The 98,702-nt window shown below is 70.9% G+C and carries 91 protein-coding genes; 32 read left to right on the top strand and 59 right to left on the bottom strand.

All coding sequences use genetic code 11. From position 1 onward, the window contains the following. The 3 genes from ABZ079_RS32420 to glgB form a co-directional block, all read left to right on the top strand. Positions 1 to 515 (top strand): alpha-glucosidase C-terminal domain-containing protein (locus ABZ079_RS32420; protein ID WP_356943020.1); only part of this gene is annotated, 515 nt, incomplete at its 5' end. 93 nt (positions 516 to 608) lie between these two features. Beyond that, the gene (locus ABZ079_RS32415) at positions 609 to 2,048 is read left to right on the top strand and encodes a maltokinase (RefSeq protein WP_356943019.1); all 1,440 of its coding nucleotides are present in this window, start codon (positions 609 to 611) and stop codon (positions 2,046 to 2,048) included. Positions 2,049 to 2,070: 22 nt separating this feature from the next. Then, positions 2,071 to 4,398 carry a 1,4-alpha-glucan branching enzyme gene (gene glgB, locus ABZ079_RS32410; RefSeq protein WP_356943018.1) on the top strand — a complete coding sequence of 776 codons (2,328 nt, stop codon included), beginning with the start codon at positions 2,071 to 2,073 and terminating at the stop codon, positions 4,396 to 4,398. A 21-nt stretch (positions 4,399 to 4,419) separates the two neighbouring features. Here the strand turns inward: glgB and ABZ079_RS32405 are convergent, their stop codons facing one another. The 6 genes from ABZ079_RS32405 to ABZ079_RS32380 form a co-directional block, all read right to left on the bottom strand. After that, positions 4,420 to 6,540: a hypothetical protein gene (locus tag ABZ079_RS32405; protein ID WP_356943017.1), complete on the bottom strand. Its 2,121-nt coding sequence runs from the start codon at positions 6,538 to 6,540 to the stop codon at positions 4,420 to 4,422. 212 nt (positions 6,541 to 6,752) lie between these two features. Continuing rightward, on the bottom strand, positions 6,753 to 6,953 hold the full coding sequence (locus tag ABZ079_RS32400) for a hypothetical protein (protein ID WP_356943016.1): 201 nt from the start codon (positions 6,951 to 6,953) through the stop codon (positions 6,753 to 6,755). Positions 6,954 to 7,427: 474 nt separating this feature from the next. Further along, a complete protein-coding gene (locus ABZ079_RS32395; RefSeq protein WP_356943025.1) occupies positions 7,428 to 9,662 on the bottom strand; it encodes a UvrD-helicase domain-containing protein in 2,235 nt (744 codons plus the stop codon). A gap of 203 nt (positions 9,663 to 9,865) precedes the next feature. Next, on the bottom strand, positions 9,866 to 10,198 hold the full coding sequence (trxA, locus tag ABZ079_RS32390) for a thioredoxin (RefSeq protein ID WP_356943015.1): 333 nt from the start codon (positions 10,196 to 10,198) through the stop codon (positions 9,866 to 9,868). After that, positions 10,195 to 10,623, bottom strand: coding sequence for a MerR family transcriptional regulator (locus tag ABZ079_RS32385; protein WP_356943014.1), 429 nt, complete (start codon positions 10,621 to 10,623; stop codon positions 10,195 to 10,197). Before ABZ079_RS32385 ends, trxA begins: the two co-directional genes overlap by 4 nt. A gap of 161 nt (positions 10,624 to 10,784) precedes the next feature. Further along, positions 10,785 to 12,470 carry an MFS transporter gene (locus ABZ079_RS32380; protein WP_356943013.1) on the bottom strand — a complete coding sequence of 562 codons (1,686 nt, stop codon included), beginning with the start codon at positions 12,468 to 12,470 and terminating at the stop codon, positions 10,785 to 10,787. A 143-nt stretch (positions 12,471 to 12,613) separates the two neighbouring features. On the opposite strand from ABZ079_RS32380, the gene ABZ079_RS32375 reads away from it, so the two are divergent. Further along, on the top strand, positions 12,614 to 13,231 hold the full coding sequence (locus tag ABZ079_RS32375) for a TetR/AcrR family transcriptional regulator (RefSeq protein ID WP_356943012.1): 618 nt from the start codon (positions 12,614 to 12,616) through the stop codon (positions 13,229 to 13,231). A 232-nt stretch (positions 13,232 to 13,463) separates the two neighbouring features. On the opposite strand, the gene ABZ079_RS32370 is transcribed toward ABZ079_RS32375, so the two are convergent. Further along, entirely contained in the window at positions 13,464 to 14,843 is a 1,380-nt protein-coding gene (locus ABZ079_RS32370) for a cation:dicarboxylase symporter family transporter (protein ID WP_356943011.1), read from the bottom strand. A gap of 154 nt (positions 14,844 to 14,997) precedes the next feature. Between ABZ079_RS32370 and ABZ079_RS32365 the strand changes: the two genes are divergently transcribed. The 3 genes from ABZ079_RS32365 (at position 14,998) to ABZ079_RS32355 (ending at position 18,253) form a co-directional block, all read left to right on the top strand. Continuing rightward, on the top strand, positions 14,998 to 16,650 hold the full coding sequence (locus ABZ079_RS32365) for a sensor histidine kinase (protein WP_356943010.1): 1,653 nt from the start codon (positions 14,998 to 15,000) through the stop codon (positions 16,648 to 16,650). Then, complete coding sequence (locus tag ABZ079_RS32360) at positions 16,647 to 17,336, top strand: response regulator (RefSeq protein ID WP_356943009.1); 690 nt, start codon at positions 16,647 to 16,649, stop codon at positions 17,334 to 17,336. The genes ABZ079_RS32365 and ABZ079_RS32360 overlap by 4 nt, the downstream gene beginning before the upstream one ends. A gap of 209 nt (positions 17,337 to 17,545) precedes the next feature. After that, positions 17,546 to 18,253 (top strand): helix-turn-helix transcriptional regulator, encoded by a 708-nt coding sequence (locus ABZ079_RS32355; protein ID WP_356943008.1) that lies wholly within the window; start codon positions 17,546 to 17,548, stop codon positions 18,251 to 18,253. 27 nt (positions 18,254 to 18,280) lie between these two features. Here ABZ079_RS32355 and ABZ079_RS32350 read toward each other — a convergent pair whose 3' ends face one another. Next, the gene (locus tag ABZ079_RS32350) at positions 18,281 to 19,306 is read right to left on the bottom strand and encodes an ATP-dependent 6-phosphofructokinase (protein WP_356943007.1); all 1,026 of its coding nucleotides are present in this window, start codon (positions 19,304 to 19,306) and stop codon (positions 18,281 to 18,283) included. Positions 19,307 to 19,506: 200 nt separating this feature from the next. Here ABZ079_RS32350 and pta point away from each other — a divergent pair, with 200 nt between their 5' ends. From pta to pyk, 3 genes are all read left to right on the top strand, one after another. Beyond that, on the top strand, positions 19,507 to 21,582 hold the full coding sequence (gene pta, locus ABZ079_RS32345; protein WP_356943006.1) for a phosphate acetyltransferase: 2,076 nt from the start codon (positions 19,507 to 19,509) through the stop codon (positions 21,580 to 21,582). Positions 21,583 to 21,604: 22 nt separating this feature from the next. Further along, complete coding sequence (locus tag ABZ079_RS32340) at positions 21,605 to 22,813, top strand: acetate kinase (protein WP_356943005.1); 1,209 nt, start codon at positions 21,605 to 21,607, stop codon at positions 22,811 to 22,813. 84 nt (positions 22,814 to 22,897) lie between these two features. After that, positions 22,898 to 24,322: a pyruvate kinase gene (gene pyk / locus ABZ079_RS32335; RefSeq protein WP_356943004.1), complete on the top strand. Its 1,425-nt coding sequence runs from the start codon at positions 22,898 to 22,900 to the stop codon at positions 24,320 to 24,322. A gap of 97 nt (positions 24,323 to 24,419) precedes the next feature. Here pyk and ABZ079_RS32330 read toward each other — a convergent pair whose 3' ends face one another. The 4 genes from ABZ079_RS32330 to ABZ079_RS32315 all read right to left on the bottom strand — a co-directional run bounded on the left by ABZ079_RS32330 (position 24,420) and on the right by ABZ079_RS32315 (position 28,747). After that, a complete protein-coding gene (locus tag ABZ079_RS32330) occupies positions 24,420 to 25,844 on the bottom strand; it encodes a hypothetical protein (protein WP_356943003.1) in 1,425 nt (474 codons plus the stop codon). Next, positions 25,834 to 26,391, bottom strand: coding sequence for a DUF6114 domain-containing protein (locus ABZ079_RS32325; protein WP_356943002.1), 558 nt, complete (start codon positions 26,389 to 26,391; stop codon positions 25,834 to 25,836). The genes ABZ079_RS32330 and ABZ079_RS32325 overlap by 11 nt, the downstream gene beginning before the upstream one ends. A 117-nt stretch (positions 26,392 to 26,508) precedes the next feature. After that, complete coding sequence (locus ABZ079_RS32320) at positions 26,509 to 27,156, bottom strand: DUF6230 family protein (RefSeq protein ID WP_356943001.1); 648 nt, start codon at positions 27,154 to 27,156, stop codon at positions 26,509 to 26,511. A gap of 619 nt (positions 27,157 to 27,775) precedes the next feature. Continuing rightward, positions 27,776 to 28,747, bottom strand: a complete 972-nt coding sequence (locus tag ABZ079_RS32315; RefSeq protein ID WP_356943000.1) for a tetratricopeptide repeat protein — start codon at positions 28,745 to 28,747, stop codon at positions 27,776 to 27,778. Between the two features lie 209 nt (positions 28,748 to 28,956). On the opposite strand from ABZ079_RS32315, the gene ABZ079_RS32310 reads away from it, so the two are divergent. Beyond that, positions 28,957 to 29,631 carry a TetR/AcrR family transcriptional regulator gene (locus ABZ079_RS32310; RefSeq protein WP_356942999.1) on the top strand — a complete coding sequence of 225 codons (675 nt, stop codon included), beginning with the start codon at positions 28,957 to 28,959 and terminating at the stop codon, positions 29,629 to 29,631. A 55-nt stretch (positions 29,632 to 29,686) separates the two neighbouring features. On the opposite strand, the gene ABZ079_RS32305 is transcribed toward ABZ079_RS32310, so the two are convergent. The 5 genes from ABZ079_RS32305 to ABZ079_RS32285 all read right to left on the bottom strand — a co-directional run bounded on the left by ABZ079_RS32305 (position 29,687) and on the right by ABZ079_RS32285 (position 33,145). Continuing rightward, entirely contained in the window at positions 29,687 to 31,387 is a 1,701-nt protein-coding gene (locus tag ABZ079_RS32305) for a methylmalonyl-CoA mutase family protein (RefSeq protein WP_356942998.1), read from the bottom strand. A 75-nt stretch (positions 31,388 to 31,462) separates the two neighbouring features. Then, complete coding sequence (locus ABZ079_RS32300; RefSeq protein ID WP_356942997.1) at positions 31,463 to 31,801, bottom strand: DUF3817 domain-containing protein; 339 nt, start codon at positions 31,799 to 31,801, stop codon at positions 31,463 to 31,465. 43 nt (positions 31,802 to 31,844) lie between these two features. Beyond that, positions 31,845 to 32,354: a MarR family transcriptional regulator gene (locus ABZ079_RS32295; protein WP_356942996.1), complete on the bottom strand. Its 510-nt coding sequence runs from the start codon at positions 32,352 to 32,354 to the stop codon at positions 31,845 to 31,847. Positions 32,355 to 32,510: 156 nt separating this feature from the next. Continuing rightward, positions 32,511 to 32,804, bottom strand: a complete 294-nt coding sequence (locus ABZ079_RS32290) for an MTH1187 family thiamine-binding protein (protein ID WP_356942995.1) — start codon at positions 32,802 to 32,804, stop codon at positions 32,511 to 32,513. Continuing rightward, a complete protein-coding gene (locus ABZ079_RS32285; RefSeq protein ID WP_356942994.1) occupies positions 32,801 to 33,145 on the bottom strand; it encodes a DUF3817 domain-containing protein in 345 nt (114 codons plus the stop codon). Before ABZ079_RS32285 ends, ABZ079_RS32290 begins: the two co-directional genes overlap by 4 nt. Before the next feature lie 182 nt (positions 33,146 to 33,327). On the opposite strand from ABZ079_RS32285, the gene ABZ079_RS32280 reads away from it, so the two are divergent. The 4 genes from ABZ079_RS32280 (at position 33,328) to ABZ079_RS32265 (ending at position 35,984) form a co-directional block, all read left to right on the top strand. After that, positions 33,328 to 33,960 (top strand): AIM24 family protein, encoded by a 633-nt coding sequence (locus ABZ079_RS32280; RefSeq protein WP_356943024.1) that lies wholly within the window; start codon positions 33,328 to 33,330, stop codon positions 33,958 to 33,960. A gap of 1 nt (position 33,961) precedes the next feature. After that, on the top strand, positions 33,962 to 34,612 hold the full coding sequence (locus tag ABZ079_RS32275; RefSeq protein ID WP_356942993.1) for an AIM24 family protein: 651 nt from the start codon (positions 33,962 to 33,964) through the stop codon (positions 34,610 to 34,612). Then, positions 34,609 to 35,415 (top strand): AIM24 family protein, encoded by an 807-nt coding sequence (locus ABZ079_RS32270; protein WP_356942992.1) that lies wholly within the window; start codon positions 34,609 to 34,611, stop codon positions 35,413 to 35,415. The genes ABZ079_RS32275 and ABZ079_RS32270 overlap by 4 nt, the downstream gene beginning before the upstream one ends. A gap of 92 nt (positions 35,416 to 35,507) precedes the next feature. Next, positions 35,508 to 35,984: a MarR family transcriptional regulator gene (locus ABZ079_RS32265; RefSeq protein ID WP_356942991.1), complete on the top strand. Its 477-nt coding sequence runs from the start codon at positions 35,508 to 35,510 to the stop codon at positions 35,982 to 35,984. Here the strand turns inward: ABZ079_RS32265 and ABZ079_RS32260 are convergent. From ABZ079_RS32260 to ABZ079_RS32250, 3 genes are all read right to left on the bottom strand, one after another. After that, on the bottom strand, positions 35,890 to 37,293 hold the full coding sequence (locus ABZ079_RS32260; protein WP_356942990.1) for an MFS transporter: 1,404 nt from the start codon (positions 37,291 to 37,293) through the stop codon (positions 35,890 to 35,892). The two genes, ABZ079_RS32265 and ABZ079_RS32260, sit on opposite strands and share 95 nt — an antisense overlap. A 146-nt stretch (positions 37,294 to 37,439) precedes the next feature. Further along, a complete protein-coding gene (gene meaB / locus ABZ079_RS32255; protein WP_356942989.1) occupies positions 37,440 to 38,396 on the bottom strand; it encodes a methylmalonyl Co-A mutase-associated GTPase MeaB in 957 nt (318 codons plus the stop codon). Between the two features lie 80 nt (positions 38,397 to 38,476). Beyond that, positions 38,477 to 39,676 carry an acetyl-CoA C-acetyltransferase gene (locus ABZ079_RS32250; protein ID WP_356942988.1) on the bottom strand — a complete coding sequence of 400 codons (1,200 nt, stop codon included), beginning with the start codon at positions 39,674 to 39,676 and terminating at the stop codon, positions 38,477 to 38,479. 149 nt (positions 39,677 to 39,825) lie between these two features. Between ABZ079_RS32250 and mce the strand changes: the two genes are divergently transcribed. From mce to ABZ079_RS32210, 8 genes are all read left to right on the top strand, one after another. After that, positions 39,826 to 40,266 (top strand): methylmalonyl-CoA epimerase, encoded by a 441-nt coding sequence (gene mce, locus ABZ079_RS32245; RefSeq protein ID WP_037656464.1) that lies wholly within the window; start codon positions 39,826 to 39,828, stop codon positions 40,264 to 40,266. Between the two features lie 206 nt (positions 40,267 to 40,472). Next, positions 40,473 to 44,387 carry a polarized growth protein Scy gene (gene scy, locus ABZ079_RS32240; RefSeq protein ID WP_356942987.1) on the top strand — a complete coding sequence of 1,305 codons (3,915 nt, stop codon included), beginning with the start codon at positions 40,473 to 40,475 and terminating at the stop codon, positions 44,385 to 44,387. Positions 44,388 to 44,570: 183 nt separating this feature from the next. After that, the gene (locus ABZ079_RS32235; RefSeq protein WP_356942986.1) at positions 44,571 to 45,506 is read left to right on the top strand and encodes a cellulose-binding protein; all 936 of its coding nucleotides are present in this window, start codon (positions 44,571 to 44,573) and stop codon (positions 45,504 to 45,506) included. 285 nt (positions 45,507 to 45,791) lie between these two features. Next, positions 45,792 to 46,052 (top strand): DUF3253 domain-containing protein, encoded by a 261-nt coding sequence (locus tag ABZ079_RS32230; protein ID WP_356942985.1) that lies wholly within the window; start codon positions 45,792 to 45,794, stop codon positions 46,050 to 46,052. A gap of 74 nt (positions 46,053 to 46,126) precedes the next feature. Continuing rightward, complete coding sequence (locus ABZ079_RS32225; RefSeq protein ID WP_356942984.1) at positions 46,127 to 47,086, top strand: ABC transporter ATP-binding protein; 960 nt, start codon at positions 46,127 to 46,129, stop codon at positions 47,084 to 47,086. Beyond that, a complete protein-coding gene (locus ABZ079_RS32220; protein ID WP_356942983.1) occupies positions 47,083 to 47,856 on the top strand; it encodes an ABC transporter permease in 774 nt (257 codons plus the stop codon). The genes ABZ079_RS32225 and ABZ079_RS32220 overlap by 4 nt, the downstream gene beginning before the upstream one ends. A 133-nt stretch (positions 47,857 to 47,989) precedes the next feature. Next, positions 47,990 to 49,321 carry an ABC transporter ATP-binding protein gene (locus tag ABZ079_RS32215; protein WP_356942982.1) on the top strand — a complete coding sequence of 444 codons (1,332 nt, stop codon included), beginning with the start codon at positions 47,990 to 47,992 and terminating at the stop codon, positions 49,319 to 49,321. After that, a complete protein-coding gene (locus tag ABZ079_RS32210; RefSeq protein ID WP_356942981.1) occupies positions 49,318 to 50,202 on the top strand; it encodes an ABC transporter permease in 885 nt (294 codons plus the stop codon). Before ABZ079_RS32215 ends, ABZ079_RS32210 begins: the two co-directional genes overlap by 4 nt. A gap of 29 nt (positions 50,203 to 50,231) precedes the next feature. On the opposite strand, the gene ABZ079_RS32205 is transcribed toward ABZ079_RS32210, so the two are convergent. Continuing rightward, positions 50,232 to 50,564: an ATP/GTP-binding protein gene (locus tag ABZ079_RS32205; RefSeq protein WP_356942980.1), complete on the bottom strand. Its 333-nt coding sequence runs from the start codon at positions 50,562 to 50,564 to the stop codon at positions 50,232 to 50,234. Positions 50,565 to 50,786: 222 nt separating this feature from the next. Here ABZ079_RS32205 and ABZ079_RS32200 point away from each other — a divergent pair, with 222 nt between their 5' ends. Further along, the gene (locus ABZ079_RS32200) at positions 50,787 to 51,815 is read left to right on the top strand and encodes an LLM class flavin-dependent oxidoreductase (protein ID WP_356942979.1); all 1,029 of its coding nucleotides are present in this window, start codon (positions 50,787 to 50,789) and stop codon (positions 51,813 to 51,815) included. 116 nt (positions 51,816 to 51,931) lie between these two features. On the opposite strand, the gene ABZ079_RS32195 is transcribed toward ABZ079_RS32200, so the two are convergent. Beyond that, positions 51,932 to 52,324 carry an SCO5389 family protein gene (locus ABZ079_RS32195; protein ID WP_356942978.1) on the bottom strand — a complete coding sequence of 131 codons (393 nt, stop codon included), beginning with the start codon at positions 52,322 to 52,324 and terminating at the stop codon, positions 51,932 to 51,934. Positions 52,325 to 52,600: 276 nt separating this feature from the next. Here ABZ079_RS32195 and nucS point away from each other — a divergent pair, with 276 nt between their 5' ends. Beyond that, a complete protein-coding gene (gene nucS, locus ABZ079_RS32190) occupies positions 52,601 to 53,272 on the top strand; it encodes an endonuclease NucS (RefSeq protein ID WP_356942977.1) in 672 nt (223 codons plus the stop codon). Positions 53,273 to 53,401: 129 nt separating this feature from the next. Here the strand turns inward: nucS and ABZ079_RS32185 are convergent, their stop codons facing one another. The 4 genes from ABZ079_RS32185 to ABZ079_RS32170 form a co-directional block, all read right to left on the bottom strand. Beyond that, positions 53,402 to 55,954 (bottom strand): ATP-binding protein, encoded by a 2,553-nt coding sequence (locus ABZ079_RS32185; protein ID WP_356942976.1) that lies wholly within the window; start codon positions 55,952 to 55,954, stop codon positions 53,402 to 53,404. Positions 55,955 to 56,224: 270 nt separating this feature from the next. After that, the gene (locus ABZ079_RS32180) at positions 56,225 to 56,548 is read right to left on the bottom strand and encodes an STAS domain-containing protein (RefSeq protein ID WP_356943023.1); all 324 of its coding nucleotides are present in this window, start codon (positions 56,546 to 56,548) and stop codon (positions 56,225 to 56,227) included. 213 nt (positions 56,549 to 56,761) lie between these two features. Continuing rightward, complete coding sequence (locus ABZ079_RS32175) at positions 56,762 to 57,610, bottom strand: 3-hydroxyacyl-CoA dehydrogenase family protein (RefSeq protein WP_356942975.1); 849 nt, start codon at positions 57,608 to 57,610, stop codon at positions 56,762 to 56,764. Positions 57,611 to 57,733: 123 nt separating this feature from the next. Beyond that, positions 57,734 to 58,375, bottom strand: a complete 642-nt coding sequence (locus tag ABZ079_RS32170) for a helix-turn-helix domain-containing protein (RefSeq protein ID WP_356942974.1) — start codon at positions 58,373 to 58,375, stop codon at positions 57,734 to 57,736. A 79-nt stretch (positions 58,376 to 58,454) separates the two neighbouring features. Between ABZ079_RS32170 and ABZ079_RS32165 the strand changes: the two genes are divergently transcribed. Genes ABZ079_RS32165 through ABZ079_RS32155 form a run of 3 tightly spaced genes read left to right on the top strand, consistent with a single transcriptional unit; the run spans position 58,455 to position 60,583 of the window. Next, positions 58,455 to 59,237, top strand: a complete 783-nt coding sequence (locus ABZ079_RS32165; RefSeq protein ID WP_356942973.1) for an ATP-binding cassette domain-containing protein — start codon at positions 58,455 to 58,457, stop codon at positions 59,235 to 59,237. A 10-nt stretch (positions 59,238 to 59,247) separates the two neighbouring features. Further along, the gene (locus ABZ079_RS32160) at positions 59,248 to 59,997 is read left to right on the top strand and encodes an ABC transporter permease (protein ID WP_356942972.1); all 750 of its coding nucleotides are present in this window, start codon (positions 59,248 to 59,250) and stop codon (positions 59,995 to 59,997) included. 13 nt (positions 59,998 to 60,010) lie between these two features. Beyond that, entirely contained in the window at positions 60,011 to 60,583 is a 573-nt protein-coding gene (locus tag ABZ079_RS32155) for a cob(I)yrinic acid a,c-diamide adenosyltransferase (RefSeq protein WP_356942971.1), read from the top strand. Here ABZ079_RS32155 and ABZ079_RS32150 read toward each other — a convergent pair. Continuing rightward, complete coding sequence (locus ABZ079_RS32150) at positions 60,580 to 61,167, bottom strand: hypothetical protein (RefSeq protein WP_356942970.1); 588 nt, start codon at positions 61,165 to 61,167, stop codon at positions 60,580 to 60,582. The genes ABZ079_RS32155 and ABZ079_RS32150 overlap by 4 nt on opposite strands. Before the next feature lie 151 nt (positions 61,168 to 61,318). On the opposite strand from ABZ079_RS32150, the gene ABZ079_RS32145 reads away from it, so the two are divergent. The 3 genes from ABZ079_RS32145 to ABZ079_RS32135 all read left to right on the top strand — a co-directional run bounded on the left by ABZ079_RS32145 (position 61,319) and on the right by ABZ079_RS32135 (position 65,072). Next, the gene (locus tag ABZ079_RS32145; RefSeq protein ID WP_356942969.1) at positions 61,319 to 62,491 is read left to right on the top strand and encodes a histidine kinase; all 1,173 of its coding nucleotides are present in this window, start codon (positions 61,319 to 61,321) and stop codon (positions 62,489 to 62,491) included. Further along, positions 62,488 to 63,129, top strand: coding sequence for a response regulator transcription factor (locus tag ABZ079_RS32140; protein ID WP_356942968.1), 642 nt, complete (start codon positions 62,488 to 62,490; stop codon positions 63,127 to 63,129). The genes ABZ079_RS32145 and ABZ079_RS32140 overlap by 4 nt, the downstream gene beginning before the upstream one ends. A gap of 125 nt (positions 63,130 to 63,254) precedes the next feature. Next, positions 63,255 to 65,072 carry a glycoside hydrolase family 18 chitinase gene (locus ABZ079_RS32135; RefSeq protein WP_356942967.1) on the top strand — a complete coding sequence of 606 codons (1,818 nt, stop codon included), beginning with the start codon at positions 63,255 to 63,257 and terminating at the stop codon, positions 65,070 to 65,072. A 30-nt stretch (positions 65,073 to 65,102) separates the two neighbouring features. Here ABZ079_RS32135 and ABZ079_RS32130 read toward each other — a convergent pair whose 3' ends face one another. The 24 genes from ABZ079_RS32130 to ABZ079_RS32015 all read right to left on the bottom strand — a co-directional run bounded on the left by ABZ079_RS32130 (position 65,103) and on the right by ABZ079_RS32015 (position 87,186). After that, positions 65,103 to 65,549 carry a DUF2550 domain-containing protein gene (locus ABZ079_RS32130; protein ID WP_356942966.1) on the bottom strand — a complete coding sequence of 149 codons (447 nt, stop codon included), beginning with the start codon at positions 65,547 to 65,549 and terminating at the stop codon, positions 65,103 to 65,105. 154 nt (positions 65,550 to 65,703) lie between these two features. Then, positions 65,704 to 66,078: a F0F1 ATP synthase subunit epsilon gene (locus ABZ079_RS32125; RefSeq protein ID WP_067129289.1), complete on the bottom strand. Its 375-nt coding sequence runs from the start codon at positions 66,076 to 66,078 to the stop codon at positions 65,704 to 65,706. A gap of 110 nt (positions 66,079 to 66,188) precedes the next feature. Then, entirely contained in the window at positions 66,189 to 67,625 is a 1,437-nt protein-coding gene (gene atpD / locus ABZ079_RS32120) for a F0F1 ATP synthase subunit beta (protein WP_356942965.1), read from the bottom strand. After that, the gene (locus ABZ079_RS32115; protein WP_356942964.1) at positions 67,625 to 68,542 is read right to left on the bottom strand and encodes a F0F1 ATP synthase subunit gamma; all 918 of its coding nucleotides are present in this window, start codon (positions 68,540 to 68,542) and stop codon (positions 67,625 to 67,627) included. The genes atpD and ABZ079_RS32115 overlap by 1 nt, the downstream gene beginning before the upstream one ends. Before the next feature lie 21 nt (positions 68,543 to 68,563). Beyond that, positions 68,564 to 70,156 carry a F0F1 ATP synthase subunit alpha gene (atpA, locus tag ABZ079_RS32110; RefSeq protein ID WP_356942963.1) on the bottom strand — a complete coding sequence of 531 codons (1,593 nt, stop codon included), beginning with the start codon at positions 70,154 to 70,156 and terminating at the stop codon, positions 68,564 to 68,566. A gap of 132 nt (positions 70,157 to 70,288) precedes the next feature. Beyond that, a complete protein-coding gene (locus ABZ079_RS32105; protein ID WP_356942962.1) occupies positions 70,289 to 71,104 on the bottom strand; it encodes a F0F1 ATP synthase subunit delta in 816 nt (271 codons plus the stop codon). Beyond that, the gene (locus tag ABZ079_RS32100) at positions 71,101 to 71,649 is read right to left on the bottom strand and encodes a F0F1 ATP synthase subunit B (RefSeq protein WP_356943022.1); all 549 of its coding nucleotides are present in this window, start codon (positions 71,647 to 71,649) and stop codon (positions 71,101 to 71,103) included. The genes ABZ079_RS32105 and ABZ079_RS32100 overlap by 4 nt, the downstream gene beginning before the upstream one ends. A 47-nt stretch (positions 71,650 to 71,696) precedes the next feature. After that, positions 71,697 to 71,936 (bottom strand): ATP synthase F0 subunit C, encoded by a 240-nt coding sequence (gene atpE / locus ABZ079_RS32095; protein WP_351250117.1) that lies wholly within the window; start codon positions 71,934 to 71,936, stop codon positions 71,697 to 71,699. A gap of 75 nt (positions 71,937 to 72,011) precedes the next feature. Next, complete coding sequence (gene atpB, locus ABZ079_RS32090) at positions 72,012 to 72,830, bottom strand: F0F1 ATP synthase subunit A (RefSeq protein WP_356942961.1); 819 nt, start codon at positions 72,828 to 72,830, stop codon at positions 72,012 to 72,014. 225 nt (positions 72,831 to 73,055) lie between these two features. Continuing rightward, on the bottom strand, positions 73,056 to 73,493 hold the full coding sequence (locus ABZ079_RS32085) for a hypothetical protein (RefSeq protein ID WP_356942960.1): 438 nt from the start codon (positions 73,491 to 73,493) through the stop codon (positions 73,056 to 73,058). 317 nt (positions 73,494 to 73,810) lie between these two features. Next, positions 73,811 to 75,103 (bottom strand): methylaspartate mutase, encoded by a 1,293-nt coding sequence (locus ABZ079_RS32080; RefSeq protein ID WP_356942959.1) that lies wholly within the window; start codon positions 75,101 to 75,103, stop codon positions 73,811 to 73,813. Continuing rightward, positions 75,100 to 75,573, bottom strand: coding sequence for a cobalamin-dependent protein (locus ABZ079_RS32075; protein ID WP_356942958.1), 474 nt, complete (start codon positions 75,571 to 75,573; stop codon positions 75,100 to 75,102). Before ABZ079_RS32075 ends, ABZ079_RS32080 begins: the two co-directional genes overlap by 4 nt. Next, positions 75,566 to 76,819 carry a type III PLP-dependent enzyme gene (locus tag ABZ079_RS32070; protein ID WP_356942957.1) on the bottom strand — a complete coding sequence of 418 codons (1,254 nt, stop codon included), beginning with the start codon at positions 76,817 to 76,819 and terminating at the stop codon, positions 75,566 to 75,568. The genes ABZ079_RS32075 and ABZ079_RS32070 overlap by 8 nt, the downstream gene beginning before the upstream one ends. Then, positions 76,816 to 78,309, bottom strand: a complete 1,494-nt coding sequence (locus tag ABZ079_RS32065) for an AMP-binding protein (protein ID WP_356942956.1) — start codon at positions 78,307 to 78,309, stop codon at positions 76,816 to 76,818. The genes ABZ079_RS32070 and ABZ079_RS32065 overlap by 4 nt, the downstream gene beginning before the upstream one ends. 16 nt (positions 78,310 to 78,325) lie before the next feature. After that, positions 78,326 to 79,879 carry an amino acid adenylation domain-containing protein gene (locus ABZ079_RS32060; RefSeq protein ID WP_356942955.1) on the bottom strand — a complete coding sequence of 518 codons (1,554 nt, stop codon included), beginning with the start codon at positions 79,877 to 79,879 and terminating at the stop codon, positions 78,326 to 78,328. Further along, entirely contained in the window at positions 79,876 to 80,796 is a 921-nt protein-coding gene (locus ABZ079_RS32055) for a hypothetical protein (RefSeq protein ID WP_356942954.1), read from the bottom strand. The genes ABZ079_RS32060 and ABZ079_RS32055 overlap by 4 nt, the downstream gene beginning before the upstream one ends. Further along, complete coding sequence (locus ABZ079_RS32050; RefSeq protein ID WP_356942953.1) at positions 80,789 to 81,472, bottom strand: 4'-phosphopantetheinyl transferase superfamily protein; 684 nt, start codon at positions 81,470 to 81,472, stop codon at positions 80,789 to 80,791. The genes ABZ079_RS32055 and ABZ079_RS32050 overlap by 8 nt, the downstream gene beginning before the upstream one ends. Beyond that, entirely contained in the window at positions 81,469 to 82,554 is a 1,086-nt protein-coding gene (locus ABZ079_RS32045; RefSeq protein ID WP_356942952.1) for an acyl-CoA dehydrogenase, read from the bottom strand. The genes ABZ079_RS32050 and ABZ079_RS32045 overlap by 4 nt, the downstream gene beginning before the upstream one ends. Next, positions 82,547 to 83,740, bottom strand: coding sequence for an acyl-CoA dehydrogenase family protein (locus tag ABZ079_RS32040; protein WP_356942951.1), 1,194 nt, complete (start codon positions 83,738 to 83,740; stop codon positions 82,547 to 82,549). The genes ABZ079_RS32045 and ABZ079_RS32040 overlap by 8 nt, the downstream gene beginning before the upstream one ends. Beyond that, a complete protein-coding gene (locus ABZ079_RS32035; RefSeq protein ID WP_356942950.1) occupies positions 83,737 to 83,991 on the bottom strand; it encodes an acyl carrier protein in 255 nt (84 codons plus the stop codon). Before ABZ079_RS32035 ends, ABZ079_RS32040 begins: the two co-directional genes overlap by 4 nt. A 31-nt stretch (positions 83,992 to 84,022) precedes the next feature. Continuing rightward, a complete protein-coding gene (locus ABZ079_RS32030) occupies positions 84,023 to 85,120 on the bottom strand; it encodes an acyl carrier protein (RefSeq protein WP_356942949.1) in 1,098 nt (365 codons plus the stop codon). Then, positions 85,117 to 85,395: an acyl carrier protein gene (locus tag ABZ079_RS32025; RefSeq protein ID WP_356942948.1), complete on the bottom strand. Its 279-nt coding sequence runs from the start codon at positions 85,393 to 85,395 to the stop codon at positions 85,117 to 85,119. The genes ABZ079_RS32030 and ABZ079_RS32025 overlap by 4 nt, the downstream gene beginning before the upstream one ends. Before the next feature lie 49 nt (positions 85,396 to 85,444). After that, entirely contained in the window at positions 85,445 to 86,215 is a 771-nt protein-coding gene (locus tag ABZ079_RS32020; protein WP_356942947.1) for an alpha/beta fold hydrolase, read from the bottom strand. Beyond that, the gene (locus ABZ079_RS32015; RefSeq protein WP_356942946.1) at positions 86,203 to 87,186 is read right to left on the bottom strand and encodes a ketoacyl-ACP synthase III family protein; all 984 of its coding nucleotides are present in this window, start codon (positions 87,184 to 87,186) and stop codon (positions 86,203 to 86,205) included. The genes ABZ079_RS32020 and ABZ079_RS32015 overlap by 13 nt, the downstream gene beginning before the upstream one ends. Before the next feature lie 231 nt (positions 87,187 to 87,417). Here ABZ079_RS32015 and ABZ079_RS32010 point away from each other — a divergent pair, with 231 nt between their 5' ends. Next, positions 87,418 to 88,041: an acyltransferase gene (locus tag ABZ079_RS32010; protein ID WP_356943021.1), complete on the top strand. Its 624-nt coding sequence runs from the start codon at positions 87,418 to 87,420 to the stop codon at positions 88,039 to 88,041. A gap of 71 nt (positions 88,042 to 88,112) precedes the next feature. On the opposite strand, the gene ABZ079_RS32005 is transcribed toward ABZ079_RS32010, so the two are convergent. From ABZ079_RS32005 to ABZ079_RS31970, 8 genes are all read right to left on the bottom strand, one after another. Then, positions 88,113 to 89,498, bottom strand: coding sequence for an NDP-hexose 2,3-dehydratase family protein (locus ABZ079_RS32005; protein ID WP_356942945.1), 1,386 nt, complete (start codon positions 89,496 to 89,498; stop codon positions 88,113 to 88,115). Beyond that, entirely contained in the window at positions 89,495 to 90,478 is a 984-nt protein-coding gene (gene rfbB, locus ABZ079_RS32000) for a dTDP-glucose 4,6-dehydratase (protein WP_356942944.1), read from the bottom strand. Before rfbB ends, ABZ079_RS32005 begins: the two co-directional genes overlap by 4 nt. After that, positions 90,475 to 91,539, bottom strand: coding sequence for a glucose-1-phosphate thymidylyltransferase (locus ABZ079_RS31995; protein WP_356942943.1), 1,065 nt, complete (start codon positions 91,537 to 91,539; stop codon positions 90,475 to 90,477). The genes rfbB and ABZ079_RS31995 overlap by 4 nt, the downstream gene beginning before the upstream one ends. Positions 91,540 to 91,568: 29 nt before the next feature. Further along, positions 91,569 to 92,693, bottom strand: a complete 1,125-nt coding sequence (locus ABZ079_RS31990; RefSeq protein WP_356942942.1) for a DegT/DnrJ/EryC1/StrS family aminotransferase — start codon at positions 92,691 to 92,693, stop codon at positions 91,569 to 91,571. A gap of 49 nt (positions 92,694 to 92,742) precedes the next feature. Beyond that, the gene (locus ABZ079_RS31985; RefSeq protein ID WP_356942941.1) at positions 92,743 to 93,978 is read right to left on the bottom strand and encodes a glycosyltransferase; all 1,236 of its coding nucleotides are present in this window, start codon (positions 93,976 to 93,978) and stop codon (positions 92,743 to 92,745) included. Continuing rightward, positions 93,975 to 94,964, bottom strand: coding sequence for an SDR family NAD(P)-dependent oxidoreductase (locus tag ABZ079_RS31980; RefSeq protein WP_356942940.1), 990 nt, complete (start codon positions 94,962 to 94,964; stop codon positions 93,975 to 93,977). The genes ABZ079_RS31985 and ABZ079_RS31980 overlap by 4 nt, the downstream gene beginning before the upstream one ends. Before the next feature lies 1 nt (position 94,965). Continuing rightward, complete coding sequence (locus ABZ079_RS31975) at positions 94,966 to 96,171, bottom strand: macrolide family glycosyltransferase (protein ID WP_356942939.1); 1,206 nt, start codon at positions 96,169 to 96,171, stop codon at positions 94,966 to 94,968. Between the two features lie 44 nt (positions 96,172 to 96,215). Beyond that, the coding region (locus ABZ079_RS31970; RefSeq protein WP_356942938.1) for a thioesterase domain-containing protein at positions 96,216 to 98,702 on the bottom strand (2,487 nt) is incomplete at its 5' end.

The following is a 98,702-nucleotide window of genomic DNA, read 5'->3' as shown; positions in this document are numbered from 1 at the left end:
ACGAGATCGGCATGGGCGACAACATCTGGCTCGGTGACCGCGACGCGGTGCGCACCCCCATGCAGTGGACCCCCGACCGCAACGCGGGCTTCTCGTCCTGTGATCCGGGACGCCTCTTCCTGCCCGCGATCATGGACCCGGTCTACGGCTACCAGGTGACCAACGTCGAGGCCTCCATGGCCTCCCCGTCCAGCCTGCTGCACTGGACCCGCCGCATGATCGAGATCCGCAAGCAGAATCCCGCCTTCGGACTGGGGTCCTACACCGAGCTGCCGTCGTCGAACCCGGCGGTGCTCGCCTTCCTGCGCGAGTACGAGGACGACCTCGTGCTGTGCGTCCACAACTTCTCCCGCTTCGCGCAGCCCACGGAGCTGGACCTGAGCCGGTTCGGCGGGCGGCACCCGGTCGAGTTGTTCGGCGGGGTCCGGTTCCCGGCGATCGGCGAGCTGCCGTACCTGCTCACCCTCGCGGGCCACGGCTTCTACTGGTTCCGGCTGCGCCGGGAGGCCATGTAGTCCGGCCGGGTGGGGCGGTGGGGCGTTTCCACCGCCCCACCCGGGGCACGCATCAGTAACACCCCGACGACCCGGGGAAAGGACGTGACGCCCATGGCGGAAACGGTCACCCCCTCCGGCACCACCCCCAGCACCCCCTTCGGTTCTTCGTCCGGCACCACCGGTCCCACGAGTCACCTCCTCGCCTCGCTCGCACCACTGCTGCGCGCATGGCTGCCACGGCAGCGCTGGTTCGCGGGCAAGGGGCGCCCGGTCACCGGGTTCACCCCGGTGGCCGTCACCGAACTGCTGCCGCCTGACGGCCGGCTGGGCCTGTACCACCTGCTGCTGCGCGTCCACCAGCCGTCCGCGCTGGGCGGACCGCCGCACCCCGGCGACTGCTACCAGCTCCTCATAGGCGTGCGCGAGGCGCTGCCGCCCCGGCTGGCGCCCGCGCTGATCGGACACCTGGAAGACGGTCCGCTCGCCGGCCGTACGGTGTACGAGGCCCTGCACGACCCCCGGCCCGCCGAAGTGCTCCTGGAGGCCCTGCGCACCCAGGCCCGCGTCGGCGGGCTGTGTTTCGAGCGGGACCCGCGCCAGGAGATCCGCGAGGGTCTCGTGGCCCGGCTGATGACCGCCGAGCAGTCCAACTCGTCGGTGGTCTACGGCGATACGTTTATTCTGAAGCTGTTGCGCCGGGTCGTCCCCGGCGTCAACCCCGACCTGGAGATCCCCCTCGCCCTGGCCCGCGAGGGCTGCCCCCGGGTGCCCGCGCCGACGGCGTGGCTCCGGGCCGAGCTTGCCGATGAACCCGACGGGTCGTACGTCCTGGCCGTGCTCCAGCCCTACGTCAGCGGCGCCACCGACGGCTGGGAGCTGGCGCTGCGCGAGCTGGCCAAGGGGGAGGACTTCGTCGCCGAGGCACGGGCGCTGGGTCGGGCCACGGCCGAGGTGCACACCGCGCTCGCCCGTGCGCTGCCGACGGTCACCCTCGGCCACGCCCAGCTTCGGCTGCTGGTCGACGGCATGACCGAGCGGCTGGACGCGGCCGTGCAGGCGGTGCCGGCGCTGCGGCCGTACGCGCACGCGCTGCGGTCCGCGTACGAGGCGCTGGCCGATCTCGCCGCCGAGGGCCGCATCTGGACCGCGCAGCGCGTCCACGGCGATCTGCACCTCGGGCAGTGCCTGCGCTCGCCGTCCGGTGAGTGGTCGCTGATCGACTTCGAGGGCGAGCCGGCCCGGCCGCTGGCCGAGCGGCGCATGGCGCAGCCGCCGGTGCGGGACATCGCGGGGATGCTCCGCTCCTTCGACTACGCGGCCCACTCGGCGGCTTTGGCCGCCCCGGACTGGGCACACGCCTGCCGGGCCGCCTACTGCTCGGGGTACGCGGAGGTGGCCGGCCGCGACCCGCGCACCGATCCGGTGCTGCTGCGGGCCTACGAGACCGACAAGGCGGTCTACGAGGTCGTCTACGAGGCCCGGCACCGCCCCGACTGGCTCCCCGTTCCGCTGTCGGCGGTCCGGCGCCTCGCCACGTCCGAATCGATATGATCCTCGCCCGGGAGACTCGCTCGTGACGTCCAAGAAGTCAGCCACCTCGAAGAACAAGTCCGGCAAGAGCAGGCCCGAGAAGAAGGGCGCGGCGCAGAAGGCCGAGCTGACGCAGGTCACGCAGGTGCCCCCGCAGCCGGCGCCGCCCGTGCTGGAGGTCGCCGTCTCCCCCGCCGTCGACGCCGGCGACCGCGAGCGGCTGCTGAACGGCACCCACCACGCCCCGCACGCCGTCCTCGGCGCGCATCCGGTCCCGGGCGGTGTCGCCTTCCGCGCCTTCCGCCCCCACGCACAGGCGGTCACCGTGGTCTCCGGTGACCTGCGCGCGGAACTGCACGACGACGGCGACGGCTTCTTCTCCGGGCTCCTGCCGCTGGGCGAGATCCCGGTGTACCGGCTGCTCGTGACGTACGACGGCACGGTGCACGAGACCGAGGACGCCTACCGTTTCCTGCCCACGCTCGGTGACCTGGACCTGCACCTGATCGGTGAGGGCCGGCACGAGGAGCTGTGGCGGGCGCTCGGCGCGCACGTCACGACCCACCAGGGGGTGTCCGGCACCCGGTTCGCGGTGTGGGCCCCGAACGCGCGGGGCGTCCGGGTCACCGGGAGCTTCAGCTTCTGGGACGGCACCGGCTATCCGATGCGCTCGCTCGGCTCCACCGGGATCTGGGAGCTGTTCGTGCCGGGCATCGGCGAGGGCGAGCTGTACAAGTTCGAGATCACCCGTCCGGACGGCTCCCGCACCCTGCGCGCCGACCCGCTGGCCCGCCGCACCGAGACCCCGCCCGCCACGTCCTCGATCGTGCACGTCTCGCACCACGAGTGGGGCGACGCGGAGTGGATGGCCCGCCGTGCGGGCACCCCGGTCCACGAGTCACCCTTCTCCGTCTACGAGGTCCATCTCCCGTCCTGGCGACCGGGCCTCACCTACCGCCAGCTGGCGGATCAACTCACCGCGTACGTGACGGAGATGGGCTTCACGCATGTGGAGCTGATGCCGGTCGCCGAGCACCCCTTCGGCGGTTCCTGGGGCTACCAGGTCACCGGCTTCTACGCCCCGACGGCCCGCCTCGGCACCCCCGATGACTTCAAGTACCTGGTGGACAGGCTGCACCAGGCCGGTATCGGCGTGCTGATGGACTGGGTCCCGGCGCACTTCCCGCGTGACGACTGGGCGCTCGCCGAGTTCGACGGGCGTCCGCTGTACGAGCACCACGATCCGTTGCGGGCCGCCCATCCGGACTGGGGCACGCTGGAGTTCGACTTCGGCCGCCGCGAGGTCCGCAACTTCCTGGTGGCGAACGCGGTGTACTGGTGCGAGGAGTTCCACATCGACGGCCTGCGTGTGGACGCGGTCGCCTCGATGCTCTACCTGGACTACTCGCGCGAGCCGGGCCAGTGGACGCCGAACGAGCACGGCGGCCGGGAGAACCTGGACGCGGTGGCCTTCCTGCAGGAGATGAACGCCACCGTGTACCGGCGCTGCCCCGGCGTGGTGACGGTCGCCGAGGAATCCACGGCCTGGGACGGCGTCACCCGGCCCACCCACCACAAGGGCCCGAGCGGCTTCGGCGGCCTCGGTTTCGGCCTGAAGTGGAACATGGGCTGGATGCACGACTCCCTGCAGTACATGAGCCACGATCCCGTGCACCGCAGGTACCACCACCACCAGATGACGTTCTCGATGGTCTACGCGTACAGCGAGAACTACGTCCTGCCCATCTCCCACGACGAGGTGGTCCACGGCAAGCGGTCCCTGGTGTCGAAGATGCCGGGCGACTGGTGGCAGCAGCGTGCGGGCCACCGCGCCTACCTCGGCTTCATGTGGGCCCATCCGGGCAAGCAGCTGCTGTTCATGGGGCAGGAGTTCGCCCAGGGGGCCGAGTGGTCCGAGGCGCACGGCCCCGACTGGTGGCTGCTCGACCCGTCCTACGGCGCCGAGGCCGATCACCGGGGTGTGCGGGATCTCGTGCGGGACCTGAACGCGCGGTACCGCGCGGCCCCGCCCCTCTGGCAACGGGACACCGACCCGGCGGGCTTCCAGTGGATCACCGGGGACGCGGCGGACGACAACGTCTTCGCGTTCCTGCGCCTGGACGCCGACGGCACTCCGCTCCTCGCCGTCTCCCACCTGGCCCCGGTGATCCGGCAGGACTACCGCCTCGGCGTCCCGGAGGACGTACCGGCCTGGCTGGAGGTGCTCAACACCGACGCCGGCCGCTACGGCGGAAGCGACGTGACCAACCCGGACGTCATCAAGCCGGAACCCCAGCCCTGGCACGGCCGCCCGGCGAGCATCGGGCTGACGCTGCCACCCCTGGCGACGGTGTGGTTGCGGCCGGCGTGAGGAACACCCTTGACCGGGCCGTCACGGCTCGGTCAAGGCCTCCACGAGTTCCGGGAGTTCACGCAGCGTGCGAAGCGTGCGAGGGACTTCGCGAGCGATCTCGTCGGCCTGGCCTCGGCTGAACACGAACCGAACGTTCTCCTCCCGGGCTCGGTCGGCCATTCTGTCCAGAACTTCCCTGGCCTGACGTGTTTCGTCCAGCAGTCGGCTCACCCGGGTCCGCACCTCGTCCGCCCACTGCTCAAGGTGGTGGACGCCTTGCTCCTCGGGAGCGGGGAACAGGGAGGGCGTCTCGGCTACGCCGTCCGCGGCTGGTGGAGGGGCGGGGTCACTCGCACCACGTCCTGGAGGAAGGGTCTCAGAGCGACCGGTGGTGGGCGGGACGGCCTTGGGCGCGCCGTGGTCTGCCCGGTCTTGTGGTGCGGTGCGCGCGCCCGGGAGCCTGGGCCTACTGACCCGCTTGCCGGTTTCCTTGGGAAACTCGCGATTGAACCATGCGCGGTTCATCGGTTCATAGAGCTGTTCCCCGGAGCTGCTCACGCGTCTCGGTTTGCGGTCCCCCTCGTCCATGGCCAGAGCCAGCTCTCTGAGCAGTGCGACTGCCTGCTGCCTGCTGTTGTTGCGCAGGGCGTTGAGCGCGTTGCGCACGCCGCGCCGCACGCGGGTCGCCTCCATGCCGTCGTCCTCATCGGACTTCTGGCCCGCCAGTGAACCACGGTCGGCCTCGAGAATGCCGAAGGCGGCCAGCCAGTGCGCGGCACGGTAGCTCACCAGTTCCTCGAAAGCCTGCTCCTCCGTATCGGCCACCGCGAGGAGCTCCCGTAGCGGGCGCTTGGAGATCGCCACACCGGTCCGTACGTCCGACACCTGCAATACCTCGCCGATGCGCGGATTCCAGGCCTTGGGATAACTTTCGGAGGTCAGGGCCGACCACGCGCGCGCTCGCTGGTTCACCTCCGGGGCGGTGAGCTGGGAGGGAGGCGACTCGCTGAGCACCCGCCGGATGATGAAGCGCTTGGCACCGTCGGTGGGGAACAGCTCGCGCAGCAGCATCATCGAGCGCAGGTCCCTGAGTTCGCTCACGGTGGCGCCGCTCGGCGCGCCCGGAAGTTCCGTCACCGGCGCGGCCCCGGAGAGCACTTCGGCCGTCTTCTCGTCCAACTGGCCGGCCGCCACGTAGGCACCGAGGACGCTGCGGGCGAGCGCGCGGCTTCGGTCGTTCTGGGTGAAGCCCAGAGGGGGGTGTACGTGGTCGCGCCGGTTACTCATCTGCACGATGCGGTACAGACGGCGTGGTGTGGTGCTGCCGACAACCAACTGCGCCTCGACCACGGCGACGTTCCTCGCCCGGACGGCGCGGCAGGAGCTGTCCGGTTCCCATGACCCCTCTGCCGCGAACTCCCGGTTGAGCGTCTCCGAGAGCCGCGTCAGCCATTGGTGCGGATCGAAGACCAGGGTCTCCCCCTCTCCGCCCAGCCGCTTGAGTGGCACTCCGGTGAGCACCTCCGCGGAGCTCACTCCGTAGATCTCCTGGCGCTCCTTCGTCCGGTTGTTGCCGCGGACGGCCATCCACCCCCAGTGCTCGGCGGGGTGCAGCGGCTGCCCCTCCTTGTCTCCCAGTGGCGGTTCCTCCAGCCGGAAGTGCTGGGCGACATACAGGCCGGGCTCCTGCTGACCGTTGAGGATGAGGTCCTGCTTCAGGTCATAGGGGCGGTGGCCCACACGCTTGGCCAGTGCGTCCACCGCCAGTCTGACATCGGAGATCAGTTCCTCTCTGCTGGCGACAGACCTGCGCAACGCCGCGAAGGCCTCCTCTCCGCCTTCCGGAGTCGCCTCGGTCCAGGGATGGACCCTCGCCAGAACGCGGCGCTCGTCCGTGACCTCTGAGGGGTCCGCCAGAGAGTGCCAGGCCGAGCTGATCCGTTCGTTGTTCTCCCAGACGACACCCCCGACCCCGTGCATGCGGACGCTCACCACCGTCATGTCCCCGGCCTCGGTGGTGATCCGGCGCAGGGCACGGTCCGCCAGCCTTGGTCGTCCAGCCGCGTCGGCCACTCCCAGCAGAGCGCTCGGCTCGACGATGAAGGGCGCGATATTGCTCAGCGCTCCCCGCGGGACGTTGACCCCCGGGGTGCGAAGCACCGCCTCGATCCAGTCTTCCTGCTCTTCTCGAGAGGCAGGCAGCGGAAAAGGACGCGTGTCGTCAGCCATCTAATTCCCCAAGTCCCTGAACTGCATACCGCATTAGAGGATGAGAGATAGGTCGGCGTCCACCGGAGTACGAGAGTGTCACCAGCGCGAGCGAGATACTTGCCAAGGGACATCGAGAATCGATCTTATTCGATCAGTTCCGATCAATTCTTGAAGAGGTCAACGAGGAGACCGAGGAGCAGTCCCACTACGGAAAGGCAGAAGGCCTTGGCGTTGCGCCTCTCATGCACCCTCCCCATCTCCTCGACCCGCTCCTTGAGTTCCTCCAACTGCTTGCTCAGCGCGTCAAGCTGCCGTCGCAGCCCATCGAGGCCAGACGGATTGCCGTCACCCAGTACGGACATGAGGATCCTTAGACAATGCTCCGACACCGAACCTCCCTGGTCCGGGCAGCCAGAACATTGACATCTCGCCTCCCCGGTGTCGACCGCCTCTTCCTGCAGACCCTTCGGAACGGGTTACCAGCTCGATGATGGCGTCAGGCGCACTCACGACGGATACGACGCCTTTTCCGATCGCTATCGCACGAGCCATCGCGGTTGGGGGCCGCCATCACGTCAGCTGGAGCACGGAAAGAAACCCCTTGGCCAGAGGTTCCAAATACTAACAACCCGCGAGCTTCACCCGTTTACCCGATAAGCCGAACAGGAGAGCGGATCGCATCTTCGTCCGGCGGGATCTTTTCACCATTGACCCGCGATGCGATCGGTGCTAATAGAGCCGCCCCTGCGGTACGGAGTCCCCCCAGGTCCGGCGCGCCGGCCGGTGCGGTGAAGGCTGCGCTCACCGCACCGGCCGCACAACGGGGAGGCGAGCCGCTACCTGGTGGCCTCGGCGAAGGCCGTCGGGAGTTCACCCGTGTACAGCACCCCGAGCCGCTGCGTGGCCCGGGTCAGGGCCACGTACAGGTCGCTCGTGCCGTACCGGCCCGGCTCCACGACCAGCACCGAGTCGAACTCCAGGCCCTTGGACTGCCGGGGATCGAGGAGGACGACCGTCTGCGTCAGGTCGGGTTCCGCGCCGGCCGTGAGCCCGTCGAGCCGGGCTGCCAGCGTCCGGTGCAGTTCGCGCGGGGCGATGACCGCCAGCCGGCCCTCGGTGGGGGTGAGTTCAACGACCGCCTTGGCGACCGCGCCGGGCAGGTCGTCGAGGACCTGCCGCACCCAGGGCCGTACGCCCGTCGAACGGACCGAGCGGGGCGGTTCGAAGTCCGGGTGCGCGGCGCGGACGACGGCCGCGGCCAGGTCCATGATCTCGGCCGGGGTTCGGTAGTTGACGCCGAGGCGGGTGTGCTCCCAGCGGTCCTCGACGTACGGGGCGAGGATGTCCGCCCAGGAGCCGACGCCGGCCGCCTCGGCGGTCTGCGCGGGGTCGCCGACCAGGGTCATCGAGCGGGTGGGGCTGCGCCGCATGAGCAGCCGCCAGGCCATCGGCGACAGCTCCTGCGCCTCGTCCACGATGATGTGCCCGAACGCCCAGGTGCGGTCGGCGGCGGCGCGCTCGGCGGCGCTGCGGTGGTCCGCCTCCTCGTGTCGCTCGGCGAACCGCTCGGCGTCGATGATGTCGTGCGCCGACAACACCTCCGAGGCCTCGGGATCACCGTCCTCCTTGTCCTCGAACTCGTACGTCCGGGAGGCGTACGAGACGTCCAGGACGCCCTGTGCGTAGGCGATCTGGGTCTCCCGTTCGCGCTCGGCGCGTGCCCTCGCCAGCCGGTCGTCCTCACCGAGGAGTTCGGCCGCCTCGTCCAGGAGGGGCACGTCGGCGACGGTCCAGGCGCGGGTCACCGGGCGGCGGATCGCGTCGGCGTCCGCCTCGGGCAGGTAGCCGTCCGGCTCCGCGAGGAAGTCGGCGACCAGCCGCTGCGGGGTGATCCGGGGCCACAACCGGTCGATGGCGGACCAGACTTCGGGGTTCTCGGCGATCTCGTCACGGATCTGGGTGACGTCGGAGGCGTCGAGCAGGCTGCTGCCGTCGTAGGGGTCGGTGCCCACGCGCTCGGCGTACAGCTCGGTGAGCGTGTTGAGGATGTGCCCCTCGAAGTACTCGCGGGCCACGTTGTGCGGCAGCTTGACCGCGCGGGTGCGTTCCCGGGCGACGCCCACCAGGCCGTCGTCCAGCATCAGCACCTCACGGTCGTGCTCGATCGCGATCACCGGGTCGGGCAGGGCCTGCCGGTCGCGTACGACGGCGGCGAGCACGTCGGCCATGGCGGCGCGGCCCTTCACGGCGGCCGCCTCGGGGGTGTCGGTGGCGGTGGCCTTCACGCCGGGGAACAGCTCGCCGACCGTGGCCAGCAGCACCCCGGTCTCGCCGAGGGAGGGCAGCACCTCGCCGATGTAGCCGAGGAAGGCCGGGTTCGGGCCGACGATGAGCACGGCCCGGCGCGCCAGCAGTTCCCGGTGCTCGTACAGCAGATAGGCGGCACGGTGCAGGGCCACGGCGGTCTTGCCGGTGCCGGGGCCGCCCTCCACGACCAGTACGCCGCGATGGGGCGCCCGGATGATCTCGTCCTGCTCGGCCTGGATGGTCTGCACGATGTCGCTCATCCGGCCGGTGCGCGCCGAGTTCAGCGCGGCCAGCAGCACGGCGTCCCCGCTGGGGTCCTCGTGGCCGGTGCGGGTGGCGTCGCCGAGGTCGAGGATCTCGTCGTGCAGGGAGGTCACGGTCCGGCCCTCGGTGGCGATGTGCCGGCGGCGGCGCAGGCCCATCGGGGTGTGGCCGGTGGCCAGGTAGAACGGGCGGGCGACGTCGGCCCGCCAGTCGACGAGGACCGGGGTGCGCTCGGTGTCGTCCTCGCGCAGCCCGATCCGGCCGATGTGGTGTGTGGCGCCGTCGGACAGGTCGATCCGGCCGAAGCAGAGCGAGCCGTCCACGGCGTTCAGCGCGGCGAGCAGCCCCGAGCGCTCGGCGACCAGGATGTCCCGCTCCAGGCGGGCCTGCATGGGCTTGTCACCCTGGGCGAGCGCGTCCGCGACCGAGGTCTCGGTCTCGCCGCGCAGCACGTCCACACGCGCGTAAAGTCCGTCGATGAATTCCTGCTCGTGCCGCAATTCATCGTCTGGAAAGTCGGTGTTTGACAATTCCGCTCCCGCCCGGATATACTGTGCTCACTGAACTTCGCCGCGCCTTTGTAAATTCAAGACGCGAACCACTGAATATACGCACAGAAATCCCCCGAGCGCAATTGCTCGGGGGATTTTTCGTCGGCGGGACGCCCCCCTTTACGGGACGTCTGCCTTGCCGGACGTCTGCCTCACAGCACGTCCGCCAGCTCCTCCAGCAGCCGCCGCTTGGGCCGTGCCCCCACCATCGAACGCACCGGCTCACCCTCCCGGAACACCATGAGGGTCGGCGTGGACAGCACGCCGTAGGCGACCGTCGTACCCGGATTGCGGTCCACGTCGATCTGTACGATCTTCATCCGGTCGCCCTCCTCGAAGGCGATGTCCTTCAGCACCGGCGCCAGCTGCCGGCACGGCCCGCACCAGTCGGCCGTGAACTGCACCAGCACCGGCAGGTCGGCGCCGAGCACCTCCGTCTCGAAGTCGTCGTCCGTCACCTCGGTCAGTCCGCTCACCAAGCTCACCGCGTCAGCCCTCCCAGCTCGCACACGGGTTCCGGACCTCCCGGAACCAGCGCCTCGGCGGCCAGCTCGTCCCTGGCCCGCTCGGCCCGCTCCAGCTGCCCCGCGACCGTCTCCCGCACCGCCGCCAACTGCCCGATGAGCGCGTCCAGCTCGTCCAGCTTGCGGCGGTAGACCGCGAGGGAGGCCGGGCAGGAGTCGCCCGCCGGATGCCCGGCGCGCAGGCACTCCACGAACGGCCGCGTCTCCTCCAGATCGAACCCGAAGTCCTGCAGCGTCCGGATCTGCCGCAGCAGTCGCAGGTCGCTCTCGCCGTACGTGCGGTGCCCCTTGTCGTCGCGCCGGGCGGGCAGCAGTCCCCGTGCCTCGTAGTAGCGCAGGGTGCGGGTGGTGGTTCCGGCCCGAGCGGCCAGCTCGCCGATTCGCATATCCATGACCGTAGGTGTTGACGTCGACGTCAAGTCAAGGCGGGGGCAGCGGCGGCTGTGGGCAGCGCCCCGCGCGCCTCCCTGCGGATGCTGACGCCACGCACGAACGTGCCGTTCCGGTCGACCGGCACGGCACGTCGGTGGATGGAGGGGCGCAGAGGTCAGTCGGCTGCGCTGTCGGCGAGTTCCCGCGCCTCTTCCCTTCCCTCTTCCCTCACCTCGGCCACCGCGGCCTCGCGGCGCGGCAGCAGGAAGGCCACCAGGATCGTGCCGATCCCGAGGATCACCGCGCCGACCAGGCTGGTGTGGGCCACGGCGTCGGAGAAGGCGGAGCCGACCGCGTCGGCCATCCGGCGGGCGCCGGCGGCCAGTTCGGCGGCCTGCTGCTTGAGCTGCGCGGCCTGCTGCGGGTCCTTCGCCCGAGCCGCCTGCGCGCCCAGCCGGTGTGCCTTCTCGCCGATGCCCTGCGCGACGGCGTACCCGGCGCCGACCGAGTCCTGCGCGGTGCCCAGGGCGCTCGCCGGGAGCCCGCTGCCGGCGGTGGCGTCGGCGAGGTGGTCGCCGTAGGAGGTCGCGAGCAGCGAGCCGAGGAGGGCGATGCCGAGCGAGCCGCCCAGCTCCAGCGAGGTGTCGTTGACGGCGCCGCCGACGCCCAGTTCCGACTCCGGGAACGCGCCCATGATGGCGTCCGTGCAGGGCGAGAGGGCGAGGCCGATGGCGAGGCCCAGGATGATCAGGGGCGCCACGAAGTCGCCGTACGCCGAGCCCGCGTCCACCCCGGTCAGCAGCGCGAGGGCGGTCGTGCCGCCGACCATGCCCGCGCTGACGGTCCACTTCATGCCCACGCGCGGGGTGAGCCAGCCGGTCAGGGCCGAGCCGGCGAAGACGGCACCGGCCAGCGGCAGCATGCGCACGCCGGTCTCCAGGGCGTCGTAGCCGAGGACGAACTGCAGGTGCTGGGTGAGGTAGTAGAAGGCGCCGAAGACGGCGAGGAAGAACAGGGCGACGGCGAGGTTGGAGCCCGCGAACCGGCGGTGGGCGAACCGGCGGACGTCCAGGATCGGACGCGGGTGGCGCAGTTCCCAGAAGACGAAGCCGGCGAGGCCGACGCCCGCGACGACCGCGGCGCTCACGGCCTTGGCCCCCCAGCCGAAGTGCGGGCCCTCGATGATCATGTAGATCAGCGAGCCGGTCCAGATCACCGACAGCAGGCCGCCGACGTAGTCGATCCGGTCGTGGTGGCCGGCCTTGGACGGCGGTACGAGGACGAGGGCGCCGACGATCGCGACCGCGGCGATGGGCACGTTGATCAGGAAGGTGGAGGACCAGCCGTGGTTCCGCAGGAGGGCGCCGGCGACCACCGGTCCGGCGGCGATGGCGAGCCCGGCGGTGGCGGTCCACAGCGTGATGGCCTTGGCGCGTTCCGCCCGCGGGAAGGTCGCGGCGAGCAGCGAGAGCGTGGCCGGCATGATCAGCGCCGCACCGACGCCCATCACGGCACGGGCCGTGATGACGGTGGTGGAGCTGTCGGCGAGGTATCCGAAGACGGCACCCCCGCCGAAGACCACCAGGCCGAGGACGAGCGCCCCGCGCCGGCTGTACTTGTCGCCGATCGCGCCGAGCAGCAGCATCAGCGCCGCGTACGGGACGGTGTAGCCGTCGATCACCCATTGCAGGTCGGCACTGGAGAGCCCGAGGTCCTTCGTCATGTCGGGCGCCGCGACCGTGAGGGCGGTGTTCGCCATCACGATGATCAGCAGGCTCAGGCAGAGCACCAGCAGTGCCCACCAGCGCCGGGCGTAGGGCCGGTCGGTCCTCTCGACCGGTTCGGTCATGACGAGTCGCATGGCAGGGATCGCCTTCCTCAGGTGTGCGACGAGAAGTGGGACGTGGTTGCGCGCAATGACTTGCACAGTGGCGTGCAATTGCACAACGATGTGCAATGTACGTCTGTTGCACAGCGCGGTGCAAGTCGGACCGGGAGGGCAGAATGACCGCCATGACCACGGGTAACACCAGCCGCGCCGACGCCAACCGGCGCCGCATCCTCGACGTCGCCCTCACCGAACTGCTGCGCGACCCCGACGCCTCCATGGACCAGATCGCGCGCGCCGCGGGCGTCGTACGGCGGACGGTGTACGGCCACTTCCCCAGCCGGGAGGCGCTGATCAGCACGCTGGTGGACGAGGCCGTGGAGGCGCTGACGGACGCGGACACGCGCGCCCGGGAGGCGGTGACCGACCCGGCGGAGGCGGTGGCCCGCTCGGTGCTCGCGATCTGGGAGATCGCCGACCGCTACCGGCTGCTGGTCGCCCTCGCCCAGCGCACGGTCACCGTCCAGGGCATCCGCGAACGCCTCGCACCGCTGCGCGAGGCCACGATCCGGCTGCTCCGACAGGGCCTGGACGACGGCGTGTTCAGCTCCCCGCTGCCCGCGCCGGCGCTCGCGTACGTGCACGAGCAGATGCTGTTCGCGGTGATGGAGGCGGTGAACGACGGGCTGCTGGCAGCGCAGGAGGCGGGCCGCTCCGCCACGGTCGCCGTGCTGACCGCGGCGGGCGTGCCCGCCTCGACGGCCACCGCGCTGGTGGCCCGGGTGAGTGAGTAGACAGAAAGAAGCCGGGCGGCCGAGGTACGGGGAGACTCGGCCGCCCGGCGGTACCCGGACGCCCGGCCCGGGTTCAGGCGGGGCCGGACGTCCGGAGCAGGGACGCCTCGCGGGCGCGAGGGGCAGCGCGCCCTGAGGAGCGCGGGGCGGTATCGACATGCGGCTTCGCCGGATGGGCGCGACCGGTTCCGGCGGGCCCGCGGCCGCCGGACCGGACTGGCCCGGCGGCCCCTCAGGCCTTGGCCAGCTCCTCTTCCCTCGGCTCGGGAACATCGGCGGCCGTGACCCGGCCCTCGTCCATCAGCGTCTTCTCGTCGAACGGCAGCTCACCCGCGAGCACCCGCTGCACACGACCCTGGTCGATCTCCTTGGTCCAGGTCCCCACCAGCACGGTCGCGACCGCGTTGCCCGCGAAGTTCGTCAGCGCCCGCGCCTCGCTCATGAAGCGGTCGATGCCGACGATGAGGCCGACGCCGTCGACCAGCGCGGGCTTGTGCGACTGCAGACCACCGGCGAGGGTGGCGAGGCCCGCACCGCTGACACCCGCCGCGCCCTTCGAGGCCAGCAGCAGGAAGAGCAGCAGCGGAATCTGCTCCCCGATGGACATCGGCGTACCCAGCGCGTCGGCGATGTACAGCGACGCCATGGTCATGTAGATCATCGTGCCGTCGAGATTGAAGGAGTACCCGGTCGGCACGGTGATGCCGACGACCGGCTTGCTGACACCGAGGTGCTCCATCTTCGCGATCAGCCGCGGCAGCGCGGACTCGGAGGAGGAGGTGGAAAGGATCAGCAGGAACTCACGGGCGAGGTACTTGAACAGGGAGAAGACGTTCAGGCCCGCGACGATCCGCAGCAGCGCGCCGAGCACGAGGAAGACGAACAGGAAACAGGTGATGTAGAAGCCCAGCATCAGGACGGCGAGGCTCTTCAGCGCGTCCAGGCCGGCCGAACCGACGACCGCCGCGATGGCGCCGAACGCACCGATCGGCGCGGCCCACATGACCATGGACAGGATGCGGAAGACGAGCCGCTGGATGTGCTCGATGCCGCGCAGCACCGGCTGCCCGGCCGACCCCATGGCCTGCAGCGCGAACCCGCTGAGCAGGGCCACCAGCAGCGTCTGGAGGACCTGGTCCCCGGTGAAGGCGGAGACGAACGTGGCCGGGATGATCGACAGCACGAAGTCGACGGGGGGCAGCGCCTCGCTGGACACCTGGGCGTGCCCGGTCTGCTTGAGCGCGTCGGTCAGGTGCAGCCCGTCGCCCGGGTGCAGCACGTTGCCGACGGCGAGGCCGATGGCGAGCGCGACGAGCGACATCACGAGGAAGTAGCCGAGGGCGATACCGCCGACGGTGCCGACCTTGGCGGCTTTCCGTACGGAACCGATCCCGAGCACGATCGTGCAGAAGATGATCGGCGAGATCATCATCTTGATCAGTTTCACAAAGCCGGTGCCCAGCGGCTTGAGCTCGACCGCAGCATCGGGCCAGATGAGCCCCACGGCGATGCCGAGCGCGACCGCCACGATGACGGCGATGTACAGGTAATGGGTCCGGTCCCGCTTCACGCGGGCTGCGGCAGGTGCCGTATCGGGAGTGCTGGCGGCCACGACTGCCCTCCTTGACGTCTTCGTCGGCGAACAACCGGCGTGCGGCTCACGTCCGGGCGTTGTTGGGGAATGCCGTGACTATCTCCCGGCCTGTGAGGGCGGTCACCCTTCCGTTCATTTAGTTCACGCTTGACCGGAGAGGCACACTGCTGGCATGCGCGTACCCGCCATCCCCCGACCCCGCAGCCTGGCGGGCCAGCTGTTCGCCATGCAGGCCGTGCTGATAGCGGTGGTCGTGGCCGGGTACGCGCTGTTCACCTACGTCAGCGACCGGGGGCAGGCCGAGGACGCCGCGGTCCGCCAGGTCACGGCGGTGGCTCGCTCGATCGCCGACGCCCCCTCGGTCCGCTCGGCGATCCGCACCCCCGACCCGACGGCCGACCTGGAGCCGTACGCGCTCCAGGTCATGCGGGACACGGACGTCGACTTCGTCACGATCATGAACCCGGACGGCATCCGCTGGACCCACCCCGACCGGAAGCAGATCGGCAAACGCTTCCTCGGCCGCATCGGCCCCGCCCAGCACGGCCACACCTTGACCGAGACGTACACCGGCACGCTCGGCCCGTCCGTCCGCGCGGTGACCCCGGTGGAGGAGAACGGCCGCGTCATCGGTCTGGTCAGCGCCGGGATCAAGGTGGAGGCGATCAGCGCCCGGGCCCAGGACCAGGTCACGGCCCTGCTCGGGGTGGCCGGCGGAGCTCTGCTGCTGGGAGCGGTCGGCACGTACGTCGTCAACGCCCGGCTGCGCCGACACACCCACGGCATGAACGCCACCGAGCTGAGCCGGATGCACGACTACCACCAGGCGGCACTGCACGCGGTCCGCGAGGGCCTGCTGATGCTGGACGGGCAGTACAGGGTGGCGCTGATCAACGACGGCGGTCGGGAGCTGCTGGGCGTGGGCGAGGAGGAGGACGTGGTCGGCCGCTCGGTGGCGGACCTGGGTCTGCCGGCCCCGCTGACGGGCGCACTGCTGGCGTCCGAGCCCCGGGTGGACGAGGTCCACCTGACGGCGTCCCGGGTCCTGGTGGTGAACACGTCCCCGGTGTCCGGCGGGGAGCGGCGCGGCACGGTCGCCACCCTCCGCGACGTGACCGAACTCCAGTCCTTGATGGGCGAGCTGGATTCGGAGCGGGGCTTCACCCAGGCCCTGCGCTCCCAGGCGCACGAGGCGGCGAACCGCCTGCACACGGTCGTGTCGCTGATCGAGCTGGGCCGGGCCGAGGACGCGGTGGAGTTCGCGACGGCGGAGCTGGAGCTGGCCCAGGCCCTGACCGACCAGGTGGTCGCGGCGGTGAGCGAACCGGTACTGGCCGCTCTGCTGCTGGGCAAGACGGCCCAGGCCAACGAGCGGGGCGTGGAGCTGGTGGTGTCGCGGGACAGCCGTCTGGACGACGGCCTGCTCCCGCAGAGCGTGTCCGCGCGGGACCTCGTGACCATCCTCGGCAACCTGATCGACAACGCGGTGGACGCGGCGCAGGGAAGCGTCAGCGCGCGGGTGACGGTGACGGCGTACGCGTCGGCCGCCGAACTCGTCCTGCGCGTGTCGGACACCGGCCCCGGTGTCGACCCCTCCCATGCCGACCTGGTATTCCAGCGGGGGTTCTCGACGAAGCCCGCCGGGCCCGGCGGGCGGGGTCTCGGGCTGGCCCTGGTCCGGCAGGCGGTGACCCGCCTTGAGGGCACGTTGACGGTGGCGGAGTCCGACGAGGAGGGTGAGGGCGGAGCGGTGTTCGAGGTGCGGTTGCCGTTGCGCACGGCGACGGTCGGTCCTTCCCCGGTACCGGAAGGCGGCACGGCATGACGGATTCCCGGCCGATCAGAGTGCTGGTGGTGGAGGACGACCCGGTGGCCGCGGACGCGCACGTGATGTACGTGGGCCGGGTACCGGGGTTCGTCGCCGTCGGCAAGGCCCACACGGGCGCCGAGGCCCGCCGCGTCCTGGACCGCACCCCGGTGGACCTCCTGCTGCTGGACCTCCACCTTCCGGACGTGCACGGCCTGCAGTTCGCGCGCTCCCTGCGCGCGGCCGGGCATCACGCGGACGTCATAGCGGTCACCTCGGCCCGGGACCTGGCGGTGGTCCGCGAAGGCGTCTCCCTGGGCGTCGTCCAGTACGTACTGAAGCCCTTCACCTTCGCCACCCTCCGGGACCGCCTGGCGCGCTACGCCCAGTTCCACGCGGCGGTCGGCGAGGCGAGCGGCCAGGACGAGGTCGACCGGGCCCTGGCGGTACTCCGGGCCCCGTCACCGGCGGCCCTGCCGAAGGGGCTCAGCGGGCCGACGCTGGAGCGGGTGACGGGCGCGCTGCGGGATGCACCGAAAGGGCTTACGGCCGCCGGGGTCGCCGAGGCGGTCGGAATCTCCCGGATCACCGCCCGCCGCTACCTGGAACACCTGGTCGAGGCGGGCCGGGCCGGCCGGAGCCCACTGTACGGGCAGGTGGGCCGGCCGGAGTTGGTGTATCGGTGGGTTTCCCAGGCGCGGTGAGCGCCAGGACGGTCCCGCGAGGATCCCCACGGCCCGATGGCTTCACGCGGGGCGGTGCGGTGAAGGGTGACGCGGGTAACGCCGGGTCACACGAGGATGACACCCGGTGCCAGATCGCTCTCCGCGATCAAGCCGTACCTTCCTACGACAGGTGATCTCGGCGAAACCGACCGTAGTCAGCACCGCGGGACGCCCCTACGTTGTCCCGGGTGCGCCCACCCTCACCCCGACCCGAACCCTCGGCTCCCCCGTTCAACGCCCCGGCCGCCCGCAGGCTCCGCGCCGCGCTCGGCATGGGACCCGAGCACGTCGCCCACGGGCTGTGTGTCTCGTACGGGCTGCCGTACGTCACCCCTGAACTCGTGATCGCCTGGGAACGCGGCACCGCCGTCCCCAGCAACCCCGAACTCACCGCGCTGGCAGGCGTGTTGTGGTGTTCCCCGGGCGAACTCATCGGCCGGCCCCGGACCCTGCGCGAGCATCGCATCGCCCGGGCCGTCGCTCCCGAGGACGTCGCCCACGCCGTCGGCATGGACCTGCGCGGGTATCTGCGGATGGAGGAGCGCGGCGACTGGCGGGGCGACGAACGCCAGTCGGCCGCGCTCGCGCAGGTGCTGGATCTCGCCCTGCCGGACTTCGTGGCCGTCACGGGCCGCGAGGAAAAGCTCGCCGGCCTGCTGCACAGCGCGGTGACCACCCGCTGGCAGGCCTATGTGCGGCCGGTGACGAAGCTGGTCCCCCTGGACATGGGCGTCCTGGAGGAGGTGCTGCAGGAGCTGCACCAGGACTACCAGGGGCACATGGCCGCCACCCTCAGCTGGGGTGGCGGCGGCAACGGCTCCAGCGACTCCGGCCGGGAGTTCCTCGACCGGATCGTCGACAACTTCTGGACGGCCGTGGAGGGCAGGACCTCATAGGGGGACGGCCGTGGAGGACCGGACCGCCTAGAAGACCGACTCCGCCTCGTCCATCCGGTCCTTCGGTACCGTCTTCAGTTCGGTGACCGCCTCCGCGAGCGGCACCATCACGACGTCGGTGCCGCGCAGCGCGGTCATCTTGCCGAACTCGCCGCGGTGCGCGGCCTCGACGGCGTGCCAGCCGAAGCGGGTGGCGAGGACCCGGTCGTAGGCGGTGGGCACGCCACCGCGCTGGATGTGACCGAGGATGACCGGCTTGGCCTCCTTGCCGAGACGCCGCTCCAGCTCGTACGCCAGCGCGGTGCCGATGCCCTGGAAGCGCTCGTGGCCGAACTGGTCGATCTCGCCCTTGCTGTAGTCCATGGTGCCCTCGGCGGGGTGGGCGCCCTCGGCGACGCAGACGACGGCGAACTTCTTGCCCCTGGCGAAGCGTTCCTCGACCATCTTGACCAGGTCGGCGGGGTTGAAGGGACGCTCGGGCAGGCAGATGCCGTGGGCGCCGGCGGCCATGCCGGACTCCAGGGCGATCCAGCCGGCGTGCCGGCCCATGACCTCGACCACCATCACACGCTGGTGGGACTCGGCCGTCGTCTTCAGGCGGTCCATGGCCTCCGTGGCCACGCCGACGGCCGTGTCGAAGCCGAAGGTGCGGTCGGTGGAGGAGATGTCGTTGTCGATCGTCTTGGGGACGCCGACGACCGGCAGACCCGCGTCGGAGAGCATGCGGGCCGCGGTCAGGGTGCCCTCTCCGCCGATCGGGATCAGCGCGTCGATGCCGAACTCCTCGACCATGTCGGTGGCCCGGGAGCAGGCCTCGCGCAGCCGGTCGCGCTCGAGGCGGGAGGAGCCGAGTATGGTGCCGCCGCGGGCCAGGATGCCGCTGACCGCGTCCAGGTCGAGGGCGCGGTAGTGGCGGTCGAGCAGACCCCGGTAGCCGTCTTCGAAACCGATGACCTCGTCGCCGTACTGCGCCACCGCCCGGTGCACGACCGACCGGATCACGGCGTTCAGGCCGGGGCAGTCGCCGCCTGCGGTGAGAACTCCGATGCGCATCGTGCTGTGTCTCCTGCTCGCTGTTGGTGCCGGTGAGCCGGTGTCGATTGTTTCACGTCCGCCGGGGCAGTGAGGTCTTGACGGGCGCCTTATCCGGCAGCAGGGGTATTGTCAAGAGGGTTCTGCTCACCTTGGTGAGCGATTTTTATGCCGAAGACGCGACAGACGCGAAGTCGAGACATGAGGAACGGAGTGGACACGTGACGCGCAGCGTGTACGTGACCGGGATCGACCGGGGTGACGGCCGCCAGGTCGTGGAGCTGGGGGTCATGGAACTCCTGACCCGGCAGGTCGATCGGGTGGGGGTCTTCCGTCCGCTCGTCCATGACGGCCCCGATCGGCTGTTCGAGCTGCTGCGGGCGCGGTACCGACTCTCGCAGAACCCGGCGACCGTCTACGGCATGGACTACCACGAGGCCTCCGCGCTCCAGGCCGAGCGGGGCACCGACGAGCTGGCCTCCACGCTCGTCGACCGCTTCCACCTGGTGGCGCGGGACTACGACGTCGTCCTCGTGCTCGGCACCGACTTCGCCGACACCCAGCTGCCGGACGAGCTGTCCCTCAACGCCCGCCTCGCCAACGAGTTCGGCGCCTCCGTGATCCCGGTGGTAGGCGGCCGCAAGCAGAGCGCCGAGGCGGTGCTCGCCGAGACGCGCAACGCCTACCGCGCCTACGACGGCCTCGGCTGCGACGTGCTCGCCATGGTCACCAACCGGGTCGCCCGCGAGGACCGCGACGAGATCGCCGAGCGGCTCGCGAACCGGCTGCCGGTGCCCTGCTACGTGGTGCCGGACGAGCCCGCGCTGTCCGCGCCCACGGTCGCGCAGATCGGCCAGGCCCTCGGCGCCAAGGTTTTGCTCGGCGACGACTCGGGGCTCGCCCGGGACGCGCTGAACTTCGTCTTCGGCGGTGCGATGCTGCCGAACTTCCTGGGCGCCCTGACCCCGGGCTGCCTCGTCGTCACCCCGGGCGACCGCGCCGACCTGGTCGTCGGGTCGCTGGCGGCGCACAGCGCCGGCACCCCGCCGATAGCCGGCGTGCTGCTCACCCTGAACGAGGTGCCGAGCGAGGAGATCCTCACCCTCGCCGCCCGCCTGGCTCCGGGCACCCCGGTGCTCTCCGTGACCGGCAACAGCTTCCCCACCGCCGAGCAGCTGTTCTCCCTGGAGGGCAAGCTGAACGCGGCCACCCCGCGCAAGGCGGAGACCGCGCTCGGCCTGTTCGAGCGGTACGCCGACACCGCGGATCTGGCCCGCCGGGTCTCGGCGCCGAGCAGCGACCGGGTCACCCCGATGATGTTCGAGCACAAACTGCTGGAGCAGGCGCGGTCCGACAAACGGCGGGTCGTCCTCCCGGAGGGCACCGAGGAGCGGGTGCTGCACGCCGCCGAGGTGCTGCTCCGCCGGGGCGTGTGCGACCTGACCCTGCTCGGCCCGGTCGACCAGATCCGCAAGAGGGCCGCCGACCTCGGCATCGACCTCGGTGACACCCAGCTGATCGACCCGGCCACCGCCGAACTGCGCGACTCCTTCGCCGAGAAGTACGCGGCGCTGCGCGCCCACAAGGGCGTCACGGTCGAGCTGGCCTACGACGTCGTCTCCGACGTGAACTACTTCGGCACCCTGATGGTCCAGGAGGGTCTGGCCGACGGGATGGTGTCCGGCTCGGTGCACTCCACGGCGGCCACCATCCGGCCGGCCTTCGAGATCATCAAGACCAAGCAGGACTCGTCGATCGTCTCCTCCGTGTTCTTCATGTGCCTGGCCGACAAGGTGCTGGTCTACGGCGACTGCGCGGTCAACCCGGACCCGAACGCCGAGCAGCTGGCGGACATCGCCATCCAGTCGGCGGGGACGGCCGCGCAGTTCGGGGTGGAGCCGCGGATCGCGATGCTGTCGTACTCCACGGGTACGTCCGGTTCGGGCGCCGACGTCGACAAGGTGCGCGAGGCCACCGAGCTGGCGCGCTCACGGCGGCCGGACCTGAAGATCGAGGGGCCGATCCAGTACGACGCGGCCGTGGAGCCGTCCGTCGCCGCCACCAAGCTGCCCGACTCCGAGGTCGCGGGGCAGGCCAGCGTGCTGATCTTCCCCGACCTGAACACCGGCAACAACACCTACAAGGCCGTGCAGCGGTCGGCCGGCGCGATCGCCGTCGGCCCGGTTCTGCAGGGTCTGCGCAAGCCGGTCAACGACCTGTCCCGGGGCGCGCTCGTCCAGGACATCGTCAACACCGTCGCCATCACGGCGATCCAGGCCCAGACGCCCGCCACCTGAGCAAAGAGAGCATTCCAGCACCGTGACCGCGACTCGTGTCCTCGTCCTCAACTCCGGCTCCTCCTCGGTGAAGTACCAGCTCCTCGACATGCGTGACGCCGGCCGGCTCGCCGTCGGCCTGGTGGAGCGCATCGGCGAGCAGACCTCCCGGCTCAAGCACACCTGCCTCACCTCCGGTGACACCCGTGAGCACAGCGGGCCGATCGCCGACCACGACGCCGCCCTCAAGGCGGTCGCCGAGGAGCTGAGCCGGGACGGGCTCGGCCTGGACTCCCCCGAACTGGCCGCGATCGGGCACCGGGTGGTGCACGGCGGGATGTTCTTCACCGAGCCCACCGTCATCGACGACGAGGTGCTCTCCGAGATCGAGCGGCTGATCCCGGTCGCCCCGCTGCACAACCCGGCCAACCTCACCGGCATCCGCACCGCGCAGGCGCTGCGCCCCGACCTGCCCCAGGTCGCCGTCTTCGACACGGCGTTCCACACGACCATGCCGGAGTCCGCGGCACGTTACGCGATCGACCCGAAGATCGCCGACCGCCACCGCATCCGCCGCTACGGCTTCCACGGCACCTCGCACGCGTACGTCTCCCGGGAGACCGCGCGGCTGCTGGGCAGGGACCCGTCCGAGGTCAACGTCATCGTGCTGCACCTGGGCAACGGCGCCTCGGCGTCCGCGGTCGCGGGGGGCCGGTGCGTGGACACCTCCATGGGTCTGACGCCTTTGGAGGGGCTCGTGATGGGTACGCGATCCGGTGATCTGGACCCGGCGGTCATCTTCCATTTGGCGCGTGTCGGCGGAATGTCCATGGACGAGATCGACACTCTTCTCAACAAGAGGAGCGGCCTGTTCGGTCTGTGCGGGGACAACGACATGCGGGAGATCCGCCGCCGGATCGACGAGGGCGACGAAGAGGCCACGCTCGCCTTCGACATTTACATTCACCGGCTCAGGAAGTACATCGGCGCCTATTACGCCGTGCTCGGCACGGTCGACGCGGTCGCCTTCACCGCCGGCGTCGGCGAGAACGCGGCGCCGGTGCGGGAGGCCGCGATCGCGGGTCTGGAGAGCCTGGGCCTGGCGGTCGACCCGGAGCGCAACGCCGTGCGCGGCGGGGAGCCGCGGCTGATTTCGCCCGACTCGGCGCGGGTGGCCGTGGCCGTGGTGCCGACGGATGAAGAACTGGAGATCGCGACGCAGACCTACGCACTGGTCGGAAAGCACAACTGAATAGCACCTGAGCGGTGTGGCACTCATTTGTATCTTCCGCCAGACGGAATATTCCGTAGCGAAACAAACCGATAGGATCGCCCCATGCGCCGTTCGAAAATCGTCTGTACTCTCGGCCCCGCGGTCGACTCCCACGAGATGCTCGTCGCCATGATCGAGGCGGGCATGAATGTGGCCCGGTTCAACTTCAGCCACGGCACCCACGCCGAGCACCAGGCGCGGTACGACCGCGTCCGGGCCGCGGCCAAGGAGACCGGCCGGGCCATCGGTGTCCTCGCCGACCTGCAGGGCCCGAAGATCCGTCTGGAGACCTTCGCCGAGGGTCCGGTCGAGCTGGAGCGCGGTGACGAGTTCGTCATCACGACCGAGGACGTGCCGGGCGACAAGCACACCTGCGGTACGACGTACAAGGGGCTGCCGGGCGACGTCTCGCGCGGCGACCAGGTCCTGATCAACGACGGCAACGTCGAGCTGAAGGTGCTGGACGTCGAGGGCCCACGGGTGCGGACCATCGTCATCGAGGGCGGTGTCGTCTCCGACCACAAGGGCATCAACCTGCCCGGCGCGGCCGTCAACGTGCCCGCGCTGAGCGAGAAGGACGTCGAGGACCTGCGCTTCGCCCTCCGCATGGGCTGTGACATGGTCGCGCTGTCCTTCGTCCGGGACGCCAAGGACGTCCACGACGTCCACAAGGTGATGGACGAGGAGGGCCGCCGCGTCCCGGTGATCGCCAAGGTGGAGAAGCCGCAGGCGGTCGAGAACATGGAGGACGTCGTGGCGGCGTTCGACGCCGTCATGGTCGCCCGTGGTGACCTGGCCGTCGAGTACCCGCTCGAGAAGGTCCCCATGGTGCAGAAGCGCCTGATCGAGCTGTGCCGGCGCAACGCCAAGCCGGTGATCGTGGCGACCCAGATGATGGAGTCGATGATCACCAACTCCCGCCCGACCCGCGCCGAGGCCTCCGACGTGGCCAACGCGATCCTGGACGGCGCCGACGCGGTCATGCTGTCGGCGGAGTCGAGCGTGGGCGCGTACCCGGTCGAGACGGTCAAGACCATGTCGAAGATCGTCCAGGCGGCCGAGCAGGAGCTGCTCTCCAAGGGCCTGCAGCCGCTGGTGCCGGGCAAGAAGCCGCGCACGCAGGGCGGTTCGGTGGCCCGCGCGGCCGCCGAGATCGCCGACTTCCTCGGCGGCAAGGGCCTGATCGCCTTCACCAAGTCCGGTGACACCGCGCGCCGGCTCTCCCGCTACCGCGCGGTCCAGCCGATCATCGCCTTCACCACGGAGGAGGCCACGCGCAACCAGCTCACGCTCAGCTGGGGCGTGGAGTCGCACGTCGTGCCGTTCGTGAACAGCACCGACGAGATGGTCGACCTGGTGGACCAGGAGGTCGCCAAGCTGGGCCGGTTCGACGCGGGCGAAACCGTGATCATCACCGCCGGCTCGCCTCCCGGCGTCCCCGGCACCACCAACATGCTCCGTGTCCACCACCTCGGCGGCGCCAACTGAGAAGCCCGTAAGGGCCTTTCACGGCACTGAGGGCGCCCCCTGTGGCCAGGGGGCGCCCTCAGCTGTGTGCGGCTCCCGAACGGGCTTGTGCGACCGGTCAGCCGGTCGTGTACACGTGCATGCCGGGCACGTGCAGGTTGCCGCCGAACTGAGCGGCCTGGACCACCTTCACGTTGGTGAAGTAGATCAGCGGGATGTTCAGCGGGGGCGGGCTGTCGGGGCTGAAGGTCACCGGGATCAGACCGAACAGGTTGCCCGAGATGCTCTCGGTGTACATCACGGTGTCGCCGCCGCGGATGGTGGACGTCGAGCCCTTGGACGCCTGTACGTGGTACGTCTTGCCCGCCTGCTTGTCGTTCACCGTCTGGTGCAGGTCGCCGATGTCCGTGCCACCGGAGATGACGTACTTCAGCACCTTCTTCTTGGTGCCGTTGGCCCTCTTCACCTCGACGATGCCCTGGTAGTCGGCGCCCTTGAGCAGCAGGGAGCTGGCGTTGAGGTACCAGGGGTCGTCCGCCACCGGTGTCTTGTTGTCGACACCGCTCTCGTCGTCGGTGGCCACCGGGCAGTCGTCCGCGGCGTCGGTGGCGCTCGCGGACGGGGTCGGGGTCGGGGTCGCCGACCCGGTGGCGTCCTCGGCCGCCTTGACGGTGTCCTCGGTGGTCTTGGAGACCGTGCCGGTGGTGTCCTTCACCGTGTCCTCGGCCGTCTTGCCGGCCTGGGAGGCGGTGTCCTCGACGGTGTCGGACCCCTTGGAACCGGACGACGACGTGTCGCTCCCGGAGGGGGGCTCCGAGGGCGCGCTGGACGACGGGGACGCGGACGGCGTGGGGCTCGCGGAGGACGTTCCGGAGTCCTTCGTACCGCCGGTGAGAACGTCGCCGAGCGTGTCGCCGATGGTGTCCAGCAGGCCGCCGTCACTGCTCTGGGACGCGGACGGGGTGGGCGTGGCCGTGGCACCGCCGGAGTCCGAACCAGAACCCGGGTCCGGGTCCGAGCCCGCGTCCGACGAGCCGGAGCCCGAACCGGAGTCCGACGAGCCGGAGCCCGAACCGGAGTCGGCGGAGCCGGAGGTCTCGGTCGGCTTGGGCGCGGCCTTGCCGTCGGAACCCGGATCCGGCGAAGAGGTCTTGCCCGGATCCTGCGTGCCCTTCGTGTCCTCGGCGTCCGCCGAGGGCGTGGCGGTGTCCGCGGGCTTGCTGTCCGAGGCGGACGGCGACGGCGAGGCCGAGGCGTCCCCGGAGTCGTCCAGCGCCTTGACGCAGTCCTTGTACTCGTCGGCCGTCAGACTCTTGGACGACGTCGACGGTGACGGGCTGCCGTTGTTGTCGGCGAGGGCGAGCGTGGATGTGAAACCCATGCCCATGAGTACCGCGGTCGGCATCGCCACGGAGGCTATCGCCTTGCCGGCCGGCATGTGGAACCTGGTGAACAGCGGCCTCTTGGGTGCCGCGTGGCGGGGCCCGGTTCTCGCGCGGGACCCGTCCACGTCGGTCCCGCGGGTCACCTCGTCAGCCGGCACTGTGCCTCCCGTTCGCCCCGTTGGCCGGGCTCGTTCCTGACAGGTCGTTCGACTTGCTCAGCGGGTCCGTGCCCTGATGGGGCAGCGGAGCGGCCTCGGGAGCACCTCCCGCACCCGGCGCGGCCTCGGCCGGCGGCTGCGGCTGCTCGGGCGCGCCCGGCGCCCAGGAGACGGCCATCGCCCCGCCGATGAGGGCGAGCAGGAAGCCCATGACGAAGCCGCCGAAGTTGGACACGGGGAGGGACACCAGCGCGAGCAGGATCGCGGCCACGCCCGCGAACGTCCTCACGTGCTTCTGGAACCAGAGGCTGATGCCCAGGACGACGAGCAGCACACCGATGATCAGGGAGCCGGCCCCCGCCGTGGTCGCCATCGCCAGCGTCAGATGACCGAGCTGGAGGTGGAAGTACGGGAAGTACATGATCGGAAGGCCGCTGAGCAGGACATACAGACCGGCCCAGAACGGACGCGTGCCCCGCCAGGCGCGGAACTGCAGCCTCCGGCGGGTGAACTGGCCGGATGCGGCGGCAGGAGTCTCGGCGCTCATGGAAAACAGCTCCCTGGTGCGGCGTTGCTGTGGTGGTGATGTGCGCCGCGCGTGAAAGCGCGGCGGATGATGGAACGGGCGGGGGCGCCGTCGGCTCCCCCGCCCCTCACCGAGCGCCTAGTAGCACTCGATTCCCTTGCCGTCGCCCTTGTGCAGCGACATGTGCAGACCGCTGAGCTTGAAGGTGCCGGCGGTGGTCGCCCACGCCGTCTGCTTCACACCGCTCAGGTCGGCCGAGTCGGCCTGCTGAGCGAAGCCGTACGGGTTGGCCTGCTCCCCGTTGCCCTTCATGCCGGGACCCTTGCTGGCGTCCTTGGCGGCCACACCGATGTCGATGCCGTTGAACGTCGCGTCGGCGCTCAGGTCGTCGACATCGATGTAGAGGTTGTGGGCCTGAACCTTCTCGTGACCGGCGCCACCAGCCTCCAGACGGAGGGTGATCGAGCCGAGGAAGGGCACGTTCGGGGTGACCACGGACTGGCACATGTTGGTGATCGTGGCGTCGTTGAACGACGAGACGGCGACAGCGTGAGCCGTCTTCTTCCCGTCGAGCGTGTATCCACTGTCGACCGCCCCGTACTGCGCGAAACCCTCGCCGTGGAGCTGGTCGGCCGTCACCTTGAACTGCTGGCCCGAAACGCTGAACGAAGCAGCGAGAGCGCCCTGCGCGAGGGCGACACCTATCGCGGCCGTAGCGGCGACGCTGGGCACCATGACCACAGCGAACCGCTTCCATCTGGTCCCGCCACGCACCTGGGACTCCATATTTCCTCCTTCTCGGACGTACATCTCCTGGCCCGGACTCGCACCAGTCGGTGGCTCAGCCGGGCAGGGATGGGAGAAGTGCTACGTCCTCGGGAAGGAGAGCGCCCGCGCTCGGAGCGCCCATCGCACCCGAATCACCGGCGATCACCCCCGAGCGACAACCACTGGTCGCGCCTGAACGCATCACGCACAACCCTGCTGGACAGGCTTCGCCTGCCGGCGAAGACCCCCCTGCCCAAGAGCCGGCGCCACTGCCGCCGGCTCTGCTCGGTGGGGACCCAGAGTCTCCCGTGACCCGACCGGTTGCCGGGGTGTGGGAATGGACCGAGCGTCGCCGATCGTGGTGCATTCTCGGCCCGGACACAAGGGGGTTCGTTACTGGCTAGTAACGGCCGGATAACCGGAGGACGGCCGGCCGGTCTCGGAGTGCGACGCTCGGTGGCATCGAGGGGCAGAGCAAAGCCGTTGATCCCTGGACGAAACCAGACAGACCAACGGCGTGGATTTACTCGGAGTAACAGCGGCCGCGATTACCAAGATTTGGTAAAACGCGGCCGCCGGGAACGGATTGTGGGCGAATTCTCCCCCGGCATCGGGAGCCGGGACGTTTAGCGACTGGTCAGAACAACGCCCGGGCGAGCGCCCTGCGTGCCCCGACCACCCGCGGATCCTCCGGACCCACGACCTCGAACAGCTCCAGCAGCCGGCGCCGTACCGCGTCCCGGTCGTCGCCCGCCGTGCGCTGCACGGTCTCGATCAGCCGCCCGAAGGCGTCCTCGACATGACCGCCCACCAGATCCAGGTCTGCGGCGGCGATCTGCGCGTCCGCGTCGGCCGGCTTCTCGGCCGCCTCCCGACGCACCTTCTGCGGGTCGAGGCCCTGCACGCGCTGGAGCAACTCCGCCTGCGAGAGGCCGAGTCTGGCCTCCGGGTGGGCCGGGTCGTCGGCGAGCACGTTCTTGTAGGCCTGGATGGCACCGCCCAGGTCACCGGCGTCCAGGGCCTGCGCGGCGGCGTTCAGCGTCGCGTCGAACGGCCCCTCCGCCACCGCGGCATCGGGGGCACCGCCCGGCTCGGCGTCCGGGTCGACGGTCAGGCCGGTCAGCCCGAACCGCTGCTCGGCGACCTGCACCAGCTGGTCCAGGGTCTGCCGGATCTGCTCCTCGCCGGCCGCCCCCTGGAACAGCGGCAGCGCCTGCCCGGCGACAACGGCGAAGACGGCCGGGATGCCCTGCACCCCGAACTGCTGCATCAGCATCTGGTTGGCGTCGACGTCGATCTTGGCGAGCAGGAAGCGCCCGTTGTACTCGACGGCCAGCCGCTCCAGGACCGGGCTCAGCTGCTTGCAGGGCTGACACCACTCGGCCCAGAAGTCGATGACGACGGGCACTTCGGCGGACCGCTGCAGGACATCCCGCTCAAACCCGGCCTCATCGACGTCGATGACGAGGTCGGCCGGGGAAACGGCCCCCGCCCCGCCCTGCCGGGCGGCTTCGGCGCGCGCCTGCTCGGCCTTGGCCTTGGCCTCTTGGGCCGCCTTGACCGCGGCGAGGTCGACGACGCCGCTCATGGACATGTTCCGTGGCTGCATGCGTCTATCCTCCCCCGTTCCCGCGCCGGAATAAAAAAAGGGCTGTGCCGGCGCCGGGTCCCCACCCCACGCCGTGGCTCTCGCTCGCGTACGTCCCTCGCGAGCTTTCGCTACGACTCGTAGCGTAATGCCATGAGGGCACCCCGCGACACCACGCCCCGGTGATCTCCCTCACGACACCACAGGAACCGTCGGTTTATGGTCAGCAGATGCAGAGCCGCACCCCCGCCAGCCGTACCGGACGCCCCCGCAGCGCCGCCGCGGACACCGCGATCCTGGCCGCGACGCGGGAGGCGCTGGTGGAACTGGGCTGGTCCAAGCTCACCCTGGGAGACGTGGCGACGCGGGCCGGGGTTGCGAAGACCACGCTGTATCGCCGCTGGGCCGGCAAGAACGAACTGGTCGTGGACGCCGTGGCGGAGTTGTTCGACGAGCTGGAACTGCCCGACCGTGGCAGCCTCGCCGCCGACGTCGAGGGCGTGGTGCTGCAGTTCGCGGCCATCCTGGCCCGCCCGGAGGCCAAGAGCGGGCTGATGGCGGTGATCGCGGAGTCCACCCGCGACGACGCCCTGCGCGAGCGCATCCGCGCGTCCATCGTCGACCGTCAGATGAGGCTGGTTTTCGAGGGGCGCGCGCGGGCCCAGCACCGGGGCGAACTCCCACCGGAGCCCGACCCCGTGGAGGCCGCCCGCACGGTGGACCTCATCTTCGACGTGGTGGCGGGTGCGGTGGTCCACCGCACCCTGGTGAGCGGCAAACCGGCCGACGAGGACTGGGTACGCAGCTTCACGCGCGTCCTGCTCCTGGGCCTGATGTCCGAACCGGCCGGGCCGGCCTCGACGCCCGCCCCTCAGCCGGACGAGCCGGGTGGTGGGCGGGCGTAGGACCGGGAGTCCAGAGGGCGGAGCCCCCTGGTACCTCCGCAGCGGGCAGCGGCGCCTAGAAGCCCGCCGGTTCCGTGTACACCCCCCACTCGTCCCGCAGCACCCCACAGATCTCACCCAGCGTCGCCTCGGCCCGCACAGCCTCCAGCATCGGCTCGATCATGTTGGCGCCGGAGCGTGCGGCGGCCAGCATCCCGTCGAGCGCCGACCGCACCGCCGACTCGTCCCGCGCCGCCTTCCGCCCGGCGAGCACCCGCACCTGCTCCCGCTCCACCTCATGGCTGACCCGCAGGATCTCCAGGTCCCCGGTGGCCGACCCGGTGTGGACGTTGACGCCCACGACCCTCTTCTCGCCCTTCTCCAGGGCCTGCTGGTACCGGAAGGCGGACTCGGCGATCTCCCCGGTGAACCAGCCGTCCTCTATCCCGCGCAGGATGCCGGAGGTGATCGGCCCGATCGGGTGCCGCCCGTCCGGGTGCGCCCTGAGGCCCCGCTCCTTGATCTGCTCGAAGATCTTCTCCGCGTCCGCCTCGATCCGGTCCGTCAGCTGCTCGACGAACCACGAGCCGCCCAGCGGATCGGCCACGTTGGCGACCCCGGTCTCCTCCATCAGCACCTGCTGGGTGCGCAGCGCGATCTCGGCGGCCTGCTCGCTGGGCAGCGCGAGGGTCTCGTCCAGGGCGTTGGTGTGCAGGGAGTTGGTGCCGCCGAGCACCGCGGCCAGCGCCTCCACGGCCGTACGCACCACGTTGTTGTACGGCTGCTGGGCGGTCAGCGAGACCCCGGCGGTCTGCGTGTGGAAGCGCAGCCACTGCGCCTTCTCGCTCCTGGCGCCGTACACGTCCCGCATCCAGCGGGCCCAGATCCGGCGGGCCGCACGGAACTTGGCGATCTCCTCGAAGAAGTCCAGGTGCGCGTCGAAGAAGAACGACAGTCCCGGCGCGAAGACGTCCACGTCGAGCCCGCGCGAGAGCCCCAGCTCCACGTACCCGAAGCCGTCGGCGAGCGTGTACGCCAGTTCCTGCGCGGCCGTGGCCCCGGCCTCGCGGATGTGGTAGCCGGAGACGGACAGCGGCTTGTAGGCGGGGATGCCGGCGGCGCAGTACTCCATCAGGTCGCCGATCAGACGCAGATGCGGCTCGGGCTGGAAGAGCCACTCCTTCTGCGCGATGTACTCCTTGAAGATGTCGGTCTGGAGGGTTCCGTTGAGCACCCCCGGATCCACGCCCTGCCGCTCGGCGGCGACCAGATACATGCAGAAGACGGGCACGGCGGGCCCGCTGATCGTCATCGAGGTGGTGACATCCCCCAGCGGGATGTCCTTGAACAGCACCTCCATGTCGGCGGCCGAGTCGATCGCGACACCGCAGTGCCCGACCTCGCCGAGCGAGCGGGAATCGTCGGAGTCGCGGCCCATCAGCGTCGGCATGTCGAAGGCCACCGACAGACCCCCGCCACCGGCGGCGAGGATCATCTTGTACCGCTCGTTGGTCTGCTCGGCGTTGCCGAATCCGGCGAACTGCCGGATGGTCCAGGTGCGCCCGCGGTAGCCGGTCGGATGGAGGCCGCGGGTGAAGGGGTACTCCCCGGGCCAGCCGATCCGCTCGAATCCCTCGTACGTGTCGCCCGGTCGGGGCCCGTACACCGGCTCCACGGGATCACCGGAGAGCGTGGTGAAGTCAGCGTCGCGCTTGCGCGCGGCGTCGTACCGGGCCTGCCAGCGTCGGCGGCCCTCCTCGATGGCGTGAGCGTCCATACCCCCGAATTTACTTGGACGTCCTAGTAAATGTCGATGGCAGACCGCCGTACGGCTCTCGTACGGCGGTGGGGCCTACGCCTCGGCGACGGCCGGGGCCTTGCCGGCGACCCTGGCCTCCAGCTCGTGGCTGATCTTCCGCTCGACGAAGAAGGCGGCGGTGGGGATCGTCCCCGCGAGCAGTACCCACAGCTGCTTGCCGACCGGCCACTTCGCCTTGGAGCCCAGGTCGAAGGCGAAGATCAGGTAGACCACGTACAGCCAGCCGTGGGCGATGGCGACGATCCGGGTGAAGTCGGCGGCACCGTCGACGTCCAGCCCGTACTTCGCGATCATGCCCAGGCAGAGCAGCACCAGCAGGACACCGGTGGTGTAGGCCATGACGCGGTAGCGGGTCAGCACGTTCTTTTTCATGCCGTCGAGCGTAACCACCCGTTCCGGGAGATCTTGCCCCGGGTCACTCCGCTTCGAAGTCGTCCGCCGCGATCCGCAGCGGGCGGAGCATCGCGAAGATCTCCTTGCACTCCTCCGCGTCGTACACCCCGAGCCCGAAGTCCATGGCCATGAGGTCCCGGGTGGCCGCCTCGACCACCTCGCGGCCCTTGTCGGTGATCACGGCGAGGGTGCCACGGCCATCGTTGGGGTTGGGGCGCTTGGCCACCAGACCGGACTTCACCAGTCGGTCCACGGTGTTCGTCACGGAGGTGGGATGCACCATCAGCCGTTCGCCGATCTTGGACATCGGCAGCTCACCGGCCTTGGAGAAGGTGAGCAGCACCAGCGCCTCGTAGCGGGCGAACGTCAGCCCGTACGGCTTGACCACCGCGTCCACCTCGGCGAGCAGGATCTGCTGGGCCCGCATGATCGAGGTGATCGCGGCCATGGACGGCACGTTTCCCCAGCGCTGCTTCCAGAGCTCGTCGGCACGGGCGATGGGGTCGAACGAGAGGCTGAGTGGCTTCGGCACGTCATCAGACCCTACCCGCCGGTCATATGCCGGGCAGCCCTGTCTCGGCTTTCGGTCGCCCGGGCGGCAGGGACTCCAGAGCCGCCCCCGGCACACCGAGCCGTTCCAGGGCCTCCGAGCCGCACGCGCACCCGCCCTCGCCGACCCCTTGCGGGGCTACCCCGCCAGGTACCGCTCGACGGTCTCGACCTTGGAGGTGAGTCCGTCGGTCACGCCGGGCCGGATGTCCGCCTTGAGGACGAGGGAGACGCGCGGGGCGCGGGCCTCCACGGCGGCGACGGCGCGCTTGACGACGTCCATGACCTCGTCCCACTCGCCCTCGATCGAGGTGAACATGGCGTCGGTGCGGTGGGGCAGGCCCGACTCGCGGACCACGCGCACGGCGTCGGCGACGTACTCGCCCACGTCCTCGCCGACGCCCAGCGGTGTCACGGAGAAGGCGACGATCATGCGTTCACGACTCCTTCCTTGCGGGCACGGGCCGCGATGACGGCATCCTCGGCCTCACGGCGCAGCTTGCGCTCGGCGAAGAAGCCGCCGGTGGGCAGCACCGAGAGGACGAAGTAGAGGGCCGCGGTCTTCAGCGGCCACTTGGTGCGGTTCCAGGCGTCCGCCCAGAAGATCACGTACAGGACGAAGAGAACACCGTGGACCGCCCCCATCACGGGGACCGCGTTGAAGTCCGTGGTCCGCTTGAGCACCGAGCAGACGAGCAGGATCAGGAAGGACACGGCCTCGGGGGCCGAGACCAGGCGGAGGCGGCGGAGGGCGGTGGCGGTCTTGATGTCCACGGATCACCTTCGGTGGGAGTTTGCGACGACGGTCTGCCGATCAGGGCCTGAACGTTTGTGAACGCACGCACAAGCGTCCTCCATTGTGGCAAACGGCCCCCTTAGGGGTCCGCTCAGGGTGGCTCTCCACCCACAGGCTCTGTTCGGCCCACCCGCGTCGCCGCTACTTTCGCTGGGTGGCGATGTTCCGACTCCAAGGGAGCAAGGTGCTCGCCGTCGACATGACCGGGGACGCCGTCAAGGCGAAGAACGGCTCGATGGTCGCGTACGACGGGCAGATGGCCTTCAAGAAGCTGAGCGGTGGCGGCGAGGGGCTGCGCGGGATGGTGACCCGGCGGCTCACCGGCGAACAGATGACGGTGATGGAGGTGAGAGGTCATGGGACGTGCTGGTTCGCGGACCGGGCCTCGGAGATCAACCTGGTCAGCCTTCAGGGGGACAAGCTCTGCGTCGAGTCGAGCAATCTGCTCGCGACCGACGCGGGGCTCAGGACGGGGACGACGTTCACGGGGCTGCGCGGCGCCTCGCAGGGCAACGGCCTCTTCACGACGACCGTCGAGGGGCACGGTCAGGCGGCGATCATGTCCGACGGGCCGGCGGTGGTGCTGCGGGTCAGTCCGCAGTACCCCCTGATCGTCGACCCGGGCGCCTACATCGCCCATCAGGGTGATGTGAGGCAGTCCTTCCAGTCCGGTGTGACCTTCCGCACGCTTTTCGGAGAGGGCGGCGGCGAGGCCTTCCAGATCCGCTTCGAGGGCGACGGACTCGTCTACGTGCAGCCGAGCGAGCGGAACACGATCGCGGGGGATCTGTGACATGACCTTCCGAGAGATCAACTCCAAGATGGTCGAGGCGACCGTGCTGCCCGGGCAGCGGCTGTTCAGCCAGCGCGGGGCGATGCTCGCCTACAGGGGGGACGTGTCCTTCACGCCCAACGTCCAGGGCGGCCAGGGCGGGCTGATGTCCATGATCGGGCGCCGGGTGGCCGGCGAGGCGGCCCCGCTGATGTCGGTCGAGGGCAGCGGCACCGTCTTCTTCGGGCACGGCGGCCACCACGTCCACGTCATCACCCTCTCCGGCGACACCCTGTACGTCGAGGCCGACCGGCTGCTCGCCTTCGAGGGAACCCTTCAGCAGGGCACGATGTTCATGGGCTCACAGGGCGGGGTCATGGGCCTGGTCCGGGGTCAGGTCACCGGGCAGGGGCTGTTCACCACCACCCTGCAGGGCCACGGCTCCGTCGCCGTCATGGCGCACGGCGGCGTCTTCGAGATCCCGATCACCCCGCAGCGCCCCGTCCATGTCGACCCGCAGGCCTACGTCGCCCACCACGGCGACGTCCGCAACAAGCTGTCCACCGCGCTCGGCTGGCGGGACATGGTGGGCCGGGGCTCCGGCGAGGCCTTCCAGCTGGAGCTGAGCGGCAGCGGCACGGTGTACGTCCAGGCCTCGGAGGAGAAGCTGTGAGCCCGTACGGAACCCCCGGCGGCCCGGTGGTGTACGACCCGACGACCCTGCCCGCCGACGACAACGTGAACACGTACACGTTCTGCGTCGAGCTCAAGAGCGGGCAGTGGTTCCTGCAGAAGGGGAAGATGATCGCCTACTACGGGGCGATCGAGTTCAACGGTATCGGGCATGGCCGACTCGACCGGCTTGTCCGCACCTCGTTCCATTCGCCACTGCACGCGAGCGACTGGGTCGTGGCGGAGGGCTCCGGCAAGATGCTGCTGGCCGACCGGGCCTTCGATGTCAATTCCTATGACCTGGACGACGGGAACTTGACCATTCGCGCGGGCAACCTGCTCGCTTTTCAGCCAAGTCTCGCGCTCAAGCAGTCGATCGTGCCCGGCTTTCTGACCCTCATCGGAACCGGAAAGTTCGTGGCGGCATCTAACGGTCCGGTGGTGTTCCTGGAACCTCCGATCCGGGTCGACCCGCAGGCCCTCGTCGGGTGGGCCGACTGCCCGTCTCCGTGTCATCACTACGACCACGGGTATATGGCGGGTGTACTGGGCGGTCTACGTGCGATGACAGGTCTCGGCGGGGTGTCCGGCGAGGAGCACCAGTTCGAGTTCGTGGGCGCCGGGACGGTCCTGCTGCAGTCGACGGAGACCCTCATGGCCGAGGTGGCCACGGGGGCGGTTCCACCCGAACCGGGGGTGCCCGGCGGTGGCGGAACGGCACCGGGTGGACACGGTCCGCAATCGTCGAACGTACCGCGCCTTCCCGGACAGCTGGGGGACCTCCAGCGTCGCTTCGGGCTGTGAGCGGTAGTCTGCGGAGTGTGACGTCGAACGCGTGCGCACCGTCACACCACCCGTAGTAGTTCGTCATTCAACTTCTTAGGTAGACTTCTTTTATGGAGACCGAGACGGCCACGCGCTGGCTGACCGATGCGGAGCAGTGCGCCTGGCGCACCCACCTGGAGGTCAACAGGCTGTTGACGTACCAGCTCGAAAAGGATCTGCAGCCGTTCGGGCTGACCATGAACGACTACGAGATCCTCGTGAACCTGTCCGAGTCGGACGATGTACGGATGCGGATGAGCGATCTCGCCTCCGCGACCCTGCAGTCCAAGAGCCGGCTGTCGCACCAGATCACGCGGATGGAGAACGCGAACCTGGTGCGCCGTGAGAACTGCGAGTCCGACCGGCGGGGGCTGTACGCCGTGCTGACCGAGCACGGCATGGAGACGATGAAGAAGGTGGCGCCGCACCATGTGACGTCGGTGCGGCGGCATTTCATCGATCTTCTGTCGCCGGAGGCGTTGACGGAGCTGGACAAGGCTCTGAAGCCGATCGCCGAGCATCTGAGAGGACAGCGGGGGCGTCCCTGAGCCTCCTGGGAAACCCAGGGCGCCGTAGCTGGACGGGGACGGGTCGTGGAACCCGGCGCCGGCGGGGTGCCTCCCTCGCGCTCTCGACTTCGCTCGAGCGGGGGGCACCCCCATCGCCCACCCGTGCCGCCCCAGCTGCACGGCAGCCCGCAGCCAGGGCGGACACGAGGGCGGCACCGCCTGCCAAGGCGAAGCACACCGGCAACGGCAGCCTTCCGAGCAGCAACCCCGCCGCCAGCGCTCCCCCCGAACTCCCGGCGTTCACCGACGCGTTCACCCACGCCCCGGCCTGGGTGCGGGAGTCCTCCGGAGCCGTTTCGTCGGCCAGCAGGTACGCCGTGGTCAGGGCCGGGGCGATGAACGCGCCCGCGCAGGCCATGGCCGCCGTGAGCGTCCACAGGCCGGGGGCGAGGCCCGCCGCTGCGATCACCAGGCCGAGGCCCACCGCGAACCAACACAGCCGTACGCGGGCCGGCGCCCGCCAGTCCACCGCCCCGTTCACTAGACCGCCCACCGCGCTGCCCGCCGAGAGTGCGCCCAGGACCCAGGGGACCAGGGCCGTGTCGTACGACCGCTCGGTGGCGAAGGCCATCACCAGCAGCTCGACCCCGCTGAGCGCGAGTCCGACGCCCGCGGCGACGGCGACCGGGGGCAGCAGGCCGCGGACACCGCCGGGCTTCTCCCGGCGAGGCCTGGGACGAGGTCCGGTGATCACGGGGGACGTGACGAAGACACCGGTACCGGCGACGATCAGCAGAGCGCCGAGCAGTATGCCGGTCGCCGGCGGTGTGAAGCCCACCAGCACCCCCACCAGAGCCGGGCCGGACACGAACAACAGTTCTTCGGCGACCCCGTCCAGGCTGTAGGCCCGCTGCAGCAGACGCCGGTCGTGGACGAGTTCCGACCACAGGGCGCGCATGGTCGGGCCGAGCGGGGGCGCGCAGGCGCCCGCCAGGCCGGCGGCCACGGCGATGAGCGGCGCCGGTACCCCGGGGCGCCAGCTGAGGGCCGCCAGGGCGCACAGCAGGCCGCCGTACAGGGTGGCCATGGGCAGCAGAGCCCGTCGAGCACCGTAGCGGTCGATCAGCGAGGCCCTGAACGGCATCAGGAAGACCGTCGTGGCGCCGAACAGGGACATCACCGCGCCGGAGACGGCGTACGAGCCGGTGGAGCGGGTGACGGACAGCAGCACCGCGAGGGGGACCGTGCCGTAGGACAGGCGGGCGGTCAGGGCGGAGGCGAAGGTGCGGCGCGCGTACGGGACGCGCAGGACGGCGGCGTACGAGGGCCGCGAGGGATGCGTGGACACGCTGAAGTTCCTCTGCGGGAGGCGGAAGAGGGGACACCGAAGGACGCGGTGGCCGTACATCCGGCCCCGCGATCCGGTGTGCGCTCTACGCCAGGGAGAGGAACATGCCGGTCAACCTAGCAGCCTGATCCCCGGGTCGACGACCCTCAGCCCTCTGTCAGGCCCGCGACCAGCTCGTCCGCCGCGCGGTACGGGTCCAGTTCGCCGGCGACGATGCGCTCGGCGAGGGCGCTGAGGCGGCGGTCGCCGTGCAGGTCGCCGATGCGTTCGCGCAGCGCGGTGACCGCGATGGTCTCCACCTCGCGGGCCGCGCGGGCCCTGCGGCGCTCGGCGAGGACGCCGCGCTCCTCCATCCAGGCGCGGTGTTTCTCCAGGGCTTCGACGACCTCGTCCACACCCTCGGCGCGCGCGGCGACCGTCTTCACGATCGGCGGGCGCCAGTCGCCGGGGCCGCGGGACTCCCCGAGGCCCAGCATGTGGTTGAGTTCGCGGGCCGTGGCGTCGGCGCCGTCGCGGTCGGCCTTGTTGACGACGTAGACGTCGCCGATCTCGAGGATGCCGGCCTTCGCCGCCTGGATGCCGTCGCCCATGCCCGGAGCCAGGAGGACGACGGAGGTGTCCGCCTGGGAGGCGATCTCCACCTCCGACTGGCCGACGCCGACCGTCTCGACCAGGATCACGTCGCAGCCCGCCGCGTCCAGGACGCGGATCGCCTGCGGCGCGGCCCAGGCCAGGCCGCCCAGGTGGCCCCGGGTGGCCATCGAGCGGATGTAGACGCCGGGGTCGGAGGCGTGCTCCGACATGCGGACGCGGTCGCCGAGCAGGGCGCCCCCGGAGAACGGGGACGAGGGGTCGACGGCCAGGACGCCGACCCGCTTGCCCTGCTTGCGGTACGCCGTGACGAGCGCGGAGGTCGAGGTGGACTTGCCGACGCCCGGTGAGCCCGTGAGGCCGACGACGTAGGCGTTGCCGGTCAGCGGGGCCAGGGCCGCCATGACCTCCCTGAGCTGCGGGGACGCCCCCTCCACCAGGGAGATCAGCCGGGCCACGGCCCGCGGCCGGCCTTCCCTGGCCTGGGCCACCAGAGAGGAGACGTCCTGCATCACAGCTCCGTTCACCTAGAGAAACTCAGAGGAACCCGGCGGGACCGGGGGGAACCCGGAGGAACCTCGAAAGGTACCGCTCAGGCCTTCGGTACCCGCACGATCAGCGCGTCACCCTGACCACCGCCACCGCACAGCGCGGCCGCGCCGACACCGCCGCCCCGCCGCTTGAGCTCGAGCGCCAAGTGGAGCACGAGACGGGCGCCGGACATGCCGATCGGGTGACCCAGGGCGATCGCGCCGCCGTTGACGTTCACCTTTTCCGTGGACACGCCGAGGTCCTTCATTGACTGCACGGCGACCGCGGCGAAGGCCTCGTTGATCTCGACGAGGTCGAGGTCGGAGACCTCCAGGCCCTCCTTCTTCAGGGCGTGCTGGATGGCGTTGGACGGCTGGGACTGCAGGGAGTTGTCCGGGCCGGCCACATTGCCGTGGGCGCCGATCTCCGCGAGCCATTCCAGGCCCAGTTCCTCGGCCTTGGCCTTGCTCATCACCACCACGGCCGCCGCACCGTCGGAGATCTGCGAGGAGGAGCCGGCGGTGATCGTGCCGTCCTTGGCGAAGGCCGGGCGCAGCTTGCCCAGGGACTCCGCCGTGGTGTCGCCACGGATGCCCTCGTCCTTGCTGAAGACGACCGGCTCGCCCTTGCGCTGCGGGATCTCCACCGGGGTGATCTCGGCCTCGAAGACGCCGTTCTTCTGTGCGGCGGCGGCCCGCTGATGGGACAGGGCGGCGATCTCGTCCTGCTCGGGGCGCTTGATGCCGAGGCGGGTGTTGTGCTTCTCCGTGGACTCGCCCATGGCGATGCCTTCGAAGGAGTCGGTCAGACCGTCGTGGGCCATCGCGTCGAGCATCTCGATCGCGCCGTACTTGAAGCCCTCACGGGACTTTGGCAGCAGGTGCGGCGCGTTGGTCATGGACTCCTGGCCGCCGGCCACGACGATGTCGAACTCGCCCGCGCGGATCAGCTGGTCGGCCAGGGCGATGGCGTCCAGGCCGGACAGGCAGACCTTGTTGATGGTGAGCGCCGGGACGTTCATCGGGATGCCGGCCTTGACCGCCGCCTGGCGGGCCGGGATCTGCCCCGCCCCGGCCTGCAGCACCTGGCCCATGATCACGTACTGCACCTGGTCGCCACCGATCCCCGCACGGTCGAGGGCGGCCTTGATCGCGAAGCCGCCCAGATCGGCTCCGGAGAAGGACTTGAGGGAGCCCAGCAGTCGTCCCATGGGCGTACGGGCGCCCGCGACGATCACCGAGCTGGTCGTTCCAGAAGGCATGAGCTGCGATCCCCTTACCGGCCTGCACAGCCGAGGAGTGAACGAGGGTTTACTTCGAATGTACTGAGCGGTAGAGCACGGCGTCATCGGCCAGTCGGTGTGATCGCGCGCACGTTGCGTAACCACCTCCGGGGCGCTGCACTGATTCCATGCTGACGCGAATCGACCACATCGGGATCGCCTGTCACGACCTCGACGCGACCGTCGAGTTCTACCGGGCCACGTACGGCTTCGAGGTGTTCCACACCGAGGTCAACGAGGAGCAGGGCGTGCGCGAGGCCATGCTCAAGATCAACGAGACGTCCGACGGCGGCGCCTCCTACCTCCAGCTGCTGGAGCCGACCCGCGAGGACTCCGCGGTCGGCAAGTGGCTGGCGAAGAACGGGGAGGGCGTCCACCACATCGCTTTCGGTACGGCGGATGTGGATGCCGACTCCGAGGACATCCGGGGGAAGGGCGTACGCGTCCTTTACGACGAGCCACGGCGCGGTTCCATGGGGTCGCGGATCACCTTCCTGCACCCCAAGGATTGCCATGGCGTCCTCACCGAACTGGTCACTTCGGCCCCGGTTGAGTCGCCCGAGCACTGACCCCCGTACATAAGGGCCGGTAGGGTTGGGGGCGGTCGTCCCTTCAACCGGGACGACCGCATGCCGGGGTCCGGGTTTCGGGGGACGAGCGTCGGGGCAGCAGCCCGTGCTCCGCCGTTGATCTGACACCATTCCCCGGGGGCCCCGTTCGGCGGATGGACGGAGCTCGTTGCAGAAGCCGACCAGGGGACGGATGGGACCGCGCAGTGCGGGGCTACGAGAGCCAGGAGCGAGAGCCGGCGGCTGACGTCGACCACCTCTCTCGGTTCGAGGCCGAGATGAAGCGGCTGAGGACCGAGCGGGAAAAGGCGATCCAGCACGCCGAGGACCTCGGCTACCAGGTCGAGGTGCTGCGCGCCAAGCTGCACGAGGCGCGCCGCACCCTCATGACCCGGCCCGCCTACGACGGCGGTGACATCGGCTACCAGGCCGAGCAGTTGCTCCGTAACGCCCAGATGCAGGCCGAGCAGCTGCGCCAGGACGCCGAGCGCGAGCTGAGCCAGGCCCGCGCGCAGACCCAGCGCATCCTGCAGGAGCACGCCGAGCAGGCCGCCCGGCTTCAGGCCGAACTGCACCAGGAGGCGGTGACCCGGCGCCAGCAGCTCGACCAGGAGCTGGCCGAGCGCCGCGCCACCGTCGAGTCGCACGTCAACGAGAACGTGGCATGGGCGGAGCAACTGCGCGCCCGCACCGAGCAGCAGGCCCGCCGGCTGCTGGAGGAGTCCCGCGCCGAGGCCGAGCAGGCCATGGCCGCCGCCCGGGCGGAGGCCGAACGGCTGACCCGGGAGGCCCGTGAGCGGCTGCAGAACGACGCCGAGGCCGCCCGCGCGGAGGCCGAGCAGATCCTGCGCCGCGCCCGCACGGACGCCGAACGCCTGCTGAACGCCGCCTCCACGCAGGCGCAGGAGGCCACCGAACACGCCGAGCAGCTGCGCACCGCCACCGTCAGCGAGTCGGACACCGCGCGCCGCCAGGCCGCCGAGCTGAGCCGGGCCGCCGAGGAGCGGATGACGGCGGCCGAGGAGGCGCTGCGCAAGGCGCAGGCCGAGGCCGAGAAGGTGGTCACCGAGGCGAAGGAGGCCGCCGCCAAGGCCCTCGCGAGCGCCGAGGCCGCCAACGAGACGCGGACGCGCACCGCCAAGGAGCAGGTCGCCCGGCTGGTCGAAGAGGCCACCAAGGAGGCCGAGAACACCAAGTCCGAGGCCGAGCAGCTGGTCGCCGACGCGCGGGCCGAGGCCGAGAAGATCGTCACCGAGGCCGCCGAGAAGGCCCGCTCCATCACGGCGGAGGAGACGGCCACCCAGCTGTCCAAGGCCGCCAAGACCGCTGAGGACGTCCTCAACAAGGCGTCCGAGGACGCCCAGAAGACCACCAGGGCCGCTGCCGAGGAGGCCGAGCGGATCCGCCGCGAGGCCGAGGCCGAGGCGGACCGCCTGCGCGCCGAGGCGCACGACATCGCCGAGCAGCTCAAGGGCGCGGCGAAGGACGACACCAAGGAGTACCGCGCCAAGACGGTCGAGCTGCAGGAGGAGGCCCGCCGGCTGCGCGGTGACGCCGAGCAGCTGCGCGCCGACGCCGTCGCCGAGGGTGAGTCGATCCGCGCCGAGGCCCGCCGGGAGGCGGTGGCGCAGATCGAGGAGGCGGCCAAGTCCGCCGAGGAGCTGCTGGCCAAGGCCAAGGCGGACGCCGACGAGCTGCGGCAGAAGGCGACCACGGACAGCGAGAAGGTCCGCACCGAGGCCATCGAGCGCGCCACGGCGCTGCGCCGGCAGGCCGAGGAGACTTTGGAGCGCACCCGCAAGGAGGCCGAGCGGCTGCGCGCCGAGGCCGCCGAGCAGGCCGAGTCGGTCAAGGGGGACGCCGAGCAGGCCGCGCGGGAGCTGCGCGAGGAGACCGAGCGTGCCGTCGAGGCCCGCCGCGGCGCGGCCGCCGATGAACTGACGCGGCTGCAGACCGACGCCCAGGAGCGGCTGACGTCCGCCGAACAGGCGCTCACCGACGCCCGGGAGGAGGCCGCCCGGATCCGCCGGGAGGCCGCCGAGGAGACCGAGCGGCTGCGCTCGGAGTCCGCCGAGCGGATCCGTGCCCTCCAGCAGCAGGCCGAGGCGGAGGCGGACCGGCTGCGCAACGAGGCCGCGTCCGACGCGTCCGCGTCGCGCGCCGAGGGCGAGGCCATCGCCGTACGGCTGCGCTCCGAGGCCGCCGCCGAGGCGGAGCGGCTGAAGGCGGAGGCGCAGGACACCGCCGACCGGGTGCGCGCGGAGGCGCAGGCCGCCGCCGAGCGGCTCGGCGCCGAGGCGTCCGAGACGCTGGCCGCCGCGCAGGAGGAGGCCGCCCGGCGCCGCCGCGAGGCCGAGGAGCTCCTCGGCGCCGCCCGCGAGGAGGCCGACCAGGAGCGCGAGCGGGCCCGCGCGCAGAGCGAGGAGCTGCTGGCCTCGGCGCGCAAGCGGGTCGAGGAGGCACAGGCCGAGGCGACCCGGCTGGTCGAGGAGGCCGACCGGCGCGCCACCGAGATGGTCGCCGCCGCCGAGCAGCACGCCCAGCAGGTGCGGGACTCCGTCGCCGGGCTGCACGAGCAGGCGCAGGAGGAGATCGCCGGGCTGCGCTCGGCCGCCGAGCACGCGGCGGACCGTACCCGCCGGGAGGCCGAGGAGGAGGCGGACCGGGTCCGCGTCGACGCCTACGCCGAGCGGGAGCGGGCGAGCGAGGACGCCTCCCGGATCCGGCGCGAGGCGAACGAGGAGTCCGAGGCCGCCAAGGCGCTGGCCGAGCGTACGGTCGCGGAGGCGATCACGGAGGCCGAGCGGCTGCGCTCGGACGCGTCGGACTACGCCCAGCGGGTGCGCACCGAGGCGTCGGACGCCCTCGCCGAGGCCGACCAGGCCGCCGCGCGTACCCGGGCGGACGCCCGCGAGGACGCCAACCGCATCCGCTCCGACGCGGCGACCCAGGCGGACACCCTCATCACCGAGGCCCGGAGCGAGGCCGAGCGGCTGCAGAACGAGACGGTCGCGGAGGCCGAGCGGCTCACGACGGAGACCGCCGCCGAGGCCGAGCGGGTGCGCACGGAAGCCCTCGCCGAGGCCGAGCGGGTCCGTACGGAGGCCGTGGCGGGTGCCGAGCAGCTCATCGGGGACGCCACCGGCGAGGCCGAGCGGCTGCGGGCCGAGGCCGCCGAGACGGTCGGCTCCGCGCAAGCGCACGCCGAGCGGGTACGGGCCGAGGCCGAGCGGGTCAAGACGGACGCGGAGGCGGAGGCCGAACGTCTCGTCAACTCCGCGCGCGAGGAGGCCGAGCGGACCCTGGACGAGGCCCGCAAGGACGCCAACAAGCGGCGTTCGGAGGCGGCCGAGCAGGTCGACAAGCTCATCAACGAGACCACGGCCGAGGCCGACAAGCTGCTCACCGAGGCGCAGCAGCAGGCGCTGCAGACCACCGCGGACGCCGAGTCGCAGGCCGACACGATGGTCGGCGCGGCCCGCAGCGAGGCCGAGCGGATCGTCTCCGAGGCGACCGTCGAGGGCAACTCCCTCGTGGAGAAGTCCCGGACGGACGCCGACGAGCTGCTGATCGGTGCCCGCCGGGACGCCACCGCCATCAGGGAGCGCGCGGAGGAGCTGCGCGACCGCATCACCACCGAGATCGAGGAGCTGCACGAGCGGGCCCGGCGCGAGGCCGCCGAGACGATGAAGAGCACCGGTGACCGCTGCGACGCGCTCATCAAGGCGGCCGAGGAGCAGTTGCAGAAGGCGCAGGCCAAGGCCAAGGAGCTGGTGTCGGAGGCGAGCTCCGAGGCGGGCAAGGTGCGCATCGCCGCCGTCAAGAAGGCGGAGGGGCTGCTCAAGGAGGCCGAGCAGAAGAAGGCCAGCCTGGTCAAGGAGGCCGAGGAGCTGAAGTCCGAGGCGATCCGCGAGGCCCGGCGCACGGTCGAGGAGGGCAAGCGCGAGCTGGAGGTCCTGGTGCGCCGGCGCGAGGACATCAACGCCGAGATCTCCCGGGTCCAGGACGTCCTGGAGGCGTTGGAATCCTTCGAGGCGCCGTCGTCCGGCAAGGACAACGGGGTCAAGGCGAGCGCGACCGTGGGCGCCCCCCGATCGGGTGGCAAGTCGTCAGACGGCTAGCGGATGAGGTGCGTTCCGGTGTCTTCTGGGGGCTTTGCCCGAGTCCTTGGCAAGCCGTCCGACGGTCAGCCACTCAAAAGAGGTGTCATTCTCCAGATCAAACACGTATCCGCTCGATGACACACCGCTTCGGCCCCTAGGATTCCACCTATCACCTCACCGGTCTCATTCGACAGGAACCCCATGAGCGACACTTCCCCCTACGGCTTCGAGCTTGTGCGGCGTGGGTACGACCGCGCTCAGGTGGACGAACGCATCTCCAAGCTCGTCTCCGACCGTGACAGCGCTCTCGCCCGCATCACCGCTCTGGAGAAGCGCATCGAGGAGCTGCACCTCGAAACGCAGAACGCCCAGGCTCAGGTCAGTGACGCCGAGCCGTCGTACGCGGGTCTCGGCGCGCGAGTCGAGAAGATCCTGCGCCTGGCCGAGGAAGAGGCCAAGGAACTGCGTGAGGAGGCCCGGCGCGCGGCCGAGCAGCACCGCGACCTCGCCGAGTCGGCGGCCCAGCAGGTCCGTAACGACGCCGAGTCCTACGCCTCCGAGCGCAAGGCCAAGGCCGAGGACGAGGGCGTCCGGATCGTCGAGAAGGCCAAGGCCGACGCCTCCCAGCTGCGTTCCGAGGCGCAGAAGGACGCGCAGTCCAAGCGCGAGGAGGCGGACGCCCTCTTCGAGGAGACCCGTGCCAAGGCCGCGCAGGCCGCCGCCGACTTCGAGACGAACCTCGCCAAGCGCCGCGAGCAGTCCGAGCGCGACCTGGCCTCGCGTCAGCAGAAGGCGGAGAAGCGCCTCGCCGAGATCGAGCACCGCGCCGAGCAGCTGCGGCTGGAGGCGGAGAAGCTGCGCACGGACGCCGAGCGCCGCGCCCGCCAGACGGTGGAGACGGCGCAGCGCCAGGCCGAGGACATCGTGGCCGACGCCAACGCCAAGGCCGACCGGATCCGTTCGGAATCCGAGCGCGAGCTGGCCGCCCTCACCAACCGCCGCGACTCCATCAACGCCCAGCTGACGAACGTCCGCGAGATGCTCGCCACGCTGACCGGCGCCGCGGTGGCCGCGGCCGGCACGTCGACCGACGACGAGCCGATCTCCCGGGGCGTCCCGGCGCAGCAGACCCGGTAAGCGGTACGTCCGGGTTGTCGTAGGACGCCGTGAGGGGCGGTGGGACGGGGTCCCGCCGCCCCTTCGGTGTGCGCGGGCCGGGACGGACAGCGGATGGCGGTGCGGCAGGCACCCTTCGTTTGCTGCACGGCCGCTTCCGGGGTGGGGCTGCGGGCTGCGGCCGGCGCGCGTCCAGGACTGCGAGTACACCCACCAGGTGGCGCGTAGCCTGAGGAAGGAGCGCGGGGCCTCGGCGGCCGGGCGGACCGGACGCCGGTGCGGTCGGGCCGGAAAGGGGCAGTCCTTGTGCCCGTCACCGACCGGGGCCTCGAAGACGCCATCCTCGAACTGCTCGGCAAGAGGGCGCCGGGCGCGTCCGTCTGCCCCTCGGACGTGGCCCGCGCGGTCCACCGGCAGGCGGGAGAGGGCTGGCGGGAGCTGATGGAACCCGTCCGCCGGGCTGCGGCCCGGCTCGCCGCCAGGGGCCAGGTGGAGATCACCCAGCACGGCGCTCCCGTCGATCCCGCCCGTGCCCGTGGCCCCCTCCGGATCCGCCGCCCGGCCTGACGGCATGGCCACGGCCGCGACCCGGGCCGACCGCTCGAGTGGCACGTCTCCAGAGGCCGTCCTAGCGTGGCCGCATGATCGAACTGGAGGGTCTGACCAAGCGGTACGGCGACAAGCTGGCGGTCGACCATCTCACGTTCACGGTCAGGCCGGGCATCGTGACCGGGTTTCTCGGGCCCAACGGGGCCGGGAAGTCCACGACCATGCGGATGATCCTCGGGCTCGACCACCCCACCGCCGGCGACGTCCGCATCGACGGCACGCACTACGACCGGCTCAAGGACCCGCTGACATACATCGGCGCCCTGCTGGACGCCAAGGCCGTGCACGGCGGCCGGAGCGCCTACCACCACCTGCTGTGCCTCGCGCAGAGCAACGGGATTCCCAGGCGCCGGGTGGCGGAGGTGCTGGACACCGTCGGGCTCACCGCGGTGGCGCGCAAGAAGGCCAAGGGATTCTCGCTGGGCATGGGGCAGCGGCTGGGGATCGCCGGGGCGCTGCTCGGCGATCCGCGGATCCTGATGTTCGACGAGCCGGTCAACGGGCTCGACCCGGAGGGCATCCACTGGATCCGGAACCTGATGAGGTCGCTGGCCGCGCAGGGGCGGACGGTGTTCGTCTCGAGTCATCTGATGAGCGAGATGGCGCTGACGGCGGATCACCTGGTCGTCATCGGGCAGGGCCGGTTGCTCGCGGACACCTCCATGGCCGACTTCATCCGGCAGAACTCGCGGTCGTACGTCCGTATCCGCTCCCCTCAGCGCGAACGGCTGCTCGATGTGCTGCACGAGGCCGGGATCACCGTCGTGGAGGCGGGGGGCGGCGCCCTGGAGGTGGCGGGCGGCAAGGCCGAGCGGATCGGCGAGCTGGCGGCCCGGTACGGGCTCGTGCTGCACGAGCTGAGTCCGCAGCGGGCCTCGCTGGAGGAGGCGTTCATGCAGCTGACGGCGGAGGCGGTGGAGTACCACGCGCATGCCGGGCCCGGTCCCGCCCCGCAGGACTGGGGCGCCGGCTGGAAAGGGCGTGAGGTATGACGGCCGTCCAGGTCATCCGGTCCGAGTGGACCAAGATCCGGTCGGTGGCGTCCACGCGGTGGACGCTGTCACTGGCCGTGGTCGTCACCATCGCCCTCGGGATGCTGATCTCCGCGCTGTCGAGGAGCCAGTACGACACCATGCCCGTGCGGGAGCGGCTCTCCTTCGACCCCACGGTCATCAGTTTCGCGGGCATGACCCTCGGCCAGCTCGCCATGATCGTGTTCGGCGTGCTGGTCGTCTCCAACGAGTACAGCACCGGCATGATCCGGGTGTCGCTGGCCGCCGTACCGCGCCGCGGCACCTTCCTGTTCAGCAAGATCACGGTGGCCGGTGCGCTCGCGCTGGCCGTCGGCCTGGTGACGAGCTTCGCCGCGTTCTTCCTCGGGCAGGCGATGCTCGGCTCCCACCGGGCCGCGATCGGCGATCCGGGGGTGCCGCGCGCGGTGTTCGGCGGTGGGCTGTACATGGCCCTGATCGCGCTGTTCTCCATGGCTGTCGCCGCGATGCTGCGCTCGCCGATGCTGTCGCTCGGCATCCTGATGCCGTTCTTCTTCCTGATCTCCAGCATCCTCGGCAACGTGGACGCCACGAAGAGGATCGGCCGCTTCCTTCCCGACCAGGCCGGCAGCCGGATCATGCAGGTGGTGCCGGTCGTCGACGACGACACGCCCTACGGCCCCTGGGGCGGGCTCGGAATCATGGTGCTGTGGGTGATCGCCGCGCTCGTGGGCGGTTACGTCCTCCTCGAGCGCCGGGACGCCCAGTAGAACATTTTCTGTCACACGAGGTCATGTTCTGGCTTTACCTTCTCTTGAGCGGAACCGTCAGCGCCCCGATATCCTCCTAACCCTTACGGGGGCGTGTGCCCCGCTGTCCTGAACCTTTCGATGGGTGCGGAGCATGATCGAGGCTGTCGGCCTGACCAAGCGCTACGGCGACAAGACCGCCGTGTACAACCTTTCCTTCCAGGTGCGGCCGGGAGCCGTCACCGGCTTCCTCGGGCCGAACGGCTCGGGCAAGTCGACGACGATGCGGATGATCCTCGGGCTGGACAACCCCACGTCCGGCTCGGTGACCATCGGCGGCTATCCGTACCGCAAGCTGCCGAACGCCCCCCGCCAGGTCGGCGCGCTGCTCGACGCCAAGGCAGTGCACGGCGGCCGGTCCGCCCGCAACCATCTGCTGAGCCTGGCGCAGTTGTCGGGCATCCCGGCCCGGCGCGTGGACGAGGTGCTCGGGGTCGTCGGCCTGCAGGACGTGGCCAGAAAACGCTCCAAGGGCTTCTCGCTCGGCATGGGCCAGCGCCTCGGCATCGCCGCCGCGCTGCTCGGCGACCCGCAGGTGCTGCTCTTCGACGAGCCGGTCAACGGCCTCGACCCCGAGGGCATCCTCTGGGTGCGAAACCTGATGAAGGCCCTCGCCGCCGAGGGCCGTACGGTCTTCGTCTCCTCTCACCTGATGAGCGAGATGGCGCTGACCGCCGACCACCTCATCGTCATCGGGCGCGGACAGCTGCTCGCCGACATGAGCGTGAAGGACTTCATCTCGGCCAACTCCGCGGACTTCGCGCGCGTGCGCACCCCGGACCCCGAGCCGCAGCTGCGCGAGAAGCTCTCCTCCGCGCTCACCGAGGCCGGTGGCCATGTCCTGCCGGAGCAGGACGGCGCGCTGCGGGTGACCGGGCTGCCGCTGCCCCGCATCAGCGACCTGGCGCACGAGGCGGGCGTCCGCCTGTGGGAGCTGTCGCCGCACCAGGCCTCGCTGGAGGAGGCGTACATGCGGATGACGCAGGGCGCCGTCGACTACCGCTCGACCGTCGACCAGAAGGCGGGCCTGCAGCAGCCGCTGCCGCCCGGCGCCCAGCCGCCCATGCCGGTGCCCGGCCAGGGCCAGCCCGGCTGGTACGCCCCGCCGCCGCCCCAGCAGAGCGGGCAGCCGTTCGCCATGCCGGCGGCGCCCACGGGGCCGTACGGTGGCGTTGCCGGCGCCCCGGCCCCCAACCCGTACGCCCAGCAGCCCGCGCAGGCTCCGCAGGCCCAGCCGGCCGCGCAGGCGCCGCGGTCCGCTCAGGACCAGCCGCCCGCGGCCGCCCCGGAGGCTCCGGCCGCCCCGCCCGCGCCGCAGCAGGCCCCCGCCGCCGCTCCCCCGGCGCCCGCCGCCGCACCGGCCCCGGCCGCCGCCTCCGCCCCTGCCGACCCGGCCCAGACCCAGCCCAAGGACGTCACCCGATGAGCACCCACCAGCCCCCGCTGCCGCAGGCCCCCGCTGCCGCGCCCGACTGGCAGGCGGCGCCCGGCGGCACGTACCCCGGCTACACCTCGCCGATCCCGGTCGTGCGCACCCACCTCGGGCACGCACTGGCCTCCGAGTGGACGAAGATCAAGTCGGTGCGGTCGACGATGTGGACGCTCGGCGTGTTCGTGCTGCTCGTCGTCGGCATCGGCCTGCTGGCCGGCGCGGTGGTCGCGGCCAACTCCGACTCGACCACCATGAACGGCGACAACCCGCTGTCCTTCGGGTTCTTCGGCCTGCTCATCGGCAGCATGTGCATCATCACGCTCGGCGTGCTGACCACGGCCTCCGAGTACGGCACCGGCATGATCCGTACGACGGCGACCGCGTGCCCGAGCCGGGGCCGGGTCCTCGCCGCCAAGTCGATCGTGTTCTTCGCCGTCGCCTTCGTCGTCACGCTGGCCGCGTCCGGCTTCGTGGCCATGGTCCACGCGTCCATGCTGCGCGACACGGGGGCCCGCACCCCCTCCGGTGCGGACTGGCTCAAGGACACCGTCGGCGTCAGCCTCTACATCGCGCTGCTCGGGCTGCTCTCGCTGCTCATCGGCTCGGTCATCCGGCACTCGGCGGGCGCCATCACCATCATGATCGCGGCGGTGCTCGCGCCGCTGGTGATCGCGCTGTTCATGGCCGCGTCCTCGCTGCAGAAGGTGCAGGAGTGGCTGTTCGAGTACTCCATCCCGAGCCAGCTCGGAGTCTTCTACGACAACTCCCTGAGCCGCTCCGGCCCCACCGGCTGGGACCCGCTGTGGATCATCCTGGGCCTGACGGCTGCGGTCTACGCCGGAGCGTACGCGCTGCTGCAGAAGCGGGACGTGTAACACGGACCAGCCCGGCTCCTGCCGGCTCCTCAGAATCTCGGCGCGTGACGGGACCGCTGCACCCGCGTGGTGCGGCGGTCCTTCGCGTTCCAGCACGCCTTGTGCCAGTGCCGGCGGTCGTCGACGCCCACGTGCTCCGGCCAGGCCACCACGTGCGGGACGCCGGAGGTGATCATCTGCTCGCAGCCGGGGCAGCGGTAGGTCTTGCCCTCCGCGCTGGCGCCGGCGACATGGCGTACGCTCCACTCCTCGCCCTGCCAGCTCTCCGTGGACTGCCAGCCGCCGTACCGGCCGGCGCGGTCGTCCTCGGCGCCCCGGCCCGACGATCCGGCTGCCTTCGGTCGGTTGCGACGCGGGGACACGGGACACCTCTCGGAGCTATACAGGGAGCACGAGCGGCATCCAGCCTACGCGCCGCCGAGAGGGGTACGCGTACGGAACCAACCCGTACAAGTCCCCCTCCAAGGCGACCCATTCTGCAGACAATCCGCAAATCTCTCCGGGAGACCGTGTCCTGGGCACGTGTCAGACGGTTATGCCGGGTGGGGGAGCTCCGGGTCGGAGCCAAGGAAGCGGGAAGAGCGATGCGCGTAGGAAGTTTTGTGCTGGCGGCCCAGTTCCCGGGCCAGGGCCAGGGGGAGGCCCTGCACCGGGCGGTCCGCTCGGCGGAGGTCGCCGAGCAGTCCGGGCTGGACGCCGTCTGGCTGGCCGAGCACCACTTCGTGCCCTACGGCACATGTCCGTCGGCGGTCACCCTGGCCGCCCTGCTGCTCGGCCGTACCCGCCGCATCCGCGTCGGCACGGCGGTCAGCGTTCTGCCCACCGCGCACCCCGTCGCCCTCGGCGAACAGGCCGCGCTGCTGCACGTGACGAGCGGCGGGCGGTTCACGCTCGGCGTGGGCCGCGGGGGGCCCTGGGTGGACCTGGAGGTCTTCGGAGCGGGTCTCGAGGCGTACGAACACGGATTCCCGGAGTCACTCGATCTGCTGCTGCGCTGGCTGCGCGAACCGTCCGTGGCGGCCTCCGGCGAGCGGTTCTCCTTCCGTGAGGTGCCGGTCGTACCCCGTCCGTCGGAGGCGCTGACGGACGCCCCGGGGCCCGAGGTCGTGGTCGCGTGCACCTCACCGGCGAGCGTGCGGCTGGCCGCCGAGCGCGGACTGCCCATGCTACTCGGGATGCACGTCGGGGACGAGGAGAAGGCCGAGATGGTCGCCCTGTGGCGGCGCTGCGCCCGGGCGGCGGGCCGGCCGGCCGAGGAGGTCGCGGGTGCCGCCCATGTGTCGGCCGGGGTCTGCCAGCTCGCGGACCGGCGCACGGACGCCGTGGAGACGCTGCTGAAGGCGATGCCGGGCTGGCTGAAGCAGGGCCTGGAGGCCCATGTGACGGTGGACGGACGGGCGCGCGCGATGCGCGACCCGCACGCCTACACCGAACTGCTCTGCGGCCTGCACCCGGTGGGCCCCCCGCGGCTCGCCGCCGACCGGCTCGCGGCCACCTCGGAACGCACCGGCATCTCCCGTTTCGCCCTCCTCGTGGAGGGCTCGGGCGACCTCGCCGCCACGGAGGAGAACCTACGCCGCCTCGGCGCCGAGGTGCTGCCCCGGTTGCGCTGATCCGCCTGCAACGCGCAAGCCACCTGGGGGGCTTGCCGCCCCGGTACGGAATACGTCTCCCGCGGGGTGGAGCGGCAAGCAGGTGGCTCGATGCCTCGGCCGTACGCAGCAGCCGGTCAGCAGTCCCGAAGCTCCGGCGACTGGTTGAGCAGCTGGTTGCGCACCGATGTGAAGCGTGCCAACGTCTCGTCCACCGAGGCGTCCACGGGGAACACCGCCACGCGGTGGCAGTTCTGGAAGGCCAGCCGCACACCGAAGTGCCGCTGCAGCGCACCGCGTATGGCGTCACTCGCGAGGGCACGCAGCAGCTGACCGCGCGCCTGCTCGTCCGGCGGGGGCGTCTGGTTGTCGGCGAAGGGTCCGCCGTCCACCTTCAGCTGAGCCACCAGGGAACTGATCATCTCCCACGCGTAGGGCAGGGAGGTCCGGACGCAGTCGACGAATGCTGCTTCGTCGACCTCGCCTCGCTCGGCCTGTTCGAGTAGGGCCGGTGAGACGTCGAGCGACATGGGTTCTCCTCTCGCACCCCCGAACAGCAGGGGTTGCCGGACAGATAAGGGAGTTCGCGATTTCGAACACGCTCAGTACATGCGCCGCGACCTCCCGTTCACTACGGTAGGCAACGGTCGGTGACCACACCAGCAGAATGCGCATATGGAACGGTCCCGTTACGCCCACAATCGGCCAGGGATGAACAAGAGTTTCCAGGGACATATGGGGTGATCCCTGGGGAGCGGGGCGGGCGGATCGCGCGCACCGACGGGCGTCGAGTAGCGTTGCCGACCATGCGTCTCGTCATTGCCCGATGCTCGGTCGACTACGCCGGCCGGCTCACCGCCCACCTGCCCTCGGCTCCCCGCCTGATCCTGGTCAAGGCGGACGGCAGCGTCTCCATCCACGCCGACGACCGGGCCTACAAGCCCCTCAACTGGATGTCGCCGCCTTGCACGCTGAAGGAGGGCACGGGCGAGGACGAGGGTGTGTGGACCGTCGTCAACAAGGCGGGCGAGAAACTGATCATCACGATGGAGGAGATCCTCCACGATTCCTCGCACGAGCTCGGCGTGGACCCCGGCCTGATCAAGGACGGCGTGGAAGCGCATCTTCAGGAACTGCTCGCCGACCGCATCGAGACGCTCGGCGAGGGATACACGCTCATCCGCCGCGAGTACATGACGGCGATCGGCCCGGTGGACATCCTCTGCCGGGACGCCGACGGCCGGACCGTCGCCGTCGAGATCAAGCGGCGCGGGGAGATCGACGGGGTGGAGCAGCTCACGCGCTACCTGGAGCTGTTGAACCGCGACCCGCACCTGGCTCCGGTCCGCGGCGTCTTCGCCGCACAGGAGATCAAGCCCCAGGCCCGCGTCCTCGCCACCGACCGCGGCATCAACTGCCAGATCCTCGACTACAACGCACTCCGCGGCATCGAGGACGACAAACTGCGGCTGTTCTGACCGCACCGACACGACCGCGCGCGGCTCCGCCTGCACCGCGCGCCCTTCTCCACCGCTCCCCCTCCGCCGCGAGGGCGCCAGCCCGGTAGGTTGCGCACCGTCGCGGCGGATTCAGTGGGGTGGCCCGCGCTACATCACCGCACCGAAGCCGCTCGGTGATCCCGTGCCGCCCTGCGGTGCGCTCGCAGACGCGCTGCCCGACGTCCCGGCGTCTGAGCCGGTCGTCGTGCCGGCGTCCGTGCCGCTCGTCGTCCCGCTGCTGTCGCCCCCCGTGGTCCCGCCCGTGGACGTGCCCCCCGTGGTCGTCGTACCGCTGGTGGAGCCGTCCGTCGTACCGCCGGTGCCGCTGCCGCCGGTGGACGTGTCGCCCCCCGTGGTCCCACCCGTCGTACCGCCGGTGGAGCCACCCGTGGTACCGCCGGTGGAGTCGCCTGTCGTACCGCCGCTCGACGAGCTGGTCGACCCCGACGGCTTGGGCGACTTGGACGGCGGGCTGGAGGACGTGCCGGGGCCGGACGGCTTGACGCTCTCCGACGGCCGAGCGGTGTCCGGGGGCGGCGCCGGGCCGTCGGTCGCGCCGTACGTGCCGTACGTACCGTCGCGGCCCGGTGACGTGGGCCGGCTGGTCGTCCTTCCGGTGCTGTCGCCGGTGCCCTTCGTCGGGTCCGCGCCCAGACTGCCGTCGTCCACGCCCTGGCTCACCGACGGGTTGACGTCGACCTTGCCGGCCGGGTTCTTGCCCGCGTTCTCGTCCGACGTCATGCCGAGGGTGACGACCGTGCCGAGCACCGCGACGAGCAGCGCGCCCGAGCCGGCCGCCACCAGATTGCGGCGGGCCACGCGCCGGAAGTCGCCGTACGGCTTGGGAGCCGGGGGCTGATGGGTGACCAGCGGGTCGCCGACGAGGCCGTACGGCGGCGGCGCCGGCTCCTCGTGCCGTACCTCCGGCACCTCCTCGCCCGCCGTGGCCGCCACCCCGGGCACCTCGCCCGAGCGGTCGGCGACCAGTGCCAGCGCCCGCCGGCCGGCCACGGTGCCCCGCTTGTCGGCGAGCGCCCCGCGCAGCCCGATGGAGGCCTCCAGTTCGGCGCGCGCCCGGCCGAGCTGCCCGCCGCAGAGCGCGAGGATCCCCAACTCATGGTGAAAATAGGCTTGTTCGGACACCTCGCCGACCGCCCGGGAGGCTTCCGAGCCGGAGCGCAGAGCCCGTTCCCAGGCGTTCCAGTGGAGTCCGGCGGCGAAGGCGGGCGCGGCCGTCCGGGCGAGCCGTACCGCGCAGACCTCCTCGCCCTCGGCGGGCGGAGAGGCCTGCGGTACGACGGCGGCGAGCGCGGCCAGCAGCGCGTCGGCCTCCGCGCACACCCGCTCGGGGGTGACCGAGGGGTGGCCGGCCCACCACGCGTAGTGCTGGGCGGCGGTGAGTGCCTGGGCCGGTGCGTCGTCGGCGTATCCGGCGGCCTCCAGCTGGGTCCGCACGCCGGCGGCGAGGCGGTAGCGGGAGCCGACCGGGGAGACCAGTCCGCAGTCCGCCAGCTCACCGAGGGCGGCGTCGGCGTGCGTGTCTCCGACCAGGGCCGGCAGATGCGCCTGATGGGGCACCTCACCGCCGAGGGCGACCGCGAAGCGGAGGGCGGCGCGGGCGGAGGCGCTGAGCCGGGAGGCGAGCAGCGGGGCGGGGGCCGCGGCCTCGCCGAGAGAGGGCAGCGGGACGCCCTCCTCCAGGTCCACGGGCAGGTCCGCCGGCTGGCGTACGTCCTCGAAGACCCCGTGCTCGTCCACCGCCCCGGCGCTGGCCCGCAGCTGGTCGCGCTGCCGGAGCAGGGCACCGGCCTGGACGAACCTCAGCGGCAGCCCCTCGGACTCGAACCAGAGGTCGCCGGCCCAGTTGGCCTCCTCCTCGGTGAGGATCCGGCCGATGGTCCGCTCCAGGATCTCCACGCCCGCGGCGCGGTCCAGGCCGCCGAGGAAGATCTCCTCGACCTCCGACTCGGCGGAGGGCGCGGGGATGTCGGGGGTGGCACCCAGCAGGAAGGCGCACTCGGGGGTGGCGTCGAGCAGCTCGTCCAGGGCGGAGCCGCCGAACTCGACGTCGTCCAGGACGACGACCGCGCCGATCTCCCGCACCAGGGCGAGCAGTTCGTCCCGTTCCGGGCGGTACCGGGGGGCGTCGTAGACGGTGTGGAAGAGGTCGTCCAGGACTTCGCCGGCCGTGCGGTGGAAGCCGTTCAGGCGGACCACACCATCGGGGGCGAGGTCCTGGCAGTCCTCGGCGACCAGGTCGAGGAGGGCGGTACGGCCGGAGCCGCCGGGGCCGGTCAGCCGTACGGAGCGGCCCCGGGCCAGCAGCCGGACCAGGCGCTCGCGTTCGTCCTGGCGCTCCAGCAGGGAGTACACGGGTCGGGCGGGTCCGGGCGGCACCGGCGGCCGGGCGGGGCGCTCGGCCTCGGCGCGCTCGGCGGCGGTGCGCTTGCGGGGCCGGCCGGGACGTTCCGCGGGCGGGCAGTGCTCGATCTCGCTGCCGTCGACCGGGTTGACGGTCAGCAGCAGGTCGCCGGAGACGAGCTGCACCGTGCGGGCGAGCGCGGGTGCGCTCGGGACGAAGTCGGAGGTGAGGGATTCCCGGGGCGGGCGGCGGCTGTGCGCCTGGCCGTGCTCCTCGGGTCCCGGGGTGTTCGGGTCCATGGGTTCAAGTCCCCCAAAAGCGTCGTGTGCCCGTGATCCGGCCCCTCCCGGCCTGCCGCACACCGCGCTGTCGCTTCTGGTCCGGGCCCGCTCGGTCGAGGGTTGCGAGGCGGCGGGCGACCGAACCCTAAACCTTCGCCCAGTATCTCCGACAGGGCGGGGTGCCATGCGGTCCGAGACGTCACAGTCTCGTGAGGATTGCCCGCGACGTGCGCTTCGGCGGCCGCGCCCGGGTCTCCCCCGTCGCCCGGTTCACACCGGATCCGGGCGTTACACCCGGGGCAGCGACTCCACGCCGATGCCGCCCTCGATGGCGAGGATGCGGTGCAGCCGGGTGGCCACCAACAGGCGCTGCATCTGCGGCGGTACGGCGCGCAGCACCAGCCGGCGACCGCAGCGGCCGGCCCGCCGGTGGGCACCCATGATCACCCCGAGGCCGGTGGCGTCCCAGGAATCCAGTTCTGACAGGTCGAGCACCAGGTCGCCGACTCCGTCGTCGACGGCCGAGTGCAGGGCCGTACGGGCGTCCGCCGCGCTGCGGACGTCGAGGCGGCCCCCGACGACCAGCTCGGCGTGGTCGCCCCTGATGTACATATGCGCTCCCCGTTGAATGCGGTTGGCGTACTCCGTGACGGTGCTGTGCAACGTCTGACTGTGTGAGTGGCGGCGCGGTTGCTGTTTGTAAGCGAACCGATACCGAATTCACCCCTGGGAGTGATGCTCTCGGGGTGAATGTCCGGCGTATGCGTGTACGGATGGTTTCGGTGCGCCGGACCGACGGGTCCCGGCACGACGCACCGATGCTTCTCAGTACGTGTAGAAGCCCTGCCCGCTCTTGCGGCCGATGTCACCGGCGTCCACCATCCGGCGCATCAGCTCCGGCGGGGCGAACTTCTCGTCCTGGGACTCGGTGTAGATGTTGCTCGTGGCGTGCAGCAGGATGTCCACGCCGGTGAGGTCCGCGGTGGCGAGCGGGCCCATGGCGTGGCCGAAGCCCAGCTTGCAGGCGAGGTCGATGTCCTCGGCGGTCGCGACACCCGACTCGTAGAGCTTGGTCGCCTCGACGACGAGGGCGGAGATCAGCCGGGTGGTGACGAAGCCGGCGACGTCCCGGTTGACGACGATGCACGTCTTGCCGACGGACTCGGCGAACTCCCGCGCGGTGGCGAGGGTTTCGTCGCTGGTCTTGTAGCCGCGGACCAGCTCGACGAGCTGCATCATCGGGACCGGCGAGAAGAAGTGCACACCGACGACCCGCTCGGGGTGCTCGGTGGCCGCCGCGATCTTGGTGATCGGGATGGCGGAGGTGTTGGAGGCCAGCACGGCCCCGGGGCGCACGATCTTGTCGAGTGCCCGGAAGATCTCGTGCTTGACCTCCAGCTTCTCGAAGACGGCCTCCACGACGATGTCGGCGTCGCCGGCCGCGTCCAGATCGGTGGTCGGGGTGATGCGGGCCAGGGCGGCCTCGGCGTCGCGCGCCTCCAGCCTGCCCTTGCCGACGAACTTGTCGTACGAGGCCTTGATGCCGTCCGTGCCACGCCTCAGCGCCTCGTCGGTGACGTCACGCAGGATGACGTCCCAGCCCGCCTGCGCGGCGACCTGGGCGATACCGGACCCCATGAGTCCGGCCCCGATGACAGCGAGCTTCCGTGCCACTCCGACTCCCTCAAACCCTGTTGACGTCTGCCTCCTCGGCGGACCATAGCGCTCCGGAGCGGCTGTGTGACCGGTAAGTAATGCGCGTCACGTCTCATTTGACGGACATCACACCGCCGGCACTCAGAGCGCGCCCCGGACGGCGTAGTTGAGGACCTTTTCGCTCAACAGGTCCTCGATGTCGTCGAGGAGGGCGAGTACCTCTCGTGACACTTCGGCCGGTTTGCGCCCTGCGAGCATCTCGCGGCCGATGGTGACGAAGACCGCCTGGTGGATCCAGCAGATCTGACCGGCCATCAGGTCCGGCAGGGGATCGCCGGCGGCGGCGCCCGTCTCCTCACGCAGGACCGCCTCCACGTTGTCGTGGATCTCCTGCTGCAGGCTCCACAGCCGGGAGCGCAGCGGCGGCGCTTCATCGATGACGCGCATGAAGCGGTCATATCCCTCCATCAGCCCCACCCGGGGCGAGACGGCCTCGACCTCACCGCGCAGTTCGCGCAGGACGGCGCGCGCGGCGGATTCCCCCGCGTCCCGCCCGCGCACCCAGCGCGCGAGCCGGTCGACCATGCCGGCGGAGCGGTCGAAAAAGAGGTCCTCCTTGGCGGGGAAGTAGTTGTAGACGGTGTTGACGGAGACATTGGCGGCCTCGGCGATCTCCGCGACCGTCACCGCGTCGAAGCCGCGCTCCATGAACAGCCCCGTGGCGACATCCGAGAGGTACTGCCTGGTCTGCCGCTTCTTCCGCTCCCTGAGTCCCTCAGCCATGTCCGCATCCTAACTTCGTTGGAACTGCTGAAACTTTGGGGTCGTTGCAAAATTTCAGTGCCTCTGTTTTTCTGGGGGTATGGCAGTCATCAGTGCGGCGGGCCTCGCCCGCACCTTCCAGAACAAGGCCGGGCCCGTGGAGGCCGTGCGCTGCGTCGACCTGGCCGTCCAGGAGGGCGAGATCCTCGGCTTCCTCGGACCCAACGGCGCCGGCAAGACGACCACCCTGCGGATGCTCACCACCCTGCTGAAGCCCACCGGCGGCGCGGCCACCGTCGCGGGACACGACCTGGCGACCGATCCGGCCGGGGTACGCCGGGTGAGCGGCTACGTCGCCCAGTCCGGCGGAGTCGACCCGCAGATCACCGTGCGGGAGGAGCTGGTCACCCAGGGGCGGATGTACCGCCTGTCGAAGACCGAGGCGGTCGAGCGCGCCGACGAACTGGCCCGGGAACTGGACCTCGCCGGGCTCCTCGACCGGAAGACCGGCGCGCTCTCGGGCGGCCAGCGGCGCCGGCTCGACATCGCGATGGCGCTCACCCACCGCCCCAAGGTGCTCTTCCTCGACGAGCCGACGACCGGCCTGGACCCCGGCAGCCGTGCCGACCTGTGGGACCTGGTCCGCCGGCTGCGCGACGCGTACGGCACCACCGTCTTCCTGACCACCCACTACCTGGACGAGGCCGACGCCCTCGCCGACCGCCTGGTGATCGTCGACCGGGGCGTGGTCGTCGCCGAGGGCACGCCGGGTGCGCTCAAGCTGGAGCACGGCGGCTCGCTCGACGCCACGCTCCAGGACACCTTCCTCGCCATCACCGGCCGCGGCCCCGCGCCGGCCGACGCCACCCCCGTAGCCGTATAGGACCCCCGGAATGCTTCTCCATGACACGGCCCTCGTCTACGGCCGTTATCTGCGCCAGTCCCTGCGCTCCCGCTTCGCCCTGCTCTTCGGGGTGCTGACGCCGCTGCTGTATCTGCTCTTCTTCGGCCCGCTGCTCACCGACCTGCCGCTGGGCGGCGAGGGCAGCTCCTGGCAGCTGCTCGTCCCCGGCCTGCTGCTCCAACTCGGCTTGTTCGGAGCCCTGTTCGCCGGCTTCACGGTCATCATCGAGAAGGGGCAGGGGGTGGTGGAGCGGATGCGGGTGACTCCGGTCAACCGCCTCGCCCTGCTCCTCGGCCGGGCGCTGCGCGATGCCACGGTCTTCGTCTTTCAGGCGGTGCTGCTGGTGCTGGCGGCGCTGGTGATGGGCCTGCGCGCACCGGTCGCCGGCGTTCTGATCGGCTTCGCCTTCGTCGCCCTGCTCACGCTCTCGCTGGCCTCGCTGTCGTACGCGCTGGGGATGAAGGTCCGCACACCGCACGAGTTCGGCCCGTTGATCAACGCGGTGTCGATGCCGTCGATACTGCTGTCCGGCCTGATGCTGCCGATGACCCTCGCCCCGGCCTGGCTGGACGCGCTCTCGCACTTGGTGCCGTTCCGCTATCTGGTGGACGCGGTGCGTGACGCGTACGTCGGCCGGTACACGAGCGCGCACATGCTGTACGGCGTCCTCGTCGCCGTCGGCTTCACGGTCCTCGCCGTGACAGTGGGCACACGCGTGTTCCGGACCGCGGGAGCGTAACTACGCTGGCCACATGGTCAATCTGACGCGCATCTACACCAGGACCGGCGACAAGGGCACCACCAACCTCGGCGACATGAGCCGGGTGCCCAAGACGGACCTCCGGATCTCCGCGTACGCGGACGCCAACGAGGCCAACGCGGTGATCGGCACCGCGATCGCACTGGGCAACCTCGACGAGGAGGTCGTCAAGGTCCTCACCCGTGTCCAGAACGACCTGTTCGACGTGGGCGCGGACCTGTCGACGCCGGTGGTGGAGAGCCCGGAGTTCCCGCCGCTCAGGGTGGAGCAGTTCTACATCGACAAGCTGGAGGCGGACTGCGACCGCTTCAACGAGCGCCTGGAGAAGCTGCGCTCCTTCATCCTGCCGGGGGGTACGCCGGGCGCGGCGCTGCTGCACCAGGCCTGTACGGTCGTCCGCCGGGCCGAGCGTTCCACCTGGGCGGCCCTGGAGATTCACGGCGAGTCCATGAACCCGCTGACCGCGACCTACCTCAACCGCCTCTCCGACCTGCTGTTCATCCTGGCCCGGGCGGCGAACGGCGAGGCCGGCGACGTGCTGTGGGTGCCGGGCGGGGAGCGTTAGCGCCGCTCGGCCGGTTCCGGCTTCCGCTCCGGCTTCCGCTCCGGTTCCCGCTTCGGTTCCCGCTTCGGGAACAGCGTGTAACTGGCGGCGATGATCACGTTGATGCCGATCAGCCACAGCATCCGCACCTGCCACGCCCGCAGGGAGCCGGTGTCGCCGTCGCCGCCGACGTACCAGACGGCGGCCTGGAGCAGCGCGAGGGCGACCAGCGCGGCCACGACCCAGCGGCCCGCGACCTTCCATTCGTGGACGGCGCGGGCCGTGCCGTACCTGGGGGCCCTGGCCGGGGGCGGGCCCCCGGCGAAGCGGTGGGCCGCCCGGGCATCGGCCCACTTGATGGTGGAGTGGCCGAGGCCGACGGTGAAGCCGATGTAGACGGCGGCGAGCCCGTGCCGCCAGTCGGGTTCGGCGCCGTTCTTGAGGTCGATCGCGGTCACGGCGAAGAGCACGATCTCCAGGAGCGGCTCGCACAGCAGCAGCAGAAGTCCGGTGCGCGGCATCCGAAGGCCGTACCGGAAGGCCAGTCCGGCCGCCAGCAGCACCCAGAACGCCACCTCACAGGCGATGATCATTGCGACGATCACGACTCACTCCCTTCCCTCACCCTTCCAGGCTCCCGTGGGCCGGCGTGCGGATCATCGTCACCGCTGACGAAACCGTCGTAAGCGAAAGTCGCAGTCCGGGACCCTTCCGGGGGAGCAGGCGGGGCGACCGGGGGCCGTGTTGGATGGAGGCATGCCCTTCGCACTTCCCCGCCCCCACCGCGACGACTGGCGCATCGCCGTGGGCGGGCTGCTCGGCGGGGTGCTGCTGTGGGCGCTCGGGATCCACCCCGGCAGGGCCTCGGACCCCGTCGTGCTGTGGCACGCGTCATGGGCCCCGCTGGTGCCGCTGGCGCTGACCGTCGCCTGCGAGCCGCTGCGCCGCGCCCGGCCCCGCACCGGCCTGTTGTTCGGCACGGCCGCGCTGGCCCTGGACACGGTGACGGTCGGCAGCATCGTCACCATCGTGCTGTACACGGACCTCATGTACGCGGCCGTCCTGTACGGCACCCCGGCCTCCGCCCGCCGCATCCCCTGGATCACCGGGATGCTGACGGTCCTCGGCGGCCTCCTGCCCGCCGCCCTCTGGCGCGATCCACAAGGCCTGCTCGTCGGTGTCGCCGTAGGCGTGGTGGCGTTCGCGCCCGCCGCCACCGGCTGGGTGGTGCGCAACCACCGGGACGCGGCCGAGGCGGCCCGGCTGCGCGCCGAACAGACCGCGCTGCTCGCCGAGATGGACCGCAGACAGGCCGTCACCGCCGAACGGGCCCGGTTCGCGCGGGAGTTGCACGACATGGTCGCCAACCACCTGTCCGCGATCGCCATCCACTCCACGGCCGCGCTCTCCCTCGACGACCCGAAGACCTCCCGGGACGCCCTGGCCGTCATCCGGGAGAACAGCGTCGCGGGACTGGCCGAGATGCGGCGGCTGATCGGGATCCTGCGAGACAGCAGCGGTGACCTGGAGCCTTCCCCCACCCCCACCCTGGACGGTCTCGCCGCTCTGGTCGAGGGCGCCCGCGCCAACGGCCTGGACGTCACCCTGGACGCCGGCCACGACCGCGTTCCCGCGCCGGTCGAGCTGGCCGCCTACCGGATCGTGCAGGAGTCGCTGACCAACGCCCTGAAGCACGCGGCCGAGGGGCGGGTCCGCGTCGTGGTCCGCGAGGAGAACGGCTCCCTGCACGTCCGGGTGACCAGCGCCTACCGCCCCGGCGACGCCGCCCGCGCGCCCGGCTCGGGCTCCGGCCTTGCCGGGATGCGGGAGCGTTCCACCCTGCTCGGCGGGCGTTTCGAGGCGGGGCCCGAGGATGGTCAGTGGGCTGTACGCGCCACGCTTCCGCTCACCGAAGGAGACCCCGCATGATCCGTGTCCTGGTTGCCGAGGACCAGTCCGCCGTCCGCGCCGGGCTCGTCCTGATCCTGCGCAGCGCGCCCGACATCGACGTGGTCGGCGAGGCGGAGGACGGGCTGCGGGCGGTCGAACTGGCCCGGAGCATCAGGCCGGACCTCGTCCTGATGGACGTTCAGATGCCCCGGCTGGACGGGGTGTCCGCGACCCGGCAGATCGTCACCGAGCAGCTCGCGGACGTGCTCGTGCTGACCACCTTCGACCTCGACGAGTATGTGTTCGGGGCGCTGCGGGCCGGAGCGGCCGGGTTCCTGCTGAAGAACACCGAGGCGAAGGATCTGCTGCAGGCGGTGCGGACGGTGGCCCGCGGGGAGGGGATCGTGGCGCCGGCCGTGACCCGGCGGCTGATCGCGGAGTTCGCCGCGGCACCGGTGCGGGAGACGAAGGTCGATCCGGTCGTGCTGGAGGGGTTGACCCGGCGTGAGCGGGAGGTGTTGTCCTGCGTCGGCGAGGGGCTGTCCAACGCCGAGATCGCCGAGCGGCTCCAGATGGCGGAGGGGACGGTGAAGACGCACGTCAGCCGTCTGCTGGCCAAGCTGGAGCTGCGCAGCCGGGTCCAAGCGGCCGTGCTCGCGCAGGAGTTGGGTGTCTAGCGGACCGGGGCGGCGAGTGGTCCAGACCTATTGACCTGTGGTCCAGACCTTTCTACTCTCGCAGCACCGTGGGCGTGAAGGCTCAGTCATGCCCCTGACACCCCCGATGAAGAGGGAGGCGCAGCATGCGCTTCAGACACAGAGCCGCGGCAGGGTTCGCGACCCTGTTGCTCCCCCTGGCCGGCCTGGTCGGTCTCGCGAGCCCCGCCCAGGCCGCGGCCAACGCGACGGCGAGCTTCACCAAGAGCAGCGACTGGGGAACCGGCTTCGGCGGCCAGTGGACCATCAAGAACACCGGCACCACCGGCATCAGCTCCTGGACCGTCGAGTGGGACTTCCCCTCCGGCACGTCCGTCACCTCCGCGTGGGACGCCGACGTCACGAACTCCGGCACCCACTGGACCGCCAGGAACAAGTCCTACAACGGCACCCTCGCCCCCGGTGCCTCCGTCTCCTTCGGCTTCAACGGCGCGGGCTCCGGCTCCCCGTCCAACTGCAAGCTGAACGGCGACAGTTGCGACGGTACGACGGTCCCGGGTGACGCGGCGCCCTCCGCCCCCGGCACGCCGGCCGCCTCCGGCGTCACCGACACTTCGGTGAAGCTGAGCTGGAGCGCGGCCACCGACGACAAGGGCGTCAGGAACTACGACGTCCTGCGAGACGGCAAGGTCGTCGGCACGGTGACCACGACCTCGTACACCGACACCGGTCTGACCGCCGGCACCGACTACTCCTACACCGTGCAGGCCCGCGACACCGCCGGCCAGACCGGCCCGGTGAGCGGCTCGGTCGCCGTGCACACCACCGGCGGCACCACTCCCCCGCCCACCGGCGGCAAGGTCAAGCTCGGCTACTTCACCGAGTGGGGCATCTACGGCCGCAACTACAACGTCAAGAACCTGGTGACGTCCGGCTCCGCCTCGAAGATCACGCACATCAACTACGCCTTCGGCAACGTCACCGGCGGCAAGTGCGCGATCGGCGACTCCTACGCCGACTACGACAAGGCCTTCACCGCCGACCAGTCCGTCAGCGGTGTCGCCGACACCTGGGACCAGCCGCTGCGCGGCAACTTCAACCAGCTCCGTGAGCTGAAGGCCAAGTACCCGAACATCAAGGTGCTGTGGTCCTTCGGCGGCTGGACCTGGTCCGGCGGCTTCGGCGAGGCCGCGAAGAACCCGGCCGCCTTCGCCCAGTCCTGCTACGACCTGGTCGAGGACCCGCGCTGGGCCGACGTCTTCGACGGCATCGACATCGACTGGGAGTACCCGAACGCCTGCGGACTGAGCTGCGACACCAGCGGGGCGGCGGCCTTCAAGAACCTGATGTCCGCGCTGCGCGCCAAGTTCGGCTCGAACAACCTGGTCACGGCGGCCACCACGGCCGACGGCTCCTCCGGTGGCAAGATCGAGGCCGCGGACTACGCGGGCGCCGCCCAGTACGTCGACTGGTACAACGTGATGACGTACGACTTCTTCGGCGCCTGGGACGCCAAGGGCCCGACCGCCCCGCACTCCCCGCTCACCTCGTACTCCGGCATCCCGAAGGCGGGCTTCACCACCGCCGACGCGATGGCCAAGTTCAAGGCGACCGGCGTCCCCGCGAAGAAGCTGCTCATCGGCATCGGCTTCTACGGCCGCGGCTGGACCGGCGTCACCCAGGACGCCCCGGGCGGCACGGCCACGGGCCCGGCGGCCGGCACCTACGAGCAGGGCATCGAGGACTACAAGATCCTGAAGTCGTCCTGCCCGGCCACCGGCACGATCGCGGGTACGGCGTACGCGCACTGCGGCAGCAACTGGTGGTCGTACGACACCCCCGCCACCATCGCCACCAAGATGGCGTGGGCCAGGAACCAGGGCCTGGGCGGTGCGTTCTTCTGGGAGTTCAGCGGTGACACCGGCAACGGCGAACTGGTGAGCGCCATCAGCGACAACCTGTAGGCACGCTGTCGGGAAAATCCGTAGTGCGCTCTAAGCGACGTTGACGCGCTGTCCGGGCGGGGCTGCTTCCAGCCACGCGAGAAATCCGGTCAGCGCGTCTTCGCTCATGGCGAGCTCCAGGCGGATGCCCCGGTGCGTACAGGCCAGCACCACCGCGTCGGACAGCAGCGCCAGCTCCTCCTCGCCCTCGGGCAGACGGCGGCCGGACACCTCGATCTGCGCGCGCTCCAGGACGCGGCGGGGGCGGAAGGCGTAGGAGAAGACCCGATACCACTCGATGCGGTCGCCGTTGTAGCGGGCGACGCCGTAGCTCCAGCCCTTGCCGCCCCCGTCCGGTTTCTCGGGTACGTCCCAGCGCAGCGAGCAGTCGAAGGTTCCGCCGGAGCGCTGGATGAGCCGGCGGCGCAGCCCGAACAGGAACAACCCCACCACCACGAGCGCGACCACGATCCCGCACACAGTCAGAGCGAGGACCATCGGCACCGACCTCCTCGTCTCCCAGGCAGTAGCACTGCTCTTGTAACTGAGTAATGAAACGGAAAAAACACCTACATCTGCCTCAGCCGCGACCGGCACCGGATTACTCCGGGCCGGCCGCGGCTGAGTGACGTCAACGTACAGCGCGGCTGGTTCAGCGCGCCGCCGCCGCACGCAGTCGGACGTCCGCGCGGCGCTCGGCGGCGGCGTCGCCCTCCGCCTTCGCCCGCTCCAGCTCCCGCTCCGTGCGCTGGACGTCGATCTCGTCCGACAGCTCGGCGATCTCGGCCAGCAGCGACAGCTTGTCGTCCGCGAACGAGATGAAACCGCCGTGCACCGCAGCGACGACCGTTCCACCATCACTCGTACGGATGGTCACCGGGCCCGACTCCAGCACACCGAGCAGCGGCTGGTGACCGGGCATGACGCCGATGTCGCCGGACGTGGTGCGCGCGACGACCAGGGTGGCCTCGCCGGACCAGACCTGGCGGTCGGCGGCGACCAGCTCGACGTGCAGCTCAGCAGCCAAGGGTGGCTCCTCGGGTCACCACCCGGCGGTAGTGCCGGGTGTTGGGGTCAATTCTAGTAGGCGTGGACGAGGGGGCGGGACGCGCCCGCCCCCTCACACGAGCACGGGGCTCAGGAGACGCCGAGCTCCTTGGCGTTGGCCTTGAGGTCCTCCAGGCCACCGCACAGGAAGAACGCCTGCTCGGGGAAGTGGTCGTACTCACCGTCGCAGATCGCGTTGAACGCGGCGATCGACTCGTCGAGCGGCACGTCCGAACCGTCCACGCCCGTGAACTGCTTGGCCACGTGGGTGTTCTGGGACAGGAAGCGCTCCACACGACGGGCACGGTGGACGACCAGCTTGTCCTCCTCGCCCAGCTCGTCGATACCGAGGATCGCGATGATGTCCTGGAGGTCCTTGTACTTCTGCAGGATCGTCTTCACACGCATCGCCGTGTTGTAGTGATCCGCCGAGATGTAGCGCGGGTCCAGGATCCGGGACGTGGAGTCCAGCGGGTCCACGGCCGGGTAGATGCCCTTCTCGGAGATCGGACGGGAGAGAACCGTCGTCGCGTCGAGGTGGGCGAAGGTGGTGGCCGGAGCCGGGTCGGTCAGGTCGTCCGCGGGGACGTAGATCGCCTGCATCGAGGTGATCGAGTGACCGCGGGTCGAGGTGATGCGCTCCTGGAGGAGGCCCATCTCGTCGGCCAGGTTCGGCTGGTAACCCACCGCGGACGGCATGCGGCCGAGCAGCGTGGAGACCTCGGAACCGGCCTGCGTGAAGCGGAAGATGTTGTCGATGAAGAACAGCACGTCCTGCTTCTGGACGTCACGGAAGTACTCGGCCATGGTCAGGCCGGCCAGCGCGACGCGCAGACGGGTGCCCGGGGGCTCGTCCATCTGACCGAAGACCAGCGCGGTCTTGTCGATGACGCCCGAGTCGGTCATCTCCTCGATGAGGTCGTTGCCCTCACGAGTGCGCTCACCGACACCGGCGAACACGGAGACACCGTCGTGGTTGTTGGCGACACGGTAGATCATCTCCTGGATGAGCACCGTCTTGCCGACGCCGGCGCCGCCGAACAGGCCGATCTTGCCGCCCTTGACGTACGGGGTGAGCAGGTCGATGACCTTGACGCCCGTCTCGAACATCTCGGTCTTGGACTCGAGCTCGTCGAAGTTCGGGGCCTTGCGGTGGATCGGCCAGCGCTCACCCTCGTACTGCTCGTCGACGTTCAGCACCTCACCGAGGGTGTTGAACACCTTGCCCTTGGTGAAGTCGCCGACCGGCACCGAGATCGGCGCGCCGGTGTCGGTGACCGGGGCCTGGCGGACCAGACCGTCGGTCGGCTGCATGGAGATGGTGCGGACCAGGCCGTCACCCAGGTGCTGGGCGACCTCGAGGGTCAGCGTCTTCTTCTCGCCGGCGTTGGCCGGGTCGGCCACCTCGACGTGCAGAGCCTGGTAGATGTCCGGCATCGCGTCGACGGGGAACTCCACGTCGACGACCGGGCCGATGACCCGGGCGACGCGGCCCGTAGCCGTCGCGGTCTCAACAGTGGTGGTCATTATCGGTCACTCCCCGCGGTCGCGTCGGCCAGGGCACTGGCGCCACCGACGATCTCGCTGATTTCCTGGGTGATTTCGGCCTGGCGGGCCGCGTTGGCAAGACGGGAGAGCGTGTTGATCAGCTCGCCCGCGTTGTCGGTGGCCGACTTCATCGCGCGCCGCGTGGCGGCGTGCTTCGAAGCGGCCGACTGGAGCAGCGCGTTGTAGATACGGCTCTCCACGTAGCGCGGCAGCAGGGCGTCGAGGACGTCCTCGGCCGAGGGCTCGAAGTCGTACAGCGGGAGGATCTCGCCCTGCGGCCTCGCCTCCTGTGCGACCTCGTCGAGGCGCAGCGGCAGCAGGCGGGCGTCGAGCGCCGTCTGCGTCATCATCGAGACGAACTCGGTGAAGACGATGTGGAGTTCGTCCACACCACCCTCGGCCGTGTCCTTCTCGATGGCCTCGATCAGAGGCGCCGCCACCTTCTTGGCGTCCGCGTACGACGGCTCGTCGGTGAAGCCGCTCCACGACTCCGCGATCTTGCGCTCACGGAAGTTGTAGTGCGCGGTACCGCGCCGGCCGACGATGTACGTGTCGACCTGCTTGCCCTCGCGCTCCAGGCGCTCGGTCAGCTGCTCCGCCGCCTTGATGGCGTTGGAGTTGAAGGCGCCGGCCAGACCGCGGTCGCTCGTGAGGAGCAGGACCGCGGCACGGGTCGGGTTCTCCGCCTCCGTGGTGAGCGGGTGCTTGGTGTTCGATCCCGTACCGACCGCCGTGACCGCGCGCGTGAGCTCGGTCGCGTACGGCGTGGAGGCCGCCACCTTGCGCTGCGCCTTGACGACACGCGAGGCGGCGATCATCTCCATCGCCTTGGTGATCTTCTTGGTCGCGGTGACGGATCGGATGCGACGCTTGTAGACCCGGAGCTGGGCTCCCATGAGTCAGGTCCCTTCCTTACGTCACTTGGCGGCAGCGGCCGGAGTGTCCTCGCCGAGCAGCTTGCCGTCCGAGGTCTCGAACTGCTTCTTGAACTCCGCCACCGCGTCGTCGATCGCCTGGATCGTGTCGTCCGACATCTTGGCGCCCTCCCTGATGGAGGTCATCAGGCCCTGGTGCTTCCGGTGCAGGAAGTCGATCAGTTCCTTCTCGAAGCGGCGGATGTCGGCGACCGGGACCTCGTCCATACGGCCGTTGGTGCCGGCCCAGACGGAGACGACCTGGTCCTCGGTGGCCATCGGCTGGTACTGGTCCTGCTTCAGCAGCTCGACCATGCGCTGACCGCGCTCCAGCTGGGCCTTGGAGGCCGCGTCCAGGTCGGAACCGAAGGCGGCGAACGCCTCCAGCTCACGGAACTGGGCGAGGTCCACACGGAGGCGGCCGGAGACCTGGCGCATCGCCTTGTGCTGCGCGGAACCACCGACTCGGGAGACGGAGATACCGACGTTCAGCGCGGGGCGCTGACCGGCGTTGAACAGGTCCGACTCCAGGAAGCACTGGCCGTCGGTGATGGAGATGACGTTGGTCGGGATGAACGCCGAGACGTCGTTGGCCTTGGTCTCGACGATCGGCAGACCGGTCATCGAGCCGGCGCCCTCGGCGTCGGAGAGCTTCGCGCAACGCTCCAGCAGACGGGAGTGCAGGTAGAAGACGTCACCTGGGTAGGCCTCACGGCCCGGCGGGCGGCGCAGCAGCAGCGACACGGCGCGGTAGGCGTCGGCCTGCTTCGACAGGTCGTCGAAGATGATCAGGACGTGCTTGCCCTCGTACATCCACTGCTGACCGATGGCCGAACCGGTGTACGGCGCCAGGTACTTGAAGCCGGCCGGGTCGGACGCCGGGGCGGCGACGATGGTCGTGTACTCCAGGGCACCGTTCTCCTCCAGCGCGCGGCGCACGCCGGCGATGGTGGAGCCCTTCTGGCCGATGGCGACGTAGATGCAGCGGACCTGCTTCTTCGGGTCGCCCGAGCGCCAGTTGTCGCGCTGGTTGATGATCGTGTCGACGGCCAGGGCGGTCTTGCCGGTCTGGCGGTCGCCGATGATCAGCTGACGCTGACCACGGCCGATCGGGGTCATCGCGTCGACGGCCTTGTAGCCCGTCTCCATCGGCTCGTGCACCGACTTGCGCTGCATGACCGTGGGGGCCTGCAGCTCGAGGGCGCGGCGGCCGGACGTCTCGATCTCGCCGAGACCGTCGATCGGGTTGCCGAGCGGGTCGACAACGCGGCCGAGGTAGCCCTCGCCGACCGCGACGGAAAGGATCTCACCGGTACGGGTGACCGGCTGACCCTCCTCGATGCCGCTGAACTCGCCCAGGACGACCGCACCGATCTCGCGCTCTTCCAGGTTCAGCGCGAGACCGAGGGAGCCGTCCTCGAACTTCAGCAGCTCGTTCGCCATGGCCGAGGGCAGACCCTCGATCTTGGCGATGCCGTCGCCGGCGACGGTGACCGTACCGACCTCCTCGCGCGAGGCCGCGTCCGGCTTGTACGACTGGACGAAGTTCTCCAGCGCGTCCCGGATCTCCTCCGGCCGGATCGTGAGCTCCGCCATCTGGGTTCCCTGCTCTCCTTGTTGGGCCCGAAGTTTCACTTTGGGGGTCTGGGGGCGACCCCCAGGAATCCTCTGCACGGCCCAACCAGGGCCGTAAGTACGTACTGCTTTTCTCGAGATATCGAGTTGCTGCTAGCTCGCCATGCGGCGGGCGGCCTCGTCCAGCCGGTCCGCGAGGGAGCCGTTGATGACCTCGTCACCGACCTGCACCCGGATCCCGCCGAGGACCTCGGGGTCCACGTCCAGGTTGAGGTGCATCCGACGCCCGTAGAGCTTGGTCAGGGCGGCGCCGAGGCGCTCCTTCTGCCCGTCGCTCAGGGGCACCGCCGAGGTGACGACGGCGACCATGCGGTTCCGGCGGTCGGCGGCGAGCTTGGACAGGGACTCCAGTCCCGCTTCCAGGCTACGTCCCCGCGGCGCGGTCACGAGGCGCGTCACCAGACGCTCGGTGGCCGGCTTGGCCCGCCCGCCGAGCAGCCGGTGCAGCAGCTCGGTCTTGGCCGAGGTGCCGGCGGCACGGTCGGTGAGCGCGGCGCGCAGCTCGGTGCTGGAGGAGACGATCCGGCCGAACCGGAACAGCTCGTCCTCGACGTCGTCGAGCGTGCCCGCCTTCTCCGCGGCCGTGAGGTCGGCGATGCCCGCCAGCTCCTCCAGCGCGTCCACCAGGTCGCGCGACTGCGACCAGCGCGAACGGGCCAGCCCGGACACCAGGTCCGCGGCCGTGCCGCCGACCTGGCCACCGATCAGACGCTGAACCAGCCCCGCCTTCGCCTCTCCGGGCTGCGCCGGGTCGGTGAGAGCCCGGCGCAGGCCGGCCTCGCGGTCGAGCAGCGCGGTGACGGCCGCCAGCTCGTCGGCGAGCTGCGCGGCGTCCACGGACGTGGAGTCCGTCAGCGCGTCGAGACGCTCACGTGCGGCTGCCAGGGCCTCGCGGCTCGCTCCGTTCATCGCGTGGCCTCGGCCTTCTCCTCGAGCTCGTCGAGGAAGCGGTCGATCACACGGCTCTGGCGGGCGTGGTCCTCGAGGGACTCGCCGACGAGCTTGCCGGCCAGGTCGGTGGCGAGCTTGCCGACGTCCTGACGCAGCGCCGACGCGGCGGCCTTGCGGTCGGCCTCGATCTGGGCGTGGCCGGCGGCGACGATCTCCTCGCGCTGGCGCTGGCCCTCGGCGCGCATCTCGGCGATGAGCGCGGCACCCTGCTCCTGCGCCTCCTGGCGAAGGCGCGCGGCCTCGTGCCGGGCTTCGGCGAGCTGAGCCTTGTACTGCTCAAGGACGCTCTGGGCCTCGACCTTCATGGCGTCGGCCTCTTCGATGCCGCCTTCGATCGCCGTGCGACGCTCTTCCAGAACCTTGTTGATGTTCGGGAGGAGCTTCTTCCCGAGGAGGAAGAAGACGATGGCGAAGGTAACGAGGCCGATGACCAGTTCGGGGCCCGGCGGGATGAGGGGGTTCTGCTGCTCCTCCGCCGCCAGCTGCACCAGCTGCTGTGTCAGCTGCATGTCATCAGTGCCTTTCCCTAATGGGTGGTGTCGGCCGCGGTTTACTTGTAGGTGTAAACGAACGGCATGACGATGCCGATGAGGGCGAGCGCCTCACAGAAGACGAAGCCCAGGATCTGGTTGGCGCGGATCAGACCGGCGGCCTCGGGCTGGCGGGCGAGGGCCTGGGTGCCGTTACCGAAGATGATGCCGATGCCGATGCCGGGACCGATGGCGGCGAGGCCGTAGCCGACGGAGGCGATGGAGCCGGTGACGGCGGCAAGGGTCTCAGTGGCAGCCATGCTGATTCTTCCTTCTCTTTCAAGGACCGGTGGGGGTTGGCCACCGGACGTCTGATGGGGCGTATCGGGCGACGCTCAGTGGTGCTCGGCGAGAGCGCCCTGAACGTAGGTGCAGGCCAGCAGGACGAAGACGTATGCCTGGACGGCCTGGACGAAGAGCTCGAACATGATCATGAGGCAGGTCATCACGAAGGAGACCACCCCGGTCGGGGCCAGCCAGCCCCCCATGAGGTACCAGCTCGCGACCGTGAACATCACGAGCAGGAGGTGACCGGCGAACATGTTGCCGAAGAGTCGGACGGCGTGAGTGAAGGGCCGCACGAAGATGTTCGAGAAGAACTCGATCAGCATGACGAGCGGGAGCACCCAGCCGAGCGACTTGTCGTAGCCGGTGATGTTCTTCAGACCGCCGACGAAGCCGTGCTTGCGGAAGGTCACGGTCAGCCAGGTCAGGTAGACCACCAGGGCCAGACCGGCCGGGAAGGCGATGATCGACGTCACCGGGAACTGGGCGACCGGGATGATCGACCACAGGTTCAGGATCCAGACGAAGAAGAACAGCGAGACCATGAGCGGGACGTACTTGTCACCCTCACGCTTGCCGAGCGTCTCGTAGACGATGCCCCGGCGGACGAAGTCGTATCCCGCCTCGCCGACCATCTGCAGCTTGCCCGGAATGACCTTGGCCTTGCCGAACGCGGCCCAGAAGAAGCCGACCACGACGAGGGTCGTCACGATGGCGAGCAGCATGGGCTTGTTGAAGTCGTAGCCGCCGACCGTGAACATCGGCATGAACAGGAAGGAGTGGAGGCCCGGCGACGGAAAGCCGCAGCCGTTGTCGGCGAAGACACGGCAACTCCAGTCGAAGGCGAGCGTGGTCTGGTCAGCACTCACCGCGGGCTCCTTCAGCGTGGCGCATGGGTACGGCAACCTCGTTGTGTCGGCGCGGCGGACAGCCGCGGTTCGGCACCGGACTGGTGTTACGGATGTGGGGGCGACTGGGGGGCATCGATCCTCCCGATCGAGCAGGCGTCAGCTCGAATGCCCGCGCCCGCGATGCCGCAGTTGGCACCGGACGATAGCAGGAGATCTCACACGCCTTTATCCCGGCCCTACCCCTCACGACGACGGCCCCGTCTTCTGGGGCTTGTCGCTCTTCTCGGAGTCCGGTTCGACGTAGAAGATCTGGGACTTCAGGTGCGCACGGATCTGCGCGGCCATCCACACGACGGTCGCGGCGACGAGCGAGAAGGCGAAGGCCTTCGCGTTGAAGAGCGTGGTGCCCTTGAAGAGGGCCAAGAAGATCATGAGCAGCAGGAGTTGGGCCACGTACAACATGAGGCCCATCGCCTGGAAGAGCTGCGGGAGCGTTTTCGCCGTCCACTGCAGTACGTACAGGCCGATCCCCATGAAGAGGAGGGTCAGCAACACCCCGACCGCGGCACCGAGCGCCCCCTTGCCGCCCGCCACCGCAGCACTGACCGCGACTGCGACCACACCGACGGCTGCGGTGGGTACAGCGGTGTGCAGTAGGTTCCGGACGTCATTGGACCGCATGGCGGCAACTCCGCTTTCACAGGGGGCAGGGGTGTCGTCATGGACGAGCGTAGTCCCGGGCTGGCGTGAGGAACTTCAGCGCCAAGAGACCGACTCGCTGGGGTCCTTCGGCTCTATCCGGGTTCTCGTGAACGGTATCACAAACTATTTGATGAGGTCTTTACCCACGGCGTGTGCTCGCTGTCACACATGAGAGTGACAGTGCGCTTCTGTGCAAAAACGGTGCCGCTTTGCGTGGTATAGGGCTTTTCATACCCCCACGACTTGGCAATGCTTTAGTCAGATTCTTACCTTGCCGTCAGGGCGGGACCCGTCGGTCACCCCACCGTCTGGTCACTCTCCGTGTCTTGTCGCGCGCGGTGCGTGGTATCGAACTTCCGGCGCACGTAGGACAGGTCCGCGAGGAGGCCCGCCGAGGTGACGCGTCGGCTGTGCAGCCGGCGCGGCGCGTCGAGCGGCAGCGCACCCGTCGACTCCCAGCACAGACGCCCGTCCTCGTCGATGTAGCTCAGGGTCCGGCCCCTGTTGTCCGGGTGCAGGCAGTAGGGGATGTCGAGGAAGCCCCTGCGGAACGCCAGCAACAGGGCGCGGCCCACGTCCGGGGCGAGATCCAGGACGGCCCCGACCAGAGCCGCGGCCTCGTCGTAGGTCGCCGAGTCCGCCCCGGCGTCGACGGGCTTGTGCGGGGCCTGTCGCGCCGAGCGGGCCGCGTACTCCAGCGCCTGGACGTTCATCTCGATACTGGGTATGCGCCGGGATTCGGCCGCCGTCTTGACGATCAGCCGCTGCGCGCCGCCCTCGACAGCCAGCTCGGCCGCCTGTCCGAGCAGGCGAAAGGCACCGTCGTGCGTCTCCGGGTAGAGACCCATGTACGTGTAGATCACGACGTGCCAGTCGGGCACCGGCAGCAGCTCCCCGCAGAGCCGCCGCAGTGCGGCGACGGCCTCGCGGTCCTGTCCCGGGTGGGTCTGCTGGGCGTAGCTGACGGAGATGCTGCGGATGCCGTGCTGGGCGAAGAAGAGGGCCTCCAGCACGCTGATGGCCACGAGCTGGCTCGGCGGACACAGCTGACCGAGCATGCAGCCGCCGAAGGTCTCCAGGTGCGGCTCCACACCGCTGTCGCGGAGCCGGGTGAGCAGCTCGCAGCCGCGAGCCCAGTTGGCGACCGACTCCGCCAGCGGCGTGCGGCCGTAGGGCAGGCAGTAGGAAACCGGTCCGCCCTCGGTGGCGCCCAGGCGCACGGCGAGCATGGCGCGGAAGATGTCGAGCGGGTCCGCCGAACCATGGCGCACCTGGACGGGGAAGTCCGGCCCGCGGATGCCGGCCAGCACCGCCGCGGTCGTCGCGGCGGGATGGCTGACCACGGGATAGCCGTTGAGCGGCACGCCGTCCCGCAGGGCGCTCTCGACGGCCGCCAGCTGACCGACCCGGGTGTGGGCGTCGATCGTGATGGTGCCCACGGTCCGGGCGGCCGCCCCGCGCGTGGCCGCCAGCCCTGAGCGCATCAGGGCCGGGTCGCCGAATCCCATCCGGGGCTGCACGACGAGCCGGTCGGCGTCGCGTCCGGCCCTGACGTACGCGCCGAAGTCCGAGGCCGGCCGGTCGCTCATCGGGCGGTGCGCAGCGGGACCGGGACCGGGCCCCGGGGCGCCGCGTGGGGGAGGGAGCCGGCGAAGGCCGCCAGAGCGGCGGCCGGATCCGCGACCTCCTCGAAGACCTCGTCGAATCCGGCCTCCCGCAGGGCGTGGGCGCGGGCGGAGCTCATGCCGTCGACGCCGAGCTTGCCGCCGATGACCACGGGGGTGGTGATCAGGTCGGGGTGGGCACGGAGCTTCCGGATGACGCGCAGGCCGTCCTGGTGGCCGTGGCCGTTGACACTGCTGATGACAACGAACGCGGGGTCGGTCCCGGCACACCGGCTGACGAGCAGGTCGTCGGGGACGCAGGGGCCGAGGTTGACGACGTCGTAGCCGAGCTCCTCCAGGAGAAGCTGGAGGTACACCAGGTTCCAGGTGTGGGAGTCGGAGGCCATCGACGTCACGAGGACGGTCTGCCGCGGCGCGGTGCGCGGATCAGTCATGTTCTCCTGCCACCTTCCGGTAGGTCCGTACGTGCTCGATACGGGAGACGGAGACCACGTCGCCGTCGCGCACCACGGCCTCGGCCGGGGCCGGCCTGCCCAGGAACATCAGGAGGCTGGCGGTGGGGCCGTAGGCTCCGGTGTTCGGGATGGCGAGCACGTCGCCCGGGCCGAGATCGGCGGGGACCTCGACATCCCTGCCGAGGCTGTCCCCCGGGGTGCACAGCGGCCCGGCGAGGGTCACGCGCCGGGTCTCGGCGGCGCCGGAGTCGACGCGGACGGACACCGGGAGGATGCGGCCGAGGCCAGAGAGCCCGCCGAAGGTGTTGATGCCGGCGTCGAGGACGACGAAGGTCCGGCCGCGGCCGGTCTTGACGTTGCTGACGGACGCCAGCAGGCTGCCGCAGTCGCCGACCAGGTAACGGCCCGACTCGACCGCGAGCCGGGGGGTACCGTCCCGCCAGTGCGGGAAGCGCGCGTCGAGCGCCGTTTCGAGCGCGGCGCGCAGGCCCGGGTAGGCGGTGCGCTCCCCGTGCTGCCCGTAGGGCGAGGCGAATCCGCCGCCGATGTCGAGCAGGCGCAGGGGAACACCGAGTTCCGTCTCGACGCGGGCGGCGACGTCGATGGTGTGCCGGAACTCGGCGATCAGGGAGTCCTCGTCGGTGGCGTTGCTCTGGGAGAACAGGTGCAGCCCCGCGAGGGAGGTGCCCGGTACCGAGCGCAGCCGCGGCGCGAGGTCGGTGACGGTCTCGCTGTCGATGCCGAACTGGGTGGGGCGGCCGGTCATCCGCACGCCGGTGGCCGCCTGGGCCGTCGCGTCGTTGATGCGCAGCAGGCAGTCGGCGACCACGTCGTGGGCCAGCGCGGCCTCGCCGATGTGCCGCAGGTCGCCGAGGGACTCCGCGGAGAAGAGCCGGACGCCCAGCCCGATCGCCTCGCGCAGTTCGCCGGGGGTCTTGCCGGGCCCGGTGTAGAGGATCTCCGCCGGATCGTGACCGGCCTCCAGGGCCGCGGCGAGTTCACCGGTGGAACTGATCTCGGCACGGCAGGTGCGGCCCTCGCCCTCGCGCAGGGCGCGGACGAGGTCCACGTGCGGGTTGGCCTTGAGGGCGTAGAAGACGTCGAACTCCTCGGGCAGCCAGCCGAACAGGTCGCGCCGGGCGGCGTCGAGGCGGTCGAGGTCGTAGACGTAGAGGGGGGTGCCGTACTCGTCGGCCAGTTCGCGCAGGCGGGCGGGCTCGGTCATGCGTCCTCCCCTTCGAGCAGGGCCGCGAGTTCGCGGCGGGCGTTCTTGCCGTGGAGGGTGAGCGGGAACTCCTGCAGGACGCGGCAGACGGTGGGCACCTTCGGCAGTTCCAGGCGCTTGGTCAGCTCGGTGACGACCTGCTGCGGGTCGAGGTCGCTCTCGACGAACAGGGCGAGTCCGTGCCGGTCACCGGGCGGCAGCGCGGCGGCGGCCCGCACCCCGGGGATGTCCAGGGCCGCGCTCTCGATCTCCAGAGTGCTCATACGGAAGCCCTTGTGCTTGAACATGTCGTCGCGGCGGCCCTGGAAGTAGAGGTAGCCGTCGTCGTCCAGCCAGCCGTAGTCGCCGGTGTGCAGCAGGGGTTCACCGGTGCGGGGGTCGCGGCGGAAGGAGCGGGCGCTGTCCTCGGGGTTGCGCCAGTAGCCGGCCATCACATGGGGCCCGGCGGCGACGATCTCCCCCACCTCGCCGGCCTTCAGCGGGCTTCCGTCGTCGTCGAGGATGAGCACCCGGGTACCGGGCAGCGGCAGGCCGACGGAGTCGGGTCGGTCCTGATCGGCCTCGGGCGGCATGACCGTGATGCGCTTGGCCTCGGTCTGGCCGTACTGCCGCACCACGCGCGCGCCGGGGAAGCGGGTGCGCAGGGCGTCGATGGTGCTCTGCGGCAGGGCGGCACCGGTGTTGGTGAACATGCGCACGGGCGGGAGGGGCCGGTCGTCCCGGCCGGCCAGGCGGAGGATCATGGAGGCGAGGGACGGCACGATCGGCACGACGGTCACACCGGTCTCGCGCATGCGCCGGAGCAGGACGAAGTCGGACTCGCCGTCGGCGAGGACGATCTCGCAGCGGGCGATGCAGGTCATCAGGACCTTGCACAGGCCGTAGTCCCAGGACATGGGGAAGCGGCAGAAGACCACGTCGTCCGGGCGGTAGCCGAGCACCTCGGTCAGGGCCCGGCAGGCGAAGGTGACCTGGGCGTGGGGACAGGCGACCGCCTTCGGCGCCGCGGTGCTGCCCGACGTGTAGATCAGCACGGCCAGGTCGTCGGCGGCGACCGGCTCCTGTTCGAAGGCGGCCTCACCGGGTGACGCGAGGTCCGGCCGTACGTCGGCCATGTCGTGCACCGGGGCGGTGCTGACGCGGCGCAGCACCGGGGCGCCCGCGGCGTCGGTGAGGACGAGCTTCGGCTCCGCGTTCCCCACGACGGACCGCAGGTGGAACTCCTTCATCGCCGGATTGAGCGGGACGAAGACGGCGCCGACCCGGGACGTGCCGTAGAACATCGCGGCCAGTTCCCGGCTGGTCGGCAGCTGCACGACCACGCGGTCACCGCGGCCGATGCCCTGGCCGTGCAGCCACCGGGCGAACGCCCCGGCGGCGTCCGCCAGTTCGCGGTAGGTCCAGCGGCCGGTGGCGTCCCGGATCGCCGGGGCGTCGGGTGCCTCCCGGGCGGCGGCGTCCAGCAGGGAGTGGATGGTCTGGCCGTTCAAGCGTGGTTCCCCCGTTTCAGCGTGCGCGAGCGGTGGTGAGCGTGTCCCGCAGAGCGCGGCGGTCGATCTTTCCGTTGGTGTTCAGCGGCAGGTCCGCCAGCACGGTGAGGGTGTCGGGGACCATGTATTCCGGCAGGCGGGCGCGCAGCTCGGCGAGGACGTCGGCCGGGTCGACGTCGTCCCCGGTACAGGCCGCGGCGAGGCGTGTCTCGCCGCCCGGGCCGGGGAGGGTGAGCGCGACGGCGTCGCGCACACTCGGGTGGGCCCGCAGTTCGCTCTCCACCTCGCCGAGTTCGAGGCGGTAGCCGCGCACCTTGACCTGGTGGTCGAGGCGGCCGAGGTGGGTCAGGCCCTCCTCGCCGAGACGCACCCGGTCGCCGGTGCGGTACCAGAGCCGGTCGTCCGGGGCCTCGGGGGCGTCGACCGCCGCGGCCCGCCCGTCACCGGGTTCGTACCGCAGGAAGCGGCCGGCGTTGTCGGCGGGGTCGAGGTAGCCGGGGAAGCGCTGGACGCCCCGGACGCACAGCTCGCCCTCGTCGGCGGGGCGGCCCTCGTCGTCCACGACGAGCTGCTCCAGGCCGGGATGGAGCTGTCCGATCGGCACGGTGCCGTTCCCGGAGACCGGCTCGGCCGGGGTTCCGGTCAGCCGGTACTGGGTGCAGCTGAGGGTCAGCTCCGTCGGCCCGTACAGGTTCTCGAGGACGCTGTCGGGGGCGGCCGCCTGCCAGGCCTCGGCCTGGGCGGCGGTCAGCGGCTCGCCGCAGAACAGGCTCCAGCGGAGCGTGGGCATGCTGCCGGGGGCCAGGCCGCGCAGCCGCCGGGCGAGGGAGATCACCGACGGTACGGAGAACCAGTGGGTGATGCGTTCCCGGGCGACGAACCGGGCGGGGGCGAGGAGGTCGCCGCGGCCGGGCACGACCACCGTCGCGCCGCGGCTCCAGGCCGCGAACAGGTCGAAGACGGAGAGGTCGAAGGTGAGGTCGAAGGTCTGGGAGAGCCGGTCGCCGACGCCGATGCCGTAGCGGGCGGTCACATGGTCGAGGTAGGCCGTGACGTTGCGGTGCCGGATCGGGACGCCCTTCGGGGTACCGGTCGAGCCCGACGTGAAGAGGATGTAGCAGACGTCGTCGGGCCCCGCGGCGCGCGCCTCCGCCTCCGGGTGGGGCGCGGGGTTCGCGGCGGCCGTCGTGACGTCGGGTGCCAGCACGGGCACCGGCAGCGGTGTGCCGGCGTGTTCCGGGTCGGCCAGGACGCGGTCCAGTGCCGCCGCCTTCGCCGTCGCCGCCGTGCGCGGAGGCGGGAAGCCGGGGTGCAGGGGCACCACGGTGGCGCCGAGCCGCTGTACGGCGAGGTAGCCGGCGTAGGCGGTCAGGGTGCGCAGGGCGAGCAGGCCGACACGGCGCGGGCCCGCGCCGCCCGTGGATGCGACCAGGGCGGCGGCGATGTGTCCGGCGAGGGCGTCCAGTTCGGCGTAGGTGTGGCGCGCGCCGTCGAGTTCGAGCGCCGCCGCGTCCGGGTGCCGGCGGGCCGACTCCGCGAACCGCGCGTAGAGGGTGTCCTGTCGGATCATCGGGCGACGCTTTCCACGGGTTCGTTCTGCAGATGTTCCACGGTCTTGATGACCTGGGCGAACGCCGTCTCCACGGCTCCGGCCCGGTAGCGTCCGCGCTCGGCGGAGGCGATGCCGAAGCGCACGGCCTGGGGAAGGCTGCCCCACGCGGCCGCGGCCTCCGGAACGCCCGCCGTCCGCGGCCGGGAGGCCAGGTGGAAACGCTGGTGGCGGGCGGCGGTCCAGATGTCGTCGGCGTAACGGACCAGGGCGTCCGGGTCGGCGCACACCGTGTCGGCGACGTGGCGCAGCGCGGGCAGCAGCCCTTCCACCCAGGTGCCGTCGGCGAGGGGGGCGTCCGGCGTGTCGGTGAGTTCCAGCCAGCGGTAGCCGGTGTACGGGGCCGGCTCGGCGGCCTCCCCCAGGGCGAACCGGTCCCGGCTGACGGCCTGGGCGGTCGTCCGGCTCAAGGGGGTGAGGAGATCCCGGAGTCCGGCGTCGTCGACCACGCCCTGGTACGCCTTCTGGGTGCCGCGCGGGGTGAGGGCGTCGAAATCGTCGCGCACGGACCAGGTGCTGTCGCCGTGCCGGCCGAGCACCACCCAGTGCGAGGTCTCCTCCGCGCCGTACGACGGGGACCAGGGGATGTGGCGGGTGTTGCCGACGGCGAGCACGGCGCCGTGGCGGGCCAGTTCGGCGTCGAGGGCGGCGCGGGCCTCGGCCCAGTCGCCGGCACCTCGGTAGGCGAGTCCGCGGCCCTGCTCGTCCACGTCCACACGGGCGTGGTGGGAGAACGCCAGTCCGCCCTCGGGCGGATCGGTGCGCACCCGCAGGCGGACGGCGGCCGCGAGCCGGTCCCCGATGCCGGGGACGCGGGGTTCGAGGTAGGCCACCAGGCTCGCGGTGTAGCAGCTCAGCTCGGCCGGAGGCTCACTCACTGTCGTTCTCTCCAGAGGCGTTCGATGGGGACGTGGGTGCGGGGAGGGCCGTATAGGCGCAGCTCAGCGGGATCGGTGAGGACTCGCGCAGGCTGACCCAGCGGTGGCGGCCCCAGGTGCCGTGCCGGGCCCAGGGCGTGACGTCGGGCTTCCACACACCGCCGGCGAGCCCGGTGCCGTCGGCCTTGACGATGGCCTCCCGCACGGTCCACAGCCAGGTGTACTCCGTGGCCCGCGCCGCCATGGGCAGGTGGGCGAGTCGCTCGGTGTGGTTCTTGGCGCAGCGGCGCAGCATGGCGTCGGAGACGGTGTCGGGCGGGTACTGCAGGTCGACGCCGACGGCGTGGTCCAGGGCGGCGCACGCGGCGACGGAGTCGCCGTCGTGGCTGACGCTGATGCCGATGCGGGGCCGGCCGACGAGGCGGGGGGCGCCCCGGTCGCTGTAGGCGACGGGTGCGTGCCGGGCCTCGGGGAAGTGGGCGGCCAGCAGGGTGCGCAGGGCCCGGCGCGCGGCCAGGTGCTCGCGGGCGCGCCAGCCGGGCAGGTGTGCGGCGCCGGCCAGGTCGTCCGGGGTGAGGCCGGCCGGATCGCCGACCGGTTCCACGACGACCCAGATGCCGGGGGCCGCCTCGGTGTGCAGGCGGGTCCCGGTGGCGTCGGCGCTGACGGCGGTCATCGCGTCGGACCGCCCAGGACCTGGTCGAGGCGTTCGGCGACGGTGTCGAGGACGACCTCGGTGGTGCCGCCGCCGATGCCGAACACCGCGGCCTCGGCCCGCAGCCGCTGCACTCCGTCGCGCTCGAAGCCGTCGGCCCCCTGCAGGTGGCCGCACTCGGTGAGGACGTGTTCCACGGTCATGCCGGAGAGCGCCTTGAGCGTGGCGGCAGCGGTGGCGTCGTACCGGGCGGCGATGCGGTCGGCGGACTGGTTCCACAGCGCGTCGAGGGCGCTGATCCGCACGGCGCAGCCTGCGAGTCGCTGCCGCACGGAGGGTGACTGGCGCAAGGGGGTGCCGTCGACGGTGCGGGTGGCGAGTCGGCGGGCCGTGTCGGCGACGACCCTGCGGCACAGCTCCACCGCCCAGGCGGCGGAGGCCAGGCGCTCCACGGCCATGTGCCGGGCGAAGAGCGCCAGGCCCCGGCCGGGGCGGCCGAGGACGTACTCGCGGGGCAGGCGCACGGAGTGGAAGTCCACGTGCCCGAGGCCCGCGCCCTGGAAGAGTTCGGTGTCGGCCGGTCGCACCGTCACGCCGGGTGCGGTCAGCGGGACCAGTACCCAGGTGAAGCTGGTGAAGTGGCGGCCGGGGCGGTGCCGGGCCAGGACCAGGGCGTGGCCGGCGGTCAGGGCGGAGGTCACCCAGCGCTTGCCGCCGTCGAGGACGAGGTCGCCCCCGGGGTCGGAGAGGTCGACGGTGGTGCCCAGTGCGGCGAGGTCGGAGCCGGCGGAGGCGGCGTCGGTGGCCGCGAGGGCGAGCAGTTCCTCGCCGTCGCGGGCCGCGCGCAGCAGCCGTGAGGTGGCCGGGCTGTCGGCCGCCTCGGCGAGCAGTGGTGTCGCGGTGGCGAGTTGGACGAGCAGTGCGAGAACGGTGCCCTGGGTGCCGTGCGCGTCCGCCTCGCCGAGGATGCGGCGCAGCAGCGACGGGTCGAGGCGACCGGTCGGCTCCCTGCCGTAGAGCTCGGTGAGCGTGCCGGAGGCGGCGAGCGCCGCGAGGATCCCGGCCACGTCGCCGTCGGGCGGCCCGAGCGGCCGGTCAGACAAGGCGCACCTCCGCATCGAGCAGGGCGAGCCTGCCGTCGGCGAGGTGGAGGCGGTCGTTCTTGTAGTTGAGCGCGGCCGACCTGAGGTCGCGCAGGGCGCGTTCGAGGCCGGTGGGCGAGTTCCTGAGGTAGCCGTGGCGCAGGCCGACGGCGTCGATCAGGTCCTCGACGGTGCGGTGGCACTCCTCGGAGGCGGTGATCTTGAGTGCGTTGACCAGCAGCTGGTACGGAGGGCGTGACAGGTCGTCGCCGTCGTCCGCCGCCCGGGAGAGCGTGGTGGCCGTGTGCCGCAACAGCGCGTGCACGGTGTCCAGGCGCTGCCGGGCCCGGGAGAGCCGGGTCAGCAGGAGTTCGGAGTCGAGGTCGGTGCTCTTGCGGCCGGCCGGGCTGCGCAGGGTGTGCAGCACCCGGGACAGCGCACCGGCGGCGGTACCGAGCCAGGTCGCGGCCCAGCCGAGGTGGGCCAGCGGGCCGAAGGTGTCCAGGACGACCTTGCGGAACTGGCCGTGCTCGCCGACGACCTGGTGGCCGGGGACCTGGCCGGTGAGTTTCAGTGCGACGCTGTGGCTGGCGCGCATGCCGAGCGGGTCCCAGTCGCCGGAGACGCCGATGTCGAGCTGGTCGCGGTGGGCGTAGACGAGGGAGACCTCGTGCGGGGAGCGGGCCGTGGGGCTGAGCATGGTGATCAGGAAGCCGTCGGCATGTGCGCCGCCGGTGACGATCGGTGCGACGCGGTCGATGACCAGCCGCCCGTCGTCCGTGGCGAGTTCGGCGGCGGAGGTCAGCAGATGGCCGCCCTTGCCGGCCTCGGTGGTGACGGAGGCGAGGTAGAGGCGTCCCGCGGCGATCTCCGGGAGGAGTTCGCCGGCGAGCCGGGGGGCCGCGTGCCGGACGATGCCGGCGACCTGCTGGCAGTGCATCGTGAAGATCATGGCGACGGACATGTCGACGCGGCCGAGGGCGATGCCGGCGTCCAGGACGTCGTCCACGCCGCCGCCCATCCCGCCGTGGGCGGTGGGGACCATCAGGCCGAGCAGTCCGGTGCGGCGCATCTCGTCGAGGGCGGCGACGGGGAACTCGGCGGCTTCGTCGCAGGCCGCCGCGTGCCGCGCGGCCGTCTCGCACACGCGGCGGACGGCCTCCTCGGCGGCCTGCGCGTCGAAGCCGGTGCGGTCGAAGCCCCTCACATCGCGTCCGCAGCGTCGGCGGGCATGGCCTTGACGGCCGCGTTCCACAGGTTGCCCGCGGTGGCGAAGGTTTCCTCGGTCAGGGCGTCGTCGGGCAGTTGCACGCCGAAGGTGTCCTCCAGGGTGAACATCAGCTCGATGGCCTGCATGGAGTCCAGTCCGAGTTCGCGCAGCGGGGTGTCGGCGGTGATGGGCTGGTCACCGAGAAAGGGCAGGAACGGCTTGAGCATCTCGGTAAAGCGGGCGTCCACGGAAGAGCTTTCCCTTCGGGGTGACTTCGTTCTATTCACGATCGGTGGCGCGGTTCAGCAGCGCGCACAGGTTTTCGATGCTCTGCAGGTTCTCGGGCACCAGGTCGGCCGGGTCGAACTCCACGGCGAACCGTTCTTCGAGGATCTCCACGACTTCCACCATCCGGATGGAGTTGAATTCCGGATGGAACGTCAGATCCCTTTCGCTCAAAGCGGTTTCGGGGATCCGGAGAACCGAGCAGACCACCTCGCGCACGGCCGCCTCGGCGCCGAAGACCACGGCGTCCTGCGCCAGCACCTCGGCGGCCCGCTCGAACAGGCCCGGCGGCTCGGCCCGGCCGCGGTCCACACGGCGGAAGGCCAGGTAGGTGTGTTCGACGAGTCCGTCCCACTGCCGCAGGTGCGCCAGCACCGGCTCCGACTCCGCTCCTGTGGCGCCGTGTTCGGCCAGGTAGGCGGCGTGCAGCCGGCGGGCGCGGGCGAGCAGCCAGGTCTCCAGCGTGAAGGCGTCCAGCGCCGCCCGCCGGTCGGGGTGTTCCGCGTAGCCGCGCAGGTACTCCGGCGGCGGGCCGGGCGCGACCCGGGCCCTCGGCGGTGAGCCGAGCGGACGGGGTGTGCACCGCACGCTCTCGGCACCCTCCGGCAGCGCCTTGAACAGCGCGGTGAAGTCCTCGCGGGAGTACGGCAGCCGGACGGGCCGGGCCTTGCCCCACTGGGTGTCGTTGAGGTAGGCGTCGCTGATCGTGAGCGAGTCGCCGCCGTCGTCGTCGACGAGGAAGCTGTGCTCCACGTGCTTGGTCCCGTAGTACGGCACCCAGGGCAGGTGGTAGGCGTCGGCGACGACGTAGACCGGGCCGTCGGCGGTGTCCGGTGCGTCGCCCGGTGCGTGCCGGCGGCGGCCGGCCACGTCCAGGCCGAGCAGGTCCGCGGCGTCGGCGAGGTGCTGGTCGAGGGTCGGCTCGACGGTGAGGAGTCCGGCCAGGGGCCCGTCGGTCAGGGGACGCGGCGAGCAGCGCAACGCGCTGCCCAGGCGGGTGTGGGTGCCCGCGCCGTGGAACCGGTCCGCGAGCAGGGCGAGATTGGCCTGCAGGCAGTCCAGGTGCTCGGCGTGGGCGGGGAAGTCGGTCACCGCGCCGGGCTCCCTTCGGCGCCCTCGACCGCCAGGTCGACGAGGTCGCGGACGGTCTCGTAGGAGCGGCCGGCGAACAGGTCGTCGGGCAGGGGGGAATCGAGCTCGTCCTCGAGCCGGGTGAAGATGCCCAGCAGGCGCATGGAGGAGATCCGCAGCGTCTCGCCGCCGAGCGGCTCGTCGTCGGAGAGCTCGGACGGCTGGAGGGCGAGTCCGCGCTCCGCGATGACCACGCGCTTGACGGCCTCGGCTATACCGTCCCGGTCGGGGTTCACTTCTGGATTGACCTTCCGTCGTGTGTACGCGGTGCGGCGGCCGGGCCGCTCAGCACGCTGTCGGGGAGCCCGGCGCCGACATGTGCTCCTCGATCGCGCGGATGACCGCTTCGCCCTGCGAGTTGAGGTAGAAGTGGCCTCCGGGGAACACGGTCATGTCGAACCGTGCGGTGGTGTGCTCGGCCCAGGACTCCGCCTCGTCCCGGGTGACCTGGGGGTCGTCGTCGCCGATCAGGGCGAGGACCGGGCAGCTCAGGGGCGGGCCCTGGCGGTAGCGGTAGCTCTCCACGGCCCGGTAGTCGCTGCGGATGGCCGGCAGGATCATCCGCAGCAGTTCCTCGTCGGCGAGGATCCGGTCGTCGGTGCCGCTGAGCCGCCGGATCTCGGCCATCAGTCCCTCGTCGTCCCGCAGGTGCACCAGGTCCTGGGCGGCGCGGGTGCGGGACGGGGCGCGGCGGCCGGAGACGACGAGCGCCTGGGGGCCCTTGCCGTCGCGTTCCAGCAGGCGGGCCGCCTCGAAGGCGACCATGGCGCCCATGCTGTGCCCGAAGAGGGTGACGGGCCGGTCGAGCCAGGGCACGAGCGCGTCGACGGCCGCGCGGGCGAGGTCCTCGACGGAGGTGACGCACGGCTCGTGCCGGCGCTCCTGCCGCCCCGGGTACTGAACGGCCAGGACGTCGGTCCGGGCCGCCATGGCCCGCGCCACCGGTACGAAGTACGACGCGGCACCGCCGGCGTGCGGGAAGCACACCAGCCGGCGGGTGGCCTGCGGCGCCGGTTCGTACCGGTGGAACCACTTCGCCGGGTCTACTGCGCCCACGCGGGCAGCTCCCGGATCGTGAGGACGGCCGACGAGCAGACCCAGCCGGGGCCCTGCGAGGTCACCAGGACGTGGTCGCCGGGCTGGACCTCACCGGTGCGCACGGCGTGCTCGAGCGAGATGAGGATGTCGGCACCGCCGGCGTGGCCGACGGAGGCGCCGTACTCCCAGAGCAGCCGGTCCTCCGGAATGCCGAGCGGCCGGAGCAGGGCGTGCTCGATCATGCGCTTGTCGACGTTGATCGTGATGACCTTGGAAATGTCGGCTGCGGTCATTCCGGCATCGATGATGGAGTCGTTGATGACACCCAGATCGAATTTCGTGAACGTCTCGAAAAGCTCAGCGAAGCCCATGACGTTGTCCACGAAATACTGCGACCGCTCCCCCACATTGAAATACTTGCGGGACTTTCCGTCGGGCGGGAGCAGGGATTCCTGACCGCGGTGCCACTGCTCCAGGCTGTGCAGCGTCCCGGAACTCATGGAACGCACCTCGGCGAATCCGCCGCGACCGTTCACGACGGCCGCGAGGGCACCGTCGGAATAGAGGGAAGAGGTGCCGAAATCACGCCACCGGTTGATGAGCGGCGAGCTGAAGTTCGTGGCCGTCGTCAGCAGGACGTTCTGCCGGCGGGCCACGCCGGTGATCTGCCCGGCGGCCGTCTCCAGCGCGCCGAGCACACCGTCGCACCCCTGCTGGACGTCGAGCGACGGAATGTGGCCCGCGCCCAGTTCGCGCAGGATGTACCCGGGTGCGTAGGCCCCCTCGGGCACCTGGTAGTACACGCTGCCGTGGATGTGCGAGTCGATCGCCGACAGGTCCACGGCCGAGCGCTCGACGGCGGTACGGGCGGCCTGCACGGCCATGTCGACGGCCGGCACGTCGCCGGCCACGTGGGTGCCGGTCAGGCCGGCTGCGGTGAACTCACCGCGTTCGTAATCCCCCGGGCCCTCCGCGTCGGCGACGGACACCCATTCTGAAAGATGTACGCCGAGTGAGTCAATGTAAACGCCATTTACCTGCATCGCGGAAATCCCTTCATGCCCCCCGCATTCACAATGACTACCCAATTACAGCAACAAACGCCGTGTCAAGTCGAGTTGGCGAACCACACCCGGTCCTACACGTGATGTGCATCACACCTGAATTTTGGCAGTACGGTACACAGACAGCAGCACGGTTTTTCTGGCAAAGGAGAAATGGTGAACATTCGCATTGCGCCCGGTGCCGAGGTGGACGAAACGGCGACCGTGGGCGACGGCACGTCCGTCTGGGGCACGGCCCATATACGGGAGGGTGCGGTCGTGGGCCGCGACTGCAACATCGGGCGGGGCGTGTACATCGGGCCCGGCGCGACGGTCGGGGACAGCTGCAAGGTGCAGAACTACGCCCTGGTGTACGAGCCGGCCACAGTGGAGGACGCAGTGTTCATCGGTCCCTCCGCCGTGCTCACCAACGACCCCCATCCGCGGGCCGTGACCCCCGCCGGGGTCCCCAAGGGCCCGCAGGACTGGACCCCGGTCGGGGTGACCGTCCGCCATGGCGCTTCCATCGGCGCTCGCGCGGTCTGCGTGGCGCCGGTGACCATCGGGCGCTGGGCCCTGGTCGCGGCCGGTTCCGTCGTCACCCGGGACGTGCCCGACTACGCGCTGGTGGCCGGGTCGCCGGCCCGCCGGGTGCGGTGGGTCGGGCGGGCCGGCGTCCCCCTGGAGGACGAGGGCGGCGGCCGCTTCCGCTGCCCGCGCACGGGCGAACGGTTCACCGAGCGGGACGGCGACAGGCTCGTCCCGGACGGGGAAGGCGGGCTCCACGACGAACTCTCCTGACGGCATACGGCGGTGACTGCGAACGGCGGACGGGGTGACGACGGGTGCCTGCCCGCGGCGGGCGGCGGCGTTCAGGGCAACGCGTTCAGGCAGGCCAGCAGGGTGCGGGCTTGCACGCTCACGTAGTGCTCGTGCCGCAGCAGACCGCCCAGCTGCGGCACGCTGAACCAGGCGAAGTCGGGCGGGAGTCCGGCGGGCAGTGTCGCGTCGGCCTCGACGATGGTGTAGCGGGCCACCGCGTCCAGGAACCGTCCGCCCTCCTCCGAGTGCACGGTGTCGTACCGCACCCGCGACGGATCGGCCGACAGAACCCAGTCCAGCAGCGGCGGCCGGTCCCCGGGGTCGTAGTTCTCCGGCACGCACTGAACGGTGGGACCCAGCTCCACGACACCGCGGAACCCCGGCTCCGCCCGGGCGCGCAGCAGCACATGCGGCACACCGCCGAACTCCCGTACCACCAGGGCCACCACACCCGTGCCGCGCGGGGCGAACAGCGGCTGGCACCAACCGCTCACCTCCCGGCTGCCGGCCTGCACGGACACCGCCACCACACCGAAGTAACGGCCGTCCGTGCGGGCTATCTCGTCCGGCCCGCGGTGCCAGCCCTCCGCCTCCGTCTCCCGCAGCGGGATTCGGGTCACCTCCATGTCGCGGGTGCTGCGCTGCCCGGTCAGCCAGCCCATCAGCTCAGCGGTGGGGGTGAGCGCCTGTTCCGCGGGGCCGGGCGGGCTGAGGAAGGGCGCCAGGCAGGACAGCACCGTCCGCGCGTCCATGTTGACCGTGTTGTCCCGGGCGAGCAGCTCGTGGATCTGGCCCAGGGTCAGCCAGCAGAAGTCGTCCGCAAGGGGCACCTCCGCGTCGGTGTCGACCTCGACGACCATGTTGCGGTTGCTCTTGCGGTAGAACCACGAGCCGTGCTCGGACTGCAGCACGTCGGCGACGATCCGGCCGCGCCGCGGACCGGCGAAGTACTCGAGGTAGCGCACGGGCGCTCCCCGGTGCACGCCGGTGAAGTTGCTGCGGGTGGCCTGCACGGTGGGCGACAGCTGCAGCAGATTGGGGTTGCCGGGCTCCATCTTCGCTTGCAGGAGGAAGTGCGGCACCCCGTCGACGTCCCGCATGAGGATGCCGAGGATGCCGATCTCGGGCTGCCGGATGATGGGCTGGCGCCACCGGCCGTGCTCCGCGTCCACCCGCAGCCCCTCGACGGTGAAGAACCGCCCGCTGCGGTGCCCGAGGTTGCCGGTCGTCTCGTCGAAGCTCCAGCCGTCCGCCTGCGCGAACGGCACGCGCTCGACCCGGAAGGGGTGCGCCTCGCGGCGCTCCCGCAGCCAGGCTTCCACCTTGTCCGTCGGCAGCAGCGTCCCCGCCCGTTCCCGCGCCGACCGCGCGAGCCGAGCGGGCAGGCCGGGGTCCTCGCAGACCCGCAGCGCGACCGGGCGGGCCGGGGCGGTCATGCGGCCGCCTTCCCGTCGGCCGGGCCCGGCTGCCACCAGTCCGGGTTGGCGCGGTACCAGTCCACCACGCCGGCCAGGCCCTCCTCGAAGCCGATGCGCGGGGCGTAGCCCAGCTCCTCGCGGATCTTGGTGTCGTCCAGCGCGTAGCGCAGGTCGTGGCCCTTGCGGTCGGTGACGTAGCGGACCTGCTCGGCCGACGCTCCGCACAGCTCGAGCAGCAGCTCGGTGATCTGGCGGTTGGTGCGCTCGGTGCCGCCGCCGATGTTGTAGACCTCGCCGGCCCGGCCGCGGGTGAGAACCAGCTGGACGGCCGCGCAGTGGTCGGTGACGTGCAGCCACTCGCGGACGTTGGAGCCATCGCCGTACAGCGGGACGGTCTCGCCCTCGAGCAGCCGGGTGACGAACAGCGGGATGAGCTTCTCGGGGTGCTGGCGGGGCCCGTAGTTGTTGGAGCAGCGGGTCACGGACACGTCCAGGCCGTGGGTGCGGGCGTAGGCGCGGGCCATGAGGTCGCTGCCCGCCTTGGACGCCGCATAGGGCGAGTTGGGGGCCAGCGGCCACTCCTCGGTCCAGGAGCCGGACGCGATGGAGCCGTAGACCTCGTCGGTGGAGATGTGCACGACACGCTCGACGCCCGTGTGCAGGCAGGCCTCCAGCAGGCTCTGCGTGCCCACCACGTTGGTGCGGACGAACACGGACGGGTCCGCGATCGAACGGTCCACGTGGGACTCGGCGGCGAAGTGCACCACCGCGTCGTGGCCGGGAAGCAGCTCCCGCAACAGGTCCGTGTCGCAGATGTCGCCCGTGACGAAGTCCAGGCGGTCGTGCCGCTCGGGCAGGTTCGCCCGGTTGCCCGCGTAGGTCAGCTTGTCCAGGACGGTCACCGACGCGTCCTCGCAACCCGGGTGGCCCCCGTCGAGGAGGGTGCGGACGTAGGCGGAGCCGATGAAGCCGGCGCCGCCGGTCACCAGGATCCTCATGCGGCCACTTCCACCCGTGCGTGATCGCCGACGATCAGCCGGTGGGAGCCCTCGGCGTCGACGGCGTTCACGCTGGCCTCCCGGCCGATGATGGAGCTGCGCACCGACTGGACACCCTGCACGCTGGCGCGTTCCAGCACGATGCTGTCGCTCAGCTGCACGCCGAGCAGCCGGCAGCCCTCGCCGATGGAGGTGTGCGGGCCGATGGAGCTGCCCTCGACGACCGCGCCGGCGCCGACGACGGCGGGCCCGGTGATGCGGGAGCGCACGATGCGGGCGCCCTCCTCCACGACGACGGCGCCGATCAGCTCGCTGTGCGCGTCGACCTCGCCGTTGACGGACGGCTTGAGCCGGTCCAGGAGTTCCCGGTTGCAGGCCAGCACGTCGTCGATCTGCCCGGCGTCCTTCCAGTAGCCGGAGTACACCCGGGCGCGTACCTCCGCGCCCTCGGTGACCAGCCACTGGATGGCGTCGGTGATCTCCAGCTCGCCGCGGGCGCTGCTCTCGACGGCGGCCACGGCCTCGTGGATGGCCGCGGTGAAGAAGTACACGCCGACCACCGCCAGATCGCTGACGGGCTGTTCGGGCTTCTCCACGAGCCGCAGCACCCGCCCGCCGTCGTCGACCTCGGCGACGCCGAAGGCCCGCGGGTCGGCCACCCGGTGCACCACGAGCTGGGCGGCGGGCCGCCGGACGCGGAAATCGGCCGCGATGTCGTCGACGCCTTCGGGCAGCAGGTTGTCCCCGAGGTACATGACGAAGTCGTCGTCGCCGAGGAAGTCGCGGGCGATGGCGACCGCGTGCGCCAGGCCGCGCGGGGCGTCCTGCGCGATGTAGGTCAGCCGTACCCCGAACTCCGAGCCGTCGCCGAAGAGTTCGGCGATCCTCTCGGGCCGGTCACCGACTACGATGCCGATCTCCGTCACGCCCAGCGAGCGCAGTTGCTCGATGACGTGCAGCAGGACGGGTTTGTTGGCGAGCGGCATCAGCTGCTTGGGCATGGAGTGGCTGAACGGGCGCAGCCGCAGCCCCATGCCACCGGACAAGACCAGTGCTTTCACCGGGGACTCCTTATTCGATGGGGGGTGGGCTACAGCGTCTTGAGGACGTCGCGCAGGGCACCGATCACGGTGTTCTGCAGGTCCAGGGGCAGCGAGGGGTACATCGGCAGCGAGAAGATCTCGTCGGCGAGCGCCTCGGTGACGGGCAGTGTGCCCTTGCGGTAGCCGAGGTGCTCGAAACCGGTCATGGTGTGCACCGGCCACGGGTAGCTGATGTTGAGCGAGATGTCGTGCTCGTTCTTGAGGCGCTCGATGATGAGGTCGCGCTGCGGGTGGCGGACCACGTACACGTAGTACACGTGCTCGTTGCCGGGGTTGGTGGCGGGCAGCAGCAGTCCGCCGGGGCCGGTGAGGTCGGCGAGGCCTTCCTCGTAGCGGCGGGCGACGGCGCGGCGGCCGGCGATGTAGGCGTCGAGGCGGGTCAGCTTGCGGCGCAGGATCTCGGCCTGCACCTCGTCCAGCCGGCTGTTGTGGCCGGGGGTCTGGACGACGTAGTAGACCTTCTCCATGCCGTAGTAGCGCAGGCGGCGCAGTGCGGCGTCGGTGTCGGCGTCGTTGGTGAGGACGGCGCCGCCGTCGCCGTAGGCGCCCAGGACCTTGGTCGGGTAGAAGCTGTACGCGGCGGCGTCGCCCATCGTGCCCGCCAGGCGGCCGTGGTGGCGGGCGCCGTGCGCCTGTGCGCAGTCCTCGACGAGGGCGAGGCCGTGCTCGGCGGCGAGCGCCTCCAGGGGCGCCATGTCCACGCACTGCCCGTACAGGTGCACCGGCAGCAGGGCCTTGGTGCGCGGGGTGATCGCGGCGGCGACCTGGTCGGTGTCCATCAGGAAGTCGTCTTCGCGGATGTCGACGAAGACGGGCGTGGCGCCCGCCCCGGCGATGGCGACGACCGTGGGCGCGGCCGTGTTGGAGACGGTGATCACCTCGTCGCCGGGCCCGACGCCGGCCGCTTCGAGGGCCAGTTTCACGGCGTTGGTGCCGTTGTCGACGCCGATGCAGTGGCGTACCCCGTGGTAGGCGGCGAACTCGGACTCGAATCCGCTGACGCTCTCGCCGAGCACCAGGCGCCCGGAGGAGAAGACCTTCTCGACGGCGTCGAGGAGGTCGGCGCGCTCGGCCTGGTATTCCGGGAGGTAGTCCCAAACGTACGTGGTCATGGGTGGGGTGGTTCTCCAAGCGTTGAGAAGTGGGGGGTGGGGGCGCGGGTCAGCCGGCCGCTGCCACCGCGGATTCGATGAGGTCGCAGGCCGTGTCCACGCCCCGCTCGGCGCGGACGCGCTCACCGAGGCGGGCGGCCCGTTCGGCGGGCCGGGGATCGTCCAGGACGGAGGCGACGGCCTGCCGCAGCAGTTCGCCGGTCATCTTCTGGAACGGCACCGGGCGTGCCGACACTCCGACTTCGGCCAACCGCGCCGCCCAGTACGGTCCGTCGGCCCAGCAGGGGACGGTCACGTGCGGCACACCGGCGCGCAGCGTGTCGGCTGTGGTGCCGAAGGCCGCGCCGTGGACGACCGCGGCCGCCTTCGGGAACAGCCAGCCGTAGTCCACCTCCTGAACACGGAACACGTCGTCCGAGGCGGTCCCCTCGGGGCCGCCGACCACGACCAGGCGCCGCCCGGCCTGGCGCACGGCGTCCCGTACGGCGCGGAAGGTCTCCTCGCCGTAGACCGGCCAAGCGCTGCCGAGGGCCAGGACCAGCGGTGCGGAGCCGCTGTCCAGGAAGTCCACGAGGTCCGCGGGCGGGTCCTGCTCCGGACGTTCCCAGACCCAGTAGCCGGTGACATGGGCGCGGGCCGGCCAGTCGGACGCCGGCGGCAGGAAGGCGGGGCTGTACGGGTAGAAGACGGGGTGCTCGACGGCGAGCGTGCCCATCGGTGACTTCTTCAGCGGCGGCAGCCCGCGCCGGGCCCGCACCTTGTTGACGGCCGGGCGGTGCACGGCCCACTCCACCTGGGCGGACATGGCGTGCGTGAACCGGGTGTAGGCGGGGCCGAGCGGGAGGTCGGGCGTCTTGTACGCGCGGAACTCCCGGGTCGCCGTCATGGGCCACCAGTTGACCGTGCCCCAGGGCGCACTGGCCCCGGCGAACCCGTAACCGCGGGTGATCATCGAGGTGAGCACGAAGTCGGCGCCCTCGGCGGCCTCCTGCATGCGCTCCACGGAGTGCGCGAACTCCTCCGTGGTGGGCCGCTTCATCACCAGCGCGGTCCGCAGTGACGAGGCGCTCTTGCGGATCGACTTGATCACGCCCGGGTCGGCGAAGTGGTCGGCGCTCTTGCCGGGTATCTCCTTGAACTCCAGGCCCGCCAGCTCGACCATCGCCTTGAAGTCCGTCGAGGTCGCGACACTGACGTCGTGCCCGCGCCGGCGCAGCCCGATGCCCAGCGCCACGAACGGATGGACGTCACCGCGCGTCCCGAACGTCTGCAACGAAATCTTCACTGGGCCTCCTGGACGTGTTTCCGGTACCACTGCGCGGTGTCCCGCAGGCCGTCCTTCAACGAGCGCGGTGTGAAGTCGACAACGCTGTGGAATTTCTCGAGATCGAGCGCCCGCCGGGCCGCACCGATGGGCTTGTCGGGAGCGAAGCGGATCCGGTCCTGCTCCTGACCGGCGGCCTCCGCGACGAGGAACGCCAGGTCCCGGATCGAAATCGATTCCGGTGTCCCGATGTTGAGCGTCTCGTGCTCCCCGGAACGCACCATGCACAGCACCGCGCGCACCAGGTCCTGCACATGGATGAAGGTCCGCAGCTGACTGCCGTCGCCCCAGATCTCCACGTCCTGCCCGGCGGCCAGCCGCATCAGCATGTTGGGGATGACGTGATTCGTCGTCGTGGCGAAGTCGTCCCGCGGGCCGTACACGTTCGTGGGCCGCGGCGTGTAGATCTTCATTCCGAACTGCTTGCGGTACAGGTCCGCGAGCACCTCGGTGAACATCTTCGACATGCGGTAGCCGTTGGGCGAGAACTCCATGTGCCGCCGGTGGTCGTCCTCCTCGCGCACCGGCCGCGTGTCCTCGTACGAGTAGATCTCGGCCGAACTGATCAGCACCACGTCCGCGACCCCGCGGTCACGGGCGAGGTTGAGGACGTTGGAGGTGATGCGGATGTTCTCGTCGAGCATGCGGCCCGACTCCTGCAGCAGGAACTGCATGTTCCCGTCCAGGGTCGCACAGTTGACGATCATGTCGAGCCGCTCGGCCGTGCCGGCCGCGTCCCGCAGCGCCCGCTCGTCGAGGACGTCCGCGCGCAGCGCCGTCAGCCGCTCGGAGACGGGCAGCTCGGCCAGCGTCTCCGGGCGCTCCCGGCGGTAGACGCACAGCACCCGCGCGCCCAGGCCCAGCAGTTCCTCGACGAAGTGGGAACCGATGAAGCCCAGCCCGCCGGTGACGAGCACCGTACGGCCCGCCCAGTTCTCCCCCGCCATCTCAGGACCGCTCCGCAAACGCCTCTATCGCGTCCACGGCCCGGGCCGCGCCGCCCGCCGAGCGCACGTGCTCCGCCATGGCGGCCACCTTCTGCCGGATACTCGGGTCCTCGGCCGCCGTCAGGACCGCCTCGCGCAGAGCCTCCGGCGAGGCGTCGGCGCGTGCGACACGCACGCCGATGCCCAGCTCGGCGATGCGCCGCGCGGTGAAGTCGAGCTCGACCGACTGCGGGACAGCCACGAGCGGGGTGCCCGCCGCGAGCGCCTCCATCGTGCTGCGGATGCCCGCGTGGGTCACGAAGACCCGGGCGTGCGCCAGTACCGCGCGCTGCGGGACCTGCCGGTGCACCTCGCAGTTGGCCGGTACGGCACCCAGGGCGGCCGGGTCGACGTGCTCGCCGGTCGCGATCACCACGTGGAAGGGCAGGTCCGCGAAGGCCTTCAGGCATGCGCGGTAGAAGTCGGGCCGCTCGTTGAACAGCGTGCCGAGGGCGACCAGCAGCACCGGCCCGGCGTCCTGCGGAGGCTGCCACGACCCGGCGTCGTCACCACCGGCGACCGCACCCGGGCCGACGAACACGTACCGCTCGTCGAAGGTGTCCGCGGCCGGCTGGAAGTCCCGGGCCACGAAAACGACGTTGAGTTCCTCCGGGACACCGAGAATGTCACCGGGGGTGGGCGCGCCCAGGCCGTGACCGATCCGGAACTCGGCCAGTTTCATGCCGAATTCGAGCAGCGCGGGATGCTGCGGGTCCATCGCGGGGAACTCCTCCGCCAGCGCCGCGAGCACCGAGAAGTGCTCGTTGGAGGCGAGCATGGGAATCAGCTGAACGGCGGTCCTGCCCCACTTCTCCGCCAGCACGCGCCCGGAGAAGTTCATGAGGGTGTCGTACACCACCAAGTCCGGTAGGTCTCCGGCGAGTTCCCGCTCGGCGGCGGCCGTGAGCGCCATGTTCTCCTGCAGCAGCTGGAGCGGCCCCTTGGCCATCTCGTCCGCCGACATCTCGGGCGGCACACTCCGGTTGGCCGGCCACACCGACTCGTAGGTCACGGTCTTCGCGCCGGCCTCGGACACCGAGGGCGCGAAATGGTCGGTGGTGACATAGGTGACGCGGTGCCCGCGGCCGATGAGACCGGCGACGACGGGCAGGGTGTGGTTCACATGTCCGTGGTACGGGGCCCCGAGGACGGCGATGTGCTTCTTCAAAGTCCTGACTTTCGCTCTGCTCTTACTGAGACTTTTACGGACAATCAGTCGGACGCGCCGTTCACGGCGATCTCGGCCAGCCATTCCTCGACGACGCCGGCGGTTCGTCCGGCGTGTTCCTCGACGATGCTGAAATGGTTTCCGGGCACGTCCCGGGCGGTGTGGTCGAGCTTCCAGTCGACGCGCAGCATCACGGCGTCGTCCTCGACCGCCCCGGTCGGCGACGGCATCGGCTCGGTGGCGCGCACCTGAAGGGTGTGCGTCTTGAGGGGCTCGGGCCGCCAGTCGGCGAGAAGGCGGTGGTAGCCGCCCATGGCGGTCAGCCGGACGTCGTTCATGATGCCGCCGCCCAGCTTCCGCTCCCGGTCGAAGGCCACGCCGAGCATCGCCGCCCCGACCTCCGCGTTGTCCGCGTCGTCCTCGGGCCACGGCACGTCCAGCAGCACCAGGGCCGCGGGCGGGCTGCCGAGGGTTTCCAGGTGTGCCGTGACGGCGTGCGCGATCTGGCCGCCCGCCGAGTGGCCCACCAGGACGAACGGTTCGTCGCCGGCGGCCCGCCGCAGCGCCTGCACGTGCAGTTCGGTCAGGGCCGCCATGTCGGCCGGGATGCGCTCGCCGGGCAGATAGCCCGGCTCGGGCAGCACCGTGACGTCCCGCCGGCCGCGGAAGTGCTCGGCGAAGCGGGCGTACTGCTGGGGGCCGGCCGTCGCCACCACCGCCGGCAGGCAGAACAGCCGGGGCCGTGCCTCGCCCGCCGCCAGCGGAACCGGCTCGGGCACGTGCTCCGCCGCCGACGCGGCGTCGAAGTCGTCACGCAGCCGGGAGGCCGCCATGATCAGCTCGTTGCCCGCGCCATGCCGTCCGGCGGCGAACGACTGGCGAAACATCGCCTCGATGCCACCGGACGCCGGCCCCGCCTCGGCGGCCCCTCGCGTCAGCTCCTGCCGCAGATGAGCGGCCACGGCGGCCGGCCGGGTGTGCTCGAAGAGGAACGACGCCGGCAGGCGCAGCCCGGTGGCCGCGTTGAGCCGGTTGCGCAGCTCCATCGCCAGCAGCGAGTTGAAGCCCAGCTCGAAGAAGCCGCGCTGCGCCTCGACCGCGTCGGGGCCGGGCAGCCCGAGGACCACGGCCGTCTCGGCGTGCACCAGCTCGGTGAGCACGCGCAGTTGCTCGGCCTCCGTCAGCCCGGCCAATCGGGCCGCGAGATCCGGCCCGGCGCCGTCCTCCACGGACGCCGCCCGGCGCCGCACCGGGACGGTACGCACCACCGTGGGTACGACAGGATCCTCCGGCGCCCGGGTGGCGCCGAGTTCCGCGAGGTCCAGCGGCGTCAGCGTCACGAGCCGCGCCGTCGCGACGGCCGCGCCGGTGGGGTCGGCCACCTCGACCGTCATGCCCTCGGGCCGCCCCACACCGGTGACCCGTACCCGCAGGCGGTCCGCGCCGCCCGCGTGCAGGACGATGTCCTGCCAGTCGGTCGGCACCAGCGGCCGGTCCGCCGCGTCGCCGCCGTTCACCACGTGCCGCGCGGTCTCCAGCGCCGCGTCCAGCAGCGCCGGGTGCAGTCCGTAGCGTGCCGCCTCGGCCCGCTGTCCGTCCGGCAGGCTGACCTCGGCGAACATCTCGCCGGCAGCCCCCTGCCAGAGGGCGTCCACCCGGTCGGTGTCCACCCGGGTGGCCCCTGCCGGAGGCCAGGCCACCAGGTCCCACCCGGCCACCGGCGCACCGGCACGGGCCAGCCGGCCGGTGGCGTGGCAGGCCCACGGCGTGCCCGGGACGGCGTCCTCGGCCCGGGAGTGGACGGCGAAGGTACGCCGGCCTTCCTCGTCCGCCTCGGCCACCCGCACCCGCAGCTGGACACGGGCCTTTTCGGGCAGCGTCAGCGGTGCCCGAAGCCTCAGCTCCTCCACCAGGTCGCAGCCGGCCTCGTCACCGGCCCGGACGGCCAGCTCCACGAACGCCGTCGCGGGCAACAGCACGCCGCCACCCTCACCGGCGAGCCAGGAGTGGGCCTGAGTGGAGAGGCGCCCGGTCAGGACGATGCCCTCCCCGTCCGGCAGCTCCACCGCCGCCCCGAGCAACGGGTGCTCGGCCGGCACCACGCCGACGGCTCCGACGTCGCCCACGGTCGAGGCGTCGACGTTCAGCCAGTAGCGCCGGTGCTGGAAGGGGTAGGTGGGCAGGTCGGTGTGGTGGGCGCCGGTGCCGGCGAAGGCCCGCGACCAGTCCACCTCGATACCGTGGACCCACAGCTCACCGGCGGAGGTCAGGAAGCGGTCCAGGCCACCGTCCTCGCGGCGCAGGGTGCCGGTGACGATCGCGTCTTCGGCGGTGTCCTGGATGCTCATCGCCAGCACCGGGTGCGCCGACACCTCGACGAACGCAGCATGATCCTGCTCGGCCAAGGCTCGTACGGCTTCTTCGAAGCGGACGCTCTGGCGCAGGTTGCGATACCAGTACCCGGCATCCAGCAACGCCGTGTCCGCCCAGTCACCGACCACGGTGGAGAAGAACGGGATACCCGAGGACTG

The organism is Streptomyces sp. NPDC006314, assembly GCF_040613075.1.
Taxonomy (GTDB): Bacteria; Actinomycetota; Actinomycetes; order Streptomycetales; family Streptomycetaceae; genus Streptomyces.
This window is presented reverse-complemented; position numbering and strand designations above follow the sequence as displayed.

Excerpts from the sequence above, each read along its gene's own strand:
- ABZ079_RS32400 (WP_356943016.1), bottom strand. The coding sequence starts at position 6,953 with ATGTCCGTACTGGGTGACGGCAATCCGTCTGGCCTCGATGGGCTGCGA.
- ABZ079_RS32280 (WP_356943024.1), top strand. The coding sequence starts at position 33,328 with ATGTTCCGACTCCAAGGGAGCAAGGTGCTCGCCGTCGACATGACCGGG.
- ABZ079_RS32155 (WP_356942971.1), top strand. The coding sequence starts at position 60,011 with ATGGTCAATCTGACGCGCATCTACACCAGGACCGGCGACAAGGGCACC.
- ABZ079_RS32140 (WP_356942968.1), top strand. The coding sequence starts at position 62,488 with ATGATCCGTGTCCTGGTTGCCGAGGACCAGTCCGCCGTCCGCGCCGGG.
- ABZ079_RS32085 (WP_356942960.1), bottom strand. The coding sequence starts at position 73,493 with ATGCGGTCCAATGACGTCCGGAACCTACTGCACACCGCTGTACCCACC.
- atpD (WP_356942965.1), bottom strand. The coding sequence starts at position 67,625 with ATGACCACCACTGTTGAGACCGCGACGGCTACGGGCCGCGTCGCCCGG.
- ABZ079_RS32265 (WP_356942991.1), top strand. The coding sequence starts at position 35,508 with ATGGAGACCGAGACGGCCACGCGCTGGCTGACCGATGCGGAGCAGTGC.
- ABZ079_RS32220 (WP_356942983.1), top strand. The coding sequence starts at position 47,083 with ATGACGGCCGTCCAGGTCATCCGGTCCGAGTGGACCAAGATCCGGTCG.
- ABZ079_RS32195 (WP_356942978.1), bottom strand. The coding sequence starts at position 52,324 with ATGTCGCTCGACGTCTCACCGGCCCTACTCGAACAGGCCGAGCGAGGC.
- ABZ079_RS32225 (WP_356942984.1), top strand. The coding sequence starts at position 46,127 with ATGATCGAACTGGAGGGTCTGACCAAGCGGTACGGCGACAAGCTGGCG.
- ABZ079_RS32210 (WP_356942981.1), top strand. The coding sequence starts at position 49,318 with ATGAGCACCCACCAGCCCCCGCTGCCGCAGGCCCCCGCTGCCGCGCCC.
- ABZ079_RS32005 (WP_356942945.1), bottom strand. The coding sequence starts at position 89,498 with ATGACCGCCCCGGCCCGCCCGGTCGCGCTGCGGGTCTGCGAGGACCCC.
- ABZ079_RS32365 (WP_356943010.1), top strand. The coding sequence starts at position 14,998 with ATGCGCGTACCCGCCATCCCCCGACCCCGCAGCCTGGCGGGCCAGCTG.
- ABZ079_RS32290 (WP_356942995.1), bottom strand. The coding sequence starts at position 32,804 with ATGATCGTCGCCTTCTCCGTGACACCGCTGGGCGTCGGCGAGGACGTG.
- ABZ079_RS32050 (WP_356942953.1), bottom strand. The coding sequence starts at position 81,472 with ATGACCGCCGTCAGCGCCGACGCCACCGGGACCCGCCTGCACACCGAG.
- rfbB (WP_356942944.1), bottom strand. The coding sequence starts at position 90,478 with ATGAGGATCCTGGTGACCGGCGGCGCCGGCTTCATCGGCTCCGCCTAC.
- ABZ079_RS32170 (WP_356942974.1), bottom strand. The coding sequence starts at position 58,375 with ATGGCTGAGGGACTCAGGGAGCGGAAGAAGCGGCAGACCAGGCAGTAC.
- ABZ079_RS32070 (WP_356942957.1), bottom strand. The coding sequence starts at position 76,819 with ATGACCGAGCCCGCCCGCCTGCGCGAACTGGCCGACGAGTACGGCACC.
- ABZ079_RS32135 (WP_356942967.1), top strand. The coding sequence starts at position 63,255 with ATGCGCTTCAGACACAGAGCCGCGGCAGGGTTCGCGACCCTGTTGCTC.
- ABZ079_RS32300 (WP_356942997.1), bottom strand. The coding sequence starts at position 31,801 with ATGAAAAAGAACGTGCTGACCCGCTACCGCGTCATGGCCTACACCACC.
- ABZ079_RS32320 (WP_356943001.1), bottom strand. The coding sequence starts at position 27,156 with ATGGAGTCCCAGGTGCGTGGCGGGACCAGATGGAAGCGGTTCGCTGTG.
- ABZ079_RS32200 (WP_356942979.1), top strand. The coding sequence starts at position 50,787 with ATGCGCGTAGGAAGTTTTGTGCTGGCGGCCCAGTTCCCGGGCCAGGGC.
- ABZ079_RS32165 (WP_356942973.1), top strand. The coding sequence starts at position 58,455 with ATGGCAGTCATCAGTGCGGCGGGCCTCGCCCGCACCTTCCAGAACAAG.
- ABZ079_RS31980 (WP_356942940.1), bottom strand. The coding sequence starts at position 94,964 with ATGGCGGGGGAGAACTGGGCGGGCCGTACGGTGCTCGTCACCGGCGGG.
- ABZ079_RS32375 (WP_356943012.1), top strand. The coding sequence starts at position 12,614 with ATGACCGCCATGACCACGGGTAACACCAGCCGCGCCGACGCCAACCGG.
- ABZ079_RS32235 (WP_356942986.1), top strand. The coding sequence starts at position 44,571 with ATGAGCGACACTTCCCCCTACGGCTTCGAGCTTGTGCGGCGTGGGTAC.
- nucS (WP_356942977.1), top strand. The coding sequence starts at position 52,601 with ATGCGTCTCGTCATTGCCCGATGCTCGGTCGACTACGCCGGCCGGCTC.
- ABZ079_RS32160 (WP_356942972.1), top strand. The coding sequence starts at position 59,248 with ATGCTTCTCCATGACACGGCCCTCGTCTACGGCCGTTATCTGCGCCAG.
- ABZ079_RS32080 (WP_356942959.1), bottom strand. The coding sequence starts at position 75,103 with ATGAGCGACCGGCCGGCCTCGGACTTCGGCGCGTACGTCAGGGCCGGA.
- ABZ079_RS32115 (WP_356942964.1), bottom strand. The coding sequence starts at position 68,542 with ATGGGAGCCCAGCTCCGGGTCTACAAGCGTCGCATCCGATCCGTCACC.
- pyk (WP_356943004.1), top strand. The coding sequence starts at position 22,898 with ATGCGCCGTTCGAAAATCGTCTGTACTCTCGGCCCCGCGGTCGACTCC.
- ABZ079_RS32145 (WP_356942969.1), top strand. The coding sequence starts at position 61,319 with ATGCCCTTCGCACTTCCCCGCCCCCACCGCGACGACTGGCGCATCGCC.
- ABZ079_RS32075 (WP_356942958.1), bottom strand. The coding sequence starts at position 75,573 with ATGACTGATCCGCGCACCGCGCCGCGGCAGACCGTCCTCGTGACGTCG.
- ABZ079_RS32060 (WP_356942955.1), bottom strand. The coding sequence starts at position 79,879 with ATGATCCGACAGGACACCCTCTACGCGCGGTTCGCGGAGTCGGCCCGC.
- ABZ079_RS32380 (WP_356943013.1), bottom strand. The coding sequence starts at position 12,470 with ATGCGACTCGTCATGACCGAACCGGTCGAGAGGACCGACCGGCCCTAC.
- ABZ079_RS32130 (WP_356942966.1), bottom strand. The coding sequence starts at position 65,549 with ATGGTCCTCGCTCTGACTGTGTGCGGGATCGTGGTCGCGCTCGTGGTG.
- ABZ079_RS32105 (WP_356942962.1), bottom strand. The coding sequence starts at position 71,104 with ATGAACGGAGCGAGCCGCGAGGCCCTGGCAGCCGCACGTGAGCGTCTC.
- ABZ079_RS32325 (WP_356943002.1), bottom strand. The coding sequence starts at position 26,391 with ATGAGCGCCGAGACTCCTGCCGCCGCATCCGGCCAGTTCACCCGCCGG.
- meaB (WP_356942989.1), bottom strand. The coding sequence starts at position 38,396 with ATGCAGGACGTCTCCTCTCTGGTGGCCCAGGCCAGGGAAGGCCGGCCG.
- ABZ079_RS32305 (WP_356942998.1), bottom strand. The coding sequence starts at position 31,387 with ATGGACGCTCACGCCATCGAGGAGGGCCGCCGACGCTGGCAGGCCCGG.
- ABZ079_RS32415 (WP_356943019.1), top strand. The coding sequence starts at position 609 with ATGGCGGAAACGGTCACCCCCTCCGGCACCACCCCCAGCACCCCCTTC.
- ABZ079_RS32310 (WP_356942999.1), top strand. The coding sequence starts at position 28,957 with ATGCAGAGCCGCACCCCCGCCAGCCGTACCGGACGCCCCCGCAGCGCC.
- ABZ079_RS32350 (WP_356943007.1), bottom strand. The coding sequence starts at position 19,306 with ATGCGCATCGGAGTTCTCACCGCAGGCGGCGACTGCCCCGGCCTGAAC.
- atpE (WP_351250117.1), bottom strand. The coding sequence starts at position 71,936 with ATGGCTGCCACTGAGACCCTTGCCGCCGTCACCGGCTCCATCGCCTCC.
- ABZ079_RS32215 (WP_356942982.1), top strand. The coding sequence starts at position 47,990 with ATGATCGAGGCTGTCGGCCTGACCAAGCGCTACGGCGACAAGACCGCC.
- ABZ079_RS32385 (WP_356943014.1), bottom strand. The coding sequence starts at position 10,623 with ATGCGAATCGGCGAGCTGGCCGCTCGGGCCGGAACCACCACCCGCACC.
- atpA (WP_356942963.1), bottom strand. The coding sequence starts at position 70,156 with ATGGCGGAGCTCACGATCCGGCCGGAGGAGATCCGGGACGCGCTGGAG.
- mce (WP_037656464.1), top strand. The coding sequence starts at position 39,826 with ATGCTGACGCGAATCGACCACATCGGGATCGCCTGTCACGACCTCGAC.
- ABZ079_RS32275 (WP_356942993.1), top strand. The coding sequence starts at position 33,962 with ATGACCTTCCGAGAGATCAACTCCAAGATGGTCGAGGCGACCGTGCTG.
- ABZ079_RS32360 (WP_356943009.1), top strand. The coding sequence starts at position 16,647 with ATGACGGATTCCCGGCCGATCAGAGTGCTGGTGGTGGAGGACGACCCG.
- ABZ079_RS32185 (WP_356942976.1), bottom strand. The coding sequence starts at position 55,954 with ATGGACCCGAACACCCCGGGACCCGAGGAGCACGGCCAGGCGCACAGC.
- ABZ079_RS32315 (WP_356943000.1), bottom strand. The coding sequence starts at position 28,747 with ATGCAGCCACGGAACATGTCCATGAGCGGCGTCGTCGACCTCGCCGCG.
- ABZ079_RS31990 (WP_356942942.1), bottom strand. The coding sequence starts at position 92,693 with ATGACCACGTACGTTTGGGACTACCTCCCGGAATACCAGGCCGAGCGC.
- ABZ079_RS32180 (WP_356943023.1), bottom strand. The coding sequence starts at position 56,548 with ATGTACATCAGGGGCGACCACGCCGAGCTGGTCGTCGGGGGCCGCCTC.
- ABZ079_RS32250 (WP_356942988.1), bottom strand. The coding sequence starts at position 39,676 with ATGCCTTCTGGAACGACCAGCTCGGTGATCGTCGCGGGCGCCCGTACG.